This is a genomic window from Gordonia sp. 852002-50816_SCH5313054-c, from assembly GCF_001665925.1.
Lineage (GTDB): Bacteria > Actinomycetota > Actinomycetes > Mycobacteriales > Mycobacteriaceae > Gordonia > Gordonia jacobaea.
Genome location: NZ_LZTE01000024.1, coordinates 1 through 87,082, shown reverse-complemented (window position 1 = coordinate 87,082; position 87,082 = coordinate 1). Strand labels below are relative to the sequence as shown.

75 protein-coding genes and 1 riboswitch are annotated in these 87,082 nt (G+C 63.3%); of the genes, 35 read left to right on the top strand and 40 right to left on the bottom strand.

Annotated elements, in window-relative coordinates:
- Positions 1-431 precede the first annotated feature (431 nt).
- From A5788_RS02955 to A5788_RS02945, 3 genes are all read right to left on the bottom strand, one after another.
- Complete coding sequence (locus tag A5788_RS02955; protein ID WP_064867945.1) at positions 432-1,100, bottom strand: TetR/AcrR family transcriptional regulator; 669 nt, start codon at positions 1,098-1,100, stop codon at positions 432-434.
- 105 nt (positions 1,101-1,205) lie between these two features.
- Positions 1,206-2,627: an amino acid permease gene (locus tag A5788_RS02950; protein ID WP_064867916.1), complete on the bottom strand. Its 1,422-nt coding sequence runs from the start codon at positions 2,625-2,627 to the stop codon at positions 1,206-1,208.
- Between the two features lie 164 nt (positions 2,628-2,791).
- On the bottom strand, positions 2,792-3,724 hold the full coding sequence (locus A5788_RS02945) for a DUF5995 family protein (protein ID WP_231894298.1): 933 nt from the start codon (positions 3,722-3,724) through the stop codon (positions 2,792-2,794).
- A gap of 182 nt (positions 3,725-3,906) precedes the next feature.
- Here A5788_RS02945 and A5788_RS02940 point away from each other — a divergent pair, with 182 nt between their 5' ends.
- From A5788_RS02940 to A5788_RS02925, 4 genes are all read left to right on the top strand, one after another.
- A complete protein-coding gene (locus A5788_RS02940) occupies positions 3,907-5,376 on the top strand; it encodes a class I adenylate-forming enzyme family protein (protein WP_064867919.1) in 1,470 nt (489 codons plus the stop codon).
- A gap of 119 nt (positions 5,377-5,495) precedes the next feature.
- A complete protein-coding gene (locus tag A5788_RS02935; protein WP_005205363.1) occupies positions 5,496-7,331 on the top strand; it encodes a DUF3556 domain-containing protein in 1,836 nt (611 codons plus the stop codon).
- A gap of 3 nt (positions 7,332-7,334) precedes the next feature.
- On the top strand, positions 7,335-8,756 hold the full coding sequence (locus A5788_RS02930; protein ID WP_064867922.1) for a phytoene desaturase family protein: 1,422 nt from the start codon (positions 7,335-7,337) through the stop codon (positions 8,754-8,756).
- Positions 8,753-10,048 carry a PucR family transcriptional regulator gene (locus A5788_RS02925; RefSeq protein ID WP_064867925.1) on the top strand — a complete coding sequence of 432 codons (1,296 nt, stop codon included), beginning with the start codon at positions 8,753-8,755 and terminating at the stop codon, positions 10,046-10,048. The genes A5788_RS02930 and A5788_RS02925 overlap by 4 nt, the downstream gene beginning before the upstream one ends.
- Before the next feature lie 125 nt (positions 10,049-10,173).
- On the opposite strand, the gene A5788_RS02920 is transcribed toward A5788_RS02925, so the two are convergent.
- Entirely contained in the window at positions 10,174-11,097 is a 924-nt protein-coding gene (locus A5788_RS02920; protein ID WP_231894299.1) for a phosphatase PAP2 family protein, read from the bottom strand.
- A 285-nt stretch (positions 11,098-11,382) separates the two neighbouring features.
- Here A5788_RS02920 and A5788_RS02915 point away from each other — a divergent pair, with 285 nt between their 5' ends.
- The 5 genes from A5788_RS02915 to A5788_RS02895 are packed head-to-tail and all read left to right on the top strand — an operon-like array spanning position 11,383 to position 15,947.
- Positions 11,383-11,766, top strand: coding sequence for a cupin domain-containing protein (locus A5788_RS02915; protein WP_049699153.1), 384 nt, complete (start codon positions 11,383-11,385; stop codon positions 11,764-11,766).
- A 5-nt stretch (positions 11,767-11,771) separates the two neighbouring features.
- On the top strand, positions 11,772-12,356 hold the full coding sequence (locus A5788_RS02910) for a dimethylamine monooxygenase subunit DmmA family protein (RefSeq protein WP_064867928.1): 585 nt from the start codon (positions 11,772-11,774) through the stop codon (positions 12,354-12,356).
- Positions 12,353-13,354, top strand: coding sequence for a PDR/VanB family oxidoreductase (locus A5788_RS02905; protein ID WP_064867930.1), 1,002 nt, complete (start codon positions 12,353-12,355; stop codon positions 13,352-13,354). The genes A5788_RS02910 and A5788_RS02905 overlap by 4 nt, the downstream gene beginning before the upstream one ends.
- Positions 13,330-14,949, top strand: a complete 1,620-nt coding sequence (locus tag A5788_RS02900) for a heme-dependent oxidative N-demethylase family protein (RefSeq protein ID WP_064867933.1) — start codon at positions 13,330-13,332, stop codon at positions 14,947-14,949. The genes A5788_RS02905 and A5788_RS02900 overlap by 25 nt, the downstream gene beginning before the upstream one ends.
- Positions 14,946-15,947 (top strand): PDR/VanB family oxidoreductase, encoded by a 1,002-nt coding sequence (locus tag A5788_RS02895; RefSeq protein WP_064867936.1) that lies wholly within the window; start codon positions 14,946-14,948, stop codon positions 15,945-15,947. Before A5788_RS02900 ends, A5788_RS02895 begins: the two co-directional genes overlap by 4 nt.
- 5 nt (positions 15,948-15,952) lie before the next feature.
- Here the strand turns inward: A5788_RS02895 and A5788_RS02890 are convergent, their stop codons facing one another.
- The gene (locus A5788_RS02890) at positions 15,953-16,168 is read right to left on the bottom strand and encodes a hypothetical protein (protein ID WP_156525436.1); all 216 of its coding nucleotides are present in this window, start codon (positions 16,166-16,168) and stop codon (positions 15,953-15,955) included.
- Between A5788_RS02890 and A5788_RS02885 the strand changes: the two genes are divergently transcribed.
- From A5788_RS02885 to A5788_RS02850, 8 genes are all read left to right on the top strand, one after another.
- Positions 16,167-17,213, top strand: a complete 1,047-nt coding sequence (locus A5788_RS02885) for a heme-dependent oxidative N-demethylase family protein (RefSeq protein ID WP_064867942.1) — start codon at positions 16,167-16,169, stop codon at positions 17,211-17,213. The two genes, A5788_RS02890 and A5788_RS02885, sit on opposite strands and share 2 nt — an antisense overlap.
- Positions 17,214-17,361: 148 nt before the next feature.
- Positions 17,362-18,741 (top strand): ammonium transporter, encoded by a 1,380-nt coding sequence (locus tag A5788_RS02880; protein ID WP_064866964.1) that lies wholly within the window; start codon positions 17,362-17,364, stop codon positions 18,739-18,741.
- Between the two features lie 249 nt (positions 18,742-18,990).
- Positions 18,991-20,337, top strand: a complete 1,347-nt coding sequence (glnT, locus tag A5788_RS02875; protein WP_064866966.1) for a type III glutamate--ammonia ligase — start codon at positions 18,991-18,993, stop codon at positions 20,335-20,337.
- 93 nt (positions 20,338-20,430) lie between these two features.
- Positions 20,431-21,327, top strand: coding sequence for a glutamine amidotransferase (locus A5788_RS02870; protein ID WP_064866968.1), 897 nt, complete (start codon positions 20,431-20,433; stop codon positions 21,325-21,327).
- Positions 21,315-22,046, top strand: coding sequence for a protein glxC (locus A5788_RS02865; protein WP_064866970.1), 732 nt, complete (start codon positions 21,315-21,317; stop codon positions 22,044-22,046). Before A5788_RS02870 ends, A5788_RS02865 begins: the two co-directional genes overlap by 13 nt.
- A 53-nt stretch (positions 22,047-22,099) precedes the next feature.
- Positions 22,100-23,434, top strand: a complete 1,335-nt coding sequence (locus A5788_RS02860; RefSeq protein WP_064866972.1) for an FMN-binding glutamate synthase family protein — start codon at positions 22,100-22,102, stop codon at positions 23,432-23,434.
- A complete protein-coding gene (locus A5788_RS02855; RefSeq protein ID WP_064866974.1) occupies positions 23,431-24,621 on the top strand; it encodes an NAD(P)/FAD-dependent oxidoreductase in 1,191 nt (396 codons plus the stop codon). The genes A5788_RS02860 and A5788_RS02855 overlap by 4 nt, the downstream gene beginning before the upstream one ends.
- Positions 24,622-24,624: 3 nt before the next feature.
- Positions 24,625-25,359 (top strand): helix-turn-helix domain-containing protein, encoded by a 735-nt coding sequence (locus A5788_RS02850; protein WP_387316391.1) that lies wholly within the window; start codon positions 24,625-24,627, stop codon positions 25,357-25,359.
- A 142-nt stretch (positions 25,360-25,501) separates the two neighbouring features.
- On the opposite strand, the gene A5788_RS02845 is transcribed toward A5788_RS02850, so the two are convergent.
- Complete coding sequence (locus tag A5788_RS02845) at positions 25,502-26,410, bottom strand: glycoside hydrolase family 16 protein (protein WP_231894334.1); 909 nt, start codon at positions 26,408-26,410, stop codon at positions 25,502-25,504.
- A gap of 171 nt (positions 26,411-26,581) precedes the next feature.
- On the opposite strand from A5788_RS02845, the gene A5788_RS24005 reads away from it, so the two are divergent.
- On the top strand, positions 26,582-26,758 hold the full coding sequence (locus tag A5788_RS24005; protein WP_197494622.1) for a hypothetical protein: 177 nt from the start codon (positions 26,582-26,584) through the stop codon (positions 26,756-26,758).
- 108 nt (positions 26,759-26,866) lie between these two features.
- Positions 26,867-28,192: an ATP-binding protein gene (locus A5788_RS02835; RefSeq protein ID WP_231894333.1), complete on the top strand. Its 1,326-nt coding sequence runs from the start codon at positions 26,867-26,869 to the stop codon at positions 28,190-28,192.
- A 14-nt stretch (positions 28,193-28,206) separates the two neighbouring features.
- Here the strand turns inward: A5788_RS02835 and A5788_RS02830 are convergent, their stop codons facing one another.
- Positions 28,207-28,743 (bottom strand): hypothetical protein, encoded by a 537-nt coding sequence (locus tag A5788_RS02830; RefSeq protein ID WP_197494621.1) that lies wholly within the window; start codon positions 28,741-28,743, stop codon positions 28,207-28,209.
- Positions 28,744-28,906: 163 nt separating this feature from the next.
- On the opposite strand from A5788_RS02830, the gene A5788_RS02825 reads away from it, so the two are divergent.
- The gene (locus A5788_RS02825; protein ID WP_064866978.1) at positions 28,907-29,551 is read left to right on the top strand and encodes a TetR/AcrR family transcriptional regulator; all 645 of its coding nucleotides are present in this window, start codon (positions 28,907-28,909) and stop codon (positions 29,549-29,551) included.
- 6 nt (positions 29,552-29,557) lie between these two features.
- Here the strand turns inward: A5788_RS02825 and A5788_RS02820 are convergent, their stop codons facing one another.
- The 5 genes from A5788_RS02820 to A5788_RS02800 form a co-directional block, all read right to left on the bottom strand.
- Positions 29,558-30,766, bottom strand: a complete 1,209-nt coding sequence (locus A5788_RS02820; RefSeq protein WP_064866980.1) for an acyl-CoA dehydrogenase family protein — start codon at positions 30,764-30,766, stop codon at positions 29,558-29,560.
- Positions 30,763-32,148 carry an LLM class flavin-dependent oxidoreductase gene (locus A5788_RS02815; protein ID WP_064866982.1) on the bottom strand — a complete coding sequence of 462 codons (1,386 nt, stop codon included), beginning with the start codon at positions 32,146-32,148 and terminating at the stop codon, positions 30,763-30,765. Before A5788_RS02815 ends, A5788_RS02820 begins: the two co-directional genes overlap by 4 nt.
- Positions 32,149-32,645: 497 nt before the next feature.
- Positions 32,646-33,602 (bottom strand): adenosine deaminase, encoded by a 957-nt coding sequence (locus A5788_RS02810; RefSeq protein ID WP_197494620.1) that lies wholly within the window; start codon positions 33,600-33,602, stop codon positions 32,646-32,648.
- Positions 33,603-33,624: 22 nt separating this feature from the next.
- Positions 33,625-34,338: a GNAT family N-acetyltransferase gene (locus A5788_RS02805; RefSeq protein WP_049699137.1), complete on the bottom strand. Its 714-nt coding sequence runs from the start codon at positions 34,336-34,338 to the stop codon at positions 33,625-33,627.
- A 26-nt stretch (positions 34,339-34,364) separates the two neighbouring features.
- A complete protein-coding gene (locus tag A5788_RS02800) occupies positions 34,365-35,660 on the bottom strand; it encodes a TY-Chap domain-containing protein (protein ID WP_064867026.1) in 1,296 nt (431 codons plus the stop codon).
- Positions 35,661-35,871: 211 nt separating this feature from the next.
- On the opposite strand from A5788_RS02800, the gene A5788_RS02795 reads away from it, so the two are divergent.
- Positions 35,872-37,128 carry a lipase family protein gene (locus A5788_RS02795; RefSeq protein WP_064867028.1) on the top strand — a complete coding sequence of 419 codons (1,257 nt, stop codon included), beginning with the start codon at positions 35,872-35,874 and terminating at the stop codon, positions 37,126-37,128.
- Here the strand turns inward: A5788_RS02795 and A5788_RS02790 are convergent.
- Both A5788_RS02790 and A5788_RS02785 read right to left on the bottom strand, forming a co-directional pair.
- Complete coding sequence (locus tag A5788_RS02790) at positions 37,082-38,833, bottom strand: DUF3556 domain-containing protein (protein WP_064866986.1); 1,752 nt, start codon at positions 38,831-38,833, stop codon at positions 37,082-37,084. The genes A5788_RS02795 and A5788_RS02790 overlap by 47 nt on opposite strands.
- Positions 38,834-38,924: 91 nt before the next feature.
- Positions 38,925-40,085 (bottom strand): epoxide hydrolase family protein, encoded by a 1,161-nt coding sequence (locus A5788_RS02785; RefSeq protein WP_064866988.1) that lies wholly within the window; start codon positions 40,083-40,085, stop codon positions 38,925-38,927.
- Between the two features lie 147 nt (positions 40,086-40,232).
- On the opposite strand from A5788_RS02785, the gene A5788_RS02780 reads away from it, so the two are divergent.
- Positions 40,233-40,550 carry a DUF2853 family protein gene (locus A5788_RS02780; protein ID WP_064861812.1) on the top strand — a complete coding sequence of 106 codons (318 nt, stop codon included), beginning with the start codon at positions 40,233-40,235 and terminating at the stop codon, positions 40,548-40,550.
- 560 nt (positions 40,551-41,110) lie between these two features.
- Here A5788_RS02780 and A5788_RS02770 read toward each other — a convergent pair.
- The gene (locus tag A5788_RS02770) at positions 41,111-42,082 is read right to left on the bottom strand and encodes a ketopantoate reductase family protein (RefSeq protein WP_064866990.1); all 972 of its coding nucleotides are present in this window, start codon (positions 42,080-42,082) and stop codon (positions 41,111-41,113) included.
- 103 nt (positions 42,083-42,185) lie between these two features.
- On the opposite strand from A5788_RS02770, the gene A5788_RS02765 reads away from it, so the two are divergent.
- Entirely contained in the window at positions 42,186-42,671 is a 486-nt protein-coding gene (locus A5788_RS02765; protein ID WP_039856146.1) for a pyridoxamine 5'-phosphate oxidase family protein, read from the top strand.
- 85 nt (positions 42,672-42,756) lie between these two features.
- Here the strand turns inward: A5788_RS02765 and A5788_RS02760 are convergent, their stop codons facing one another.
- From A5788_RS02760 to A5788_RS02750, 3 genes are all read right to left on the bottom strand, one after another.
- The gene (locus A5788_RS02760) at positions 42,757-43,449 is read right to left on the bottom strand and encodes a hypothetical protein (RefSeq protein WP_064861742.1); all 693 of its coding nucleotides are present in this window, start codon (positions 43,447-43,449) and stop codon (positions 42,757-42,759) included.
- Positions 43,450-43,546: 97 nt separating this feature from the next.
- On the bottom strand, positions 43,547-44,026 hold the full coding sequence (locus A5788_RS02755; RefSeq protein ID WP_005207144.1) for a DUF1942 domain-containing protein: 480 nt from the start codon (positions 44,024-44,026) through the stop codon (positions 43,547-43,549).
- 67 nt (positions 44,027-44,093) lie between these two features.
- Positions 44,094-45,749, bottom strand: coding sequence for a nuclease-related domain-containing DEAD/DEAH box helicase (locus A5788_RS02750; RefSeq protein WP_064866992.1), 1,656 nt, complete (start codon positions 45,747-45,749; stop codon positions 44,094-44,096).
- Between the two features lie 161 nt (positions 45,750-45,910).
- Here A5788_RS02750 and A5788_RS02745 point away from each other — a divergent pair, with 161 nt between their 5' ends.
- Positions 45,911-49,219 (top strand): DEAD/DEAH box helicase, encoded by a 3,309-nt coding sequence (locus A5788_RS02745; RefSeq protein WP_051993922.1) that lies wholly within the window; start codon positions 45,911-45,913, stop codon positions 49,217-49,219.
- A gap of 13 nt (positions 49,220-49,232) precedes the next feature.
- Here A5788_RS02745 and A5788_RS02740 read toward each other — a convergent pair whose 3' ends face one another.
- Positions 49,233-50,315 carry an HNH endonuclease gene (locus A5788_RS02740; protein ID WP_039856129.1) on the bottom strand — a complete coding sequence of 361 codons (1,083 nt, stop codon included), beginning with the start codon at positions 50,313-50,315 and terminating at the stop codon, positions 49,233-49,235.
- Positions 50,316-50,342: 27 nt separating this feature from the next.
- Between A5788_RS02740 and A5788_RS02735 the strand changes: the two genes are divergently transcribed.
- The gene (locus tag A5788_RS02735; RefSeq protein ID WP_231894332.1) at positions 50,343-51,206 is read left to right on the top strand and encodes an N-acetylmuramoyl-L-alanine amidase; all 864 of its coding nucleotides are present in this window, start codon (positions 50,343-50,345) and stop codon (positions 51,204-51,206) included.
- 10 nt (positions 51,207-51,216) lie between these two features.
- Here the strand turns inward: A5788_RS02735 and A5788_RS24200 are convergent, their stop codons facing one another.
- Positions 51,217-51,504 carry a PASTA domain-containing protein gene (locus A5788_RS24200; RefSeq protein ID WP_231894331.1) on the bottom strand — a complete coding sequence of 96 codons (288 nt, stop codon included), beginning with the start codon at positions 51,502-51,504 and terminating at the stop codon, positions 51,217-51,219.
- 304 nt (positions 51,505-51,808) lie between these two features.
- Here A5788_RS24200 and A5788_RS02725 point away from each other — a divergent pair, with 304 nt between their 5' ends.
- On the top strand, positions 51,809-51,994 hold the full coding sequence (locus tag A5788_RS02725) for a zinc-binding dehydrogenase (protein WP_005207137.1): 186 nt from the start codon (positions 51,809-51,811) through the stop codon (positions 51,992-51,994).
- Positions 51,995-52,132: 138 nt separating this feature from the next.
- Positions 52,133-52,513, top strand: a complete 381-nt coding sequence (locus tag A5788_RS23405; RefSeq protein ID WP_005207136.1) for an excalibur calcium-binding domain-containing protein — start codon at positions 52,133-52,135, stop codon at positions 52,511-52,513.
- A gap of 30 nt (positions 52,514-52,543) precedes the next feature.
- On the opposite strand, the gene A5788_RS02715 is transcribed toward A5788_RS23405, so the two are convergent.
- Together A5788_RS02715 and A5788_RS02710 are read right to left on the bottom strand one after the other, a co-directional pair.
- Positions 52,544-54,166, bottom strand: coding sequence for a long-chain fatty acid--CoA ligase (locus A5788_RS02715; RefSeq protein ID WP_064866994.1), 1,623 nt, complete (start codon positions 54,164-54,166; stop codon positions 52,544-52,546).
- A gap of 147 nt (positions 54,167-54,313) precedes the next feature.
- Positions 54,314-55,609, bottom strand: coding sequence for a hypothetical protein (locus tag A5788_RS02710; RefSeq protein WP_064867030.1), 1,296 nt, complete (start codon positions 55,607-55,609; stop codon positions 54,314-54,316).
- A 155-nt stretch (positions 55,610-55,764) separates the two neighbouring features.
- On the opposite strand from A5788_RS02710, the gene A5788_RS02705 reads away from it, so the two are divergent.
- A complete protein-coding gene (locus tag A5788_RS02705) occupies positions 55,765-56,238 on the top strand; it encodes a very short patch repair endonuclease (RefSeq protein WP_082938124.1) in 474 nt (157 codons plus the stop codon).
- A 15-nt stretch (positions 56,239-56,253) separates the two neighbouring features.
- Here the strand turns inward: A5788_RS02705 and drmB are convergent, their stop codons facing one another.
- The 15 genes from drmB to A5788_RS02640 form a co-directional block, all read right to left on the bottom strand.
- A complete protein-coding gene (gene drmB, locus A5788_RS02700; protein ID WP_064866996.1) occupies positions 56,254-58,071 on the bottom strand; it encodes a DUF1998 domain-containing protein in 1,818 nt (605 codons plus the stop codon).
- Positions 58,052-61,249 carry a helicase-related protein gene (locus tag A5788_RS02695; protein WP_064866998.1) on the bottom strand — a complete coding sequence of 1,066 codons (3,198 nt, stop codon included), beginning with the start codon at positions 61,247-61,249 and terminating at the stop codon, positions 58,052-58,054. The genes drmB and A5788_RS02695 overlap by 20 nt, the downstream gene beginning before the upstream one ends.
- Positions 61,246-62,769, bottom strand: coding sequence for a nuclease-related domain-containing DEAD/DEAH box helicase (locus tag A5788_RS02690; protein ID WP_064867000.1), 1,524 nt, complete (start codon positions 62,767-62,769; stop codon positions 61,246-61,248). Before A5788_RS02690 ends, A5788_RS02695 begins: the two co-directional genes overlap by 4 nt.
- The gene (locus A5788_RS02685) at positions 62,766-66,089 is read right to left on the bottom strand and encodes a DEAD/DEAH box helicase (protein WP_197494619.1); all 3,324 of its coding nucleotides are present in this window, start codon (positions 66,087-66,089) and stop codon (positions 62,766-62,768) included. The genes A5788_RS02690 and A5788_RS02685 overlap by 4 nt, the downstream gene beginning before the upstream one ends.
- A 42-nt stretch (positions 66,090-66,131) precedes the next feature.
- Positions 66,132-67,508, bottom strand: coding sequence for a sacsin N-terminal ATP-binding-like domain-containing protein (locus tag A5788_RS24000; protein ID WP_197494618.1), 1,377 nt, complete (start codon positions 67,506-67,508; stop codon positions 66,132-66,134).
- Positions 67,509-67,813: 305 nt separating this feature from the next.
- Entirely contained in the window at positions 67,814-69,016 is a 1,203-nt protein-coding gene (locus A5788_RS23400; RefSeq protein WP_082938125.1) for a DNA cytosine methyltransferase, read from the bottom strand.
- Between the two features lie 309 nt (positions 69,017-69,325).
- Positions 69,326-70,405: a hypothetical protein gene (locus A5788_RS02680; RefSeq protein WP_064867002.1), complete on the bottom strand. Its 1,080-nt coding sequence runs from the start codon at positions 70,403-70,405 to the stop codon at positions 69,326-69,328.
- A gap of 19 nt (positions 70,406-70,424) precedes the next feature.
- Positions 70,425-70,817, bottom strand: coding sequence for a DUF7674 family protein (locus tag A5788_RS02675; protein WP_064867004.1), 393 nt, complete (start codon positions 70,815-70,817; stop codon positions 70,425-70,427).
- Between the two features lie 66 nt (positions 70,818-70,883).
- Positions 70,884-71,408: a hypothetical protein gene (locus tag A5788_RS02670; protein WP_156525435.1), complete on the bottom strand. Its 525-nt coding sequence runs from the start codon at positions 71,406-71,408 to the stop codon at positions 70,884-70,886.
- 71 nt (positions 71,409-71,479) lie between these two features.
- Positions 71,480-71,956, bottom strand: a complete 477-nt coding sequence (locus tag A5788_RS02665) for a hypothetical protein (RefSeq protein ID WP_064867008.1) — start codon at positions 71,954-71,956, stop codon at positions 71,480-71,482.
- 248 nt (positions 71,957-72,204) lie between these two features.
- Entirely contained in the window at positions 72,205-72,684 is a 480-nt protein-coding gene (locus A5788_RS02660) for a hypothetical protein (protein ID WP_156525434.1), read from the bottom strand.
- A gap of 11 nt (positions 72,685-72,695) precedes the next feature.
- Positions 72,696-73,199, bottom strand: a complete 504-nt coding sequence (locus A5788_RS02655) for a hypothetical protein (RefSeq protein ID WP_064867012.1) — start codon at positions 73,197-73,199, stop codon at positions 72,696-72,698.
- Positions 73,200-73,627: 428 nt separating this feature from the next.
- Complete coding sequence (locus A5788_RS02650) at positions 73,628-74,608, bottom strand: ADP-ribosylglycohydrolase family protein (RefSeq protein WP_064867014.1); 981 nt, start codon at positions 74,606-74,608, stop codon at positions 73,628-73,630.
- Between the two features lie 46 nt (positions 74,609-74,654).
- Positions 74,655-76,253 carry a GIY-YIG nuclease family protein gene (locus A5788_RS02645; protein WP_064867016.1) on the bottom strand — a complete coding sequence of 533 codons (1,599 nt, stop codon included), beginning with the start codon at positions 76,251-76,253 and terminating at the stop codon, positions 74,655-74,657.
- A 26-nt stretch (positions 76,254-76,279) separates the two neighbouring features.
- Positions 76,280-77,545, bottom strand: a complete 1,266-nt coding sequence (locus A5788_RS02640; protein ID WP_064867018.1) for a vWA domain-containing protein — start codon at positions 77,543-77,545, stop codon at positions 76,280-76,282.
- 95 nt (positions 77,546-77,640) lie between these two features.
- On the opposite strand from A5788_RS02640, the gene A5788_RS02635 reads away from it, so the two are divergent.
- The gene (locus A5788_RS02635) at positions 77,641-78,351 is read left to right on the top strand and encodes an NUDIX hydrolase (RefSeq protein WP_064867020.1); all 711 of its coding nucleotides are present in this window, start codon (positions 77,641-77,643) and stop codon (positions 78,349-78,351) included.
- A gap of 24 nt (positions 78,352-78,375) precedes the next feature.
- Here the strand turns inward: A5788_RS02635 and A5788_RS02630 are convergent, their stop codons facing one another.
- Positions 78,376-79,035, bottom strand: coding sequence for a hypothetical protein (locus A5788_RS02630; RefSeq protein ID WP_231894329.1), 660 nt, complete (start codon positions 79,033-79,035; stop codon positions 78,376-78,378).
- Between the two features lie 349 nt (positions 79,036-79,384).
- Between A5788_RS02630 and A5788_RS02625 the strand changes: the two genes are divergently transcribed.
- Positions 79,385-81,346: a gamma-glutamyltransferase family protein gene (locus A5788_RS02625; protein ID WP_064870651.1), complete on the top strand. Its 1,962-nt coding sequence runs from the start codon at positions 79,385-79,387 to the stop codon at positions 81,344-81,346.
- A 19-nt stretch (positions 81,347-81,365) separates the two neighbouring features.
- Here A5788_RS02625 and A5788_RS02620 read toward each other — a convergent pair whose 3' ends face one another.
- A complete protein-coding gene (locus A5788_RS02620) occupies positions 81,366-81,827 on the bottom strand; it encodes a hypothetical protein (protein ID WP_064870650.1) in 462 nt (153 codons plus the stop codon).
- A gap of 160 nt (positions 81,828-81,987) precedes the next feature.
- Positions 81,988-82,105, top strand: a riboswitch (SAM riboswitch).
- 22 nt (positions 82,106-82,127) lie between these two features.
- On the opposite strand from A5788_RS02620, the gene A5788_RS02615 reads away from it, so the two are divergent.
- The 5 genes from A5788_RS02615 to A5788_RS02595 all read left to right on the top strand — a co-directional run bounded on the left by A5788_RS02615 (position 82,128) and on the right by A5788_RS02595 (position 86,312).
- The gene (locus A5788_RS02615; protein ID WP_064870649.1) at positions 82,128-83,126 is read left to right on the top strand and encodes an amino acid ABC transporter permease; all 999 of its coding nucleotides are present in this window, start codon (positions 82,128-82,130) and stop codon (positions 83,124-83,126) included.
- Positions 83,127-83,206: 80 nt separating this feature from the next.
- Positions 83,207-83,947, top strand: coding sequence for an amino acid ABC transporter ATP-binding protein (locus tag A5788_RS02610; RefSeq protein WP_064870655.1), 741 nt, complete (start codon positions 83,207-83,209; stop codon positions 83,945-83,947).
- A gap of 88 nt (positions 83,948-84,035) precedes the next feature.
- Positions 84,036-84,974, top strand: a complete 939-nt coding sequence (locus tag A5788_RS02605; protein ID WP_064870648.1) for a transporter substrate-binding domain-containing protein — start codon at positions 84,036-84,038, stop codon at positions 84,972-84,974.
- Between the two features lie 14 nt (positions 84,975-84,988).
- Positions 84,989-86,119: an LLM class flavin-dependent oxidoreductase gene (locus A5788_RS02600; protein ID WP_064870647.1), complete on the top strand. Its 1,131-nt coding sequence runs from the start codon at positions 84,989-84,991 to the stop codon at positions 86,117-86,119.
- Positions 86,097-86,312, top strand: coding sequence for a hypothetical protein (locus A5788_RS02595; protein ID WP_064870646.1), 216 nt, complete (start codon positions 86,097-86,099; stop codon positions 86,310-86,312). The genes A5788_RS02600 and A5788_RS02595 overlap by 23 nt, the downstream gene beginning before the upstream one ends.
- Before the next feature lie 186 nt (positions 86,313-86,498).
- Here the strand turns inward: A5788_RS02595 and A5788_RS02590 are convergent, their stop codons facing one another.
- Positions 86,499-86,996: an integrase core domain-containing protein gene (locus A5788_RS02590; RefSeq protein WP_064870645.1), complete on the bottom strand. Its 498-nt coding sequence runs from the start codon at positions 86,994-86,996 to the stop codon at positions 86,499-86,501.
- Positions 86,997-87,082: the final 86 nt, after the last annotated feature.

Here is an 87,082-nt window from a genome sequence, read left to right as displayed (position 1 = left end):
TGGGCACAGCTGGCATCCTTCCAGGCCGCCCGGCAGGGCAAGCCAGATCAGATGTCACCTACTCGTGCACCAGCCCCCGCCGTGCGGGCACAGGTCGTACAGCACCCCCGCCTTGTCGTGCTGCCAAGCAACCACCGCCCAAACCACAAGCAGCGCAAGGGCTGCCGAAACGATAGGTGCTAGCGCCGCCACCCAGAAACTGGCTCGCGTAGCCAGTAGCGCGTAGCTCGACCAGCAGAGAACCAAGGCCGCCAGGCCCGCCAGTGGGGCGTAGACAACAACTCCAGCGGCGCGGTTCGGGTCCCAGTCGGTACCGCTGCAGGTTGCCCACACGGCAGGAAGCAACCAAAACACGGCAACTCCCGCACCGACAGCCAGGAGCGGAACCCAGAGAACACCAAAGCGTCGAATCGCCACCCAGTCCAGCCGACCTACTCAGCCCTCGTCACCAACGACAGCAGGACGCCGGTCATGGTGTCGACGGACAGCACGTGTTCGCCCTCGCGCCCGACGTACTCGAGCGAGAGTCCGTTGATCAGCGCGAGAACGAGCACGGCGGCGTCGAGCGCAGGCACCCGCAGTCGCAGGTGTCGAGCAGCCACGACCTCTTCGATGTTCGCCGCGAGCGACTCGGCGAGCTGTGCCCGCGCGGCGGTGTAGTCCTCGAGCAACTGCGGGTCGCGATCGACCTCCGACCGGAACTCCGCGAACACCACATTGGTCCGGTACGTGTCCCGGATCTGTTTGAGGATCATCAGCGCCAGGAAGCGCATGTCCGTCTCGGGGTCGGCGCTCTCCGACGTCGGCACCAGCGCGGGTGCCGTGAAGCCCGTGGCCCGCTCGGTGAACACAGACGACGTCAGGTCCATGAACAACGCGCCCTTGCTGGCGAAGTTCGAGTACACCGCGCCCTTGGAGTAGCCCGCACGCCCCGCGATTCCCTCCAACGACGCGTTGGCGTACCCCCGCTCGAGGAAGACCTCGCGCGCAGCGGCCCTGATGTCGGCCTGGACGTTCGCGCGGCTGGGCCGCCGTTTGGGTTGGTGCTCGGCGTCGGCTCCGGCGGTTGTGGACGTGGAGCTTGACGATTCCGCAGTCATCGGGACATTATCAATCACGGCTACCAGTACCAGCGGTATCGAGAAGTGGAGATTCACTCGAGTACGTCGGGGGCGTCGACGAGCTACCCAACGGGCACGTCGACGTCACGAGACCTCTTCTCGATACCGCGTCTGGGCACCCTCGTCGTCGGAGTGATAGCCGCTGCGCCGCTGCACGATGAATCCGGCCGCGACGATGATCACGGCCGAGATCGCGGAGAAGATGATCGCCTGCCGCTGATCGTTGTCGAAGACCATCAGGATCAGCACGGCCAGAATGAACAGCATCACCACACCGGTCAGGTACGGGAACAGCCACATCCGCACCGGCGGCCGGTGACCCTCGGCGCGCAGCACGCGTCCCAGCCGCCACTGGCTCGCCGCGATCGTCAGGTAAACGAACAGGGCGATCGCACCGCTCGTAGCGAGCAACCACGCAAAGATCTTGTCCGGCAACACATAATTGCCGACCACCGCCAAGAATCCGACGACCATCGACATCAACACCGCTACCCACGGCACTCCCTTCGGCGTCAGGCTGCGCACCACCTGCGGGGCGTCGTGCCTGGTTCCCAGCGAGAACATCATGCGCGACGCCGTGTACAGCGCCGAGTTCAAACACGACGCCACGGCCGTCAGGATGACGATGTCCATGATGATCTTCGACCCCGGAATCCCGATGGCCTGCAACACCGACTGATACGAACCGTTCTCGAGTTTGTTGTAGGGCATCAGCGCGACGACGACGAAGATCGACCCGATGTAGAACAGCGAGATCCGCCAGATCACCGAGTTGACCGCCTTGGTGATGCCGCGCTCGGGATTCGGAGATTCGGCGGCGGCAATGGTCACGATCTCGGTGCCCATGAACGAGAACATCGTGATGAGCATGCCCGCGATCACCGCGCCGAATCCGTTGGGCATGAACCCATCTGGCTTCCACAGGTGACTGACACCGCTGACTTCCGAGCTCGGAATCCATCCGAAGATGGCCGCGACGCCGACGAGAATGAACGCCACGATCGCGACGACCTTGATCAACGCGAACCAGAATTCGAACTCGCCGTAATTGCCGACGCTCGCAAGGTTGGTGATGGTCAGCAGCAGTGTCACGGCCAGCGCCCAGATCCACTGTTGACCACCGACCAGGTCGGTGAGGATCGCGGCTGCGGCCGTCGCTTCGACGGGGATGACGAGCACCCAGAACCACCAGTAGAGCCAGCCGACGGAGAAGCCTGCCCAGCGGCCGAGCGCGCGGTCGGCGTATACCGAGAACGATCCGGTGTCGGGGTTTGCCGTGGCCATTTCACCGAGCATCCGCATCACCAGCACCACCAGCGTGCCGGCCAACGCATAGGAGATCAGGACGGCAGGACCTGCCTTCTCGATCGCGTTCGCCGAACCGACGAACAGGCCCGCGCCGATGACGCCGGCGATCGAGATCATGGTGATGTGCCGCGGCTTCAGATTCGACCCCAGCGAGGTGGGCGCTTCCTCGGTGGAGCTGTGTGACTCGGTGGTTGCCATCGCTATATGACGTCCCTTCGAAAACGGTATTGACCCGATGTGGTGCGGGTGCTGCTTGTAGCGGTAAGGCCCGATGTGTGCGGGCATGTCAGTTACCGACGCTTAACCCTACGGAAGGCCCCGCGACTCCACAGTTAAATGCAGCAACGTCGCGAATGTCCGAATCATCGCAGTACACCCCATGTTTCGAACGCAGCGAGAGCAGCGTCGCCGGTGTTCCAGAGCGCGTTGATATCGCCGACGGCGGCGTCGTGAGTCCGACGATCCTGCAGCGCCAACCCGTTACCGAACGTCAGCACGTTGTACCCGACGTCGGCCGCGCGCAGCATCGGGCCCGTCGCCTTCCCGGCGCCGACGAGCCGGTCGAGTCCCTCCCCGAAAAAGTAGAAGCGGAACGTAGGTCCGAGGTCGACATGATAGGCGCGGTTGGTCTCGCGGACGATCGAATCACCATGTGCGGCAATGGCATCGACCAGCTTGAAGTAGTCCGACGCATCGTCGGCCGTCGTGCGCGCATCCGCGGTGGCATACGCGAGGTCGACGGTGATGTGCGCGTTGTATCCGCTGAGCGCGACACGTTCGCCGGAGACGCTGCAGGTGCGCGCCAACTCGAAGTACCGCTGCCAGTGCGTGGGCACCGAGCCTCCGGAGAACTCGGCGTGCGCCGCGTCGAGAAAGCGGTTGAGCAATCGCAGACTGATCACGGGTGCCCAACGCGGGTTATGGAACGTCGACGGCTGCCGCTGGAGCGGCATCACCGCGTCGCGCTCGACCGCCGCCAATCCGAGGGCGAACAACCCCCTCCGGTCACGGTGCGCGGTCAGAATGTCGGTGATCTGCCACAGCCGACCCACCTGACGTTCCAGGACCGGAAGCGCCGTCGTACCCGGTGACGCATTCGACGTGTCCGACAGTTCGACGATCCGCCGCACCTCGCTCGCCGACAGCGGGCTGCCGCACGCCGCCGAAACATCAGTGATCGTCGGCGCTGCGGCCGCCACACCCGCTCCGGTCACCACACTCGCACCGGAAACCACGCCACCGGCCACCGCCAGCGCGACGATCATTCTGACCAGCGCAAATCTGGGTGCGACCATCATCTGATGCTAAGCGCGGCGTCGCTCGACGGCAGCGCTTGCGACAAACCTGCAAGCCAAGGGCGGTTCTGTGCTCAGAGCACAACAGTCCGACGAAAGTCTGGTGCGCGGGGCCGTTCTCGGTCACACGGACAGCTATTAGTGTTCTGGCTCACATCCACCTAGTAGAGGACCAATTCAACGTGAGCGCACCGTCGTATTTTCCCTGGGAGCTGGCCCATCGTGCAGCCGCACCATGCGTCCGCGACGACCACACCGAACTCGACTACGCGAGCTTTGCCGCCAGAGTCGACGCCGCAGCCGAGCAGTTCGACGCCCTCGGAGTCCGACGCGGCGACGTCGTCGCGACGTTCCTGCCCAATCGCGTCGAACTTCTCATCGCGATCGCAGCCGCCTGGCGCCTCGGTGCCATCGCAACACCGGTCAATCCGGCCTTCACCGCGAGTGAGGCGGAGTATCAGCTCGACGATTCGGGTGCCCGCCTCGTCCTCGTAGACGACGACGCGCTGCCCGCCACGTCGGACCGCAGCATCCTCCACGTCGACGACCTCGCCACCGCCGCCTCGTCGTGGACACCCCCGGAGCCTCCGCAGATGTCCGACGACGCGCTGCTCATCTACACGTCGGGATCGACCGGCCGCCCCAAGGGTGTGCGTCTGGCCCACGACAATCTGCATTACATGGCGTCGGCGATGAAAGAGCTGATGTCGCTGACGCCCGCCGACCACGCGCTACTGGTGCTGCCTCTGTTTCACGTCAACGCCATCTGCGTCAGCTTCCTCGCGCCGGTCCTCGCCGGCGGCCAACTCACCATCACCGGGAAGTTCTCGCCGTCGCGCTTCTTCACCGACCTGCACACCCTGTCGCCGACGTACTTCTCGGCCGTCCCGACCATCTACGCGCTGCTCGTCTCCCATCCCGACGTCAGCGCAGAAGCCTTCGAATCGTTGCGCTTTGCGATCTGCGGCGCCGCCCCGATCTCGAAGGAACTGCTCGATCACGTCGAGTCGACGTTCGGCGTTCCGATCCTGCAGGGCTACGGACTCACCGAGGGCACCTGCGCGTCGGCGTGCAATCCCCTTGACGGACAACGGAAGTCCGGAACTGTCGGACCTGCCCTGCCCGGCCAGACCATCCGTATCGTCACCCCCGACGGCGCCGACGCACCGACCGGCGAACCCGGCGAGGTACTCATCTCCGGGCCCAACGTCATGCGCGGCTACCTCAACCGTCCCGACGCCACCGCCAGCACCGTCGTCGACGGCTGGCTACACACCGGCGACGTCGGAACCCTCGACGCCGACGGGTATCTCACCCTGGTCGATCGCATCAAGGACATGATCATCCGCGGTGGAGAGAACCTCTACCCCAAGGAGATCGAGAACGCACTCGCCACCCATCCGTCGGTGCTCGAGTGCGCGGTGGTCGGAGCCCCCGACCCCATCTACGGCGAGGTACCGGTCGCGTTCGTGGTCGCCTACCCGGACCAGCCGGTCCGCGAGGCCGAACTGACCGACCATGTCGCCTCGATCCTCACAAAGGCCAAGCGGCCCAACGAGATCAACGTCGTCGAGCAGCTGCCCCGCAACCCGGTCGGCAAGATCGACAAACCAGGACTACGACGCCAAGTCCGCGAACCCCAACCAACGTAAACCCAGCCAACGTAGAACCCCAGCCAACGTAAACCCAACCCGCACAACACAGTCCGAGCGCCCGACCACGTCGTCGGTCGATGGCGCCTGCCCGAGAACCTTCAGATAAGGAGAACACCATGGGTCTCGTACAACCCGACTTCCCACCGGTCGACCCGGAAACCTTCCTCGACAAGCCATTCTTCGACCGAATGCGCGTGCTCAGCACGCACTGGGCCGAGTACGGATTCGGTACACCCAAGATGCTCCAGGTCATCTACCTGGCGAAGATCCTGGTGCTCTACCTGGGTATCGGTCTGAGCATCGCGACCTTCACCTCCGGTCTCAACGTGCTGCACGTGTCGCAGTGGTGGAACGAGCCGATCATCTACCAGAAGGCCATCCTCTGGACGCTGCTGGTCGAGGTGCTCGGCCTCGGCGGCTCCTGGGGCCCGCTCGCAGGCCACTTCAAGCCGATGACCGGCGGGTTGCTGTTCTGGCTGCGCCCGCAGACGATCCGGCTCCCACCGTGGCCCGGCAAGGTGCCGTTGACCAAGGGCGATTCGCGCACCGTGTTCGACGTCGCGATCTACGCACTACTTCTGATCACAACCGTTGTCGCACTGGTGCTTCCGGGTGTGCAGTCGAGCTGGCTCAACGCTGAGGCACCCACCTCGCACGGCCTGGTCAACCCGGTTCTGATCTACCCCGTGATCGCACTGCTGGTCATCATCGGTCTGCGCGACAAGGTCATCTTCATCGCAGCGCGTGGTGAGCAGTACCTGCCGGCTCTGATCTTCTTCGGCATCCTGCCCTTCGTCGACATGATCCTCGCGCTGAAGCTGCTGATCGTCACGGTGTGGGTCGGCGCAGGCGTTTCCAAACTGGGACACCACTTCTCGATGGTCATCCCGCCGATGATGTCGAATACGCCGTGGCTGACGATCAAGGCCCTCAAGCGCGCGAACTACCGCAACTTCCCCAACGACCTTCGACCGTCGAAGGTCGCAGGCGGTATCGGTCACGTGCTCGGCACCATCGTCGAAATCGCGACGCCGTTGGTCCTGCTGTTCTCGACCAACAAGTGGCTCACACTCGCCGCGGTGGTGTTGATGGTGGGCTTCCACCTGTTCATCTTCTCGACGTTCCCCCTCGCGGTGCCGCTCGAATGGAACCTCCTGTTCGCCTACGCAGCGATCTTCCTCTTCTGGGGCCACCCGGCATGGGACGGCTACGCACTCACAGATACGACGATGCCGTGGGCAATGGTCCTCATCGCCATCGCGCTGTGCTTCTTCCCGGTGCTCGGCAACCTGCGCCCGGATCTGGTGTCGTTCCTCCCGTCGATGCGGCAGTACGCAGGCAACTGGGCGTCGGCCACCTGGGCATTCGCACCCGGCGCCGAGGAGAAGCTGGAACAGCACATCGTCCGGTCGTCGCCCAACACCCGTACGCAGCTGATGGCCACGTACCCGCCCGAGGTCGCCGACGTCGTGATGCATCAGATGCTCGCATGGCGGTCGATGCACAGCCAGGGTCGCGCGCTGTACTCGCTGATGAGCCGCCACCTCGGTGAGGACATCAACACCTACACCCTGCGCGAAGCCGAGTTCGCCTGTAACTCGTTGGTGGCGTTCAACTTCGGCGACGGACACCTGCACGACGCGAAGATGATCGCCGCCCTGCAGCGACGCTGCAACTTCGCCCCGGGCGAGTTCCTCGTCGTGTGGATCGAGTCGCAGCCCATCCACAAGAGCATCCAGGAGTACCAGGTGATCGACGCTGCGCTCGGTGTCATCGAGCGGGGTACGTACCGGGTCAGCGATGCCATCGCCGAGCAGCCATGGCTGCCCAACGGGCCGATCCCCATCAACGTCGAATGGACGCTCGACGTTGACGCGGCCCGCGCGTTGACTGATCCTGAGGTGATGACCGAACCCAAGATGCGCGGTGCAGGCGCGCAGGAACAGGTGTAGCCGGTGACCTCAGCGGTCATAGTCGGCGGCGGGCCCAACGGGCTCGCCGCCGCCCTGCACCTCGCCCGCAACGACGTCGAGGTCACCGTGCTCGAAGCCGCCGACACCGTCGGCGGTGGCGCGCGGTCGGGGGAGCTCACGCTCCCCGGTGTCATCCACGACCACTGCTCGGCGTTTCATCCGCTCGCCGTCGGATCGCCGTTCTGGCGAGACGTCGGACTCGAGCAGTACGGACTCGTGTGGCGGTGGCCCGAGATCGATTGCGCCCACCCGCTGGACTCCGGCGAGGCAGGCCTGCTCTACCAATCCATCGACGAGACCGCCGCGGCGCTCGGAGAGGATGGTCGACGCTGGCGCCTGTTCTTCGGTGATGTGGCAAGCGGATTCGACGACCTGTCCGCCGATCTGCTGCGCCCGATCATCAATATCCCTCGGCATCCCCTGCGGCTGGCCGCATTCGGGCCGCGGGCGCTGCTTCCGGCGTCCGCCGTCGCACGTGTGTTCCGCACACCGCGGGCGCGGGGGCTGTTCGGAGGTATCGCCGCGCACGCGTTCAACCGCTTGGACCGTCCGATGACCGCGTCGCTCGGCATGATGATCGCCGCGAGCGGTCATCGCTACGGATGGCCTGTGGCAGAAGGGGGTTCGGGGGCGATCATCGACGCCGTGGTGTCGGCGCTGCGCTCGTACGGCGTCAAGATCGAGACCGGTGTGCGGGTCAGCGCCCGCACCGATATCCCCGACGCCGATCTCGTCCTCCTCGACCTCTCACCCGAGCAGGCTCTCGCCATCTACGGCGACGAGATGCCGTCGAGGATCGCGCGTTCGTATCGGCGATACCGCGTCGGATCGTCGGCGTTCAAGGTCGACTACGCGATCGACGGCGACATCCCGTGGACCAACCCGGACTGCGGTCGTGCCGGAACCGTGCACCTCGGCGGCACTTTCGACGAGGTGGCCTCCACCGAAGCCAGTCGCGCCGGCGGTGTCATGGTGCCGAATCCCTTTGTGCTGCTGGGTCAGCAGTACGTCGCCGACCCCACTCGGAGCGCCGGCAACGTCAACCCCGTGTACGCCTACGCCCACGTTCCCAAGGGGTACGAAGGCGACGCCACCGACCTCGTCACGCAGCAGATCGAGCGCTTCGCACCGGGCTTCCGCGACCGGATACTCGCTACGCGCAGCACGGGAACCCGCCAATTGCACGACTACAACGCCAATTTCGCCGCGGGCGACATCATCGGCGGTGCCAACGACGGGCTGCAGATGCTGATGCGACCACGCACAGCACTCGACCCGTACTGGCTCGGCGTCGACGGCGTGTACCTGTGCTCACAGTCGACGCCGCCCGGCGCCGGAGTGCACGGACTGTGCGGTGTCAATGCCGCGACGGCGGCACTGAAAAGGCTGGAGCGCAAGCGGTGAGTGCCTCGGTACCTGGTCTGCCACTGCACGATTCGCAGTTGCCGCCGTCCATCACGCCCGAGATGCGCGCGGCAGTCGCGCAGGTGGGTAAGCGGTTGCGGGAGAACGAGTCCGAGATCGTTCGCTATCTCACCGCGTTGATGGCCCGCGATATCGACCAGCTCGATGTCGATCCCGCACTTGTGGAGATGCTCGAAGCCAGTGTGCACGGCAACGTGTCGACGATCCTGCATGTGCTGAGCAACGACATCCCCGTCGAGCACCTCCAACCGACGACTGCCGCGGTCGAGTACGCGCTGCGCCTCGCCCAGCGGGACGTACCGTCGAACTCATTGGTACGTGCGTACCACATGGGGCAGAACGAGATGCTGCGCATCATCTTCGGCTACGTCGACGAGCTCGATCTCTCCAAGCACGAGAGCCTCGTGGTGATGCGTCGAATCTCCGACGTCGTCTCGCAGTACATCGAGTGGATCACCCTCTACGTGTTCCAGGCCTACGAGGACGAGCGTCGACGCTGGATCGGCGCCGAGGGCAACGTCTTGTCTTCGCGCATCCACGAGATCCTTCGGACGCCCGACGTCGACGCCGACTCCTTCGAGCGCGAGTCCGGCTATTCCCTCGACCAACATCACGTCGCGGTGATCATGTGGTCGGATGACGAGGGCTCGAGAGATCTCGCGGTCCTCGACCGTGCCGCGCGGATGATGGCCACCAAGCTGTTTGCCGAGGGGCCACCGCTGATCACCGCGATTGATCGCACCACCGCCTGGGTCTGGCTGCCGCTGGGGCGTAGCAACCGCATCGTGGAGACGTCCGACGTCGCGCAGCGGGTGACCCTGCCGGCAGGCGTGCGCGTGGCGTTGGGACTCAACGCCTCCGGCATCGCCGGTTTTCGACGCTCCCACGAGCAGGCGCTCGCGGCGTGGGGTCTCGCGACGATGCCCGGCAGTCTGGTCGCCGACGTCGTCGGGTTCGGCGACCGCGGAGTGGCTGTGGTGTCGAGGCTGGCCCGCGACCTCGAATTCACCCGCGCGTGGGTTCACGAGATCCTGGGCGCGCTGTCCGAGGACTCACCGAACGCCGCCGCACTCCGCGAGACGCTGTCGGTCTACTTCGCCACCGGCGAGAGCCACCTACACACCGCCGAGAAGCTCAACCTCCACCGCAACACCGTCAAGTACCGCGTCGACAAAGCCATGCGCGACACCCGCACCACCGACCGCCTCGACCTCGCCCTGGCCCTGACCGTGTGCGAGTTCCTCGGCACCGAGGTGCTGGCCCAGGACTGACGTCGACCGGGCGCTAAATACCGCCGACTGGGCGCTTTATCTCGCCGACTGTGCGCTGCAGACTGCCGAGTGGGCGCAAGATCCCGTCGACTGGGCGCTCTGTCGCGCCGACTGTGCGTCGAGCGTCAGCCGACGAGGTGGTGGTCGCGGCGCTGCTGCGTCCACGGATCGTCGACGCGGCGCCCCGCGATGCCGGCGCGGTCGCCGGACTTGAACGCGACCAGAACGCCGAGACACACGCCGACGACGCCCGCGACGAGCGCGGCGATGACGACCTGCTCGATTCGTGGGTAGTACACGGCGACGGTGATCGACGCCGCCACGACAGTCAGTAGGCAGACGGCAAACCCGACGACCCGGGGGATGGCCGTCGTGGATCCGCGATGCGGGTCGGGCAACAGCACGGCCGCGCCGACAATGAGCAAGGTCGAGATCGCGACATCGCTCGGGCGGTGCCAACCCGCGGCAACGAGACCGAAGTCGATGATCGCCGCCCAGGTTCCGCCAAGCGCGGCAACCCACGGACGCAGCAGCGGGGGAGCGGCCAGCGTCACCGCGACGACCAGCGCCGCGATCGCGGCAGCGTGCCCACTGGGCGCAGAGTTGTTGGTCTCCTCGATCCAGTCGTGGAAACGCGGGCGGTACGTGCCGTCACGGAGGGCACGGATGAGGACAATGGTGACCGGCGGAAACAGCAGAAGCGTGGCGGTCGTCGCGATCCGTGATCCGACGCCGCGGTGGCCGCGTTCAGACGGCAACACCGCGCCGACAACCACGAGCGAAACGACGATCGCCGCACCGATGACCCAGGTCAACGGATTCGAGACGACGCTCATCGACAGCCAGTAGGGCACCTGCGTCGCTGCCGGCAGCTCACGTCCATATTCCAGTAGCCGCTGATCGATGACCTGTCCCGCCGATGTCCGCACCGCGAAGACAAAGATGCCACCTGCTGCGGCGAAAGCCAGCAGCGCTGCCAACACAGCACTGACCACATACCCGATGGGCCGGCGGCCACGTGTCTGGTGCGCTGCGGACAGAGAACTCACCGGGTCACCGTATCGGCAGAACCTGGGAGAAATCTGGGATGCGGGCATGGCGAGTCGCGGGTGTTGATCAATTCGTGCCTGTGAATGACGGAACGATCGCGATCGACCGCAGTTTCATATCAGTAGACAAAGTGTCACACAAGTCAACTTCGCCGTCACTCGGCCGAAACACACGGGTTGTCTCATATAAGGGAACGAAGTCCACTCACATGAATCACTCCGAATAATCGATTTAAACCGGCAAAACGGAGCGAACCGGTCTTTCCCACCAGGATAGGAGAAACAATGTCGATCGACAGCACGAGCGCACTCGAATTCCGCGTCACCCCAGGTGCCTGGGAGAACCTCCCCAAGATGCCCGACGCCGAGTACCCCGGCACGGAGGGCTTCATCGGCGACGTCTACGAAAACCCGGACGGTAGCGAGATGTGCAGCGGCTACTTCGAACTGCGCCACACCGACTCGCCTCTCTACTACGAGTACGAGTACGACGAGATGAAGGTCGTCCTCGAGGGCGAGTTCCTCCTCGAGAACAAAGAGACCGGACAGAAGACTGTTGCGAAGGCAAAGGACGCCATCTTCTTCCCCAAAGGCTCCAAGATCTACTTCAGCACTCCCGACTACGCGCTCGCGTTCTACGCGGGCCACCGCGATTCGACGCTCCTGTAGATCCGATGTCGCAGCTCGCATATTCGAGCGTTCCGGCCTGGGCGCGCACGCAGGATGAGGCCGCGCCGCCGAGCACCGACCTTCCCGACGCCACCGGCCGGGAGTACGTGCTCATCGGTGTGGGCGATCCTGCTGCGCAGCCCATGGCCGGCGCGCCGTCGGCCATCGACCTGGTGCGCGCATGGGCACAGGTGCTGTCTCCTGAAATCCGACGTTCCGTGCTCCTCGGTGATCAAGCTGACACCCTCGCGGGCCAGCTCCGAGAAACTCTGCGCGACAGCACTGTTGGTGTCCGCGTCGTGATAGCGGGACCCACAGGCACGTGCCTGCGGTTGCGCGCCACCGCGATCGACGCTGGACTCGAAGACGACGAGATCAGCGTTGTCCCCGTCGGTTCTGGCCCAGTCGACATCTTCTGCTCGCACTGTCGCACCACAACTCGCACCATCGCGGCCATCGACGACGTGATCTCGTGCGACGGCTGTGACCGCGACCTCCTCGTCTACTACCACGTTTCACGACGCACCGGCGCCTTCCTCGGCTTCATGGTCGACGCCGAGACCGCCGAATCCCCAGGAGTCCCGCGATGACAGCACTTGCGGATGCCGACGCCGCGCCCGCGACGCCACAGACAGTGACACGGCCGACCACGCTGATGTTGACGGTGACGTCGATCATCAACAGCGCCAACGGGATACGAGCGATCACGCTGGCACACCCGGATGGCTCAGCACTGCCCGGATTCGTTCCCGGGAGTCACCTCGTCGTCGCGGCGGGAACACATTCCAACGCCTACAGCCTCGTGTCCGACGGTGCGAATCCCACCGAGTACATCATCTCGGTGCTCCGTGTCGAAGAGGGCAACGGCGGTTCGCGGTGGCTGCACGACGAACTCGCCGAGGGCGATCAACTCGAAGTCCGGCCTCCCCGAAGCGCATTCGCCCCCGCTGCCCGCGCCGCGAAACACCTGCTCGTCGCAGGCGGAATCGGGGTGACGCCCATCGTGTCGCACCTCCGCGCGGCAGCGAGGTGGCAGCGAAACGTGCAGGTGCTCTACGCATTCCGCCCCGGCTACGCCGCACACGTCGACGATGTGTCCCAACTGGCCGGATCCCAAGCCGAACTCTTCACGACGCGGGCGGAGTTCTCCACGAGACTCGCCGCGACACTCGAAGAGCAACCGGTCGGGACGCATCTGTACGTCTGCGGTCCCGCCGGCTTCATCGATCACGTCCTCGACGCCGCAACCGCTGCGGGATGGCCGTCGTCGCGTCTGCACTCCGAGCGGTTCGGCATCGACGCGCTGGATGCGGGAGATCCGTTCCGCGTCAAACTCACTCGCAGCGACCGCACACTCGACGTTCCGTCCGGGATAAGCCTCCTCGAAGCACTCGAGGCGAACGACATAGCTGTCCCCAACCTCTGCCGTCAGGGCGTGTGCGGCGAATGCCGGATCGACCTGTGTGGCGGAGACGAACCCATCCATCGCGACCTGTTCCTCACCGATGACGAGAAGAAGTCGCGCACCGCCATCATGCCCTGCGTCTCACGCGCAGGTGCCGGATGCACCCTGGAGGTATCGCTGTGACCACGGCCCCGGTCCGACGAGAGACGACGACCCCAGATCTTCTCTCCGCCTTCCCATTTCCCTTTGTCGACGACATCTACCGGTACAGCACCAACGTCGAACCCGCCAACCAACAGGTGATCACACCCGCCGGCCAGTGGGGAGATTCGGTCGCCGTCATCGACTCCGAGTATCGCAACGAACTCGCCGAACGCGCCGCGGTCCTCGATGCCGACCCGACCCGACGAGCGGTCCTACCGCACATGCGACCCGCCGCCTGGGACGCGCTCATGACCATGCTGCGCGAACTAGCGCACGCCTACCCCGACACCATGCATCTGACGTCGGCCGGACACGACGAATGGCATTGGCGCAACGACCTTCTCGACGACGAGCGCACCTTCCGCTACGGCGAGGAGGCGAGCCTGGGCGACGACCCGCTGCACTACCTCTCGACTCAGGTTCAAGAAGACATCGCCCTTCTCGACCAGCGCGACGACCAGCTCTTCGTCGATGCGGGCGTCATCACCTTCGCCGCCGACTGGAGTTTCGGGTTCGACGTCGGGATGAGCTTCCTGGAGATCCACGGCCCGGTCCCGCGGGTGCGCAAGATGGGCGTCATCACGCGCGCACACGAGTTCCTCAAGCGCCTGCAACCACACGAACCGTATCGCCGTACCAATTGGACGATGACCATCGGACGTCGCCTCGACGTCTCCACAGAGCGCTACCCCGAGTGGGGCCCGGATCGCGAGATGATCCAACATGTCGACGACGCCGAGTTCGGACGTCTCGTCCACCTGCGCGTCGAGGTACAACACCTCATTCGACTCCCCGATTCAGGCGCGATCATGTTCGTGATCCGCACCTATCTGTTGCCACTGGAGGCATTGGCAACGGTCGAACCGTGGCGCGCTCGAGCCGCAGAGGTCTTCGCCGAGCTCCCCGACGACATGGCCGACTACAAGGGCATCATCAAGTACCGCACACGAGCGTCGGAGTGGCTCCGCACGCACGCCGATCCTCAGCCCTCAGCCGACGATAGTCTCACTTGCACAACAGAACTCGACAGCGCGCACAACGTTCCTACCGAACCCGTTCACGGACTACCCGACTGGCCGTCGCGACCACCGGAGGTCGACGCCACGGGATCGGAGTTCCTCATAGTCGCAGCGGGAGCCACCGACGAGACCGCGCACACCGCGCGTGCCTGGGTGCGCACCGCCGAGAGCATCGGCCCGACACGCCTGCTCGTGCTCGACTCGCTGACACACGACGACGACCGAACTTCGCTGATCGACGCCCTGGCCGCAACCCACACGGGCGGAAGGATTCTGGTGACCGGGGGCCAGTACGACGTACTCACCGCACTGGCGCTAGCACGCGAGTCGGGTGCGATCGCCGACGAACTCGCGGCGTTCGTCACCGACACGACCGATCTTCCGGTGTACTGCGCACACTGCCGGGACACGTTCCGTGGGGTAGGAAGTCCGGGCGGCGTCGTCGAATGTCCGGGCTGCACAAGACGTCTGGAAATCCATGAACACCACTCGGCGTCCCGTGGCAGCTTCCTTGCTTCGGCCGTCGACGTCAGGGACCTGGAGGCACTCTCATGACGACCACGGCGGCACCCGCCCACCTACACGACGGCTATCAGACCGGAGCGCGCACGATGCGAGTCGTCGAGGTCCGACCTCTCACCGACGCCATCACCCACTTCCGCTTCGCGCCCATCGACGGGACACTGACCCCGTACCAACCAGGTAGCCACTTGATTGTGCAGGCCGGTGCCACGCGTAACGCGTATTCGCTAGTCGACGACGGAATGTATCCCGACTCGTATGGAATCTCCGTGTTGCGCAAAGACACCGGGGGAGGTTCGCAGTGGTTGCACACCAACCTCGTCGAGGGTGAGCTGGTCGAAATCGAAGGTCCGCGACCGATGTTCGCGCCTGTCCTCGACCAACATCGTGCTCTGCTCGTTGCTGGCGGCATCGGCATCACGCCGATCCTCTCGCACGCCCGTGCCGCAGCGCGAGAAGGTCTGCCGGTGGAGGTCGTGTACTCCTACCGACCGGGGCAGGGCGCACATCTCGACGACCTGCGAGCGCTCGCTGATCTCTCCGACGTGACTGTCTACGAGGCGACCAGTGTCGACGAGACAATCGAGCTCCTCACCAAACGACTTGCGGCTCAACCGCTGGGGACTCATGCCTACGCCTGCGGCCCCGCACCGCTACTGGACTCATATACGCGGCTGGCATCAGCCGCAGGCTGGCCGGCGGCGCGTGTACATCTCGAGAGATTCACCGCCCCCGAGCAGGATCCGGGCGATCCCTTCACGGTGAGCTTGGCCGACGGCACCGCGATCGACGTGCCGCCCGGCGTCTCCCTGCTCGAACGACTCCTCGACAACGGTGTCGACGTCGGCAACATGTGCAGACAGGGCGTCTGCGGGGAGTGCCGCATCCCCGTGCGCGCCGGGGCGATCACGCACCGCGATTACGTGCTGTCCGACGACGAGAAGGCGGCGGGCGACGCGATGCTCTGCTGCGTCTCGCGCGGCGCCGGTGACCTGATCCTCGACGTAGCCCGACCCGCCCCGCCCAGCTGATCGAGCTACACCCGCTGATCGAGCCGACCACCGCTGATCGAGCCGACCACCGCTGATCGAGCCGACCACCGCTGATCGAGCCGACCACCGCTGATCGAGCTTGTCGAGATCACCCACCCGCTGATCGAGCCGACCACCGCTGATCGAGCCGACCACCGCTGATCGAGCTTGTCGAGATCACCCCAGCCCAACCCGCCCAACCGATTTCGAGGTGACCACATGACACTCACCGCAGACCAGTCCCCAGCCCACGCGCAGACCGGCGCGGCGGCCGACTTTCTCGCGCAACCCGTCGACCACCTGTCGAACATTCCATGGCCGTTCCCCGACGAGCTCGAGGAGTTCAACTACTCCGTCAACGTCGAGCCGGCCCGTGTTCCGCGCAGAACCCGCGGAGGGGAGTGGGGCCGCAACCTCGTCGACCTCGGCGGCGCCGAGTACACGTCGATCATGGCCGAGCGCAGGCGAATACTCGACGCCGATCCTTCTCGCGTGCGAATCCGACCAGGCATGGAGATCGCCTGCTGGGATCTGCTTCTGTACTACCTACGCGACCTCGCGCTCGCCTACCCACAATTCATGCACCTCGCAGAACTAGGGTCCGGCCGATTCCATTGGCGCAACGACCTTCTCGGCACCGACGCCGAGTTCACCCTGGGCCACACATCAACACTGCCCAACGGCCCGATGGACTTCCTCGCCCGTGAGGTTCCCGACGATCTGCTCCTCGTGGTCGAACGCGATGGCCGCCTGTACTTCGACGCCGGTGTCGTGACCTTCGCCGCGGCCTGGTCGGTGTCGTTCGACGTCGGCATGGACATGTACGAAATACATTCGCCCGTACCAGGTTTGATCCGAGACGGCATCGTCGCCCGAGCCGAGCAGTTCCTGCGGAGGCTGCCCGCCGACCAGGTCTACCGTCGCGTGAACTGGACCCTCTCGGCGTCGGACTCGCACAAGCTCGACGTCAGCCTCGAGGAGCTTCCCGAGTGGGGCCGCGACATCCCGGCTATGGTACGGGACAAGAACTTTGGCTCGGCGCGCTTGCGCATCGAGCTCGAGCACTTCATTCGGCTCCCGATGTCGGGAGCCGTCACGTTCAACATTCGTACGTTCATGGCGTCGCTCGACGAGGTGCGACGTATCCCCGCGTGGTCGGCCCAGCTGGCCACCGTCATCGAGACCCTCGACGAGCGCATCGCCGCGTACAAGGGCTTTCTCGACTACCGCGACGACGTCGTCGCGTATCTCCGCCAACCCGCCTAACCCGCTGTTCGACCCCACCCCGCTGATCGAGCTTGTCGAGATCACCCCCTGATCGACCCGCCGACCACCGCTGATCGACCCCAACCCCGCTGATCGACCCAACCCCGCTGATCGAGCTTGTCGAGATCACCAAACCCGAGGACCTGCCATGGAACAACTTGCTGCCCACGCGGATCTGTCGTGGATGCTTGCCGCATTCGTGTTCGTTCTGCTCATGTTTCCCGGGCTCGCCTTCTATTACGGAGGAATGCTCGGGTCGCGCAATGTGCTGAACATGATGACGATGGTGCTCATCACCCTCGGCATCACCAGCGTGCTCTACGTCGTGTACGGGTACGGCCTCGTCTCGGGGCCGTCGGTCAAGGGTTGGGGGCTGATCGGTAACCCATCCGACTACATCGGACTCCTCAACCACCAGACCGACGACGGCTCGGGCGGAACCCAAGTCCTTTACTACGCAGCATGGTTCATCCTGTTCGCCGCGATCACCGTGGCGATCGTGGCCAGCGGTGCGGCCGGCCGCATGAAGTTCTCGGCTTGGCTGGTCTTTGTGCCCATCTGGTTGACGCTGGTCTACTTCCCGGTCGCCCACTGGGTATTCAGCGCAGACACCGACGACGCCAAGGGCGGCTTCCTGCTGAACAAGATCGGCATACACGATTTCGCGGGCGGTACTGCGGTGCACATGAATTCAGGTGTCGCAGCGCTTGCGCTGGCACTCGTGCTCGGTGCACGCCGCAAGCGCATGGAGCGCCCACACAACGTGCCGATGGTCCTTCTCGGTGGCGGCATCCTGTGGTTCGGCTGGTTCGGTTTCAACGGCAGCTGTGCCCTGGGGGCGACCTTCTTGACCCAGTTCGTCATCCTCAACACGCTGCTGGCCGGTAGCGCCGGCATGATCGGCTTCGCCATCATCGAGAAGATTCGTGAAGGCCACGTGACATCGTTGGGTGTCATTACCGGCGCGATCGCCGGCCTCGTCGGTATCACTCCGTCGGCCAATGCGGTCAATTCGATTGGTGCACTCTGCGTGGGACTGCTCGCGGCCGGCGTCGTCGCATTCCTGATGAGCATCAAGTCTCGGTTCAAGGTCGACGACAGCCTCGACGCCTTCATCGTGCACGGCATCGGCGGCATCGTCGGAACGTTCTGCATCGTGCTCTTCGCGGCGTCCGCCGCACCCGCAGGTCTGACGGGCATCCTCTTCGGTGGCGACTTCGGTCTCCTCTGGCGCGAACTAGCCGGTATTGTGATCACCTGCACGTTCTCGTTCGTGATGACCTGGCTCATCGCGAAGGCCATCGACAAGACAATCGGCCTGCGCGTCGACGCCGAGACCGAGACCCTCGGCCTCGATTCCACCATCCACGCCGAGACCGCCTACGAGATCCCCGCGGCCGGCGTCGGGCACGCTCCGGGTGGATTCTCCGGTCTTCACCCCGAGCGGGCCGCAGAGAACATCGAGCGCGAACTACCCACTGCCACAAACACACAACCGGCTGGCGCCACCACAGCAACGTCATCTTGAGCAATCCTCGACCGTGAGAACGCCCGTGAGTGCGGAACGACCCGCACACTCACGGGCGTTCTGCGTCCCGGAGCCGGGCCTGCCAACTGTGCGCCCCATCCCGCCGAGCGTGCACCCGCCTCATCCCGATACCACGACCTCACGCGGGCTTAACGCAACCGCAATACCCGAAGCGTCTACTAGGACTAGACAAAGGTTCATACGAGTAGACATACTGGATTCACTCCCCCCCGAACTCCCGGAGCAACCATGACTGACACCCAGACCCTCGCCGAGCTCTGCGAGGCCAACAACACCAAGTTCATCCTCGCCATGTTCGTCGACCTGCGTGGCAAGCCATGCGCCAAGCTCGTTCCGGTCGAGGCAGTCGACGAATTGGCCACCGATGGAGTCGGTTTCGCCGGCTACGCCGTGGGCGCGATCGGCCAGGAGCCCAAAGACCCCGACCTGATGGCCATCCCCGACGTCTCGTCGTTCCTCCCGGTGCCTTTCATCAAGGAGGGGCTGGCCATCGTCCACTGTGATCCCTACGTGCTGGGCAAGCCGTGGCCGTTCGCTCCCCGCAACATCCTCAAGTCCCTGATCGCTCAGACCGCCGACGCCGGCTTCGAGCCCTGGGTCGGCGCAGAGGTCGAGTACTTCCTGCTCAAGCGCGACGCTAGCGGCTCGCTGATCACCGCAGACGCGGCCGACGACTCCGACCGACCCTGCTACGACGTCCGCGGCCTCACCCGCATGTACGACCACCTCACCACCGTCTCGACGGCCATGAACCAGCTCGGCTGGAGCAACTACGCCAACGACCACGAAGACGGCAACGGCCAATTCGAGCAGAACTTCGCCTACTCCGACGCGCTGACCACCGCCGACCGCGTGATCACCCTGCGCTACCTGCTCTCCACCTTCGCTGCCGAGCGCGGCATGGTGGCCACCTTCATGCCCAAGCCGTTCGCCGAACGCACCGGTTCCGGTCTGCACCTTCACCTTTCGCTTACCTCGGCCGGAAACCCGGTCTTCCCGAACGCAGCCGACGACGACGAGCGCGGCCTCGGCCTCTCGGCGCAGGCATACGGATTCGTTGGCGGCATCCTCGAGCATGCTCCCGCCCTGCAGGCCGTGATGGCACCAACAGTCAACTCCTACAAGCGAACCGGCGCCACCGCGACCCGATCGGGCGCATCGTGGGCACCCCGACTCCCCACTTACGGCGGCAACGACCGAACCCACTACGTCCGCATCCCCGACGAGCAGCGCGTCGAACTACGTGGCGGCGACGGCTCGGCCAACCCGTACCTGGCCGTCGCGGCGGCACTCGGCGCGGGACTCGACGGCATCAAGCGCAGCCTCGACCCCGGCGCGCTCGGCACTTGCCCCAGCCACATCTCGTCACTGCCGCTCACACTGCTGCACGCCGTCGAAGCGCTCGAAGCCGACGCGGTCGTCACAGCCACGCTCGACGCCGCGATCCCCGACGAGTGGCCCGCCGACGCACAGACCGTCTCGCAGTACTTCTCGCACCTCAAGCGCGAAGAGTTCTTCGCCTGGCACTCCGCCGTCTCGCCCTGGGAGGTCGACCAGTACCTGACGGCCTTCTAGACCACCCGCTGATCGAGCCGGCCACCGCTGATCGAGCTCCCTACCGCTGATCGAGCTTGTCGAGATCACCCCAACCAACGAAAGGTCCACATCATGTGCGGAATCGTCGGGTTGCACCTGCGCAACCCCGATCTCTACCCCCGCCTCGGGGAACTCCTCTCCGGAATGCTCGGCGAGATGCAAGACCGCGGCGCAGACTCGGCGGGCATCGCCGTGTACGGCAACCCAGACTGGGCGCCCGCCGGACACGGCTGCGTTTGCCTCCTCGACGCCGACGCCGAACCTGCCGACGCTGCAGCACTTCTCACCTCGACGCTCGGCATACCCGTTGCCGCGCAGAAGGTCGACGACACGCTGGTCGTATCGGCGGACCTCGACTCCGCAACCCTCCTCGACGCTGCCCGCTCCGCCTTTCCGACGGCGCTCGTCGCGGGCTTCGGCTCCGACCTGACCGTGCTCAAAGGTGTTGGTGCACCGCGTGACCTGGCGCAGAAGTGGAACCTCGCATCGGCGTCGGGCTGGCAGGGCGTCGGACATACTCGCATGGCGACGGAATCGGCGGTGACTCCGTCGGGTGCGCACCCCTTCGCTGTCGGCCCAGAACAGTGCCTGGTGCACAATGGTTCGTTCTCCAACCATGCGACGATCCGCCGCGAATTGCGCGCGCAGGGCGTCGAATTCGACAGTGAGAACGACACCGAGGTCGGTGCGCGCTTCGTCGCCCATCAGCTCGCGCAGGGCAAGGACGTCGAAACGGCGCTGAAAGAGGTGTGTGCCACCTTCGACGGCTTCTACACACTCCTCGTCTCCAACCGCGACTCCTTCGCGGTTGTCCGTGACGCCATCGCCTGCAAGCCCGCGGTCATCGCCGAGACACCCGACTGGGTCGCGATGGCGAGCGAATATCGCGCTCTAGCACACCTTCCCGGAGTCGACGAGGCCCGCATCTGGGAGCCCGAGCCCGGGGTGGTCTACGCATGGACACGCTGACAGCAACCCCAACCACATCCTCGTCCACGGAGAATCCGATGACCGATCTGTACTTCGACCTCGACACCACACCACTGCGCGAGATCAATTCGGCTCTGCACGGCGACATCTCGGGCGAGGTGATGATCGACAACCCGCACGGCGCGCATAGCGTCGCTGCAGGCGTGAACGCCCCGGTCAAGATCACGGTCAACGGACACGTCGGCTACTACGCGGCGGGCATGAATCAGCAGGCCGAGATCATCATCAACGGCAACGCCGGGACCGGTGTCGCCGAGAACATGATGAGCGGAACCGTCGTCGTCAAGGGCAACGCGTCCCAGTCGGCCGGCGCGACCGCCCACGGCGGACTGCTCGTTGTCGAGGGCGACGCCGCGGCCCGCTGCGGCATCTCGATGAAGGGCGTCGACATCGTGGTCGGCGGCAGCGTCGGCCACAGCAGTGCATTCATGGCGCAGGCCGGACGTCTGGTCATCCGCGGCGACGCCGGACACGGCCTCGGCGACTCGATCTACGAAACCCGCTTGTACGTCCGGGGTTCCGTCGCATCCCTCGGCGCCGACTGCGTGGCCAAGCCGATGCGTAGCGAGCACCTCGAAGAACTCGCCGGACTCCTCAAGGCCGCCGGCTTCAAGGACGACGACCTGTCCGCGTACACCCGCTACGGCTCAGCCCGCGAGCTCTACCACTTCCACGTAGACAACTCGTCCGCCTACTGACGCCGGCCCGCTGGTCGAGCCTGTCGAGACCACTACCCGCAACGGAGAATCCCATGTCCAACCTCAGCAACGCGCAGCGCGGTCTGCGCGAGTCGGCGACCTTCGATCGCTCAACCATCGCCGAGATCCAACGCGCCGCGGAGACAGGCGTTTACGACATCCGCGGTTGGGGAGCTAAGCGCAAGCTGCCGCACTTCGACGACCTCCTGTTCCTCGGCGCCTCCATGTCGCGCTACCCCTTGGAGGGCTACCGCGAACGCTGCGGCACCGACGTCACGCTCGGCACCCGCAATGCGAAGTACCCGCTGCACCTCGACACCCCGGTCACCATCGCGGGCATGAGCTTCGGCGCGCTGTCGGCAGGTGCCAAGGAGGCGCTCGGCCGTGGAGCGTCGGATGTCGGGACGTCGACCACCACGGGCGACGGCGGCATGACCCCCGAGGAGCGCGGGCAGTCCAAACACCTCGTCTACCAATACCTTCCGTCGCGCTACGGGATGAACCCCGACGACCTGCGCAAGGCAGACGCGATCGAGGTCGTCCTCGGACAGGGTGCCAAGCCGGGCGGCGGCGGAATGCTGTTGGGACAGAAGATCACTGAGCGTGTGGCTGGCATGCGCACCCTGCCGGTCGGTATCGACCAGCGAAGCGCTTCGCGACACCCGGACTGGACCGGCCCCGACGACCTCGCGATCAAGATCAACGAACTGCGCGAGATCACCGACTGGGAGAAGCCGATCTACGTCAAGGTCGGCGCCACCCGCACCTACTACGACGTCAAGCTCGCGGTGCATTCCGGCGCCGACGTCGTCGTGGTCGACGGCATGCAGGGCGGAACGGCCGCGACCCAGGAAGTCTTCATCGAGCACGTCGGAATTCCGACACTCGCCGCGATTCCCCAAGCGGTGCAGGCACTTCAGGAGCTCGGAGTGCACCGGGAGGTCCAACTCATCGTCTCCGGCGGAATCCGCAACGGCGCCGACGTCGCGAAGGCCATGGCATTGGGGGCCGACGCCTTGGCGATCGGCACCGCCGCGCTGATTGCCCTGGGCGACAACGATCCTCGATACCAGGATGAGTACGCGGCACTGGGATCGGCCGCGGGCTTCTACGACGACTTCCAGGACGGCAAGGATCCGGCCGGTATCACCACCCAGGATCCGGAGCTCTCCGCACGTTTCGACCCGATCGCCGGTGGATGCCGACTCGCCAACTTCCTTCGCGTGACCACGATGGAGGCGCAGACCATCGCCCGCGCCTGCGGCAAGGCACACCTGCATCACCTGGAACCCGAAGACCTGGTGGCGATTTCGATCGAAGCCGCAGCCATGGCGCGCGTTCCGCTCGCGGGAACCAACTGGATTCCCGGGACGGGAGCGGGTCTGTGAGTACCGAAACCGCATCCATCGTCATCATCGGCGGTGGCCTCGAGGGCGTTGCGACGGCATGGGCTCTGGCGCAGCGCGGCATCACCGATGTCGTTGTCTGCGAGCGCGATACCGTCGGAGGAGGGATGACCGGCAAGTCGTCGGGTATCGTCCGCTGCCACTACGGTGTCAGTTCGCTCGCCGCCATGGCTGCCATCGGCCTCGAGGTATTCGAGAAGGCCGAGGAGATCTTCGGCACCGACATCGGCTTCCGCCAGACCGGCTACGTCGTGGGGGTCGGGGAGCCCAACGTCGACAATCTTCGGAAAAGCCTTGCAGCCCAACGCGAAGTCGGAGTGCAGACCGAGGAGATGGACATCTCCGAGGTGGCAAAGCTCTGGCCCGCAGCCGATCTCGAACCGTTCGCCGCGTTCGGCTGGGAAGAACGCGGTGGCTATGGCGATGCGTATCAGACCGCCCAGGCGTTCGCGGCGTCGGCGAGAGCTGCCGGTGTCCGAATCAAGCAGGGCACCACCGTTTCCGGACTCCTGACCGACGGCGAGCGCGTCACCGGAGTCGAACTCGCCGACCACTCGACCATCTCCGCCGACACCGTCATCGTCGCGACAGGCGTCTGGACCAAGCCCTTCCTCGATAGGTACGGCATCGACGTCCCGATCACGGTGCACCGCGAGCAGATCGTGATGATCCATCCGGGCATGGACCTCGGTGCGGTGCCGGTGTTTTCGGATCTGGTGTCGCTGCAGTACGTCCGCCCGGACGTCCGCGGTGAGATCTTGTTCGGCAACTCAGATCTCGCCGAGCTGGAGGTCGCCAACCCAGACGGATACCTCAATCGCGCCGACGAGGCATTCCTCGACCTCACCGTCGACAAGGTCGGCACCCGATTCCCGGCGTTCACTGACGCGAGCATCACCAGTAGCTACGCGGGCTGCTACGACGTCACACCCGACTGGAATCCGGTGATCTCCACCGGCCCGCTCGATGGGCTCGTCATCGCCGCCGGATTCAGCGGCCACGGATTCAAGATCTCGCCGGCCGTCGGGCGTCTCGTCGCCGACCTCGTCGTCGACGGTCGCAGTAGCGATCCGCGCATCCCGGAGTCCGACTTCCGACTATCCCGCTTCGACGGCGGCGACCTGCTCAAGACCAGATTCCCGTATGTCGGCGCCGGCGAGATGCGGTAGCGGATGTGTGCTCTCCACGGCGGAACACCGACGTCCGCCGGACCTCGCCGTCTACCCGGAGTGAAGTCCGTCTACCGATATGCTGGCGAGGTGACCGACGACGCTCTGATCCGTAACCAATCGGGGACCGCGCGCGAACGTCCCGTCGATCAGCCCGTCGAAGAACTCGAACTCGAATCGGCGATAGCGCACAATGTACGACGTCTCCGCAGGCAGGAGGGGCTGTCGGTCGGCGACATGGCCGCCAAGGTCGGCATCTCCAAGGCCATGCTCTCCAAGATCGAGAACGCGCAGACCTCGTGCAGCCTGAGCACTCTCGCCGCACTGGCCACCGCATTCGACGTCTCGGTGACCTCACTCTTCCGCGGCGCCGACCTCGAACGGTCCGCCGTGTTCGTGAAGGCGGGGGAGGGCTCGCAGATCGTGCGCGAGGGATCGCGCGAGGGCCACGAGTACGAGATGCTCGGCTCGCTCCGCGGCGAGCACAAGCGCCTCGAATGCCTGCTGGTGACGCTCACCGAGAAGTCGGTCACGCAGCCGCTGTTCCAGCACCCGGGCACCGAGTTCATCTTCATGCTCGACGGAACGATGGACTACGCACACTCACGCTCGGTCTACCGGCTCAGCCCCGGCGATTCACTGCAGCTCGACGGCGAGGGCGCGCACGGGCCGGTCGAACTGGTCGAACTCCCGATCCGGTTCCTCTCGGTCATCGCGTTCCCCGACTCGGCCATCTGACACCGATCCGCCCGCCGGCCGAGCCCACCATCGCTGGTCGAGCCCACCATCGCTGGTCGAGCTTGTCGAGACCACCCCGCCGCCGGCCGAGCCAAGCCCGCCGGTCGAGCTGCGCCCGCTGGTCGAGCTTGTCGAGACCACCTCAGCTCGAGTACACGCGGATCCAGTCGAGCGTCATGTACGAGGGGTTCGGCGTCGTGAGGTCGGGGTCGCCGGGCCAGTTCCCGCCGACCGCGAGCGTCAGCAGGAGGTACGTCGGCTTGTTGAACACCCACTTCTTGTCGGCGCTCAACTGCGACGCCCGGTAGCTGCCGACCGTCCGCCCGTCGAGCGCGACGGTGATCGCATCCTTCGACTTCGTGACGGAGTACGTGTGGAAGGCGGTCGACAGGTCGGCGATCGCACCGGAGTTGCCGAGTTGCCATGTTCCGCCCGACGTCGTCGGACCGTGCAGGTGATTCGTGTATGCCGTTGTCACAGAGGGAGTTTCGATGACATCGATCTCACCGCTCTGGGGCCACCCCACCGAGTAGATGTCGGTGCCCATCAGCCAGAACGCCGGCAGTAGACCCTTGCCTGCGGGAAGTTTGATCCTGGCCGACGCCGTCCCGTAGGTGAATGCGACCTTGCCCAGCGTGTTGAGGCGCGCCGACGTGATCGACGTCCCGTTGGAGCGTGCCGCGATCACCAAACGACCGTTGCCGTCGAGGTAGGAGTTCTGCCGCGAGTTGGTATAGGTCTGCCACTCGTTGTTGCCCCAGCCACCGCCACCGGTTTCGAAGTTCCAGTTCGACGTCGACGGTGAGCTACCTGCTGCACCGTTGAACTCGTCTGACCACACCAACGTGGCCGCACGAGCCGGTGCGACATGTGAGAGCCCAAGGGCCGTCATCGATGCGACGAGTGTGAGTGCGATCGGACCGGTCAGGCGGCGCAGCCTTGACGTGGCGCGGCGTCGTATCGCGTGGGGGAGGGTCGGCCGGGGTGGGCGTCGATTCATCGGGACGTTCTCCTCGTCGGTGCGATCCCCCGGTGATGACAATTCGGACACTATCGAATGATCGCCTCGTCTGCCAGCCGAACAGCTAATCCGGGTAGCAATCTGTGATGCCGCGCCTATCAACGGCATTCAGCGCCCCAGCTGTCTCCCAGCCTCCCAGTCGCTCAGCGATCTCCCAGTCGACGTCGAGTGCCTCGCAAGTCTCGGTTGGCATTGTCGGTGATGTCAGAGAGAGCGCTCACCGACGAGCGTTCCGCCGAAGTGAAAGAGGTAGTCATGCCCATCCCGAACAACAACCAGCAGCAGCGCCAGAACCCCGCTCCGGCACAGCGTCGTCGCCGCGTGCGTCGCTTCGATTCGCGCACCCGGCGCTGGAACTGGGTGTGGGTCAACTACTGATCGGTATTCTCCCACCCACTTGTCACGAGACCCCGCCTGGCCGAGGCGGGGTCTCGCCGCGTGAAAACCAGTTGCACAGCGTCGTCGACCAGTGCCAAGCTGACACGCTTGCCACAGAAGGAGGACACCACGCCCGCAACAACATCCACGCTCGACGCGCTCGCGACGGAGCACCCCCATGTACGACGCGCCGTCACCGTGGTCGCACAGTTGCTCAACGATGCGCTCCCCGCAGAACCTGTGTCCATCGACACCTTCCTGACAACACATCTCCGCGCTGACCGGAACGAACTCTTCGTGCAGGTCATGTCCATCAACCCGGCCAGTAGAATCGCCGCAGGTCTCGTTCTCGGCGACCTGATCGAAAGGCATTCGCCCGCAATCGGTCCGGACGAAGACGACGCACCTCCGCGGTGGGCAGAACGCAGCGTCGGCGACGACGAGTTCTCGGTACCCGCCGACATCTCGCTCGCCTTCACCCCCGATAGTCCCTTCGGCAGTGGACCGTTGGTGATCTCGTCGTTGCTCAGCGACGCCAATTCGAGAGCCACTATCTCGCTGTATGCGCCGAATGAACTCCGAGGCATGGTGTCTCGTGCCGTGGTCGAGCTGCGTCGTCGTATCGATGCACGTAACCCGCTGCGCGGCAGAGTGTTATCGGTATCGGTGGACTACAACGAGATCTCGCTGTCGGCTGCCCCTGCGCCGTCGACAACCCGCGCCGACGTGGCCATCCCCGACAGCGTCTGGCGCGAGGTGGATCTGAGTATCTCCGCTGTCACTTCTCGGCACGAAATCCTGACCGCGGCGGGGATGTCGACGAGTCGTGGTCTGCTGCTCGCCGGACCTCCCGGCGTCGGTAAAACGGCGATCGCTCGGACGATCGCCGCAGAATTGCTCGGCGATTTCACCGTTGTCCTCGTCGAATCCGCCGCGGTCATGGCAAAGCTCGGGTCCGTCTACGCCATGGCCGATGTCCTCGGACCGCTCGTCGTGATCCTCGACGACGTCGACCTCTACGTCCGACGCCGGGGCGACGGCGACGACTCCGCACTCGGTGCGCTGCTGTCGGCACTCGACGGCGCGACGGCCCATGACCGCGTCCTGACGATCGCGACGACGAACGATCCGCGCGCGCTCGACGGCGCCGCCACGCGTGCAGCCCGTTTCGACTCGGTGATCGAGCTCAATCCGCCCGATGATGCTGCGGCAGAAGCGATTCTGTCCGGTGTGCTCGCGAGAATCGGCGCTCGCGACGTCGATGTCGCACGGGTCGTCGCAGCACTGCCTCGCGACCGCAGCGGCGCTGACGTGAGCGAGCTGGTACGTCGCGCGATCCTCGTCGACGGAGCCGCACTCACGACCGCGACGCTGTTGTCGGTCATCGGTTCACGCGCGCACGAGGCCGCACTGCCGACGGGCACCTACCTGTAGCGAGCCGCTGTCGGCTACCGCTGACCGTCGACGGTCAGCGGGCTCCGGCGGGGTGCGCTCTCGACCGTCGGGAGCTGCGTCGACACGCCGCGCAGCGCCAGCACGATGGTCCCCGTCACCGACACGTGCGCGGGTAGCTCCGCGTTGAGTGTGCGACGATGCCCAGACGTGTCGACCACCGTGATGTCGACGAGGTGTGCCCCGGCGAGTTCGTTGCCCGGAAAGGCGACGTCGTCGATGGCGGTGGTGAGCGGTAGTGCGGCGTCGACGTGGAGCACGGCGCGTTCTGCGGTGAGTTGCGCACTGCTGATTCGAGTGACGAGCGCGGGAAACCACACTGCCTCGGGGCACAGCGCCTGACTGACGGGCTCGCCCGACTCATCGAGGAAGAACGCGACCTTGCGCCGCAACGACTCCTCCCGCAGCGACATGTCGTTGACGAGGATGTCGCACCCCGAGCATCGAATGGGCAAGCGCCACTTCGTCGAATCGAACGATCTGGCCACGGTGACCCCTTTCAGAGAGGGCAGTATGTCGAACAGTGTCACCACTTCGGTCTACGCCCGACGCCTGGCCGACGACAGCATCCGGGGCGCTAAGACTTCATCAACGGCGCTAAGAGTTCGTCAACGTGATGAACGCCGCTGTCCGTCGTTCGTCTGCACCCTTCGTGAAGGACGCTGCGCGTGGGCATCGGCGAGTACTCTGACCTGCATGTCACGGGCCCCGGTCAAGCGTCGAACCTCATCGCGGGCACGGATCCTCGAGTCGGTGGGCACCATTCTGGAGTCGGGCGTGCGCTACGCGGACGTCCCGGTTGAACGCATTCTGACGACGGCCAACGTGTCGCGGTCGACCTTCTACCAATGGTTCGACGACAAGGGCGATCTGATCGAGAACGCCGCCGAACCCTTCTTCACCGCGTTCTGGGAGGTGTCGGACCAGTGGTGGATGCGCACTGAGCCGAAGGGCCCTGACGACCTCGCCGACACCATCACCCGCATGTTCCAACTCGGGCGCGAGCACGGTCCCGTCTGGCGCGCCTTCCTCGAAACGGTCGACCTCGACGCCAGGCTGAGGACCGAGTTCGGCGGCTTCCTCGAGCTGTACACGGCGAAGATGGCCGAACGTCTGCGCCAGGATCAAGTCGACGGTCTCGCCGCTGCCGACCTCGACCCGGACCAGACCGCACGATTCATCACCGTCACCACGCGGGGCAGCCTCCTCGACCTCACGAACGCCCCGGAGAAATTCGACGCCGAGTTCGCCGCATCACTCGCCCGCGCCTACTGGTTGACGATGTATGGGCCAGACTCTCCGGCTGTTGACGACGCGCAGACTGAAAGCAGTTCGACGTAGGTCGGTTCAGAAATAGCCGTTCGCCGGAAGCGCGGTGCCGTTGACCGCAAGATCGCCCAGTGCGATCGCCTTGTACGACGTCGGGTTGTGCAGTGTGATCGTCCTGATGTTGCGCCAGTGTCGATCCAGATTGCGTGCGCGACTGGCCGACGACGCTCCGCCAACATCGAATAGTGCTGTGGCAGCGGGCAATGCGACGGAGTCGACGTGCACCTTCACGCGCGCGGCGGCGACGGAGGCCCGCTCGAACAGCGAGGGATCGATCACGCCCTGCCGCGCGCACTCGAATGCCGCTTCGACGTCGCGCGCTGCGGCGAGAACAGCGGCGCGTGCGACGTGTGCAGTGGCGTCGATCTCGCCGATTGTCTTGAGTAGCACGGGATCGTGACGTGGTTCGTCGGCCGGTGCGTGGTCGAAGGTGCGTGTGCGACCACGCACAAGCTCGATCGCATCGTCGTTCACCGACAACAGGATTCCGGTGATGAGCGCCTGCAGGAAGAGCTGCAGCAGGGGAGCATCGGGGGCGATCCGCGGAGCATCCGCTGCCGCGAGGTCGACGATCCCGAGGATGTCGTCGGCGGTGACCACCACATCGGTGAACTGCGTCGAACCGGTCCCGGTGCGATGCTGGCCGATTCCGTCCCAGTCGTCGATCACCGAGACACCCGCGCGGTCGACGGGGACGATGAGTCGTGCGAGTCGTTCTCCGCCCCGTGCGTCGTCGACCGTCGCTTGCACGGCGATGAAGTCGGCGAAAGCTGTTCCGGTGGAATAGAACTTCTCGCTGGCGAGGAGCCAGCCGGTATCGGTGGGGCGAATGGTCGTGGCGAATCTGCGCGCCCCAGCCGAACCGGCTCGCTCGCTTGTCGCGTTGCCGAAGATGGCGCCGTCGGCGATCAGCGCACTCCAGTGATCGCGGACAGGGCCGTCGGGAAGACGCTTAACCTGTTCGACGAACCAGTAGTGCGCGCGCAGGATGTGCGCGGCGATCGGGTCGGCCCGCGCGAGATCGACGATGAACTCGACGAGTTCGACGACATCCGCTCCGCCACCTCCGTGTTCGGAGTCGAGGGTGAGGGCGGTCTGTCCTGCGTCGCGCAGCAGCTCGATCTGTGCGCGCGGATCCTGACCCGCCCGTTCACGTTCGGCCGATCCGACTGTGATCTCGGCGAGCACCGAAGCACGATGGGCGACGACCCTCGTTGCCGCAGTCATGCTGACACCTCTTCACGGTTTGTGGTGAACGCGCCGCGATAGCCCGCCGCGGGGTGCGTATCCGGTAGTCGGTCGCGACCGGTCAACTTCGCGCGCACGGTGCCCGCTGCGTAATCACGTTGTGCCAGACCACGATCGCACAGAACCGGCAGGACATGCTCCGCGAATTCGACGTAGCTCCCCGGGATGGTCGCATTGATGACGTTCACGCCGCCGACGCCTGCGTCTCGCCACAACTCGAGGCGGTCGGCGATCTGTTCGGGAGTTCCCACGACTCGTCCTGAGCGGCTGCGCAACTCAGCGAGGTCGCGGACCGTCGGCTCCCGATCGGGTACCGCCTCGCGCAGCCATAGCAGGGTGCTCTGGGTGCCCTGGGTCTCGATGTCCCCGATGGGCGTATCCAGATCGTAGTGGCCGAGGTCGATGCCGAGTCCGCCGGCGGAGTGCGCGATGATCGTGCTGGGGTCGATGAGGTCGTCGAGCTCGCGTGCCTTCCGCGCGGCTTCCTCTTCGGTGGAGCCGATCACGAACGAAAGCCCTTGGAAGAACGTGAGATCCTGCGGATCACGCCCGGCTCCAGCGACCAGCCGTCGAGTGTCGTCGATAAGTCCCTTCGCCGCAGCGGGATTCGGCGAGACGATGAACTGCGCCTCGGCGTTGCTGGCGGCGAAACGTCGGCCCGCGGGTGACGAACCCGCTTGAAAGAGAACAGGTGTGCGCTGCGGAGACGGCGCGACGAGATGCGGCCCCTCGACTCGGTATCGCTCGCCGACGTGATGGATCTTGTGCACCTTGTCGAAGTCGGCGTGCACACCGGACTCCTTGTCCTGGATGAGCGCGTCGTCGTCCCACGAGCCCTCCCACAGCTTGTAGACGACGTCGACGTACTCCTGCGCCCAGGCGTAGCGGTCGTCGTGGCGCGTGATGCCGTCGTAGCCGAAGTTGCGCCACGCGTTGCTCGACAGGCTGGTGACGATGTTCCACGCGACCCGCCCCCGCGAGGCGTGATCGAGTGTCGAGATCTTGCGCGCGAAGTCGAACGGATGCTCCTGCAGGATCGAACTCGTCACGGCGATACCGAGATTCTCGGTGTGCGAGGCCAATGCCGAAGCGAGGACCAGTGGATCGTTGCTCGGAATCTGCAGTCCCGAGTCGACGAACTTCTTCCAGTCGCCCTGGTAGTCGTCGTAGAGGCCGACGACATCGGCGAAGAAGATGAAGTCGAACTTGGCCTGCTCCAACGTCTTCGCGAGCGAGATCCAATGATCGAGGTCATTGAAGTTCGTCTGCTGCGCCTCCGGTGCGCGCCAGGCTCCGTGCAGGATGTGCGACGTCGTGTTCATCGCGAACGCGGCGAATTTCAGTGGTTGGGGTTGGGCCATGCGCGTGACGTTACGACCGCGCCCGACGTGATGACTACTTGGAATCAGGGTGATGACAAGGGGCGACCAGGGGTGGCTGCAGGAGATCTTCGCTCCTCCGGGTGGCCTCGGCGAGTAGCCGGGGGTCTCCTAGGTAGTGCTGCGCCGATAACTCGCGTATCGGATTGCGGATACGACTCGGCGGCCGACCCGCGAGACTAGGTGTCGGCGGGTGCACGAGGTCCGTCTGGCAGAACTGTCTGGAGGACGCATGTCCGAGAAACCGATTCGACAGCAGCGAACAAGCCGACGCACCCGCCGTGTCGCGTTGATAGCGGTTCTCGTCGCCGTCGCGAGCGCGGCGATCATCGCGCTGGTGGCTCCGGGTTCGATTGTTCCGGGTCCAATCAGAGGGGTGTCCCGCAACTACGCGTGTACGAGGGCGGGAGGCCGCAGCATGGTGGCCGTTTAGTCTGGAACCGCGGATCATCCCAAATACATGTGCCGACCAAAAGTCTCTACGAAGTGGTGAACGACGCGTCGAACGAGTACTGCGCAATGGCGCGGAGCTGTTCGTCGCTCAGGTCGAGCTCGCGCCGCGCCTCGACGAATGCGTCACCGACGTACCCGCCGAAATAGGCCGGATCGTCGGAGTTGATGGTGACGACCAGTCCGGCGTCGAGTAGATCGAGCAGTGGATGATCGGAGAGCTTTTCGACGCCGCGCAGCCGCACATTCGAGAGCGGACACGTGGTGAGCGGGATTCGATCGGTGGCCAGACGCCTGAGCAGTGCGGGGTCTTCGAGGGCGCGGACGCCGTGATCGACGCGCTCGATGCCCAACACGTCGAGGGCCTCCCAGATGTACTGAGCCGGACCCTCCTCTCCTGCGTGCGCCACGACGTGCAGGCCCGCCTCTCGCGCGCGGTCGAAGACAGGCGCGAATTGTCCTGGGGGAAAGCCGACTTCGGCAGAATCGAGCCCGACCCCGATGAGGCTGCCGAAGAACGGCTCCAACGCGTCAAGCGTGTCGAGAGCCTCCGACACCGGCCGGTCGCGTAGGAAGCACGCGATGAGATCGGCATGCACACGTGTCTCCGCCGACGCCGTATCCAGTCCACGACGCAGCCCGCGGACGACGACACCGAGGTCGACGCCGCGCGACGTGTGCGCCTGCGGATCGAAGAAGATCTCCGCATGTGTGACGCCCTGCGACGCCGCCTTGCGCAGGTAGACGGCGGCGAGATCGGCGAAGTCGTCCTCGGTACGCAGCACGGCCATGCAGGCGTAGTAGAGGTCGAGGAAGTGGGAAAGGTCGGCGAAGGCGTGCGCGGCGCGCAGATGGTCGACGGACGCGTAGGGGAGTGCGACGTTGTTGCGGGCTGCCAGCTCGAACACCATCTCCGGTTCGAGGGTGCCCTCGATGTGGATGTGTAGTTCGGCTTTGGGCAGTGTCAGCAGCTCGGCGTCGTCCATGACATCCATCCTGCCGGGCGCGTCACTGTGGGGCGCGCACAGCCTGGAAGATCGCCTTTCGTCGACGGGTGAAACCCACGTTCTCGTAGAGCCGGATCGCCGAGACATTATCGGCCGACGCATGGAGGAACGGCAGGTCACCGCGCTCGCGAATCACGTCCACGACCGCGAGGACCACCGCCCTGGCCAATCCCTCTCCACGGAACGCCGGGTCGGTGCAGACCGCGCTGACCTCACTCCACCCAGGCGGATGCATGCGTTCGCCTGCCATCGCGATCAGCTTGCCGTCGCGTCGGATACCCAGGTAGGTACCGAGATCGATGGTGTGGCGTCGAAACGGTCCCGGACGAGTTCTTTCCACGAGATCGAGCATGTCGTCGACGTCGGAGTCGTCGAGTTCGACCACCCGCGGGTCGGTATACCCCTCGACGGCGTCGCCGATCAGCTGAACGCCGGTTATCCGCATCGAGCTCGTCCAGCCCTCCGGCGGCTCGACAGTCACGGTGGCGAGCGTGATGGAACCGTCAGGACCGACCAGCTCCGCCGCATCCTCCCAGTCGGAGATCGTCGGATCATCCGGCAGGGCGCACCAAGGTGCGACGTCGGCGGGATAGCGCAGCGCGTTGCCGTGTGTCTGTGCGAATCGCGAATGCGGCCCGAGGAGGGCGGAACGGGCGGGGTTGTCGAGGACTGTCTCATCGCGAACCGGGCCGTCGGGGGGAAGAACACTCGCCATTCACTCGACGATATGCGCCCATCGCGTCACGCACCTTTCGGGGTCGCGCGAGTAATCGCCTGCTCGAGCAAGAGGCAGAACTGGCGGTAGAAATCGACTGTGTCCGTGTGCAATTCGATCTCCTCCGACGCGGCGCCACGGATGCGCGATTCCGCGGCCAACACCGTGGCGTTGGCGAGGAGCTCGCGACACACACGGAGATAGTCGGTGAGCCGACCGACCTTCCCGTTCGTCAGATGCAGGACGCGTTCGGGCGTGAGTGCTTCGGAGAAGCCCAACTCGAACAACGTCTGGAGCCCGACGGGTACCGAGCTCTGTGTACAGGTGTGAGCACCGGGGCCGCCGGAGTTGAGCGCGTCGATCAGCTCGCCCGCCTCATTGTTCAGAAAGCGCCGCCAGGTGCGCAGCGCCGCGTCGAGGTTGTGCGGATGGAACACAGCGGCGTCGACGACTCGCTGTGCATAGACGTGCTGATCGTGGACCACGAAGGTGATCCCCGACCACCTCGACGAGTATTCGGCGGTCAGTGTGCCGAGAAGTGCGGGGTCGAGGAGTCGGTGCGTGAGCGTCGTCGTGAGTACGAGGCTCGGACCCACATCGGAACCGACAATCGTGCACGGTACGGCGTCGAGAACGGGCAGTTCGATGCACCCGTTGACGACCGACACCTGCCATCCGAAATGCCTCGCGAGCACGCTCCGGGTGACTTCGAGTAGTTCGTCGACACCCGAGATGACGAACCCGGGTGCGATGCATTCGGGAAGCGCATCCATGGCTGCGGCCATCTCACGCATCTCCGCGGTGTAGTGCTCATCCGTCGGCGGCTCGACGTTTCGGTCGGGCGCCTGCGGAACGACGGTCAGCTGACGTTCGGTGGCGGCCGCGGTCTCGTCGACCTGCCCCGCGTCGGAGTGCGTGCCGAAGGGATTGTTCACCGTGACGAACACGGGGTGAGCAACGTCGAAGATCTCACGCAGCGTCGACACGGCGATGTCGGCGACTGTGCTCGCGTCACGCTGGCCGGATTCGGCGATGTGCTGGCCCTTTCTGGGGAGGAATCGCCATCCGAGCTGTGCCAGGCGACCACGAATGCGTATCCATTCCGCCCGCCCGGCCCACGGCAGCGCAGTGCCGTCGAGCGTGCACCGCACCTTTCCAGAACCCGTCTTGGTGAAGACGAGCAGCACGCGGTATCGCTGGCCGTCTTGGCGAGCGATCTCGAGGAATTCCTTGCGCCCGAGGTCGGGTACGCGTGATGTCACGGTGGCGGCAAACTCGCGCCATGCGTTCTCGATGAGATCGTCGAAGCCGTCGGTGGACATGCGGTTCCCCATCCTGTTGTGCACCCTGGAGCACTCGCCGAGGTGCGAATGTATGTTCGATATGCAACGTAGCCGCAGGGTCTGACACGTCGTACTTGTCCAGTTCAGGGCTGTTGCTTCGTCTCTTTCCCTCGAAGATGAGACGAGCGACTCGGAATTCTCCACCGGCGATCAATGTTGGTAAATACAAGTAGTAGCGAGGGGAGTGACCATGACAGCGCAAACGCTGACAACGACATCGGCAGGTGCATCCACCGCAGTACGCGACAACCGGGACGACGTATCTGCCGGTCCGTTGCTGCCCGTCGACGACCATTTCTACGACGCCCCGGCGGATCTCGGTGACTACCGGCCCGGTGAGGTGATCCGGTCACGACAGGTCGAGCTCAAGAACTTCTGGGCGTCGAATCATCAGGCGTGGCAGCTGCTCTATCGATCGACCGACCTCGACGGCAATCCCGACGCGACTGTCACGACGGTCGTCGTGCCTGATCGGACCAAGCATCCGAATCCTGCGCTGCTGTCGTTCCAGTGCGCGATCGACGCGGTGACGTCGCAGTGCTTCCCGTCGTATGCCCTGCAGAAGGGTGCCGACGCGTCGCGCGCCGTCGCACCGTTCGAGTTCATGGTGGTGCGTCGTGCGCTCTCGAAGGGTTGGGCGGTCTCGATCCCCGACCACGAGGGTGCCAAGGGAGCATGGGGTGCGCCCCGTGAGCCGGGTTACCGTGCGCTGGACGGCATTCGGGCCGCGCTGGCGTTCGAGCCCCTCGGCCTCGAAGCGACGACATCGATCGGAATGTGGGGATACTCGGGCGGCGGACTTGCCACATCGTGGGCCGCCGAGATGGCTCCGGACTATGCGCCCGAGCTGAATATCGTTGGTGCCGTTCTCGGTTCGCCCGTCGGCGACATGGCGTCGACGCTGCTACGGCTCAACGGTGGCCTGCACGCAGGACTTCCGATCCTCGTGGTGGCCGGCTTGCGTCGGGTGTATCCCGCGCTCGAACGCATGATCACCGAGCACGCAACCGAATTCGGGCGCCGCAGCCTCGACGAGGCCGCCACTCTTCCGACGCTCGCGGCGATAAGGCGCTTCCGCAACCACGATCTCGACGACTACTTCGACATCCCGCTCGCCGACGTGCTGGCGGATCCGGGCGCCGTGAAGATGATGGACGACCTGCAACTCGGTACGCATGCGCCTGCCGTGCCGCTGCTGGTCATGCAGGCGGTGCACGACGAGGTGATCGACGCGGCTGACGTCGATGCGCAGGCGCAACGGTACCGTGATCTCGGTGTGCCAGTCACCTACGTGCGCGACCTTGTGACGGAACACTATTCACTGCTGCCGCTCTCCGGACCACTCGCGGTGAGTTGGCTGACTCATCGACTCGACGGCCGGCCCGGCGAGGACAAGACGATCACTGCGATTGCCGGTCAGCGGGTGACGCTGCCCAGGTCACGGTGACCGGGACCTCGTCGTCCCACGGCTGACGGGTCACCAGATCGGCGACTCGGACGTAGCCGCGCTCGAATTCTCCTGTCGCAGCGTCGATCAGGCGGTACTGCTGGGTCTGTGTGTGAATGGGCTGGGCGTCGACGAGTACGATCCGAACCTCTCCCGGCTCGAACTCACAGCGCTTCTGCAGCGATGCGATCAGCTGCTCGTTGGAGAGGTGGCCGTCGCCGAAGTTCCAGCCCATCGCCGTCGAACAGATGCGTTCGCCGTCGGTGAGCATGTAGTCCGATTCGTTGTGCCCGGTCATCGCGCGGTGTGCGAGCGTGAACAGCGCCCGACCGTGACTGTTGAAGGCGCGGAACGCATATCCCATGTACAACGCCACTTGCGCCGCTTCGGGGCTGCCGTAGATCCGCTGTAGCTGCGACGCCGGCAGAGCCGCGATCGCAACCACGTTCTTCTCCACCTTCTCCGACGCCGACGGTGTCATGCACCAGATGCCGGTGTCCCAGTTTCCGGCGTAGTAGCGCATTCCCGGAAGGAAGGACACCTTGCGCGGGAAGAGATTTCCGATCACCACGGTGCCCGCAACCACGACGAACAGCAGGGCGACCCACCACGGCTGCTCGAGGTCGGCGAGGCCGAGATCGGTGTGACCGACGAAGAGTGCGAGAACTCCGAACATCATGAAGACGTTCCACTCCAACGGAACTCCCATCGGAATGGAACTGAGAATGCCGAAATGGAAGATCAGCATGATCGCCGCGGCAACCCACGTGAGCCATCCTCCATGCGAGAAGAACAGCACGATCGGCACGAGACCCTCGACCGCAGTGGAGAAGTGAGCGATCCACCGCGATGGCCTACCCGGCCGCAGATCGTCCGGAAAGTCTTCGAAGAACAGTCGTTTCATCTTCGGAGACCGGATGACCGCGTTGTTCGACATCATGGTTGCGATCACGAACGGGAAGTGCTTGTTCAGCTTCGACGTCGCCGCACCGAGCCAGATCACCAGGAAGACAACCTTGGCGGCGACGATCATGTCGACACCGGTGAACAGGAACGTCACGCACAGCGCGCCGTACACCTCGCCACGCGCGGCGAGGAAGATTGTCTTGTCGCGCAACCCGATCAGCGCGAGAAGTACAAGAATCGTCCAGATCTCCCACAGCGGTAGTGCGCCGGTTGCCGAGTTCAAATCGGGAAGTTCCCTGCTACCGGGACTGACGAGTCCCACAACCAGAATCACGAGAAGTGCTGCGTAGAGCGCGATGTCGACCGGGCCGCGCACATCGCCGCGCGTCAGTGGCACACGTGTGGGCCACGGTGGCTGACGAATTGTTCTGGGGCGCAACCAGTACAGAATGGAGCCCAACGGCGGGAAGAAGCGGTTGTTGAGCGGACCGAAGCCGCAACCGAGGCCGATGACCTCGAACAGCATCGTGTAGAGCACGACCTTCTGGAAGACGACCGTCTCGCTGTACCACGACGCGACGTCGAAGAACCCGCCGATGCCCGGCGTCGCGGCGACGATCGCCCAGCCGACGAACACGTAGGCCAGAATCTTGCCGACGTAGAACAGGTGCAACACCACGGGGGTGCCGAACCCGACCTCTGCCCACTGGCGTGCCATCGGCCGGATCTTCTCGGCTCGGGAGCCCTGACTCCATGTCGGGAAGTCGACGTCGGGCCTGGTCTGTGTGATGAACCCCAATGTTCCGCCCTCACTGCCGATGGGTGCCGCAGCCTGGACGTTAACAAACCAAGCGAATGCTTGGTTGGGGTTCAGTGGTTTCCGACGCCGCTCATGCGTTGCGGTAGGGACGGAAGAACGTACGCAGTTCGGTGGCGTAGCTCTCCGGCACCTCGAACGGTGCGAAGTGGCCGCCGTGCTTGGGCTCGGAGTGGTAAACGGTGTTCGCGGTGCGTTCCAACCAGGCGCGGGGCGGTCGAACAACGTCGCCGCCGAAGATCGAGAACCCGGATGGGACGTCGACGTAGCGCATGCGGTCCTCGACTGGTATCGCCGCGTTGGCTCGGTATGTGCGGATCGACGATCCGATCGTGTTGGTGACCCAGTATTGCGTGACGAGCGTGAGGATTTCGTCTCTCGTGTAGATGCTGTCGAGGTCTCCGTCGCAGTCGCTCCACGACCGCAGCTTTTCGACGATCCACGACGCCACGCCCACCGGTGAATCGGCCAGGCCGATCGCGGCTGTCTGGGGTTTGGTGCTGTGCATAGCCGCGTATGCGCCCTCGGTGGCCGACCAGCGTGCGGCGTCGTCGATCCAGGCGATCTCCTCAGGACTCAATGTTGACCTGTCGATGGTCGCGGGAGGTAGCCCGGCGTCGGTTCGATGCACCGCGACGACGCGGGCAGGATGGGCGAGTGCGAGATAGCGGGCCACGTGGCTGCCCATGTCGCCGCCGGCGACGCCGTACCGGTCGTACCCCAGCACCTGCATCAGTTGACCCCACATTCGCGCGATGTCTCGTGTGTCGGGCGTCGGCCCACTGGGATGACCGGAGTATCCGAACCCCGGCATGTCGGGAACGATCAGCGTGAAGGCGTCGGCGGGCTCGGCGCCGTGTGCGGCGGGATCGGTGAGGAGCGGGATGACCTTCAGGAATCGCCAGAAGCAGTCGGGCCAGCCGTGGGCCAGCAGGACGGGAAATGCCGCGTCGGGGTCGGATGCAGGGCTGTGGATAACGTGGATGTCGAGGCCGTCGATGGTGGCCGTGAAGTGAGGCAATCCGGCGATCGTTGATTCGATTGCGGCCCAGTCGAAATCCGTGCGCCAGTAGTCGGCGAGATCGCGCACATACGACACATCCGTACCCATCGACCATCCGCTGCCGTCCGGAGCGTCGGTCCACCGAGTGGTGCGGAGGCGTCGTCGAAGATCGTCGACGACGGCCGGGTCGGTGTGTGGAATGAACGGCCGGATCGCGCTGGTGGCTGCCATGAACCAAGGGTAGGAGGTGCACGACGTCTCGTTGCTCGATGATCGACAGGGGGCGGACATTTCCGACAACCCGCGATTCATCAGACTTGATCGTCTTTACGGGCGTACCGTGTCGCCTGTACCAGCGACAACCCAATGGAGTGTCCCATGTCTGATGCCCTGGAAACCGTCAAGAAGTACGTCCCCGACGCCGACCCTGCCGTGGTCGAGAAGATGGCGTCGACCTACCGCCTCGCCCTTCAGAACGCCGACGCTGCTCTGGTGTCGGCGAGCGATCCCGCAGAACTCAAGACCGTCCGCGAGAACTTCCTGAAGAAGAAGCTCGGTCTGACCGAAAGCGACGCGTACCTCGACAATGCGATCAAGGACGTGCTCGCGGAGATGAAGGACGGCAAGTCCAATCCGCGGCTTGCCGTGTACTACAAGCTCGCTGACAAGTTCGGCAAGCTCGGCGTGTTCAAATAGCGCTGTTCACCTGGTTTCCGCCTTCGGCGTCGACGTCTTCACAGAGAAGTCGTCGACGCCGAACGCGTGTAGGCGCTCTCTAGTGCTGTACGTCACCCGGCATGTCGGAGGGCGTTGAGATGCAACAGGATCCGAAGGCTGCTCTCAGGTCGCGTTGAGAGCGCGGCAAGGGTCGACGGGCACAGTCGAGGCCATGCACGAGACATCCACTGACCCCAACTCGCCGACCGAGATGTTCGCGGTGCCGACGTCGCATCGTGGCATCGGTCCGAGCACGCGCACCGAGCGGTTCCCGAGCTTGCGCGAGAACAGGGATCTTTCGACGCCACTGCGCGACGAACTGGTCTCGCTTCTCGGTTCGCACGGGTCCGACCCCGCTCGACGTCTCGGTCTCTCACCCGACAGCGATCCGCGTGAGATCGCCGCTACAGCGCGCAGGATGTCGCAGGTGTGGCGTGAACGTTCGACAGATCCACAGATGACGTCCCGGGCGAAAAAGTTGTGCGACATCGCGGCGCAGACCTGCGAGGAGATCCTGCACGGTATCGAAAACGGTGCTGCTACAGAAGGTCGAGACTCTCCAGCGCGACGCCCGCATCCGAACTCGCTGCCGACAGCACCTCGCGCGCAAGGCGGTCGGTTTCGTTTTGGACGAGCTCGTTGACCGGCGTCGCCACGCCGTGTAGTCGCCCGAGCAGCACGATTTCACCGGACAGATAGTCGGTCTCGACGCTGCGCGCTCCACGGGCGACGCTCTGCCAGGTTGAACTGCCGAAGGAAGCCTCTCCGGTGTCACGGCGGACGATGGCATCGCCGCGCCGCTGCTTGTCGATGGCCTCGGAGACGACATCGATACCCGCCGCCTCGATGACCTCCTCACCTTCGGCTCGTGCGCGTCGAACAAGCTCGGCGAAGGCGTCGCCGTCGTTGCGGAAGCTGGCGTCGATACCGTTGACCAGGTTCATTATCAGTTTTCGATACTTCCACGCCATGATGTCGGGGCGCGGCTCGGAGAGGAACGTCGCGGCACGCAGTGCTGACGAAATGGATTGCGCCACTTCGTCGATACCCGACGGATAGCGCCCGATGTCGAGGATTCCGGGCTTGTTCGACGACGCCTGAACGACGACACCAGGCTCGAGATGCAAGGCGGGCAGCATCACGCACAGCGAGTAGACGTGCGGAAAGACGCGAAGCAGTTTACGTTCATTGGCGACGCCGTTCTGGGCCGACACCACCGGAGTGTCGAGAGGCATATGCGCCCGAAGGTCGGCGATGGCCGCGGCGGTCTGCTGCGACTTGACGGCGAGGAGCGTCACGGAGTCGTCGCTCCAGTCCACTTCGGACGCATTTGACGCAAGCGTGGTCGAAATGGATTGGTGTCCCTCGGCGGTGTCGAGGACGAGTCCGCCCTTACGCATTGCTCGCAGATGCTCGCCGCGCGCGACCAAGGTGGTGTCTGCTCCGGAAAGTGCCAGGTGAGCACCGATGACGCCGCCGATGGCCCCGGCACCGTAGATGACGAAACGCATGGTCTTCAGGGTAGATGCGAGCGCGACGCGGGAGCGTGCCGCCCGCCGTCACAGTCACGCGGGACGGTGGGCGTGAAGAGCACTTGCGCGTAGCGTGAAAACCATGACTGATGACAACACCGAATTCGAGCACATCGGCGAGCTGATCTCGAAGGGTCGCGTCGCCTTCGTCACGACCAGCGAATCGGATGGTCGATTGCTGAGCCGTCCACTAGCAGTGCTGGACAGAAAATTCGACGGCGATCTGTACTTCTTCACCGTCGTCCCCTCGCCCAAAACTGACCAGGTCGCCGAGGACTCACACGTCAATGTGAGCCTGCAGGCCGACGACAACTATCTCTCGATCGCCGGCACAGCGTCGGTCACCCACGAACAGAAGCTGATCGACGAGCTCTGGAACTCTCACGCAGAGGCCTGGTTCGAGAAGGGCCGCGAAGACCCGGGCGTCGCACTGTTGAAGGTGCACGCCGACTCCGCCGAGTACTGGACCCTGGACAGCCCCAAACCCGTTGCGCTGCTCAAATACGCCAAAGCGATCGTGTCAGGCGAACAGCCCGACGTCGCCACCAACGCGTCGGTTGATCTCTGAGTGTTGGACGGCTCAGCCAGCCCACGGCGTTGACACTTTCGCGGGTCGGCTGCAGTATCGGCCACGCGTCCTAGGCTAGATGGTTCTAGGATGATCGAGCGTAATTCCAGATCGCATGGTCGATCTCCCACGGCGTGACGGGACGCTGCAGTCGCGCAGAAACAATTGGCGCGGCAGCTCGGATGTAATCTTCTGCCGATGCAGGATCACTCGGAACTCCTAGGCTCCTAAACCATCCAAGAATCATCCGGTCCGGCTTGATTCGGTTGTCGTCGCCAACAAGCATCCAGAGATATCCGCGACGTATGCCATGCTGTCCGTCGCCCGGAACGCGAGCTAGCTCGGCGTCAATGCTCGCGAGACGTGCTTTATCCCCCAATGCCTCGATTGCGTCCGAGAGCGATTCGACGCCGCTATCAACCAGTACTTGCGCGTAGGCGATTGAGGCATGTGCTTTTGTCACTCCTCCGCGAGTCGAGGTGAGCTGGCTATTAGTCAGGGACAAGAGTGCGTCGTCGGTGAATCTTGCGAGACTCGAAGCTGGTATCGGATCATCCTTGGGTAGCTCGTCGACTGGAACCACGGCACTGGAGACGCCCTGCGAACGGGCAAACTTGACGACGAGGGGCGTGACCACGTTGTCGTAATGTGCTCCGATACTCCACACTGCGTCGAGAATGCAGAGGCTGATGCTGCTCCATCGCCTGGTGCGCTGCTGGGGATTCAGATCAGCGATTCGGTCGGCGATGACGTCGAGTTGTTCTTGAGTGAGTGGCATTTCAGCTCCAATCGTCAGCGGCGTTGCTGTTAGCGACATATCGGGCGGAGCGCGGTTCGGGTTACAGGGTCAGCTTCCGTGCTCGGGTCGATAGCGACTAGGACGCAGACCCGAACAGCGGTGCGGGCTTCTTCGACTTTGGTGCCTCGCGCCAGGTGAAGGTCCATGTGGCCAGCGTTTCCCCGAGAACTCCTTCGTACTGGATTGCGGTCGGTCGAGGGCCGTTGACTGTGAACGCAACTGTGCCCTTGACACGTTGACCCGCTGACAGATACCCCGAGTGAAGGTCGGTGGTGCTGAAGTCGGGATCGTCGTAGGTTGTTCCGTCGGACGCCTTCGCGACAAAATAGAAGGGGTTGACCGGAATGGCGCCCCGGGTGCTTTCGATAGTCGCCGTGAAGCTGAAGGTGCTGCCGCGCAGGTTGATATCCGTGATCTGGACGTAGCCGCCCCAGCCGTCACCGGAGATGTAACGCGCGTTCGAGGGCGGTGCTGCGCTCGCTGCCGCGGGTACCACGGCGATCGAAAAGAGAGCACACATGATGGTGGCGATGATCGCCGCGAGGGTGGAACGCACAGTGGGTGTCCTGTCTGTGGGGAGTGTTGGTGACACCGTATGCGTAGGGTCTGACAATTCGGGCGAGTCAGTCGATGCCCAGTCGTCGCGCAACCGCGGGTCCGCCGACTGTCCGCACGAACTCGGGATCGCCGCACACCACGAGTTGCTCGCGTGCACGCGACAGCCCGACATACAACCGTTCCGTCGACCGGCTCCTCACCTGGGACTCGTTGAGCGCGAGGACAATTACTCGACGCTCCAGCCCCTTGAAGCCGAGTACGTGTCCGTAGAAGACCTGCTCGTCGTCCCAGAACGTCGCCCAGTACGACGCGTTGCCCTCGGCTTGCCGCTCGATCTGTTCCGGGTGGCGACTGCCCGTGGTGAGTAGTGCGATATCTTCGGCACGCCAGCCTTCGTCGAGCAGGACGTCGATCTGGTCGTCCGCGGCCTCGAGGGCTTCCTCTGCGGTGCACGCGACGAATCGGATGTCGGGGCCTTCGCCGCCCTTCAGTTGCATACGTTGTCCGACAAGCGAACTGAATGCGCTCGCGATCTGGCGTGTGTTGCGCAGGTTGTGATCGAGCACGATCGGCACGAGCGGAACCGGTGGTGAACCCTGTCGGTCGAAGACGCGCTGCGCCTCGTCGCTGAATACGTAGATGCCACCGGTGTCCTGATCGCGCAGACTTGCCAGCAACGGCGGCCACCACTCGTCGGCGAAATCCTGTGCCTCGTCGACGATGATCGCGTCGAATCGCTTGCCGGGTGGGAGGGTCTCGGCGAGGTCGTGCATCTGTTGTGGCAGTTCATGTTCCCAGAATTGCGACGCCGCTTCGGTACGAACAGACTCGTCGGGCCCGGCGGGGGCGCCCCACTGCATGCCGAGGTCGTGGAACTCGCCGACATAGGCCGGGCGGTCCTTACGGTTCCACGCCGACGTGATGCGCGTGAGGTACGACGCCAGCCCGTGGGAGTAGCAGACCAGTGCTACGCGTTGCCCCGCACGCGTGAGGCGACGTGCCTGCTCGAGTGCGAGGAAGGTCTTGCCGCTGCCCGCACCACCGCGGATCTCGACACGCGATAGTTGGTCGATAGCGCGCAGAATGACCGCTTGATTCGCGGTGAGCGCGTCGGCGACGTCCTCGTTCTCGATCGCTCGCGCGACGACGTCGCGCTGCGGGAGACCCCGCCCGCCGAGCGTCGTCTCGAGTTGGTCGATACCCGCAGCGTCGAGGAATGGTACGTCGGTTCCCTTCTGCAACAACACTCTTCGGACGAGGGGCATGATCTGGTCGAGCTGCGTGCGGTCAATGATCTTCCATCGTGGGCACTCCGGCAGCGCGAAGTCGGAGGGGATTTCGGTGTGGGGGAAGACCACGAGGTGATCCCAGCGTCGACGCCCCTGTGTCCATCGCGGATCGGATTCGACGAACTCACGCAGCGCGTAGCAGCCTTCCAACGCCTGCTTGACGGGAGTGATCTCTTTCGGAGGTCGGCCGGTTCGCGCCTGCCACCACGACTCGCCGTCGTGCCATACCTCGCCACCCTTGACTTCGAGGCAGGCGATTCCCGCGCCCTCGATGGCCACCACGAGATCGATCTCGTGGTCTTTGTCGTGATCGGTGACGCGCTGGTTCGCGACGAGGAGGTCGGTGTCGAGGAGTTGTTCATTCAGCAGCCGCCAGACCGACTCCTCGGCACTCGAAGCGAAGCGGGGCGACTCGGGGATCGTATGCGGCATTGCATCCACTCTCTCGGTTCGCCTGACTGGCGTGGCTACTCATCGCAGTGTTGCAGGTGAGTCCGACAGGCTCGAAGTCAGCATCACGCTAGTCTCGCACTGTGACACCCGCGTTCCACGTAACCACGGAAGACCTGCGGCGGCGCTTCGACCAGGGAACCATGTCCCGCGGCGAGGCTTACTCCCGCCAGTCCATGGTGCGAAGCTACAACTGGGTCGAGGGTGATCGGGTTCTCGCGGGTACGTGTCAGGGCAGTGGTGGTCGCCACTACGCGGTCCGGGTTCATTTCACCGAGCGCCCGCCGACGATGGCAGCGTTCAGCCACGGTAACTGCACCTGCCCGGTCGGCATCGACTGCAAGCATGCGGTCGCGGTACTGCTCACCGCGTCATCCCCGGGTGGGCAGGGCAGCTTGACACGCGATCGCGCGCAGCGTCACCTCAGGGCCGTACCTCCACCACAGCCTCCGTCGTGGCGAAACCTCCTTGCCGGCGTGACAGTAGAGACTTCGACGCCAGTCCAGCCCGCAGGTGTCCCGTTGGCGTTGAGTTTCCGTCAGGCGACTCCCACCAAGTACTCACTAGGACCGTCTTTGCAACTGCGGCCCATGCTCATGGGGCGGCAGGGGCGGTGGATCAAGACCGGTGCGACGTGGCGCGAAGTCATCAGCGGGTACAACACGTCGTCGTTGAAGGCGACTCACGCGGGTGCCATCCGCGCACTGCACCAAGCGATCACCGGCCACAGCTATGCCACGTCGTCGGATTGGCTCAGTATGGCCGCAGCCAACCATGTTGTATGGGACGCGTTACGTAGTGTCCGCGACGCAGGCGTCGAGATGGTCGTCGACGCTGTTCCCGGTGCCGTCGAGGTAGAGCTCACGACGGCGTCGTTGCGGTACGACATCGAGGCGAACCCCGACGGAGCCGCGCTCCGATGCGGACTCGCCATCGACGGTGAACTGATCGGTGATCGATTGCGCGGCTACATCGGTCGGGACGTGCCCAGTGGAGTGTGGCTAGTCGGCGACCGTGTGCTGTCGCTCGCCGGGTTCGACCCGCCACTGGTCAAGGCGGAGGTCGACCTCCTCGCCCACAACTCACCGGTGCTCATCCCGCACGAAGACCTCGACGAGTTCGCTGTCGAGGTGGTACCGCGCATCGAGCAGCGTCGTGCCGTGCGCGTGGCCGACGGTGTCCTCACCCCGCCCGACGTATCGGGGCCCTTCGCCGTGCTGACCCTGACCGACAGCGGTGGAAACTACCGGTACGGCTGGAGCGTCGGTTATCAGGTCAACGACCGTCGTCATGTCTTCGACGTCGCCGAGAATGTCGGTGCGACGCCGTATCGAGACGTTTCCGCCGAGTCCGAGCTGTGGGAGTCGCTTCGCGAGCCGATGCAGGAGGTCGTCGAGTGCATCGCCTCGTGGTTCTCCAAGGCGTGGACTGCAGCGGCCACCCAGCGTTCGAGCACCGTGCGCGACCTCCAGCACGCATTTGAACAAGCAAGTCTCGCAGGGCAACAGGTCGAGATGCTCCCGGCGATGGCACTCGCCACGGCCGTACCGATCACGTCGGTCGACGCCGCGCTGCTCGTCGCGACGGTCCTGCCCGACCTTGCCGGCGATGAACGCATCGTGATCGACAACCGCATCGCCGTGGACTTCCGACAGCTCGACGACGAACCCTCGATCTCCTTCACCGCCGACGATTCGACCGGCAACGATTGGTTCGGCCTCGGCGTCACGGTCACGGTCGGCGACCACCAGGTCCCCACGTCGCGTCTCATCTCCGAATTGAGCTCTGGTGCCACGCATCTGATCCTCGACGACGGCAGCTACTTTTCACTCGATGTCCCGGAACTGCGTCGGCTCGCCGAGCTGATCGCCGAAGCCCGCGCACTGGGCGAGATCGAGAACGGAAAAGTCAGCGCCCGCAGCATGAATGCGACGCTGTGGGAGGAACTACTAGAGCTCGGCGTCGTCGACAAACAGATCGCGCAGTGGCGCGCGCAGATGGCCAAGCTCGCCGCGCTGACACCACCGAAGCGGGTGGCCTGTCCGCGGACGCTCAAGGCAAAGCTGCGCGATTATCAGCGCGACGGACTCAACTGGCTAGCGTTCTTGTCTGACAACAACATCGGCGGAATCCTCGCCGACGACATGGGTCTGGGAAAGACAATCCAGACCTTGGCGATGATCACGCGCGTGGTGAAGTCGACACCGCAGGCCCGCTACCTGGTAGTCGCGCCGACGAGCGTCGTGCCCAACTGGGTGGCAGAGGCCGGGCGATTCGCACCGTCCTTGACGGTCTCCTCGGTTGTCGCCACACCTGCCAAGTCAGGAATCGCAGTGTCCGACGCTGCCGCCGGAGCCAACATCGTTGTCACGTCGTACACGTTGATGCGCCTTCTCTTCGACGATCTCGACGCATTGCGCTGGGACGGAATCATTTTCGACGAGGCGCAGTTCATCAAGAACCACACCGGCAAGACTCACCAGGCCGCCCGGCGACTGGAAGCGCCGTCGAAGATTGCTATCACCGGAACTCCGATGGAGAACAACCTGATGGAGTTGTGGGCGCTGCTGTCGGTGACCGCGCCTGGCCTGTTCCCCTCGCCGACCGCGTTCACCGAGTACTTCCGCAAGCCCATCGAATCCGGGGCACATCCGGAGCGGATGGAAACATTACGACGCCGGATCAAGCCAATCATGTTGCGACGTAAGAAAGAGCAAGTAGCACTGGACCTTCCGGCCAAGCAGGAGCAGGTGCTCGCACTCGAGTTGAACTCCCGCCACCGCCGCATCTACGACACCCGCCTGACCCGTGAACGACAGAAAGTGCTTGGGCTGCTCGGTGATTGGGAGAAGAACCGGTTCCAGGTCTTCCGGTCGCTGAGCCTGCTGAGGCAACTGAGCCTACACGCGGGTCTCGTCGACGGCACACATAGTGGCGTGGCATCGGCGAAGGTCGAGTACCTGATGGAAGCGTTGCCCGAGCTCGTCGCCGAAGGACACAGCGCACTGGTGTTCAGTCAGTTCACCGGATTCCTCGACATCATCCGGGCGCATCTCGACGACGCCGAGCTGGCGTACAGCTATCTCGACGGGTCGATGACAGCGAATGCGCGAGCGCAGGCCGTCGACCAATTCACCAGTGGGGCAACGCAGATCTTCCTGATCAGTTTGAAGGCAGGCGGATTCGGCCTCAACCTCACCGAGGCCGACTACTGCTTCGTCTGCGATCCGTGGTGGAATCCCGCAGCCGAGGCGCAGGCCGTCGACCGTGCCCATCGGATCGGCCAGCAACGTCCGGTCACCGTCTGCAGGCTGGTCTCGGCGAACACGATCGAAGAGCGGGTCGTGGGACTCCAGGACCGCAAGCGCGCGCTGTTCGACGCAGCCATCGACGACGGTGAATTGTTCGGCACCGCACTCTCTTCCGACGACATCAGGGAGATGCTCGGGTAGCGTTCAGGCGCCGCTACAGTTCGACGTCCCACCGCCCGAAGTCAACACGTTTGAGTGGCTGAATGTGTCTGGCGCCCAGCCAGATCGGCGTCGTGTCGGGTTGTGTGGAGTACAGGCCGCGCGACGCAGATTTCACCCTGCTGTACTGACTCGGCCACCGGATCTCGTCGGCGAGGGCGTCGATGACGTCTTGCCCCCGGTCGAGTGCACGGCTGACGTACGTCGGCGCCGGCAAGACGTCGGATTTGCTTGTGTTGCACGGCTGGCACGCAAGGACGAGGTTCGCGAGCCCGTCGATCGGGACTCGCGACCACGGAAGGACGTGGTCGACGTGGCGGCCGGTGCGGAGTCGGGCGTTGCAGTAGAAGCAATCGTTGCCGAAGTGTTCGGAGAGGATGCCCGCGGGGCGGGTGAGCGAGACGCGTTCGGTGCCGAAGAGGTGGTCGGCGATGTCGGGGCCGTCGTCGAGGATGTCGCGGTTCATGTGCCGCACGTCGTCGACCCAGGCGAGCTGGAAGGCCGGTTTCACCAGCGGTGCCAGCCGTGCGAGGGTGTGGCACACGCCGCCGAAGAGAACGAGTCGGTTGCCGTGCTCGGCCATGACTCGCGTCGAATCGGTGCCCATCCACGAGTCGTCGTAGAGGAAACACTCGTGTGGGCCGGTGCCGACTTGTTGGAGGAGGTGGAGGGGGTAGCGCACGAGGTTCTTCTTGACCGCTTCGTGCGTTTTCGAATAGGCCGCAGGCGCAGCAAGTTTCGCGCTCTCGATGGGCATTTCGCGCAGGCTCGGGGTGCTGCACTGTTCGCGTAGGTCGGCAAGTGCAGCGAAGACCACGCCACGTCCGTCCCGCGACTGCCGCAGGACCACATGGCCTTTCTCGCTGAGCGGGCGTAGTTGGGTCCAGTACTGAGCCATGACGCGGTCGGTCAGCTCGTCGAGGTCGATCGGGACTTCCGCGGCGGGATCATCGGGGACGGATTCGACGGCGAGGTCGAGGAGCGCGACCATCACGGCGAGCTTGTACGTGGATGTCCGCCGCCCACCCTCGAGCACCGCGACCAGCTGCTGGCCGAGCGTCAAGGGGTCCGTGGGCACGGGGTCGAGTGTAGTGAGGTGAGGTCGATGCAGCGTTCAGTCTGCGATCATCGGATGATGCGAGAACAAGCGCGGAGGGCTCTGAGGCGGGTGGGGGTCGTGGTTCTCGCGTGCTGCCTCGGTGGTTGCGCGACGCAGAGTGCTGCTCCGGACCGCTCCTCAGCGGCGTTGACGACAGCGGTGTTGACGACCGCGGCGGCGTCGTCGAAGGCGACGTGTCCTCAGGTCGTGGTCGCGCTCGACCCCGGACACAACCCGGTGCGTATCGACGGCTTCGACCCGGTGACCGGCGCATCGCAGATCGACTATCCCAACGGCGCAGAGGATGCGGACGTATTCGCGGTCGCGACTCGGGTACGAGAACGCTTGCAACGGAGCGGGTATCGCGTTGTCATGCTGAAAACCTCTGTGACAGAGAGTGTCACGTATCGGCAGCGGGTGGGCCGTGCGGTGGCGGCGCACGCGCGTGTCGCGATCAGTATCCATACTAGCCCGGGTGCCAACGCGGTGTTCGTGCAGCGCGTCGGCCTGTATCGCGAAGGTACCGCGGCCGATGGCACGACGCTGCGCATCACATATCGCAGCGGGGCGACTGCCGCTGCCAGTCAGCGCTACGGCCAGGCGATAGCAGACGCTCGAACCCGAGCCGAGGGACTACCAGTCATGGTGACCAACAATGACTTTGGTGGTCGCGCACCGCTATGGACCGGCAACATCCCGATGATCGCGCTGATGTCCGACCGCGTGCCCTGGGTCTACAACGAGTTCGGACTCGACAGCGCGGGCGGGTCGACGCCCCTGCCATCGAGTTGGCTCGCCAGGTACGCGCAGGGCATCGCCTACGGCGTGCAGACCGCGCTTCCCGTGGACGGGCGGGGGTGTGCGGGGTGAGTCGGTGTGATCAGCAGGGGCTGGGTTCACCGATCTTGACCGCGGACAATACGGCCTCTCCCTCTGTGACAGGCGCGCCCGCGGATGGAGTCTGCGCGACGACGATCCAATTGCTGTCGACAACCTGCCTGCGGCCCTGACCCGTCGCGTCCTTGCTGCGTGAGTAGAAGACGCCGGCTTCCTGGATGGTGTTCTGTGCTTCCTGGAGGTTCATGCAGACGACGTTAGGCATGGCAGCTGCCTTGGGTTCGGTGGTCGCCGGTGCCGCCGCCGGAGCTTTCGGAGTTGTTGTTGCCATTGTTGTTTCAGTGACCTCAGCGGGTTGCGACGTGGTCACCTCTGCCGTCGTGGTGGTAGTGGTCGCCGTTGTTGGTTCCGAGCTCGAACCACTGCATGCGGTAAGGCCGAGTACTCCAGCGGCCACAAGTGCGCAGAGCGCGAGATGACCCTGTGTGCGAACGTGCTTCATCAGTCCTCCGACGGATAGTGTGTGACGACCCCCGACGTCAGATACTGGTAAACGTACGCATGCCTACCGACGCCATGTCCGATTCCGGATCGATTGGTCCGATCGGGGGACACAGCGTCACTCCTCTGCGTCCGTGCCCTTCTTTCTACGCCGCGGCGCCGCGGTGCTCACCGAACTGGTGGGCCTGGTCGACACCGGGGATCTCAAAGTTGAGATCGCGCAGCGGGTTTCGCTACCTGAGTTGATCAAGGTGCACGAGGAGGCCGAGGCGGGTCGGCTGCGGGGCAAGGTCGTCGTGGTTCCGTTTGGTGAGGACTGAGTGTCGGACTGCCCGTCTGAAGTCGACATCGGTCAGTGCGTCAGCAAGATTCGTCTGTTCGGCCGACGCTGGGACCGCCGACGATGGTGTCGGCGTCCAGTACTGTCACTGATCGATAATCGAGAGATTGGGTGAGAGATGAACAAGAAGTACTCGGCCATCGCCGGGCTGGTTGCCGGAGGCGTCGCCGCAGGGTTGGTCGGGTTTGCCCCGGTTGCGTCGGCGGCTCCTGCGCCTACGCCGGTGGCGTACTACAAGAATTGCCAGGCGGCACGTGACGCGGGCGTCGCGCCGATCTACCGCGGCCAGGACGGATACCGCTCGGCACTTGATCGCGATGGCGACGGTGTCGCGTGTGAGACCGGGTCGCGATCAGCGCCGAAGCCCGCCCCGCAGGCGCAGCCCGCTCCCCAAGCTCAGCCGAAACCCCAGGCCAAGCCCCAACCCAAGCCGAAGAAGAAGGCTCCGAAGTCGAAGCCGAATCGTGGGGGTTGGGGCTCGGTCGAGTTCTTCTCGTAGCTCGTCCCCGCGACTGAGGACTTGCGTCACCTACAACCGGGTGACGTCGAGTCCTCCGTCGTGGAACGTCGAGCGCAGGCGCTTCTTGTCGAACTTGCCGACGCTGGTCTTGGGAACCTCGGGAATGATGGTCCAGTTCTCGGGGAGCTGCCACTTTGCGACCTTGTCGGACAAGAACTCTCGCAACGTCTCTGGTGTCGCGTCGGAATCCTCACGCAGCACGACGGCGACGAGGGGCCGCTCGTCCCACTTGGGGTCGGGTACGCCGATGACGGCGGCTTCGAGTACGTCGGGATGGCCCATGACGGCGTTTTCGAGGTCGACCGACGAGATCCACTCGCCACCGGACTTGATGATGTCCTTGGTGCGGTCGGTCAGCGTGAGGTAGCCGTCGGGGGTGATCGAGCCGACGTCGCCGGTGCGCAGCCAGCCGTCGTCGAACTTGTCGGCGGCGTCGACGCCGTAGTAGGCGCCGGTGATCCACGGTCCGCGGACCTCGAGTTCGCCGACGGTCTTGCCGTCGTGGGGGAGTGTTTCGCCGTTGTCGCCGATGAGTCGCGCTTCCACCGACGCCGGGAACCGGCCCTGCGTGTAGCGGTAGTGCCACCGCTCGTCGCCTTCGGTGCCCGCGGGTGGTCGGGCGACGGAGCCGAGAGGCGACGTTTCGGTCATGCCCCAGGCGTGGAGTACCTCGACGTTGTGTTCATCCTCGAAGGTGTGCATCAACGATGGCGGTACAGCCGATCCGCCGATGAGCACGTCGCGCAGTGAGGAGATGTCCTGCGGGTGCTGCGTGAGGTACTGGTGCAGGCCGAGCCAGATGGTCGGGACAGCCGCCGCGGTGGTGGGTTGCTCCGCAGCGATGAGTGCGGCCAGCGGTTCGGGCTGCAGGAAGCGGTCGGGCATGATGAGCGACGCTCCGATCATGAACGCTGCATACGGCAGACCCCACGACATCGCGTGGAACTGCGGCACGACGGCGAGCGCGCGGTCACCCTGCTTGAGCGCAGGACCATCCGTCATGCAGACCTGCATGGAGTGCAGGTAGATCGAACGATGGCTGTAGGCAACACCTTTCGGGTCGCCGGTGGTGCCGGAGGTGTAACACATCGCGGCGGCCGAACGCTCGTCGACCTCAGGCCAGTCGAAGTCGACGGACTGCTCGGCGATCAGCGCTTCGTACGCGTGCACCTGCACGCCGTCGGGAGCGTCGACGCCGTCGGTGGACTCGCCCGTCACGATGACGTGCTTGACGGTGGTCAGCTGCGGCAATTGCGGGTTGAGCAGCGGCAGCAGTGAGGGGTCGACGATGATGACCTGGTCCTCGGCGTGGTTGGCCACGTGGATGAGCTGCTCGGGGAAGAGCCGGATGTTGAGGGTGTGCAGCACCGCACCCATCGCGGGCACGGCGAGGTAGGCCTCGAGGTGCTCGGCGTTGTTCCACATGAACGTCGCGACGCGCTGGTCACCGTCGACGCCGAGCCCGCGCAATGCGTGCGCCAACCGTGCGCAGCGTCGTCCGACCTCGGCATATGTTCGACGCCGCGAACCGTCTCCGGTCCAGGTCACTACCTCGGCGTCGCCGTGGACCGTGCTGCCGTGGCGCAGGATCTGCGCGATCTGCAGCGGGGCGTCTTGCATGGTGCTCTGCATGGGTGCTCCTGTGTCTCACGTGCCGGGCTGTGGCGCCCGCGGGGTCAGGGCGCCGTCGTGACGCCGGTCACGGTGTCGATTATGCAGGGTCGGCCGCGCGGGGCTGCGGGGTGTGTCCGATTTTGTGGCGGGAGGCCTAAAGCGGCGCTATGCGGCGCGAGCGGGTAGGACCACGAGCGAACCGTCTTTGTGCTGAGCGATGTCGATTGTCACGTCGGGCTGCTGCGAGGGAAGCTGCGCGGACTCGCCGAGGCGCTGGAGGAGACGCGACGTGTTCAGTAGTTTGTCGACCTCGCCGGCCGAGAATACGACGTCACGGATTCCGTGCGAGCGGTCCAACTGGATCGACGACAGGCGTAGAAGTGCTGCGCGCAAGCGGTCTTCCAATCGCTCGACTTCTTTCTGCTCTACATCGAGGCTGTGCATGAAGCGTTCGAACGAGTTGCCTTCGTCCATCTGTGCGTGCTCGACCGCCTGAAGCACCAAAATCCGCCGCTTCATGGAGAAGGCAAGCCGTGCCAGCTGCAGGTGAATGTAGAACTCCCCGGAGGAATCGGCGATCGTCGGGATAGCCTTAACGAGATGGCTGAACTCGATGCGGTCGTCGTCCAGATCGCTTAATGCGTGCTCCCACTTCGCGATTCGTGAGCTGGCCTTCACTACTGCGGTGTCGATGGTGTGGGCGGCGGTGTCGAGGCCGAGTGAGATCCCCAATTGACCGCGGTCGAGAAGGATTGCGGTCGCCTTGGCGATTGAGCTCGCGCAGCCCTCCAGACCGTGCTGTTCGTCGGCAAGCATGTTCGCGTCGATCTTCTCGAGCAGCTTGGTTATCCGCTCAAGTGCTTGCTGCCGCTGACGGTCGGCGTGTGCGCTGATCCCAACCGCTACCGCCATGAGCACGAGCGGCGCTGCAACTGTGAGTGCGCCGGCTCCGGCGGCGGCCATCCCTGCAGTGCCAGCTGATCCACCGGCCGCGCCTGCGACTGCGGCTTTGCCCGCAACGGGCACGAACGTCGCCTGCGCCGCGATCTTCGAGCCGTTTGTCAGCGCGCTGTGGATGCCGCCGGAGATTGCTTTGGACGTCATCGGCTTGACAATGCCCCCGGTTACCTGCGCCGCGACCTTCGCCGGCACCACCATGCGATATAGCGTTTCACCTCCGTCTGAGAAGACTTTCGGTGTCCGACTGACCAGCCTTGATAGCTCCATCGCCAGCGGGCTCAGGCTACCGAGGGGAATGCCCGCCGAACGATCAACGGCCTCAGGAAGGTGATGTGCCTCCAGCGTCGTCAGCGGCACGTCGCTCAGCGTGGCCAGTGCATCTCGCAGCCCGGCCAGCCGATCGGACGTCAGCTCGGTGGTTCCGCTCAAAACGTCGGGGACGTCTGTTTGCTCTGTGACCAATGTCCAGACGGGTACCTGCTGAAGTTCATGGTCGGTCATGTGATCCCCTCGAGCGTGCGCGATGTCGGACTGAATGTATCGGACGTCTCGGACATATTGGATCATCGGTCCGATCGGATGACACGCGGAAACGTCCACCGAGCGCCGCTCATTGCTTCGGGTAACCGTGGCGCGTTGGTTTGCGCGACAATCTGATGACGTATCCGCGCAAGGAGGCAACCTTGGTGAGACCACCAGCCTCATCCAACGCCGTAAGCGCCAGAATGAGCCGGCAACGATCCAGAGACACCGCGCCAGAGATCGCCGTTCGGAAGATTCTCCACCGAAGCGGCCTGCGATTCCGTACGGACGTCAAGCTCGAGTCTGACCTCCGCACCCGAGCAGACATCGCCTGGAGTGGCCTGAAGCTCGCAATCTTCATCGACGGATGCTTCTGGCACGGCTGCCCTGAGCATGCAACTCGCCCTATTGCCAATCAGCAGTGGTGGGCACAGAAGCTCGACGCGAACATCGCGCGGGATCGCCGGACCGACGCCGAGTTGGAGCGACGGGGATGGACTGTTCGACGCTACTGGGAGCATCAGCCGCCAGAATCAGTCGCTAGGGACATCGCTCAGGTCAAGATGCAGATTGGGGCTCAAGCTACCAGTGGGAGATCGTGTCGATAGCGCACAGGGATTTGGCTAGTTCGTCCGGACAGTGCTACGCGCCGACTCAAGTACATCCTCGAGAAGGCCGTGCACATCGCCGCCACCCAGCACCAACTGGCGGTCGAGGAGCCGGTTGGAGGTCTCGCACGATGTTTCGCTGACCAAGGAGCAGCCATGGCACGCGGACAGGTTGAGGCTCGACGTGCCTTGGCGATCACTTTCGATACATACCGGGTCGTTCGAGCAGTAGTCGGCGTCGTCCAGCGCCGCGATGAGTAGAGGTACAAGCTTGGATGGGTGGCCGAGTCTGACCAAGCCACCGAGTGTTCCCTGCGCGTCCCCTGCCGCTGTGTATATGAGAATTCCCGCAGTCCGGTCGGGTCGGTCTGAGCTGGCGTAGATCCTCTCCTGGAGCGAGGCCGACGAGTATCCACTTGCATAAGCGAGGCGTCGGATAAGTAGATGGGCAATCGTGTGGAGCGCAACGAATCTGGGCTCGGGGACATCGAGTCGGTGCGCCCAGGGAGTGTCGTTTCTTCGCTCGATTAGGAGCCTGGCGCGAGCCCGGACAGCTGGTTGGTTCTCCCATGTCGTCAGGTGGTCTTCGTCGAAGCGTAGGAAGATGCCCTCACCGAACATTTCGATAGCCGGATAGACGGGCCGACGGTTTGCGTCGAGCCCTAAATCGGCAGAAATTAACGCAGCGTCCGGATTGTGACGGCGGAAACCCTTGAGCGTACGAACCTCTCGGACCCGCCTGACCTGGCCAAGGCCTGCAATCACTTCGGCAAGCCGCTGGTGCGGCGCATCGTGGTGGTCGATTCGCCACCCATCGACTACGAAGTCGCTCTCACTCTGATCGCGGCCCGGAATCTCAATCTTCTTGACGAAGGCCGCCCACTCTCCGTCTTTGAGATCGAGAAGGGTGGTGTCGTTCTGGTCGTCATCGCTCGCTGCAACGGCCAGAACTTCGTCCGGGGTGATGCCGAGCTCGGAGGCGATCCACCCTGCGACCATCTCCGCTTGTGGTCCGCCGTTGTCCGCGACCACCTTTTCGAAGTACATATGTTCGCGAATCCTTTCGGCCTTTGTGGCCGAGTAAGGCGTTTCCTCAGGGATGTCGAGGGCAGAGATTCGTTCTGCGATGTAGTTGCCGGTGGCGCCTCGCTGCACTGCTACGAGATTGTGTTCACACGGTTCGCCGACCTTGTCGGTCTCCCACGGCTGCCGATTCAGACACCGGATGCCGTCACGACTGAGTGACTGGGAACCGACCAGGTCTGAAAGTGGCCGCGACCGTTTACACGCTCCACAGGTGACGCGGAGGGACTTGAGGCCCTCGCCGTGGCCGGAAGACCGCGAAAAACGGAGCTCCTTATATGCGCGGCAATGGCGAACGGTTTCGGTTATTCCGCTGTCGTGCCCGCGGTGGGCCCACTGAAACCATGGAATATCTCGGATATGGCTGCCGCGTTCGCAGATGGCTACATATCGCATCGGTACGAGCGCACCCTTGCACTCAGTGCAGGCGTTGACGTAAGCGCCTTTGTCTCTCCTCGTTGAACAAGAAAGCCGGGTGCAGCGTTCGCAGAAGCGCCATTCCGGGAACCGCCAGTAAAGCAACCCGTTGGTGTCTTTGCCGGCGCGGCCAGCGTGAGTTGGGGCTTCAAGAAGAATGCTGGGCCCGAGCCGGTCCGTGAGCCGGGCGCAATGGACCTCTTTGGCAGATTTCTTGTCCCACCACGAGGTATCGGCGGCGATGAGGGATGCGCCGCGTATGTCGACGATCGCCCCCACGCCGAAGGGTGTGACTGTTTCGGACAGCCTGAGGTCATGTTTTATCCGTTGCACGCGATGATCCTTCCTCGAATGGTTCTTTCACGTCGACGGCTACATTCGGTTCAACCGAGCGCATGGAGTCGCCGACGAGCCAACCCTCGCCCGACTGGCCGAAGCGCTTGTAGAGCGCGGCATCGTCTCGGCTCTTGCCGTCGTAGACGAGTGCGACGCCGTCTTGGCGGGCGCGTTGGGCTCGGTCGTCCCAGTCGCGCAGAAGCCTCCATAGTGCGGCTTCGGTGTCGTCACGTTCGCTCGGCTCGGAGCGGCTCACGATTGCCACAAACTCGTCTACGAGCGTCTTGATCTGTCTCATCATGTGCGGATCGTCGAGGTGCATTTGTAAGGCCGCATCGTTCGCTGCCATTGTCGTGATGCTGTGGCGCACAAGCGTAGCGAGCGCTCCCGCGAGGGATCGGTCTCGAGATGCCAACGACCAGGGGGTGACGCTAGTCGGTTCGACGCTGCGGTACAGAGCCTCGTGGTAGCCGCGGAACGTCTCGAAATGTGAGCGGTCGCGTGCCCTGTTCGAACGGAAGAGGGTCGTGACGATTCCGTTGACGTTACCTCGACCGACTCGGCTGGTGGCTTGAATGTACTCGGCCGTGGTCTTTGGCTGACCAACCACCAACATCAGGGCGAGCCTTGGGATGTCAATCCCCACAGACAGCATGTTTGAGGAAAGGACGACGTCGATTGCGTTGTCGGAGTCAGTCGCGCTGCGTTTGAGCGCGCGCAGATCGTTCGGGAGTTCCTCCGGACTTCTCCTACTCGTGAGCTCGAGCACCTCGTCAGCACGCACTCGGCGGAGAGGCAGGTCGAGCCGTTCTGCGCGAGGCTCTAGCCGGCCGTTGACGTCATCGACGACCAGGGTCCCGGTCCGACCCAACTCGCGCAGGCTGTTGTGGTAAATCACCGCTGTCCAGTACGCGTCACGAGTCGAATCGTCATCCGAGTCCGCTCCGAGGACCGCTGGAAGTTCGAGGAGAGGCGAAGCCGCTGCCACCACAGCGGACATCTGCGACAGAGCCTGTGGCATGAGACCCACGTAGAGGCGACCTTCTCCACTGCCGACGGGCTGGGAAAAGAAGGTGCGGTCGTCGTCAAGGCCCGAGGGCGGGTAGAGCGCAACCTTGCGGCCATAGAGTCCTTGCACCTGCTCATCGGACGCACGGATTGTCGCGGTCGAGGCGACAATCTTTGGTGTCGATCCGCCTCGGCTCAGTAGCAACTGGATCACCGCGTCGAATACGGCGACGGTTGTACCGAGTGGTCCAGCGAGTAGGTGGAGTTCGTCCTGGATGATCAGCGACGGCTGTCTGTATGCGGTCCCGAGTCCCAGGAGCTTGCCTGCCTCTGTTTTGAATTGGAGACGCGCGAATTTGTCGACCGTGGCGAGGAGAATCGTGGGTGGCTGCTCATAGATTAGGTCGTCAATGACCGAGACGGGCAGCTCGTCGTTGAATTCGCAGGTGACGTTTGTGCAGTGAACAACGACGTCTCGTCCGACGATACGCACCCCATACTTCGACTTGTCGTCGGAGCGCGCGTTGGGTAACAGTGCAGTTCCGCACCACGGGCAGCTGTCAATCTGGAACTGGTTTGCCTCTTCGGGTCGAGCGGCTTTGTGGAGGCGTTCGAGTGCTGTCTTTGCCTCACCTCGGGTAGCTGGGGTGGCCTCGTTACCGACCCAGAGCCCGATGCTGAACGGCGCCATTTTCCGAACCCGAAGGTCGCTGAACTCGCCTGTTCTACGCAACAGTTCCATTGCGCAGACGAGCGAGGCGGCTCGTTGGAACTGTTGAGCAGTAAGCAAGCGAAGTGTGTACCGAGTGATGACTGCTGTGCCACCGCCGGCTGTGCCGTACGCAAGACGTCGCCGGAATATTTCGATGGCAGCGAGGCCCAGGTAGGCCTCGGTCTTGCCGCCGCCGGTTGGGAACCAGATCAGGTCAACAAGATCGCGATCTCGGTGACTCTCGTCCACCGTTGAGCTGAGTGCGACGAGCAGGAAACCGAGTTGGAATGGCCGCCACCGCGGCTCTTCAGTTGGCTTGCCCTGGTTGGTTTGCGCTTGCGCCATCTGCAGACGCATTGAGGTCATGCCGAGCGCGAATGCCGTCCTCACTTGGCCTGCGTCTGGCTGCCGCAGAAGGCAGATCGTCTCGTCCATTCGTTCAGCGGCCTTGACTGACCGGTCCACTATTCGACGCGCAACCTCTGCGTCTTCGCCGAACCCGGCGACTCGTTCTTTCTGCTCGGCGACCCAATCCGCGAAAGCCCCAGCGAAGGCGTCCAACGAGGCGAGCACGGTTTCGGTGTCAGAGTCCATAGTTGCCAAATGGGCGAGACTCAGTGCCCCGCTCTCTGGTGTATCGGGGTCGAACGCGATTGTCTCGACGGCGGGTACAACGAACGAGGGCACGGCATCCAGTCGAATCTGGGAGCAGGCACTGTCCTCATCAACAGTCCAGTCGGCAGCCATGCCGTGCCCAACTGCGTAGACCTTCCTCCCGCGGAAGCGCAATCTGAGCTCAGCGGACTCCTCGTCCAGGTCGAACGCCCGAGCCGGGTCATATTCGAGAAATCGTCCACCCTCTGCGGGCATGACGCTGAGCGCGACCTGGTAAAGCATTCCTGCGATATCTAGCCGGTCGTTGTCGTTGGACGTATCAAGAACACGAACAAAAACTGTTGCCAGGAAGAAGGCGCCGTATTCGCGCCACCTCGACCCGACCTCAATGGCGACGTCGTTTGCGGTCAATGGGTAAGGAGCTGCGGCGCGAAGCAACTGAAGCTGGGTGAACTCAAATGGCCTGCGCCGCCAACTTGGCGGACCATCGCCCTCGATGGGCTGGTAAGTGCCACCGGTGAGATCAACTGTGACGGTGGGTCGGTCGGTAACGAAGGAGATGGCGACCGAGGACGGACGCCATTCTTCGGGAATTGGGACAGCGGCACCTCTATCTTCGACTTCACCCACAGTCTCAACTTCGGCATCGCCTTCAGGGGCTCCTGTTTTTGAAAGCTCCTCGATCTCAGACCTATCAACTGTGCCCTGTGGGAACAGCATCCCCACAGCGTATTGCCGGTTCGGCATATTTGTGACTATCTCGTCGGGGCCACCCTCGGGGCCGACGTAGGCTTTACGTAGGTGGTTCAGCGCAGAGCGCTGAGAATGGGTTAGTTTCACTTCGCCATCACACGCTTCTTCAAGAGTTGTTGGAGTCTTTGCTTGTCGGTCTTCGACGTGATGATGTGCAGTGATACACGCGCGCGCGTGACCGCCACGTAAAACGCTGCGGTACCGGCTGCATCGTAGATCTCTGGCAGATCGAACACGATGACGTACTCTGCCTCGAGGCCTTTGGCGTACTTCGGGCTGGTGACTATGAAACCGCCGGGACTTGTAGACGGTCGGGTGGTCGAGTTCGTGCAGATAAGCCAAACTTCTTCGCGGTGCGCACCATCGGCGAGGAGTTGCTGCGCGATCAGGTCGGCCTCGACGACGCCGCTGTTGGCGCCATTCGCATTGTGCCACTGCACCTTTTCCCCGTGTACGATTCCCGGATCTCCGACGTCTGCACCGAGATATTCCTGGACGACATGGACGATGGCCTGGGTATTGCGAACGTTCAGATCCAGGTCTACGGCAATCGCCTCGGCGGCGATAAGCTCAGCGACCTCCGTGTCGTACTCGCCGTCGATGTGTGCTTGGTTGTTCGGGTCGAGGAACATTCGCCATCTGCCTCGGGCACGCCCGCCAACGATCACAGCATCTATGCGGTCCATAGAATCAGCGGTCATCATGTCCTGTGCTTCGTCAACGAGCACAGCATCGTAGGTCTTGTCGCCAGGGAGCTCATCGAACGGGATCACGTCGATGCCGCGATTGTGCACGTGCGGACCGAAGAACTCGGTAAGTGCCGGCGACCGGAAGGTGATGAGGACCGATCTACCCTGGTCGGCCTCCTGCTTGGCTGCTTCAACCAGCACAAGGGATTTGCCGGTGCCGGCGCCACCATAGACGAGCACGCGGGGATTCCGGGCGAGCGCCGCCAATACCCGTGCTTGACCTGCCGTCGCTCGGTTCTGGTCCTCGATTACGGCGCCGCGCTGCGCATCGATCACCGGCATCCGTGTGAACTCACCAAACAGGCGAACGCGGAGATCCTTTGTGCGCGCGCGCTTTACGCCGTTTGGGGCAGTCCTGGTGTTTCCGACCACGCGGTTCAACGCTGTTTCAAGGTCTACGGGACTCATGTCCTCCCGTGCGAGCCAGTGACTGGGAAGCCAGCCAACAGCATTGGGAGGGGAGTCGATGTCAGGGGTGACTACGACGGCCTCATGCGCAAACCAGCCCATACCCTCCTCGTGGAGAATGTCGCGCAGCGCGTACGCAGCGGATCTCGCCTGTTCCATCGGGGAACTGGTCAGCTTGTGCCAATCACCTCGTCGGTCAACCGAATACCAAAGGCCATCGTGCTTGCGCACGCCGCCACCCTTGACTTCAATCACCACGACGACGCCCTTCCACAGGACGATGAAGTCAGCTTCCGCCTGCTGCTTGTACTTGTGTGAGCGTAAGTCGACAGAGTGGAATGCAAGTGCGTCAGCGTCGGTGGTGATGTCACGAAGGAGCCGAGCGACCGTGCGCTCGGCGTTGCTCGTGGCGCGGCGTTCGATGTCCGCCAGAGCGGGTACGAGGATCACTCCCCATGTCCTTCTTGCGCGCTGATCTTCCCCTGTTGCTGATCCCACAGTTCGGTGTAGTCGCGGTAGCCGAGAAAGTCGTTCATAGCTCCCCAGTTGTCGGCGACGTCAACGATCGTGCATTCTTCTTTGCCGCCGTTCTTCCAGCCGCGCAAGCCGCGTCCGGCCATCTGAATGTATGCGCTAGGACTGAAGGTCGGCCGAGCGATGTAAAGTGCGCGCACACCCGGGGCGTCGAAGCCCTGAATGAGTAGATCGCAGTTTGCCAACACCTTGATCTCGCCTCTTTGGAATCGATTGATCACTTCTCGACGCTGCTGGCGGCCAGTCTGCCCGCTGACAGAGTCGGCCTTCACCCCTCGGTAGCTCAGTGACGCGGCAAGCACTTGTGCTGACAGAACGCTGGGCGTGAAGACAAGGACGGGCCACTCTGGGTGCCGATTGATGAGGGCCATGATGTGTTCGACGAGGATCTTCATCCGAGTCTCGTCACGGCCGAGACGCTCGTACAGGCCGCGGTCGATGACTTTAGAAGTGCGAATGTCTTTCTGCTCGACGGCGCTGAGGGGTACGTCGACACCCGGAAGAATTTCGTGCTTGACGCTGGCCAGGACACCGAGACTGACCAGCTGCTTGTATGCGTCGGTTTCGAAGGCGGTGAGGCGGTTTCGGCCGAAACGTGCCGCGAGTTGCTTTGTCGCCTCAGTATCGCCTGCTCCACCTTTGAACGGGGTGGCGGACAACCCGACGAGAGGCCTCTCGAAGCTGCGTCCGTCGACCCCGAGCCATCGAAGGATTTGTGTGTAACGAGTCGACCCGCCGGCGCGGTGGGCCTCGTCGACAAATATCGCCGCAGGCGTCGCCAACCACTGGTATTCAGGGTCGTTCATAATGGCCTCGAGCTTGGCGTCGGTCGCGACAATCACACTGAATTTAGTGTCCGGCTCGTGGACCTTGTTGTTCTGCCAGAGGCGTCCGATCGTCAGTGGTTGTTCGTCTCCGAGGTAGCGCCAGACAGTCTCAAACGTCTGAACCGCCTGTTCACATAGCTCAATGGATTGCGCGATCCATAGCACGGGTCCGTTGAGCACATCGTCGACGAAGAGTCGCAGTACCGTTTGTGTCGCCACACGCGTCTTGCCAGCACCCGTCGGGAGTTCAACCATTCCCTTTTGCGCTGGCCCGTTCTCTGACGGTTGTGTCAGTACAACGCGAAGCTTCTCGCTTATTTTCTTCTGAAAGGTGTGAAGGTCGCTGAGCTTCACCGCACCTGGTACCACGTACTCGTGGGGGCGGGGCTGCGATCTCTGGCCCGCATATTCTGCCGCGAATCCCATTTTGCGAACCCACGTAATTGCTGCGGACATACCTGCCCATGCAGTCGGGACGTCAGAGAACCCGATTTCGCGGAAGCGCTCTGCGAGGATCTTGAGTGAGTCAGAACCATAAACGACCAAGAATAAGTCGGCGACCGATGTCCTGTCGTTCACGATTCCCTGGGCTTCGAGCGCTGACCAGAGGCCCGTCGGAAGCGCGTCGCGCAGGTCGTCTGGCCCGATGTAAAGCTCAAGCCGCTCGGAATCTGAGTCAACCGCCTTCGCTTGGACCCGAAGGTCCTCGAGCTTGTAATTGATCCCGGCCACAATTACGGAGTTGAGACTCGCATTGTCGAGGCCTAGCTCGAATGCTTCATTGATTAGCTTCAAAGTTTGCTTTTCGTCAGCGCTATCACTGACGACTAGTTCGCTGCCGTCGAGATACCAGTTCTCCGGTTTGTCCTCGACTCCGTCTTCGGTAGTAACGCGTTTGGCGATTGTCAAGGCGCGAGCAATCTTTGCGCCGTTCAGCTTGTTGGAGCCGAGAGCGTTTCGAAGCCCAGGGTAGGTGTCCAGTATCGGTTCGCTGCTCTGTCGGCCTTCAATGATCTCCGAGAACGCAAAACTGTCCTCGAACCGACGACAGCCGACTGCGTTGGTCAGCTCATCAAGATATTCGCTGCTGGTGCGAAGAAAAGGACGTTGCCGAGTTAAAAGGAAGGTCTCCTGCTCATCATTCGTAGCGAGATACACCGCAGAAGGGGGCACTGGCTCGATTGTTTTCGCAACACGCGCGGGTATGGTTGCAGGCTTTGCACCGTTGAACCCGGCTTTCGTCGCTGCTATGACGAACTCGACGAGGACGTCGTTTTTGATAGCGGAGGGGAAGATCTTCCCCTCCAGCATTTCCCGCATCAGTTCGCGCGGGACCTTGTCGAGTTCGTCTGTGAGCTTGAGGACCGTGGCGGCTTGCCGCGCTCCGCGGAACAGCGGTAGCAGGCCCTCATATTGCACAAGCGATGGCGCAACCACACCTGCGGGTTCCCGGGGGCCGCGACTGGAGTTCACCAAGCCTGCAGTTCGGATTGCCCATAACGCAGGTGAGTCGACACCGTAGGTGTTACCGCTTCCTAGGTCTTCGCAGGTCCATTGTTCGTCGCCATGCGATAGAAGAGCGGAGGTCCACGATTCACGTGCAGCTGGTGGAGCACCTGCGTCGCGAAGGAGGAACAGAACGGAGAAAGGGCCGGGCCCGTCAGCCCGATTGAATTCGACGGTGTCAATCGGCCTTTCGCCAGGTCCGCGCTTGCGGTTGAGATTGTCCAACACCCACTGCTGGTACTCGCCGAAGTAGGGCTCATCCTCGACTGGGTAGGCCTTGATCGGTTCGCGTACGACGCCCAGTTGCCGTGCGACATCGGCCTCGCAACGACGCCGATCGAGCAATTGTTGAGCGAACTGCTCATTCAGTGGCGTGTCAAGGTCGAGAACCTGCTGAGGCCACGCCCACCCCCCGTCGAGCGTGGGCACCTTAATCGGTGCATTCGACGCCCGCATGATCCGCACGGCGACTCGCGAGGGTAGGTCGACCGTCGAGTCCCAAACCCTGGTCAGGTCGTCAGCGGCCGGATCGCTGTCCAATTTTGCAAGGCGAGCAGTGAGGATGGCCTCTGGGTCCAAATCGCGGAAATGTTGCTCCTGGAGGATCTTCTCGACGCCGGGCTGACCTAGAAACTTCGGATTGACGAAGACCGCGTCCTCGATTTCTAGATCCGATTCGCTGTGCAGGAAGACGAGTCGATTGTCCGCTAGCGCTCGTATGCCGCCTGTGGTTGGGATGACCTTTGCTTCCCTGATGTTTGGCAAACTCAAATGGCTCGCGACGGTCTTCAGTGCGTTCGCTGCAGAGACAGGGTCGTCGCCCTCTGCCCATTCACGTAACCAGGTCAGAAGCCCTCGCTTAGGAAGGTTGGCAAGGAGGGTTTTCGAATCTCGGGTATCCACCCCGGAGCTGTGGGCAAGGAGGTAGAGGTCTCGTAGACGTGTTCATCGAGTTGACGTCTGGTAGCACAGCCAATGCGGGACGTCGTCCCCTGTGTTGGGGGACTGAATCCAAGCCTGGTGGATGTCCTTGTCAAAAACGATTGCGAAATCTAGCGGGAGCAGTTCTTGACCGCCTCGAAGGTTGCCGGTGGCATCAGGGATCAGGTCGAACCCAGCAGCGACCTCCGGAATGTGGACGGTGAGCAGCTCGTCACCAAAACTGAGTGTCTCCCGGCCTCGGGCAGGCATGAAGTCCAGATGCGCCGCGGGATCCTTGCGTGTGCTCAGACTTGGCATGATTTCGACGAACATTTCCGCGACAGTTCGCAGAATCTCGCGGTTGTAATCGTTTCTCAGCAATGTCGTGCGATCGTCGTTCACGCTCCACGGAGCGTTGAAGAGCGCAGACGCAGAAGTCTCATCCTGCAATGGAAAGTACGACCAGAATTGCCCTCGTTTGAGGTCCCGCTGATTGGCTGGGACTGCGACAGTGACCTTAACCTCCGAGCGTGATACCGCTTCGCCGACTTGACGTCGAGCTTCAGAAGATGGCGCGTGCATACGGCTCTCAACGATCCACTCTTCGGGAGCGTGATCCTTCAGCTCGAGGCCGAATCTTCCGTCACCGAGTTCGCGCGAAATGTGGCGGGCCTCGTACGGCTGATCGCCGACCACCCGCAACCGCACTTCTCGAACGGCCTGCACGAAAAGGAGGAATTCTGACCTGAAGCCCTCGATTTCGTCTCGCAGACGCTTCAGATTCTTGGCGCCGGGAAGCCGGACCACGGTCGTCGCCCACCCACATAGATCTGCCAAAATCGGGTCGCCGGCAACCGCTTCTTCGGTGTTTGCCATCGTAGCTGTCCGCAGAATGGGTAGCTTGCCGTTAGTTGGGTTCGCCGTGCGCAGTGCTTCGCGCGCTTCCTGCGTGTTGAACTCGATAGCGACAGACCGGCTGAAAACCTGGGGTGCATCCGAGACTGCCAGGACCGATTTGAATCCCAGGCCGAATCGACCTATTTCGTCGCCGCGCTTCGCACTCACGTATGCCATCGAGATGGCCGTGAGCCCGTTGCGCGAGAAGGGTCGCCCGGCGTTGGCGCAGTACAGGACTTCATTCTCCGTGTCGAGGACGATGTCCACGCGGCCTGCGGACTGAGTGTTGTCGTCTGCACCGACGATGGCGTCGGCGGCGTTCTGCACGAGCTCGAGGAGCGTCCGATTCGCGTAGCCGCCAGTCCGAATGGACTCCTCCAGATTGGCGTGCTCCACGATGAGGTTGGGCTGTATTCGGTAGGAGTCGATCGCCCGACCGAACTGGGCTTCAACCTCTGATACCAGTTCGGGGTCCGGAACCCACAACTCACTAGCAAACGTCACTGTAAGACTCAACTCCTACTATCGCTCCTGACCCGCACCGGGGTCGGAGCCCACACTCGATCACCGTTCAGGACGGCCTTCCGGCCGCTCGATGCTCCGGTGACCTGAGTCGGGCGGTCGCGCCAAGCCCCCAGGTACCGTAACAATGACAACCTATCCATTGCCTCTGACATATTCGCCCAATTGGGCTAAGCGAGTTGTACCACCGTCCTGCTGACTGCGGTCTGCGCAGTTGAGCAGCACACTCACTGGCGGCGCGGCGAGCGAGCAGCATGATCGACTCCGTGACGTCTGCTCGGCTTTCCTTAATCTGGACGTACGGATGGCGCCGAATTCTCATGGTCTGTTCTGTCGCTGTGCGAAACCGACACTCGTCCTGGATCTCCGATGATTGTCATTCCCGAACCTTCTCGGGCTGGTGCGCAAGCGATTGCATTGCGCACCAGCCTGTGGTCTGCCTCGCTTGGGCCTGCCCAGGATGCGCGATGTCTCTCAAAAAACGCTTCCTTGAGAACAGTATTCATTCCTAGCAGTGAGTTGAGGAGGTGTGCGCCGAGCCTGGGGGGGATCGCATTACCGATCTGCTGAGAAACATCCCTGCCTCTCCATGGATATCCGTCGGGAAAAGTCTGCAAGCGTCCTGCCTCGGCTACGCCGAACCTTTGATAGTATTCGCCGTCGATAATGATCTTGTTGCGGGTTGCCTTGCTCGTGACGGTGAAAGCAGGACGGTTGTGGAGTCTCTTGCTTCGGTTCTTGGGATCGCCTCCGCTCCCATAATTGGATTCGACATAGAAAGGGGACTCTATCCCGAGAGTCTCGCCCATCGAGATCCACTTCGGGAGCTTGCTTTCGTTGTCAATTGCGGGGGGTGCATCGAACGCATTGTTTATGTACTTCTGATGGGTTGGCGATGGCAGTTTGACATCTCCATTGCAAACCTCGAGTCGTGCAATCAACACTGCTCGTCTCCGGGTTTGTGGCACCCCGTACTCCTCTGTGGAGAGGATGCCCACGTCGGTACCATAATTCATTTTCTGCAGCACGTTTGCCATCGCATCCCAGATCGGTTGCACGGCCGGAACTTGTTCGAGCAAAATTGCTTCGAACGGGCGATTCGCGTCCAGCGCGCGAAGGGCCCATATTAGGGGCTGCAATACTAATCCCGTTCGCGGGTCGGTATGGGAGTCGACTTCGCGGAGCACTTCATCGATCGAGCCCTTACCGAGCTTGTCAATCAGCCCGATGACTTCAGCGAGTGCCCGACGCCCGTGCCCGTTGCCGGCCACTGTGTAAGTCTGACAAGGGGGACCGCCAGCCAGGACGTTGACTTGGGTAGTGAAATCGGTTGGACTCCAATTTCTGACGTCCGACAAGATGGAACAGAGGCGGGCCGCTCTCCGCGTAGCGACTGCTGATTCGTCGAACTCGATCCCGATGGACGGCACGCCGAGCCAGTGCGCTGCGACATCGAGACCGCCTGGACCTGCGAAAAGATCTACGATCATAGGGCTAGCGACCGGCGGTAGCGGCGTTTGGGTACTCGCGATCATCTATAGGAGAGTAGCCGTCGGCTCCGACGTCAACGAATCGCCACGCGTGCTGTGGTCGTGCCCTCCCACCAGGTAGAGTCGGCGCCGAGACTCGTCGTCCTCGTGAGCCGAGGGGCGGTGTCTTCGAGGAGGAGGTCTACATCTGGTGCCGCTTCTTCGACCGCGCGGGTTGTTCAGCGGGGAGTATCGCGGGACGACGCTTCGGGAGAATCTGGGACTGACGCGACCGGCGGATCGTTCGGCGAGGAGGGCTGTGCATCCGGGCTAGTGAGCGTCGCCTTCGTCCGTTTGGTACCCCAGCGCCGCCGCGACACGTTCCGCTGCATTAAGAGTGAAGTCGTCGAGCCGAGGTGTGGCGGTGAGCAGAACCCCGGCGTGCCAGGGCGCAGACCTGATTGTGGTGCCGCTGATGTCGGCGGCAGGGAAGTGAAGACGGTCGACGACGTAGGTCAGCCAGCCGGGTGTGACCGGCGTGTCCAGCTCTCGGTTGCTGTGGGGATCGGGAGGGTAGACGTCTGTAGCGTCGACGGCGGTCCACGTCGAGGCGGTGGCAGTGTCGGGATCTACTGTGGTGACGAGGCTTTCGAAGATCGTCGCGAGAAGCGATTCAATTTGGCCAGAGGATGTGCCGTTCTCAAACGCAGGCTCTTCGAGGTTGACCGTCACCTCCACGGCGTCGACGATCCCGCGCAGAGTCTGAATGCTGATGACGACTTCGACGGCTCCGCTCGGAAGTCGAGACTGATCGCAGTTGATCACGCGAAGAGTGCGAGCGGCGGTTGCGTTGTCGCTCATTGCATATCCGGGGTTAACCCAGGCGAAGGCGTCGTGGATTTCGGCTGGTTCAGTCAGGTCGATCGGCTGGCCCTCGTCGTAGAACCTGGCGATCGGCGACCATTCGGCGATGCCGAGCACGTCAACGCGCTGGAACGCCACGAACACTTCCGAGAGTGACCTGTAGATGTCGTTCACGGTTGTGCCGCTGCTATTTTCGCTGCGCGCGCGTACCCAGTACAGGCCGCGGTTCGACGACCGGAGTTCGCGTTGGTGGGTGTGGAAGTACTCGAGTTCGCGGGAACCGCGCAGGTCGGCGACTGCAGCCGAGTCCGGCAGTGCGGGCTCGTTACCACTGAGAAAGCCCCCGAGCCAGCCATGTGCGTAGTCGGTAGTGGCGACGATCTCGCGAGGGAATACGGCGATCCCGTACCCCTCGTCCAAGTTGTAGAGCTCGACGCGTCCACGATAGGTATGTGCGTTGCCGTCGATGACGTATAGCTCGTCGGAGCTGTTGAGCCGCACGATGAGTCGCTTGTCTGCCCACTCGGGGAGCGGTCCGATGGTCATGGGTGCGGACTCGCTGTTCTCATTCGAGGTCCTTGGCGAAGATCGCACCCTGTGATTCGAGGATGTCGAGTAGGCGTCGAAGGTAGGGGCCCGACGCAGCGCGCACTTGTGGACCGTGTGGCTCCCAACTTCTCGCGAGGCTCTCGACAAAGCCGACCGCGATGAGGCCCTTCACGTCGATGTGCTCCTGAGGGTAGCGGCCGTCGAGGAAGTCAAGGATCGCGACGGCCTCACCTGAATCTTCGATGTGGGTGCTGACCCAGTTCGCTACGTCCGCGAGGATGAGCTGATCGGGGATAGCAAGACCGTCGGCAGTGAAGTCTGCAGCGTAGTCATCAAATACCCCTCTGACAGAACGGAATTGGTCAGCCAACCGCCGAACGAGCTCGATCTTGGCGGACGCAGTTGCCACTGGGTTAGCCTCTCGGTGTTTGCAGTCGTAGTCGAACGGTTGTCGGCTCTGCGCCGCTGTCTCTTCTCATTGCTCGTCCTCGACGGGTAGGTCGCGGTAGAAGTCGTCGACGTCGAAGAGGTATCGCCAGGCCGTGTCGTGCTCGATGTCGTCGATCCAGTTGGCGATCTCATGTCCGCTACCTGATCGTCCGATGATGATGTCGGGAAAGTCTGCCATGCCAACCGCGCCGATTGCGATGTTGTGGGTTTGGTTGTAAGCAGACACCGAAGCGATTGCTAGGTCAAATACATCGCCTGGGAGGTCATCGGTGACGGCGTCGTACGCTCGAGCCAACGTCTGTCCAAGAGTCTCGCCCGAGGCTTGAGTGATGGGTGGAGGGTTCTGGCGGATGTTGCGTTCACGTTCGTGGAGCCAATCGAGAATCCCCGCCAATTCCCAGTTGCCCTTAAAGAAGACAACATTTTTGGAACCATCCTCCGGTATCCCGATCAGTGCGAGGTCTTCGTACCAATCACAATGGCTGCCTTCGCCCTTATGTCGGGGGCCGGTCTCAAATCGGAGCTTGACCTTCCGAATAGGTTCGCTCATTCTACTTTCCTAGATCAAGTTGGCTACGCCGGACGAATACTGCCTCGAAAAGTCCGTGAGTGTATTGCTCATCATCCGGCCGGTAGGTTGCTGAAGAAGTCATCTGGGTCGAAGAGATACCGCCATGCGGTGTCGTGGCCGAGATCGTCGATCCAGTTGCAGATTTCATGACCGTTTGATCCTTTGCCGAGCAGCAGCCTCGGTATCTTCATTCCGGGGGCACCGAATACTACGTTGTGGTGATAGTTGTATTGGTAAAGGGCTTCGCTGGCAATATCGATGACGTCCATGGTTAGATCATCCGACACGGCATCATAGGATCGGGCTAACGTCTGCCCGATTGTCTCACCTGCGGTCTGGGAAATCAGCGGCTCCTGGTGACGGATCTTTGATTCGCATTCGCGCAGCCATTCGAGCATCAACTTGGGGTCGTACTCGCCCTGAAATAAGACATGCTCTTGCATGGTGCCTTCAGGATATGCAAATAGGGACAGTGTGACGTCGTCTCTCAACTCGAGACGTAGAAGTATCGCCGTCGGTGTGCTCATTTCCCTTTTTCGTAGTTTGTTGAATTCGGCGTTAGCTATATCGCCACGCTCTCGGAACTCTTCAGCATCTGCGCGGGTACATCCTATGGCGTGTCGGCCGGGTCGCGGTGACAGCCTCCAGCGTTGTCAGATAGCTTGGGCGACTTGTCTGGCTCATCGTCGATCGTCTGCGCGGTCAGCGTCGCGATGTGCGAGTGCTCCTGTGGCGGTGAGGTCGTCGACCTGGCCGAACGCCGCGGATGCTGGTTTCAGCATTCGGTTGGGAGGTTGCTGAAGAAGTCATCGGGATCGAAGAGGTACCGCCAGGCCTCGTCGTGCTCGACGTCGTTGATGTAGTTGGAGATTTCGTGTTCGTCGTTTCCTCTGCCTAAGAGAAGCTGAGTGATGTCGGTGCCGGGAGCGCCGAACGCAATGTTGTGGCTTCTGTTGTAGAGTGCGATCGATTTGTTGGCGAGATTGATGATGTCGGTGGGCAGGTCGTCGGTGACGGCGTTGCGTGCTCGAGCGACTGTTTGGCCGAGCGTGTCACCCGGTGCCCGGGTGATCGGGGTGATTTCGAACCGAATCGCAGACTCATGCTCTCGCAGCCAGGCGAGCATCGGTCCCAGTTCGTATCTTCCAGAAATAAAGATGTTCTCGGTATTGGGTGCATCGGCGTACCCGATGAGTCGTAGTTGTCCCTGGTCGGACTTTTGTAGTCGTAGTTGAACGGTTTTTGGCTCTGCCACGCTGTCTCTTCTCACTGTTCGTTTTCGACGGGTACGTTGCGGTAGAAGTCGTCGACGTCGAAGAAGTATCGCCAAGCTGTGTCGTGCTCGATGTCTTGAATCCAGTTGCAGATCTCGTAACCTTCCTCGGAGCGGCCGATCAACAGGCCGGGAAAGTCTGCCATCCCAGAGGCGCCGGCGCTGATGTTGTGTGTGATGTTGTAGCGGCTGACTTCTGTAATCGCGAGATCGAAGACATCTTGGGGAAGATCATCAGTAACAAGGTCGTAGGAGCGTGCGAGTGTTTGGCCGAGTGTTTCGTTCGGCAGTTGGGGTATCACCGGGTCATCATTGCGGATCTGTTCTTCACTCTGCTTGAGCCATTCGAGAATTCCCTCGAGTTCCCAATTTCCCTTGAAGAACGTTATCTCTTCCCCCGTCGCGGGATTCGTGCCAACGAGTTTCAGACCTTCGTACCAGTCGGGCCATACGCCTCCAGGGTGGCGGAGGCCATCAGCGCCGAATCTCAGTTTCATGAGAGTTGTTCTTGAACTCATTTACCCATCACCAGCCTATTCGACCTACTATTTGTGAGTTCTCCACGATCGCGAAGATCACGGAGTATTCAGGGCGGTACCTCCTGACTACCCTCTTAGGGATACCCGTGGTAGCCTCCGGTGATGTCAGGTTGAAATACTCTTTTGGCTTACATGAATCACGTCGTCGGGAATGACCTCGAGATTCTGGGTGTCCCCCTCATTCGCAGGATGGATGCTATCGGGCGGAGCCGATGACCGGAACCGGGATGGAGGTCTCGGATCACTTACTCGAATGACCCAGCATTGGCGCATCCGGGTGCGCGAGTCGTCGGTGACGGCGTTCCGCTGAACGCTGCCGCTGTTCGATAACGCCTACTTGCCACGCGCGTTCTTTGGCCAACCCCAGCGCGATGGTCGGCCAAGCGTTACCGCTCGACGACGCGTCGCGCAGCATGCTCCCCGGTGACCGGCTCCGAAGGCGACCAGCCGTGCACCGCTTGACGCCACTCGTCGGCGATAGCGTCGGCGCCCCATCGTGCACCGAGCAGTGCCCCGGCGATGGCGGCAACGGTGTCTGTATCGTTGCCGATCCGGATAGCGGTGAACAGTGCGTCCCGGATGTGTTCGTGCGGTTGGACGTCGGGTGTGAGGGTGTGCAGGATCGACGAGGTGGCCGCCTGCAGCGCGCTGACGGTGAAACCGTTGGGGTTGAACATCTTTGGGTCTTGTGTGGCGGCGTCGTCGAGCCACGTCGACCATTGGTCGACCCGATCACGGGGTAGGAGGTCGAGTCCGGCGGTGACGTCGAGTCGCTGCTCGACGACGGCGACGCGGATCGCTTCGCACCACAGGACGCAGGAATCGCCTGCGAGGTCACCGGCGTGTGTCAGACCTGCGGTAGCCCTTGCTGTTTCGGCCAGAGCCTCGCGGTCGTCGAGGTATGCCAGCGCCACCGGCCCGGTGCGCATGAGCGCGCCGTTGCCTGCCGAGCGGGGACTTCTCGCCGTGTAAGCCAACGATTCCTCGCGCATGGCGGTGCCCGGTGCGGCGTCGGGATCGACGTCCAGGCGTCGGCGCGTTGCGCCGAGGACTGCGCTGGTCTGACTTCCGACGTCGGCGGGGACGGATGCGTACCACTGCAGGAAGTTGGCCGCTACCGCGTCTTGACCCGCGGGCGAGCCCAGGTCTGTTCCGGAGGCGATGACGTCGAGGATGGCCATCGCCATGTCGGTGTCGTCGCTCCACTGCCCGGGCGCGAAGCTGCCGAGTCCGCCGCCGAGCATCTGCGGTTCTTCGGAGTCGTGCAGCGCGCGCGTCTCGAACTCATAGGGGACTCCGAGTGCGTCGCCGACCGCACCGCCGAGGATGGTGCCGGCAATGCGGTCGGATCGATCAGTTGTTGTCACAGGTGTGTGAGGCCTTCCGTTGAAGAATGGTGCGCAAGTGTGCGGCTCAGTCGCCGAAGCGATCCCTCCAGAAGGGTCTGTTCCGCCAGCTGTCGATGTTCTGCTGACCGCCGTCGAAGGTGAAGGCGACGAGCTCGTCGTTGTGCGGAGCCAGCCCGTGCGGGACGGCCCAGACCGGGTCCTGGTTGGTGTACAGGTACCAGCGTCGGGGCTTGTTCTGTGGGTCCCAACGCACTTTTACGCTGCAGCCGTCGCCGGGGTTCTTCGTGATGATCCCGGTCAAGAGAATGTCCATCACCGACACTTTGTTGCCGCGAGTCGCGAACGGTACGCCGTCGGTTGCGTTGCGGCGCTTGCGGACTGCGATGCGCTCGCCTTGGAGCATCGCCTGAACATGGCCCTCGAACCTGGCGCTCGGATCCATCCGCCACTCGCCCTTTGTCACGAAATCCTCGAGCGTGTTGCGCTTCGATGCAATGGGGCCGGCATTGACGAACCAAGCGATGTCTACATCGTCGGGAACTTCCTCGGTCACAACGTCGGGAAGAAGCTCCCTGGTCTGTGACGTGGAAGCCTCGGCACACTGCCCACCAACTGGTTGGGTTGCGATCGTTTGCAGTGTTTCGATTGCATCGAGACGGTCGATCTCGTCGGACGAAGCACGCCGAACATCAGGAAACGCGCGCTCGACAACTTGTGGGCAGTGATACCGCGTGTACACGCTCGGGTGCTTTCGCATGACGTCGAGAACCAGTTGAGCTGCCGCGTCGAGCACCCGCGGATCGCTCATCAGACGTGAAAAGGCTTTGGGTGTCTTGGCTTTTAGCAACAGAGTATCGGCGCCGGAGTCGTCGTAGCTGACGGTCGTTACAGCTACATCAGGATGGAGTCTAGCGAATGCCCGTTGAGTCATGGCGCCATTCAAGATCGACGACTTTCGCACATTGACAAATCCGTGCAGATCTCGAAATACCACGAACGTCTCCATACGGCCAACGCAGACACACAACAATCGCCTTCCGCCGTAGGTGCCGGTACTTACGTTCCACCCGTGGAACTCCGTCTGCTTCGGAACCGGTACACAATTAGTCAGGTAGTTCCGCAGTAGCTGCGTAGTCGCGGGTTCTGCCGAATGGTCGGCGTACCTCGTCGCTGCGGTCTTGTACTTGATGGCCTGCGCCTCGTTCATCGCTTTCAGGTCGCTGTGGTCAGACATGTTGAATTCTGCAGGTGCACTTAGCCAACGGAGTTGCTCAGCTGGATCCAGAAACTCCTCGAGCTTGTCCGTTCCGAATGAAACCGCCGCGTGGGTCTTGTTTCGGCATCGATTGGGCACGGTCCTATTGAGCTCATGGATCAGCAATCTCTCGACCGCCTGCAGTTGCTGTTTGGACAAGTTCTCTCGAATGAATCGCACCTCTTCGATCTCGTTTCCCCAGAACGAACTATGCCCACCCATTCGGGACCTTAGGTTGATCGATTCCCCCAGATAGTACGAGTCGCCCTTGAACATGAGCAGGTAGAACCCGGCGTGCGTTGCGGCAGGGTCACCGCCTATCTTCGTCTTGGTTCCCTCGAACTTCCGTACAGGACCGAATCCCTGTTTCGACGCCCACTTGTCGACGGCGTTGCGAGATGATGACATCGATTCCTCCTGTTGGTCGTTGGAATCTATCCTCGCCGACCACGCTTCCGGTTGCCGAGGTGGTACGAGTCCCGCGTCCGCTTCGAGACGTACCCGGCGCTGCCTGTGGCCGCGACAGATCCCAACTCCTCGATCATCTGCAGTTCGTCGTCGATCGCCGAGCGCTCAGGTGCAGAAGCGAGTAGCGCCGATGAGATCGAGCTCTGCCTCGAGGCATCAAGGAACGCACTTCCAGCATCTAGGTCGCCGCGCTCGTACGCCTCGGACGCCCGCAGCTTCGCTGCCTGGCCCTCCTGATACAGCTTCTCCGACTGTACGGTCGGGTTCGGTACGCGGCCAGCAGTCTCGTCGCCGGGTACCACGTTCACCGTCACCGGGAGCGTCACCGTGTGCTCTGTCAGCGTTGCCGACTCGACGTACCGCAGCTCGAGCTCGGCGATCTGTGCGACTCCCAACCCCGACATTCCGTCAACGGCCAACTTGAGCAACAGTTTTCGTGCCTCAGATCCGTACAGGTCACCGAGTTCGATCGACACTTCGCCGTCGGCGACCTGGTGTGCGGGAAGGTCGTTGTACAGACTGAGCTGCACTTCCGGAACGAACCGCACCGTCAGTGTCACGGCCTGCACCGCCTTGGACAGCAAGCCCTCCACCTCGCCGGAGATTGCAGATCCGGCGGCGTCGGGATTCTCGGCGAATACGTGATTCCCGTTGCCGGAGCGCGCGATTGCTGACAGCAGCGTCTCGTCGTATCCGGCGCCGTAACCGAGCGTCGAGGTAACGATCCCATCGGATGCAGCCTTCGATGTCAGCGAGGCGAACTCGTCGACCTCGCAGATCCCGCTGTTGACGTGCCCATCGCTGACGACAAGCACCGTGCCGCCGCGAATCTTGGATGCTTTGGCGGCGCGGCGCAGTTCCTGTAGGCCGCGCAGATATCCCGAGGACAGATCGGTCATCCCGCCAGCGAAGATCGCGTCGACGAGCTGGGTGGCCTGCTGCTTGTCAGCTAGCGGGGCAGCGGGCACGGCGACTTCGGCGTGGTCGTCGAACGTCACGACGCCGAAGACATCCTGCGGGTCGAGCCGTGTGATCACGTCCGCAAGTGCCTTCTTCGCGCCAGCGAGCGGGGCGCCGTTCATCGATCCACTGCGATCCAGAACGATCTGCAGCGCGGACCGTGCGCGGTCGACGATAGGTGCGTCGGGCGCCTCGAGTTCGATGAGAACGGAGACCTCGTCGGCGGACTCATGTGCGACGACGTCGACATCGAGGGCGGTGGAGAACTTCATGATCTGCTCCTGTTCCCGCCCGGGTGAACAACCAAGGCGACTTTGCGCGGAAGTGCGATTAGTAGTTTGCGCGAAACTTCGAATAGTGTCAAGGGGTGGCTACCGGCTCCGACTCGCGCCTTGCGGATTACCCGCGCCCGAACGTCGCCGTCGACATCGCGGTCTTGACCGTCGTCGACGGGCAGTTAAGCGTTGTGGTGCAACGAGATTCAGACTCTGAGCAGTTGTCGCTCCCTGGGCGTTTTATCCGGGAACGACGCACCGTCGACCAGACTGTGCGTGAGGTCCTTGAACTCAAGCTGGGGCTTTCACCCGATCACGTTCGACCGCATCTGCTCGCGGTCTTCAGTGATCCTGACCGAGATCCCCGCGGGTGGACGATCTCGATCGCACATGCCGTCGCGCTTCCTGCTTCAGCGCTGACGGACGTCGTCGGAGAGCTTGCTCCGCTCGACGCTGATGGGCGTCTCGCGTCGGGGGAGCGGTTGCTCTACGACCATGACGAGATCATTGCATCTGCCACTGACAATCTGCGCGAGCGATATGAGGACCGCCCCGACCCCGACAGCCTGCTTCCCGAGCCGTACACGTTGTCGGACCTGCGCGAACTGCACGAGGCGATCCTTGGTCGACGCCTCATGCGTGACTCGTTCAATCGGCGCGTGCAGCCGCTGTTGGAACCCAAAGTCGACGGCCTGGGCGTTCCGGAAACACGCGTCGGCGGTGGGCGGCCAGCGCGATTGTTCATGAAGAGCGCGCCGCCATCAGCGACGTTCGGATGGAAGCTGCCGAGCAAGGAGGATTAGCGCGCCAGGTAGAACTGGCGCGACTCAAGCTGCACGGACGGCTGACCAGATCGCGTGGTCGATCTCCCAGGGCGTCACCCGGCGTCCTAGTCTATTGGTCACCTCCGGCGCGGCTGATTTGATGTAGGCGGTCGCGAGAGCTGGCGTGGCATCGATGCCCTGACGCGCGAACCAGCGCAGAATCATGCGGTCGGGCTTGATCCTGTTGTCGTCACCGACGAGCATCCACAAGTACCCGCGTCGGATACCGTTCTGGCCGTCGCCCTTGACTCTGGATAGTTCTTCCTCAATCAGGGCCAGTCGGTTCGAATCATCAAGGACCGCTGAGGCATCTGCGAGCGTATCGACTCCGTGGCTGCTCAGGATTCGCGCGTACTCGATGGCCGCTCGGGCCTTCGTCACGCCGCCCCTCGTTGACGTTCGTTGTTTGTTGGTCAGGCTGATCAAGTCAGCCTCGTTCCATGCCTCAAGGCGCGACGCCGGGCCCGGATCCGAGGCGGGGACGGAAGTTGCGGGAATCAGTGGTGGATCTATGTCTCCAGCGGCGGCGAACCGGCGGACCAATGGTACGACGACTTTGTCGTAGTCTGCACTGATGCTCCACACTGCGTCGAGAATGCACAGAGAGATGCTGCTCCACCGGACCTTACGCGGTGTCGGGTTGAGTTCGATGATGCCGTCCACGACGCTATCGAGTTGGTCTAGGCGAGTGGCCACGATGGTCTCCAGTCCTGCAGCTTCGGTGCTGTCATCAATCTATCGATGGGACCGGCCGACGAATTACTGGAATGAAGAAAACGGTGTGACATGCGTCGATCGCGACACAAAGGCCGGAGCCCTACGAGCTTGTGCCTTTGCTGCCGCTGGCTGAGGTCGACAATCGCTCGTCCACTTGGCACGGCGACTCCAATCGTGCCGCGCATCCAGCATTGATCGCTGACATCGAACCAAACGTCGCATCGACTCGGGCGGTACACGCGAATGGACTCGTTAGTCCTTCAGTCGCGACCGGATGCTTCTACCCTTGACCCGTATGCGCCGTCCACCGCACCCCCGCCCGCTCCTCCGCGCCGCAGCGTTGGCCATCGCGCCTGCGCTGATCCTGACGGCCTGCTCGTCGACAAATGACGACGCCGCCCAACCGTCCGTCACCTGCGGCGAGATTCCGACGGGCACGCAGACCGACTCCAGCGCGGCGCCAAAGTCGTCGCAGGACATCTCGACACGACCCGAGGCCGCCACCGGCTATCGCACCGGGATGCAGCCCGTGCAGACCAACACCTATGCCGCGGCGACGGCCAATCCGCTCGCCACCAAGGCGGCCTGCGAGACGCTGCGGGACGGCGGTACCGCGGCCGACGCGCTCGTCACAGCGCAGATGGTGCTCGGCCTGGTCGAACCGCAGTCGTCGGGCATCGGTGGCGGGTCTTTCGCTCTCTACTACGACGCCGCCAAGCACAAGGTCACCGCTTTCGACGGCCGCGAGACAGCCCCGGCGGCGGCCACCGAGGACTACTTGCGCTACATCAGCCCCATTGATCAACGTGCACCCATCCCGAGCGCCCGCGCATCTGGCCGCTCCATCGGTGTGCCCGGCGCTGTGCGCATGCTGGAAGAGATCCACAAGGAACATGGCCGCACCGCCTGGAAGAACCTCTTCGATCCCGCGGTCAGCCTGTCCGACAACGGCTTCGACATTTCGCCGCGACTCGCCACCGCAATCTCCGAGTCGGCTGGCGACCTCAAGGCCGACGACGACGCGCGCTCGTACTTCCTCAATCCGGACGGCACACCGAAGACTGCTGGAACGCGACTGGCCAACCCCGCGTACGCGAAAACGTTGGGCGCGTTGGCAACCGACGGCGCTCAAGCGCTATACACCGGCTCGGTCGCCGATGCGATCGTCGCGAAGGCTGGCTCGACGTCGAACGGTATGACGCCGAGTCTCCTTACCGCCGACGACCTCAAGAACTACAAGGCAATGCGCCGCGAACCGGTCTCCACCGAGTACCGCGGGCATCGCATCGTGGCGATGCCAGGACCGTCGTCGGGTGGCATCACTGTCGCCGCGACGATGGGCATCCTCTCCAACTTCGACATTCCGTCGATGGGGCCGACCGGCGTCGACCGCGACGGCGGGCATCCGAATCCCGAAGCGGTGCATCTGATCAACGAGGCCGAACGCCTCGCCTATGCCGACCGTGACAAGTACATCGCCGATCCCGACTTCATCCCGTTGCCGGGCAAGGGTGTAGCGACGATGTTGGATCCGACCTACCTGAAACAGCGTGCGGCACTGATCAAACCGAACACGTCGCTGGGTAAGGCACAGCCCGGAGACCTCGGTGAGGTCCCGCTCGGTTCGTACACCGGCACAGAACACGGAACCAGCCACATCACCGTCGCCGACAAGTACGGCAACGTGGCGTCGATGACGACGACCGTCGAATCGGCGTTCGGCAGCTTCCATATGGTCGACGGCTTCATCCTCAACAATCAGCTCACCGACTTCTCCGCTGAGCCACGCGACGAGTCGGGAGCGCTTCTCGCCAACCGGGTTTCGCCGGGCAAGCGGCCGCGATCATCGATGGCCCCGACCCTCGTTATGCAGCCGGGAGCCAACGGTGCGCCGGACACCCTCAGCGCTGCTCTCGGCTCGCCCGGCGGCTCCGTGATCATCCAGTTCGTCGTGAAAACGCTTGTTGGAATGCTGGATTGGAAGCTGAACCCGCAGCAGGCCGTGTCGATGATCGACTTCGGTACGGCCAACACCCCGACGTCGAATGTCGGCGGCGAGCACCCGCTGGTCAACACTGCGAACGGCGGCGCCGACGATCCGCTCGTCAAGGGATTGCGCGAACGCGGAGAACAGGTGTCGGTCGACGATCAGTCCAGCGGGCTCAGCGCACTACAGCGCTCAGGCAACGGCTGGCTCGGCGGGGCCGATCCTCGCCGCGAGGGCGCCGTGATGGGCGACGACGCGTCGTTGAAGTGAGGTCGACGTCGGCGGGACGCTATTGATTCTCAACCGTCCGCGCCAGAATCCCGAGCGTCGCGCGTAGCCCGGCCTCGGGAATGATCGGGAACCGGCCTTTGATGTCCTCGTGGGTCACGCGGCTCCAGTCGTAGTACGACGTGACGAGCGTGCCGTCGTCAGTCGGTTCGAGTCGGTATCCGTAGCGGTGATCGAGGGGCGGTCGGACGGTGCCGATGATCGTCCATTCGACCCACCGGTTCTGCTCGTAGCCCGTGATGATCACCCTCACGTCGTACTTACCCATCGGAAGGTCGTTGAGCGATTCGCGATCCATGTGGACGACAAACTCATCGCCCACCGCGCCGACCGTCGACCCTTCCGCACTTTGCAGCATGCCTGAGCTGTCGATGGCGACGTGACCTTCTGGCGTGGTCAGAAGCTCAAAGATCGCCGACGGCTCGGCCTGGATCAAGCGGGTGATCTCGAATAGCTCGGTCATAAGGCTCTCCTCGTGTCGGCGTTGTGCCCACGATATGTGTTCCACCGCGGGGCACAGGGGCGACGCCTTCGCGAACAATCCGACCGTCCACTTCGCGACCCTAAGAATCGCGCAGATTCATACCCTCGGCGCGGCGTCGACCTGGCACTAACCTGGCGTCGGTTATGAGTGTCAGCGCCCAGCCCTGGCTTGCTGGCCGGCAACCCTCCGTCGTGGTGGGGTGCTCCAGGTGACAACCCGACGGAAGCAGGCGCTCGCCGCTGCCGTAACAACGACATCGAGGATTGAAGACCGATACCTGTGACCGCTGAACTTTCCGCTGCGCAGTCGCGTCCGCTGACCAGCGAACCGCGTGACGCAGAACTGCTTTCGGCCAAGCTGGTCAAGGCGCGCAAGCCCGGCCAGTGGGTGAGTAGCGCCGTGGTTCTCGTGCTTGCGGCAATGCTGGTGCACACGCTGATCACCAATCCGCGGTTCCAGTGGGATGTGGTCGGCGACTACTTCTTCCACGCATCAGTTCTGCGCGGCCTCGGCTTGACTTTGTGGCTGACTGCGTCAGTCATGGTGTGCGGCTTCGCATTGGGGATTCTGCTCGCCGTGATGCGCTTGTCGTCGAATCCCATCTTGTCGACGCTGAGCGCAGGCTACGTCTGGTTGATCCGATCTATTCCGCCGCTTGTCCAGTTGCTCTTCTGGTACGAGCTGGCCTCGCTGTATCCGCAACTGTCACTAGGGATTCCGTTCGGTCCGGAGTTCGTCAAAGCCGATACGGCGCACCTGTTCTCGGGCGTGCTGGCAGCGTTCGTCGCACTGACCCTGGACGTCGCGGCCTTCGCTGCCGAGATCGTGCGCGGGGGCATCCTCTCCGTCGACCGCGGTCAGGCGGAGGCCGCAGAAGCGTTGGGGCTCAGTCGGTATCGCATCTTCCGTCGAATCATCCTGCCGCAGGCCATGCCGGCGATCGTCCCGGCGTCGGGCAATCTGCTCATCGGTCTGCTCAAGGCGACGTCGATCGTCAGTGTGATCGCCGTCCAAGACCTGCTCTACTCCGTACAGCTGATCTACCAGCAGAACTACCTGATCCTGCCTCTGCTGTTGGTCGCGACCATCTGGTACATCATCGTCACCAGTGTGCTCTCGGTAGGGCAGTACTTCGTCGAACGTCACTACTCGCGTGGCAATCGCCGACCGCAACAAGGCTTCTGGACGACGGTCCGTGAGAACTTGCCGCTGTTCGGGCGAGTGCGTACCGACCTTCGCAGGTTTGATCGTCGTAACGAAGGTGCGGTGGGCGCGTGAGCTTTTCGACCACGCGCCGCGGGTACACCACGGCCGGGCATGACAATCACACCTACGACGAGACGCTACCTCTCGTCCGAATCCGAGGACTGCGCAAGAGTTTCGGACTCCACAAAGTCCTCGACGGCATCGACGTCGACGTCCCGCGTGGCACTGTAACCGTGCTGCTCGGACCGTCGGGCTCCGGCAAGTCGACGCTACTGCGCTGTATCAATCACCTCGAGAAGCCCGACAGCGGGTTCGTCGAGGTCGGCGGCGAGATCATCGGATACCGGCCGTCGTCGGGAAAGCTGCACGAACTGTCCCATCGTGAGATCGCGCGTCAGCGCGCCACCATCGGGATGGTCTTCCAGCAGTTCAACCTCTTCGGGCATATGACCGTGCAGCAGAACGTGATCGAAGGACGGTTGGCTGCGGGTATCCCGCGCGGCGAAGCTGTCGCACGAGCCGGCGATCTGCTCGAACGTGTCGGCATGGCTGGACGCGAAAGTGCCTACCCACGCCAGCTCTCCGGCGGTCAGCAGCAACGTGTCGCCATTGCCCGAGCCTTGGCGCTCAAGCCGCGCCTCATGCTGTTCGACGAACCGACAAGCGCGCTCGATCCTGAACTCGTCGGCGAGGTTTTGGCCGTGATCCGCGATCTCGCACGCAGCGGCATGACCATGGTGATTGTCACGCACGAGATCGGGTTCGCACGTGAAGTTGCCGACCAGGCGATCTTCCTCGACGGCGGGCGCATCGTCGAATCCGGGGTTCCCGCAGAGATTCTCGACGACCCGCAGCACGAGCGCACGAAAGCGTTTCTCTCCGCGGTGCTATGAGAGTACCCGTGCGAATGTGCACGATGGTCACCTCTGCGTGCCGTAACCAGTTACTACACAGAAGAATTCAGACAAGGGGACCAGAACGATGAAGAACCGCCCACGTATCCTCGCTATGTTGGCGTCCGGCGCAGTGGTCGGCAGTATCGTGTTGAGTGGCTGTGGCTCGTCGTCGGACGACACAGCGAACTCTGCAGAGGCGTCGGCCGTTCCGACACAGGACATCACCAGCAAGATCGCAAAGGACGACGCAATCAGCGCCGAACTGCCTGAGAGCGTGCGCTCTGCAGGAACCCTGACCGTCGGCACCACGCAGACACCCGGGACGTCGAACCTGCCGCACGGTGGTGTGGTCGACGACAAGAACGTCGGACTCGATCTCGATTTGCGTGACGCGATCGGCAAGGTCCTCGGTGTCAACTGGAACGTCGAGTACGGAACATTCGCCTCGATCATCCCCGGCGTCCAGAACGGGAAATACCAAGTAGGACAGGCGAACTTCGGAGTCACAGCCGAACGTGAGAAAGTCCTCGACTTCTCGACCTACCTCAACGACGGACAGGGCTTCCTCGGCTCGAAACGCGTTGACCTGCAGAAGGTCTCGACCATCACCGATGTGTGCGGTTACACCATCGCGACCACTCCCGGATCGACCTTTCAGACACTGCTGAGCTCGCACGTCGACGACTGCGCCAAGATCGGCAAGAAGCCCTGGACCGTCCAGTATTTTAACGACACGGCGCCCATCTTCCTGGGTCTGGCCAACGGCAAGGTCGAACTGTTCTTCGGTCCGGTACTGAGCCTGAAGTACGACGAGAAGCACGTCGAGGGCACCAAGTTCCTCGGCCAGATCAGTTCCACACCAGTCGGATTCGTCACCGCCAAGAACGCGGGCCTGGCCAAGCCGATCTCCGATGCCGTGAACAAGCTGATCGAGACCGGCGACTACGCCAAGATCTTCGCCAAGTGGGGCGTCCCGGATACGGGCGTCGAGAAGTCGACGGTCAATCCGCCGAGCACCTTCTGATCGACTGAAAAGCCATGCGGTTCATCACGATCACACTGATCACCCACACGCCCGATCCGACGTCGGGTATCCAGCTGAGTACGGCGGACCGCTTCCGCGAGGTCGTCGACAGCGCGTTGCTCGCCGAGGAACTGGGATTCGACGGCTTCGGTGTTGGTGAGCGTCACGAGCGTCCATTCATCTCGTCGTCGCCGACGGTGGTGCTCAGTCACATCGCTGCGCTGACCTCCCGTATCCGACTGTTCACAGCCGTGACGACCCTGTCGCTGCTCGATCCTGTTCGCGCATACGAGGATTACGCCACGCTGGACCACCTGTCGGGTGGCAGGCTCGAACTGATCATCGGCAAGGGAAACGGTTCGGCGCAACGTGAACTCTTCAACGTCACGCCCGACGATCAGTGGGCGCGCAACGCAGAATCATTCGAGGTCTTCCGAACTCTGTGGCGCAACAACAAGATCACCTATCCCACACAGTTCAGGCCACCACTGAACGACGCCGAGGTATGGCCGCTGCCGCTGCAACGTCCGATCCGCATCTGGCACGGCAGCGCGACGAGCCGCGAATCCGTCGACCTCGCAGCGCGATACGGCGATCCGTTGTTCTCCGCGAACGTCACCAATACGATCGAACCCTACGCAGAGCTCATCCGCTTCTACCGGGAACGTTGGGATGCCTACGGCCACGACCCCGCGCAGATCGCCGTCGGAGCGGGCACCGCGGGCTTCTTCGCGGCGGAACGGTCGCAGGACGCGAAGGACAAGTACCGTCCGGTCTTCGAGGGCTACCTCGCAGCGCAGGCGAGACTCGGAGTGACACCTGTCTTCGCGACGCTCGACGACTTCATCGAGCGATCGTCCGCGCTGATCGGCAGTCCGCAACAGATCATCGACAAGGTGCATCGCTACCACGAGCAGTTCGGCCACACGGTGCTGCATCTGCACGCCGACGCCAACGGACTCGACCGCGGCGATCATCGGCGCAGCCTCGAACTGTTCCAGGCCGAGATCGCGCCGACGCTTCGTCGAGCAATTCCCGACCCGCCGTGGGGCTGGGGATCTCCGCGCGAGGCCATCACTGCCTCGCCCACCGATGTCGGTGCCGTGTGGTTGGCTGAAACGCATGGGGGACCGGTGGACCGCTGATCAGGTGCTGGCGCTTGCGCCCGACGCCGCGTCGGTCAAGGCCGGGCACAAGCTCGCCACCCCGACACTGTGTTTCGGCCGCGACATCGCCGCCGTCCCGAGCGGCATGGGAGTTCCCGCGTTCGCCTGCACACCCGACGCCTTCCCCGAACTGTTGGCCGTCGCCATCGGCCGCGGCGACGTCATCGGCTGAGCCGACGCGAACGACCTGTCACAGCGCGGCATGGGCCAGGAGTGATCGGGCGGGGGTTTGGGCGGGCGGCGGGCTGGTCGGAGGTCGGACACTGCCCGCCGCCGGTGCTGCCTGCCCGCCTGCGGAAAGTAGGGGAAGGGTTCTTTCCGCGACTTGCTGACCTTTCCGCGCGGAACACGGTATTTGTCAACCTGTCTGAGACAGGTGGGTTACTGAGATCTTCTTGGTGGTGGATTTGTGGTTGATGCCGACGATCGCGGGGATGTTCGGGGCCTGGGGGTGTCGATGCCGGTAGCGTTCGGGGTGTTGTGCGTAGAGGGTGTCGAGGCGTGTTTGGCGTTGGTTTCTGATCTCGACGAAGCTGCCGTCATACACCGATGCCGGTGTGTAGCAGCCGATTCCGCTGTGCCTGTGTTCATGGGCGTAGGCGTGCAGGAACCGGTCGGTCCAATCAGCGGCGTGGTCGATGTCGTCGAAGGACGGCGGACAGGTCACATCGTATTTGACGGTCTTGAACAACGACTCGGAAAACGGGTTGTCATCGCTGACCCGGGGCCGCGAAAACGACGCAACCACTCCCGCGTCCTCGAGGGCATCGAGGAGGTCGTTGGAGCGCATCACCGTACCGTTGTCGGCGTGCAGCATGAGGGGAGGTCCGTGGCGGGTGAAAGCCTCGGTGAACATTGCGACCGCGGGGGTGTCAGATGGTCTGTGTAAGTCCAGTGCTCATCAGTGAGAGGAAGATCTATGAGCATGGCGTTAGACGACAA

Excerpts from the sequence above, each read along its gene's own strand:
- A5788_RS02955 (WP_064867945.1), bottom strand. The coding sequence starts at position 1,100 with ATGACTGCGGAATCGTCAAGCTCCACGTCCACAACCGCCGGAGCCGAC.
- A5788_RS02950 (WP_064867916.1), bottom strand. The coding sequence starts at position 2,627 with ATGGCAACCACCGAGTCACACAGCTCCACCGAGGAAGCGCCCACCTCG.
- A5788_RS02945 (WP_231894298.1), bottom strand. The coding sequence starts at position 3,724 with ATGGTCGCACCCAGATTTGCGCTGGTCAGAATGATCGTCGCGCTGGCG.
- A5788_RS02935 (WP_005205363.1), top strand. The coding sequence starts at position 5,496 with ATGGGTCTCGTACAACCCGACTTCCCACCGGTCGACCCGGAAACCTTC.
- A5788_RS02915 (WP_049699153.1), top strand. The coding sequence starts at position 11,383 with ATGTCGATCGACAGCACGAGCGCACTCGAATTCCGCGTCACCCCAGGT.
- A5788_RS02910 (WP_064867928.1), top strand. The coding sequence starts at position 11,772 with ATGTCGCAGCTCGCATATTCGAGCGTTCCGGCCTGGGCGCGCACGCAG.
- A5788_RS02905 (WP_064867930.1), top strand. The coding sequence starts at position 12,353 with ATGACAGCACTTGCGGATGCCGACGCCGCGCCCGCGACGCCACAGACA.
- A5788_RS02900 (WP_064867933.1), top strand. The coding sequence starts at position 13,330 with ATGCACCCTGGAGGTATCGCTGTGACCACGGCCCCGGTCCGACGAGAG.
- A5788_RS02895 (WP_064867936.1), top strand. The coding sequence starts at position 14,946 with ATGACGACCACGGCGGCACCCGCCCACCTACACGACGGCTATCAGACC.
- A5788_RS02885 (WP_064867942.1), top strand. The coding sequence starts at position 16,167 with ATGACACTCACCGCAGACCAGTCCCCAGCCCACGCGCAGACCGGCGCG.
- A5788_RS02890 (WP_156525436.1), bottom strand. The coding sequence starts at position 16,168 with ATGTGGTCACCTCGAAATCGGTTGGGCGGGTTGGGCTGGGGTGATCTC.
- A5788_RS02880 (WP_064866964.1), top strand. The coding sequence starts at position 17,362 with ATGGAACAACTTGCTGCCCACGCGGATCTGTCGTGGATGCTTGCCGCA.
- glnT (WP_064866966.1), top strand. The coding sequence starts at position 18,991 with ATGACTGACACCCAGACCCTCGCCGAGCTCTGCGAGGCCAACAACACC.
- A5788_RS02870 (WP_064866968.1), top strand. The coding sequence starts at position 20,431 with ATGTGCGGAATCGTCGGGTTGCACCTGCGCAACCCCGATCTCTACCCC.
- A5788_RS02865 (WP_064866970.1), top strand. The coding sequence starts at position 21,315 with ATGGACACGCTGACAGCAACCCCAACCACATCCTCGTCCACGGAGAAT.
- A5788_RS02860 (WP_064866972.1), top strand. The coding sequence starts at position 22,100 with ATGTCCAACCTCAGCAACGCGCAGCGCGGTCTGCGCGAGTCGGCGACC.
- A5788_RS02850 (WP_387316391.1), top strand. The coding sequence starts at position 24,625 with ATGTGTGCTCTCCACGGCGGAACACCGACGTCCGCCGGACCTCGCCGT.
- A5788_RS24005 (WP_197494622.1), top strand. The coding sequence starts at position 26,582 with ATGTCAGAGAGAGCGCTCACCGACGAGCGTTCCGCCGAAGTGAAAGAG.
- A5788_RS02825 (WP_064866978.1), top strand. The coding sequence starts at position 28,907 with ATGTCACGGGCCCCGGTCAAGCGTCGAACCTCATCGCGGGCACGGATC.
- A5788_RS02820 (WP_064866980.1), bottom strand. The coding sequence starts at position 30,766 with ATGACTGCGGCAACGAGGGTCGTCGCCCATCGTGCTTCGGTGCTCGCC.
- A5788_RS02815 (WP_064866982.1), bottom strand. The coding sequence starts at position 32,148 with ATGGCCCAACCCCAACCACTGAAATTCGCCGCGTTCGCGATGAACACG.
- A5788_RS02810 (WP_197494620.1), bottom strand. The coding sequence starts at position 33,602 with ATGGACGACGCCGAGCTGCTGACACTGCCCAAAGCCGAACTACACATC.
- A5788_RS02805 (WP_049699137.1), bottom strand. The coding sequence starts at position 34,338 with ATGGCGAGTGTTCTTCCCCCCGACGGCCCGGTTCGCGATGAGACAGTC.
- A5788_RS02800 (WP_064867026.1), bottom strand. The coding sequence starts at position 35,660 with ATGTCCACCGACGGCTTCGACGATCTCATCGAGAACGCATGGCGCGAG.
- A5788_RS02795 (WP_064867028.1), top strand. The coding sequence starts at position 35,872 with ATGACAGCGCAAACGCTGACAACGACATCGGCAGGTGCATCCACCGCA.
- A5788_RS02785 (WP_064866988.1), bottom strand. The coding sequence starts at position 40,085 with ATGGCAGCCACCAGCGCGATCCGGCCGTTCATTCCACACACCGACCCG.
- A5788_RS02780 (WP_064861812.1), top strand. The coding sequence starts at position 40,233 with ATGTCTGATGCCCTGGAAACCGTCAAGAAGTACGTCCCCGACGCCGAC.
- A5788_RS02770 (WP_064866990.1), bottom strand. The coding sequence starts at position 42,082 with ATGCGTTTCGTCATCTACGGTGCCGGGGCCATCGGCGGCGTCATCGGT.
- A5788_RS02765 (WP_039856146.1), top strand. The coding sequence starts at position 42,186 with ATGACTGATGACAACACCGAATTCGAGCACATCGGCGAGCTGATCTCG.
- A5788_RS02760 (WP_064861742.1), bottom strand. The coding sequence starts at position 43,449 with ATGCCACTCACTCAAGAACAACTCGACGTCATCGCCGACCGAATCGCT.
- A5788_RS02750 (WP_064866992.1), bottom strand. The coding sequence starts at position 45,749 with ATGCCGCATACGATCCCCGAGTCGCCCCGCTTCGCTTCGAGTGCCGAG.
- A5788_RS02745 (WP_051993922.1), top strand. The coding sequence starts at position 45,911 with ATGTCCCGCGGCGAGGCTTACTCCCGCCAGTCCATGGTGCGAAGCTAC.
- A5788_RS02735 (WP_231894332.1), top strand. The coding sequence starts at position 50,343 with ATGCAGCGTTCAGTCTGCGATCATCGGATGATGCGAGAACAAGCGCGG.
- A5788_RS24200 (WP_231894331.1), bottom strand. The coding sequence starts at position 51,504 with ATGGCAACAACAACTCCGAAAGCTCCGGCGGCGGCACCGGCGACCACC.
- A5788_RS23405 (WP_005207136.1), top strand. The coding sequence starts at position 52,133 with ATGAACAAGAAGTACTCGGCCATCGCCGGGCTGGTTGCCGGAGGCGTC.
- A5788_RS02715 (WP_064866994.1), bottom strand. The coding sequence starts at position 54,166 with ATGCAGAGCACCATGCAAGACGCCCCGCTGCAGATCGCGCAGATCCTG.
- A5788_RS02710 (WP_064867030.1), bottom strand. The coding sequence starts at position 55,609 with ATGACCGACCATGAACTTCAGCAGGTACCCGTCTGGACATTGGTCACA.
- A5788_RS02705 (WP_082938124.1), top strand. The coding sequence starts at position 55,765 with ATGACGTATCCGCGCAAGGAGGCAACCTTGGTGAGACCACCAGCCTCA.
- A5788_RS23400 (WP_082938125.1), bottom strand. The coding sequence starts at position 69,016 with ATGATCGTAGATCTTTTCGCAGGTCCAGGCGGTCTCGATGTCGCAGCG.
- A5788_RS02680 (WP_064867002.1), bottom strand. The coding sequence starts at position 70,405 with ATGACCATCGGACCGCTCCCCGAGTGGGCAGACAAGCGACTCATCGTG.
- A5788_RS02670 (WP_156525435.1), bottom strand. The coding sequence starts at position 71,408 with ATGAGCGAACCTATTCGGAAGGTCAAGCTCCGATTTGAGACCGGCCCC.
- A5788_RS02665 (WP_064867008.1), bottom strand. The coding sequence starts at position 71,956 with ATGAGCACACCGACGGCGATACTTCTACGTCTCGAGTTGAGAGACGAC.
- A5788_RS02655 (WP_064867012.1), bottom strand. The coding sequence starts at position 73,199 with ATGAAACTGAGATTCGGCGCTGATGGCCTCCGCCACCCTGGAGGCGTA.
- A5788_RS02645 (WP_064867016.1), bottom strand. The coding sequence starts at position 76,253 with ATGTCATCATCTCGCAACGCCGTCGACAAGTGGGCGTCGAAACAGGGA.
- A5788_RS02640 (WP_064867018.1), bottom strand. The coding sequence starts at position 77,545 with ATGAAGTTCTCCACCGCCCTCGATGTCGACGTCGTCGCACATGAGTCC.
- A5788_RS02625 (WP_064870651.1), top strand. The coding sequence starts at position 79,385 with ATGCGCCGTCCACCGCACCCCCGCCCGCTCCTCCGCGCCGCAGCGTTG.
- A5788_RS02620 (WP_064870650.1), bottom strand. The coding sequence starts at position 81,827 with ATGACCGAGCTATTCGAGATCACCCGCTTGATCCAGGCCGAGCCGTCG.
- A5788_RS02605 (WP_064870648.1), top strand. The coding sequence starts at position 84,036 with ATGAAGAACCGCCCACGTATCCTCGCTATGTTGGCGTCCGGCGCAGTG.
- A5788_RS02600 (WP_064870647.1), top strand. The coding sequence starts at position 84,989 with ATGCGGTTCATCACGATCACACTGATCACCCACACGCCCGATCCGACG.
- A5788_RS02595 (WP_064870646.1), top strand. The coding sequence starts at position 86,097 with ATGGGGGACCGGTGGACCGCTGATCAGGTGCTGGCGCTTGCGCCCGAC.
- A5788_RS02590 (WP_064870645.1), bottom strand. The coding sequence starts at position 86,996 with ATGTTCACCGAGGCTTTCACCCGCCACGGACCTCCCCTCATGCTGCAC.